111 protein-coding genes, 1 tRNA gene and 2 pseudogenes (2 of these 114 running past the window's edge) are annotated in these 108854 nt (G+C 70.6%); 60 read left to right on the top strand and 54 right to left on the bottom strand.

The features are described 5' to 3' along the window. Together LXT12_RS03455 and LXT12_RS03450 are read left to right on the top strand one after the other, a co-directional pair. On the top strand, positions 1-492 hold the 3' portion of the coding sequence (locus LXT12_RS03455; protein WP_233389464.1) for a hypothetical protein. The gene continues 12 nt to the left of window position 1, outside the view; 492 of the gene's 504 nt are visible here — the last part of the coding sequence; the start codon falls outside the window, past its left edge; the stop codon is at positions 490-492. A gap of 31 nt (positions 493-523) precedes the next feature. Further along, positions 524-1543 (top strand): SDR family oxidoreductase, encoded by a 1020-nt coding sequence (locus LXT12_RS03450; protein ID WP_419964757.1) that lies wholly within the window; start codon positions 524-526, stop codon positions 1541-1543. Positions 1544-1979: 436 nt separating this feature from the next. Here the strand turns inward: LXT12_RS03450 and LXT12_RS03445 are convergent, their stop codons facing one another. Next, positions 1980-3290 (bottom strand): IS1380 family transposase, encoded by a 1311-nt coding sequence (locus LXT12_RS03445; RefSeq protein WP_233389460.1) that lies wholly within the window; start codon positions 3288-3290, stop codon positions 1980-1982. A gap of 340 nt (positions 3291-3630) precedes the next feature. Here LXT12_RS03445 and LXT12_RS03440 point away from each other — a divergent pair, with 340 nt between their 5' ends. From LXT12_RS03440 to LXT12_RS03395, 9 genes are all read left to right on the top strand, one after another. Beyond that, positions 3631-4014 carry a hypothetical protein gene (locus tag LXT12_RS03440; protein ID WP_233389458.1) on the top strand — a complete coding sequence of 128 codons (384 nt, stop codon included), beginning with the start codon at positions 3631-3633 and terminating at the stop codon, positions 4012-4014. Between the two features lie 7 nt (positions 4015-4021). Continuing rightward, positions 4022-4486 carry a phage holin family protein gene (locus tag LXT12_RS03435; RefSeq protein ID WP_233389456.1) on the top strand — a complete coding sequence of 155 codons (465 nt, stop codon included), beginning with the start codon at positions 4022-4024 and terminating at the stop codon, positions 4484-4486. Next, positions 4449-5357, top strand: coding sequence for a lipocalin family protein (locus LXT12_RS03430; RefSeq protein ID WP_233389454.1), 909 nt, complete (start codon positions 4449-4451; stop codon positions 5355-5357). Before LXT12_RS03435 ends, LXT12_RS03430 begins: the two co-directional genes overlap by 38 nt. Next, complete coding sequence (locus LXT12_RS03425; RefSeq protein ID WP_233389452.1) at positions 5354-5899, top strand: DUF421 domain-containing protein; 546 nt, start codon at positions 5354-5356, stop codon at positions 5897-5899. The genes LXT12_RS03430 and LXT12_RS03425 overlap by 4 nt, the downstream gene beginning before the upstream one ends. A gap of 60 nt (positions 5900-5959) precedes the next feature. Beyond that, positions 5960-6496, top strand: coding sequence for a hypothetical protein (locus tag LXT12_RS03420; RefSeq protein ID WP_233389449.1), 537 nt, complete (start codon positions 5960-5962; stop codon positions 6494-6496). A gap of 450 nt (positions 6497-6946) precedes the next feature. Next, entirely contained in the window at positions 6947-11275 is a 4329-nt protein-coding gene (locus tag LXT12_RS03415; protein WP_304622747.1) for an RHS repeat-associated core domain-containing protein, read from the top strand. Between the two features lie 8 nt (positions 11276-11283). Further along, on the top strand, positions 11284-11700 hold the full coding sequence (locus LXT12_RS03410) for a hypothetical protein (RefSeq protein ID WP_233389447.1): 417 nt from the start codon (positions 11284-11286) through the stop codon (positions 11698-11700). Between the two features lie 135 nt (positions 11701-11835). Continuing rightward, entirely contained in the window at positions 11836-13044 is a 1209-nt protein-coding gene (locus tag LXT12_RS26865) for an RHS repeat-associated core domain-containing protein (RefSeq protein WP_304622746.1), read from the top strand. Further along, complete coding sequence (locus LXT12_RS03395; protein WP_233389444.1) at positions 13026-13673, top strand: hypothetical protein; 648 nt, start codon at positions 13026-13028, stop codon at positions 13671-13673. The genes LXT12_RS26865 and LXT12_RS03395 overlap by 19 nt, the downstream gene beginning before the upstream one ends. Before the next feature lie 468 nt (positions 13674-14141). Here LXT12_RS03395 and LXT12_RS03390 read toward each other — a convergent pair whose 3' ends face one another. After that, a complete protein-coding gene (locus LXT12_RS03390) occupies positions 14142-14597 on the bottom strand; it encodes a PA2169 family four-helix-bundle protein (protein ID WP_233389442.1) in 456 nt (151 codons plus the stop codon). Between the two features lie 98 nt (positions 14598-14695). Then, the gene (locus LXT12_RS03385; protein ID WP_233389440.1) at positions 14696-16957 is read right to left on the bottom strand and encodes a hybrid sensor histidine kinase/response regulator; all 2262 of its coding nucleotides are present in this window, start codon (positions 16955-16957) and stop codon (positions 14696-14698) included. 357 nt (positions 16958-17314) lie between these two features. Between LXT12_RS03385 and LXT12_RS03380 the strand changes: the two genes are divergently transcribed. Next, entirely contained in the window at positions 17315-17938 is a 624-nt protein-coding gene (locus tag LXT12_RS03380) for an outer membrane beta-barrel protein (protein ID WP_233389438.1), read from the top strand. On the opposite strand, the gene LXT12_RS03375 is transcribed toward LXT12_RS03380, so the two are convergent. Next, the gene (locus LXT12_RS03375) at positions 17920-19089 is read right to left on the bottom strand and encodes an AI-2E family transporter (protein WP_233389435.1); all 1170 of its coding nucleotides are present in this window, start codon (positions 19087-19089) and stop codon (positions 17920-17922) included. The genes LXT12_RS03380 and LXT12_RS03375 overlap by 19 nt on opposite strands. A 52-nt stretch (positions 19090-19141) precedes the next feature. Continuing rightward, positions 19142-19462: a BON domain-containing protein gene (locus LXT12_RS03370; protein WP_233389434.1), complete on the bottom strand. Its 321-nt coding sequence runs from the start codon at positions 19460-19462 to the stop codon at positions 19142-19144. Positions 19463-19573: 111 nt separating this feature from the next. Between LXT12_RS03370 and LXT12_RS03365 the strand changes: the two are divergent. Beyond that, a pseudogene (locus LXT12_RS03365) lies at positions 19574-21459 on the top strand (catalase); the annotation flags it as partial. A 260-nt stretch (positions 21460-21719) separates the two neighbouring features. Here LXT12_RS03365 and LXT12_RS03360 read toward each other — a convergent pair. From LXT12_RS03360 to LXT12_RS03340, 5 genes are all read right to left on the bottom strand, one after another. Continuing rightward, complete coding sequence (locus tag LXT12_RS03360; RefSeq protein ID WP_233389432.1) at positions 21720-22919, bottom strand: glycosyltransferase family 4 protein; 1200 nt, start codon at positions 22917-22919, stop codon at positions 21720-21722. 181 nt (positions 22920-23100) lie between these two features. Continuing rightward, positions 23101-23958 (bottom strand): amidohydrolase family protein, encoded by an 858-nt coding sequence (locus LXT12_RS03355; protein ID WP_233389429.1) that lies wholly within the window; start codon positions 23956-23958, stop codon positions 23101-23103. Positions 23959-23965: 7 nt separating this feature from the next. Beyond that, positions 23966-24346, bottom strand: coding sequence for a glycosyltransferase family protein (locus tag LXT12_RS03350; RefSeq protein ID WP_233389427.1), 381 nt, complete (start codon positions 24344-24346; stop codon positions 23966-23968). Between the two features lie 12 nt (positions 24347-24358). Further along, the gene (locus LXT12_RS03345) at positions 24359-25108 is read right to left on the bottom strand and encodes a glycosyltransferase family protein (RefSeq protein WP_233389425.1); all 750 of its coding nucleotides are present in this window, start codon (positions 25106-25108) and stop codon (positions 24359-24361) included. Positions 25109-25216: 108 nt separating this feature from the next. Continuing rightward, positions 25217-25747 (bottom strand): hemerythrin domain-containing protein, encoded by a 531-nt coding sequence (locus LXT12_RS03340; RefSeq protein ID WP_255763469.1) that lies wholly within the window; start codon positions 25745-25747, stop codon positions 25217-25219. Between the two features lie 398 nt (positions 25748-26145). On the opposite strand from LXT12_RS03340, the gene rpoN reads away from it, so the two are divergent. After that, positions 26146-27630: an RNA polymerase factor sigma-54 gene (gene rpoN / locus LXT12_RS03335; protein ID WP_233389422.1), complete on the top strand. Its 1485-nt coding sequence runs from the start codon at positions 26146-26148 to the stop codon at positions 27628-27630. Positions 27631-27729: 99 nt separating this feature from the next. On the opposite strand, the gene LXT12_RS03330 is transcribed toward rpoN, so the two are convergent. Then, a complete protein-coding gene (locus LXT12_RS03330; protein WP_233389420.1) occupies positions 27730-28686 on the bottom strand; it encodes a hypothetical protein in 957 nt (318 codons plus the stop codon). Positions 28687-28852: 166 nt separating this feature from the next. Here LXT12_RS03330 and LXT12_RS03325 point away from each other — a divergent pair, with 166 nt between their 5' ends. After that, the gene (locus LXT12_RS03325) at positions 28853-29383 is read left to right on the top strand and encodes a hypothetical protein (RefSeq protein ID WP_233389418.1); all 531 of its coding nucleotides are present in this window, start codon (positions 28853-28855) and stop codon (positions 29381-29383) included. Between the two features lie 12 nt (positions 29384-29395). Here LXT12_RS03325 and LXT12_RS03320 read toward each other — a convergent pair whose 3' ends face one another. The 3 genes from LXT12_RS03320 to LXT12_RS03310 all read right to left on the bottom strand — a co-directional run bounded on the left by LXT12_RS03320 (position 29396) and on the right by LXT12_RS03310 (position 32036). Then, a complete protein-coding gene (locus tag LXT12_RS03320; protein WP_233389416.1) occupies positions 29396-29713 on the bottom strand; it encodes a hypothetical protein in 318 nt (105 codons plus the stop codon). 362 nt (positions 29714-30075) lie between these two features. After that, complete coding sequence (locus tag LXT12_RS03315; RefSeq protein ID WP_233389414.1) at positions 30076-31431, bottom strand: PQQ-dependent sugar dehydrogenase; 1356 nt, start codon at positions 31429-31431, stop codon at positions 30076-30078. 179 nt (positions 31432-31610) lie between these two features. Beyond that, complete coding sequence (locus LXT12_RS03310; RefSeq protein WP_233389412.1) at positions 31611-32036, bottom strand: CBS domain-containing protein; 426 nt, start codon at positions 32034-32036, stop codon at positions 31611-31613. A 193-nt stretch (positions 32037-32229) separates the two neighbouring features. Between LXT12_RS03310 and LXT12_RS03305 the strand changes: the two genes are divergently transcribed. The 3 genes from LXT12_RS03305 to LXT12_RS03295 all read left to right on the top strand — a co-directional run bounded on the left by LXT12_RS03305 (position 32230) and on the right by LXT12_RS03295 (position 35271). Further along, positions 32230-33864 (top strand): hybrid sensor histidine kinase/response regulator, encoded by a 1635-nt coding sequence (locus tag LXT12_RS03305; RefSeq protein ID WP_233389410.1) that lies wholly within the window; start codon positions 32230-32232, stop codon positions 33862-33864. Positions 33865-34208: 344 nt separating this feature from the next. Then, entirely contained in the window at positions 34209-34403 is a 195-nt protein-coding gene (locus tag LXT12_RS03300; RefSeq protein WP_233389409.1) for a CsbD family protein, read from the top strand. A 175-nt stretch (positions 34404-34578) separates the two neighbouring features. Then, the gene (locus tag LXT12_RS03295; RefSeq protein ID WP_233389407.1) at positions 34579-35271 is read left to right on the top strand and encodes a YiaD family glycine zipper/OmpA-like lipoprotein; all 693 of its coding nucleotides are present in this window, start codon (positions 34579-34581) and stop codon (positions 35269-35271) included. Here the strand turns inward: LXT12_RS03295 and ligD are convergent. Together ligD and LXT12_RS03280 are read right to left on the bottom strand one after the other, a co-directional pair. Beyond that, positions 35262-36041, bottom strand: a pseudogene (gene ligD / locus LXT12_RS27020) (non-homologous end-joining DNA ligase LigD). The gene LXT12_RS03295 and the pseudogene ligD sit on opposite strands and share 10 nt — an antisense overlap. A gap of 66 nt (positions 36042-36107) precedes the next feature. Continuing rightward, positions 36108-36183 (bottom strand) — tRNA-Thr (locus LXT12_RS03280). Positions 36184-36301: 118 nt separating this feature from the next. Here LXT12_RS03280 and LXT12_RS03275 point away from each other — a divergent pair. Next, the gene (locus LXT12_RS03275) at positions 36302-37123 is read left to right on the top strand and encodes an alpha/beta hydrolase (protein WP_233389401.1); all 822 of its coding nucleotides are present in this window, start codon (positions 36302-36304) and stop codon (positions 37121-37123) included. A 21-nt stretch (positions 37124-37144) separates the two neighbouring features. Here LXT12_RS03275 and LXT12_RS03270 read toward each other — a convergent pair whose 3' ends face one another. From LXT12_RS03270 to prfB, 4 genes are all read right to left on the bottom strand, one after another. Beyond that, a complete protein-coding gene (locus tag LXT12_RS03270) occupies positions 37145-38155 on the bottom strand; it encodes a class 1 fructose-bisphosphatase (RefSeq protein WP_233389399.1) in 1011 nt (336 codons plus the stop codon). Then, a complete protein-coding gene (gene pepN, locus LXT12_RS03265; protein WP_233389397.1) occupies positions 38152-40827 on the bottom strand; it encodes an aminopeptidase N in 2676 nt (891 codons plus the stop codon). Before pepN ends, LXT12_RS03270 begins: the two co-directional genes overlap by 4 nt. Before the next feature lie 27 nt (positions 40828-40854). Continuing rightward, positions 40855-41298, bottom strand: coding sequence for a hypothetical protein (locus LXT12_RS03260; protein WP_233389395.1), 444 nt, complete (start codon positions 41296-41298; stop codon positions 40855-40857). Between the two features lie 133 nt (positions 41299-41431). Beyond that, positions 41432-42536 (bottom strand): peptide chain release factor 2 gene (prfB, locus tag LXT12_RS03255; RefSeq protein WP_233389393.1). Its coding sequence is split into 2 segments (ribosomal slippage): positions 41432-42454 and positions 42456-42536, totalling 1104 coding nucleotides; the frame shifts between segments, so codons are not numbered across the junction. 57 nt (positions 42537-42593) lie between these two features. Between prfB and LXT12_RS03250 the strand changes: the two genes are divergently transcribed. Next, positions 42594-42866, top strand: a complete 273-nt coding sequence (locus LXT12_RS03250; protein ID WP_349255005.1) for a DUF4212 domain-containing protein — start codon at positions 42594-42596, stop codon at positions 42864-42866. Here the strand turns inward: LXT12_RS03250 and LXT12_RS03245 are convergent. Next, entirely contained in the window at positions 42844-43743 is a 900-nt protein-coding gene (locus LXT12_RS03245) for an alpha/beta fold hydrolase (RefSeq protein ID WP_233389389.1), read from the bottom strand. The genes LXT12_RS03250 and LXT12_RS03245 overlap by 23 nt on opposite strands. 44 nt (positions 43744-43787) lie before the next feature. Here LXT12_RS03245 and LXT12_RS03240 point away from each other — a divergent pair, with 44 nt between their 5' ends. From LXT12_RS03240 to LXT12_RS03225, 4 genes are all read left to right on the top strand, one after another. Further along, positions 43788-44315, top strand: a complete 528-nt coding sequence (locus tag LXT12_RS03240; protein ID WP_233389387.1) for a GNAT family N-acetyltransferase — start codon at positions 43788-43790, stop codon at positions 44313-44315. A 31-nt stretch (positions 44316-44346) separates the two neighbouring features. After that, complete coding sequence (locus LXT12_RS03235; protein ID WP_233389385.1) at positions 44347-45162, top strand: helix-turn-helix transcriptional regulator; 816 nt, start codon at positions 44347-44349, stop codon at positions 45160-45162. Positions 45163-45195: 33 nt separating this feature from the next. Then, the gene (locus LXT12_RS03230; RefSeq protein WP_233389383.1) at positions 45196-46257 is read left to right on the top strand and encodes a serine hydrolase domain-containing protein; all 1062 of its coding nucleotides are present in this window, start codon (positions 45196-45198) and stop codon (positions 46255-46257) included. 64 nt (positions 46258-46321) lie between these two features. After that, complete coding sequence (locus LXT12_RS03225; RefSeq protein WP_233389381.1) at positions 46322-48004, top strand: acetate--CoA ligase; 1683 nt, start codon at positions 46322-46324, stop codon at positions 48002-48004. Positions 48005-48147: 143 nt separating this feature from the next. On the opposite strand, the gene LXT12_RS03220 is transcribed toward LXT12_RS03225, so the two are convergent. Genes LXT12_RS03220 through tnpA form a run of 4 tightly spaced genes read right to left on the bottom strand, consistent with a single transcriptional unit; the run spans position 48148 to position 50975 of the window. Further along, on the bottom strand, positions 48148-48615 hold the full coding sequence (locus LXT12_RS03220) for a DUF6714 family protein (protein ID WP_233389380.1): 468 nt from the start codon (positions 48613-48615) through the stop codon (positions 48148-48150). Between the two features lie 17 nt (positions 48616-48632). Beyond that, positions 48633-50222 (bottom strand): IS66 family transposase, encoded by a 1590-nt coding sequence (tnpC, locus tag LXT12_RS03215; RefSeq protein WP_233389378.1) that lies wholly within the window; start codon positions 50220-50222, stop codon positions 48633-48635. A 55-nt stretch (positions 50223-50277) separates the two neighbouring features. Further along, on the bottom strand, positions 50278-50613 hold the full coding sequence (tnpB, locus tag LXT12_RS03210) for an IS66 family insertion sequence element accessory protein TnpB (RefSeq protein ID WP_233389376.1): 336 nt from the start codon (positions 50611-50613) through the stop codon (positions 50278-50280). After that, on the bottom strand, positions 50610-50975 hold the full coding sequence (tnpA, locus tag LXT12_RS03205) for an IS66-like element accessory protein TnpA (RefSeq protein ID WP_255763423.1): 366 nt from the start codon (positions 50973-50975) through the stop codon (positions 50610-50612). The genes tnpB and tnpA overlap by 4 nt, the downstream gene beginning before the upstream one ends. 463 nt (positions 50976-51438) lie before the next feature. Between tnpA and LXT12_RS03200 the strand changes: the two genes are divergently transcribed. Beyond that, the gene (locus LXT12_RS03200) at positions 51439-51585 is read left to right on the top strand and encodes a hypothetical protein (RefSeq protein ID WP_233389374.1); all 147 of its coding nucleotides are present in this window, start codon (positions 51439-51441) and stop codon (positions 51583-51585) included. A gap of 127 nt (positions 51586-51712) precedes the next feature. Here LXT12_RS03200 and LXT12_RS03195 read toward each other — a convergent pair whose 3' ends face one another. Further along, positions 51713-52345, bottom strand: a complete 633-nt coding sequence (locus LXT12_RS03195; RefSeq protein ID WP_233389372.1) for a LysE family translocator — start codon at positions 52343-52345, stop codon at positions 51713-51715. A gap of 99 nt (positions 52346-52444) precedes the next feature. Here LXT12_RS03195 and LXT12_RS03190 point away from each other — a divergent pair, with 99 nt between their 5' ends. Beyond that, positions 52445-52738 carry a hypothetical protein gene (locus LXT12_RS03190; RefSeq protein ID WP_233389370.1) on the top strand — a complete coding sequence of 98 codons (294 nt, stop codon included), beginning with the start codon at positions 52445-52447 and terminating at the stop codon, positions 52736-52738. 21 nt (positions 52739-52759) lie between these two features. On the opposite strand, the gene LXT12_RS03185 is transcribed toward LXT12_RS03190, so the two are convergent. The 4 genes from LXT12_RS03185 to LXT12_RS03170 form a co-directional block, all read right to left on the bottom strand. Next, the gene (locus LXT12_RS03185; RefSeq protein WP_233389367.1) at positions 52760-53404 is read right to left on the bottom strand and encodes a hypothetical protein; all 645 of its coding nucleotides are present in this window, start codon (positions 53402-53404) and stop codon (positions 52760-52762) included. A gap of 10 nt (positions 53405-53414) precedes the next feature. Continuing rightward, positions 53415-54137, bottom strand: coding sequence for a hypothetical protein (locus LXT12_RS03180; RefSeq protein ID WP_233389365.1), 723 nt, complete (start codon positions 54135-54137; stop codon positions 53415-53417). Between the two features lie 10 nt (positions 54138-54147). Beyond that, complete coding sequence (locus LXT12_RS03175) at positions 54148-54375, bottom strand: helix-turn-helix domain-containing protein (RefSeq protein WP_233389363.1); 228 nt, start codon at positions 54373-54375, stop codon at positions 54148-54150. A 174-nt stretch (positions 54376-54549) separates the two neighbouring features. Further along, on the bottom strand, positions 54550-55098 hold the full coding sequence (locus LXT12_RS03170) for a DUF2975 domain-containing protein (RefSeq protein WP_233389362.1): 549 nt from the start codon (positions 55096-55098) through the stop codon (positions 54550-54552). Positions 55099-55187: 89 nt separating this feature from the next. Between LXT12_RS03170 and ybaK the strand changes: the two genes are divergently transcribed. The 6 genes from ybaK to LXT12_RS03140 all read left to right on the top strand — a co-directional run bounded on the left by ybaK (position 55188) and on the right by LXT12_RS03140 (position 58548). Further along, on the top strand, positions 55188-55676 hold the full coding sequence (ybaK, locus tag LXT12_RS03165; RefSeq protein WP_233389360.1) for a Cys-tRNA(Pro) deacylase: 489 nt from the start codon (positions 55188-55190) through the stop codon (positions 55674-55676). Between the two features lie 29 nt (positions 55677-55705). Beyond that, on the top strand, positions 55706-56182 hold the full coding sequence (locus LXT12_RS03160; protein WP_233389357.1) for an MgtC/SapB family protein: 477 nt from the start codon (positions 55706-55708) through the stop codon (positions 56180-56182). Between the two features lie 39 nt (positions 56183-56221). Then, the gene (plsY, locus tag LXT12_RS03155; protein WP_233389355.1) at positions 56222-56893 is read left to right on the top strand and encodes a glycerol-3-phosphate 1-O-acyltransferase PlsY; all 672 of its coding nucleotides are present in this window, start codon (positions 56222-56224) and stop codon (positions 56891-56893) included. After that, positions 56890-57246 (top strand): RidA family protein, encoded by a 357-nt coding sequence (locus LXT12_RS03150; protein ID WP_233389353.1) that lies wholly within the window; start codon positions 56890-56892, stop codon positions 57244-57246. The genes plsY and LXT12_RS03150 overlap by 4 nt, the downstream gene beginning before the upstream one ends. A 102-nt stretch (positions 57247-57348) precedes the next feature. Further along, a complete protein-coding gene (locus LXT12_RS03145) occupies positions 57349-58128 on the top strand; it encodes an oxygen-binding di-iron domain-containing protein (RefSeq protein WP_233389351.1) in 780 nt (259 codons plus the stop codon). Between the two features lie 84 nt (positions 58129-58212). After that, positions 58213-58548: a glutaredoxin family protein gene (locus LXT12_RS03140; RefSeq protein ID WP_233389349.1), complete on the top strand. Its 336-nt coding sequence runs from the start codon at positions 58213-58215 to the stop codon at positions 58546-58548. 103 nt (positions 58549-58651) lie between these two features. Here LXT12_RS03140 and LXT12_RS03135 read toward each other — a convergent pair whose 3' ends face one another. The 6 genes from LXT12_RS03135 to LXT12_RS03110 all read right to left on the bottom strand — a co-directional run bounded on the left by LXT12_RS03135 (position 58652) and on the right by LXT12_RS03110 (position 65165). After that, positions 58652-58924, bottom strand: a complete 273-nt coding sequence (locus tag LXT12_RS03135; protein ID WP_233389348.1) for a hypothetical protein — start codon at positions 58922-58924, stop codon at positions 58652-58654. A 143-nt stretch (positions 58925-59067) separates the two neighbouring features. After that, on the bottom strand, positions 59068-59703 hold the full coding sequence (locus tag LXT12_RS03130) for an L-threonylcarbamoyladenylate synthase (RefSeq protein WP_233389346.1): 636 nt from the start codon (positions 59701-59703) through the stop codon (positions 59068-59070). A gap of 10 nt (positions 59704-59713) precedes the next feature. After that, a complete protein-coding gene (locus LXT12_RS03125) occupies positions 59714-60577 on the bottom strand; it encodes a 3',5'-nucleoside bisphosphate phosphatase (protein ID WP_233389344.1) in 864 nt (287 codons plus the stop codon). A gap of 62 nt (positions 60578-60639) precedes the next feature. Then, a complete protein-coding gene (locus tag LXT12_RS03120; RefSeq protein ID WP_233389343.1) occupies positions 60640-62460 on the bottom strand; it encodes a bifunctional diguanylate cyclase/phosphodiesterase in 1821 nt (606 codons plus the stop codon). A gap of 96 nt (positions 62461-62556) precedes the next feature. Then, positions 62557-64293, bottom strand: coding sequence for a single-stranded-DNA-specific exonuclease RecJ (recJ, locus tag LXT12_RS03115; RefSeq protein WP_233389341.1), 1737 nt, complete (start codon positions 64291-64293; stop codon positions 62557-62559). Continuing rightward, positions 64290-65165, bottom strand: a complete 876-nt coding sequence (locus LXT12_RS03110; protein WP_233389340.1) for a hypothetical protein — start codon at positions 65163-65165, stop codon at positions 64290-64292. The genes recJ and LXT12_RS03110 overlap by 4 nt, the downstream gene beginning before the upstream one ends. A 78-nt stretch (positions 65166-65243) precedes the next feature. Between LXT12_RS03110 and ppk1 the strand changes: the two genes are divergently transcribed. The 4 genes from ppk1 to LXT12_RS03090 all read left to right on the top strand — a co-directional run bounded on the left by ppk1 (position 65244) and on the right by LXT12_RS03090 (position 68759). Further along, positions 65244-67295, top strand: coding sequence for a polyphosphate kinase 1 (ppk1, locus tag LXT12_RS03105; protein ID WP_233389338.1), 2052 nt, complete (start codon positions 65244-65246; stop codon positions 67293-67295). A gap of 12 nt (positions 67296-67307) precedes the next feature. Next, positions 67308-67769: a SixA phosphatase family protein gene (locus tag LXT12_RS03100; protein WP_233389336.1), complete on the top strand. Its 462-nt coding sequence runs from the start codon at positions 67308-67310 to the stop codon at positions 67767-67769. 169 nt (positions 67770-67938) lie between these two features. After that, positions 67939-68505 carry a hypothetical protein gene (locus tag LXT12_RS03095; protein WP_233389334.1) on the top strand — a complete coding sequence of 189 codons (567 nt, stop codon included), beginning with the start codon at positions 67939-67941 and terminating at the stop codon, positions 68503-68505. Then, the gene (locus tag LXT12_RS03090) at positions 68502-68759 is read left to right on the top strand and encodes a hypothetical protein (protein ID WP_233389332.1); all 258 of its coding nucleotides are present in this window, start codon (positions 68502-68504) and stop codon (positions 68757-68759) included. Before LXT12_RS03095 ends, LXT12_RS03090 begins: the two co-directional genes overlap by 4 nt. Positions 68760-68793: 34 nt before the next feature. Here the strand turns inward: LXT12_RS03090 and LXT12_RS03085 are convergent, their stop codons facing one another. Beyond that, on the bottom strand, positions 68794-70287 hold the full coding sequence (locus LXT12_RS03085; protein ID WP_233389330.1) for a Ppx/GppA phosphatase family protein: 1494 nt from the start codon (positions 70285-70287) through the stop codon (positions 68794-68796). A 75-nt stretch (positions 70288-70362) separates the two neighbouring features. Here LXT12_RS03085 and LXT12_RS03080 point away from each other — a divergent pair, with 75 nt between their 5' ends. From LXT12_RS03080 to LXT12_RS03045, 7 genes are all read left to right on the top strand, one after another. Beyond that, entirely contained in the window at positions 70363-71226 is an 864-nt protein-coding gene (locus LXT12_RS03080; protein WP_233389329.1) for a dienelactone hydrolase family protein, read from the top strand. Positions 71227-71295: 69 nt separating this feature from the next. Further along, positions 71296-72078 carry a ZIP family metal transporter gene (locus LXT12_RS03075; protein ID WP_233389327.1) on the top strand — a complete coding sequence of 261 codons (783 nt, stop codon included), beginning with the start codon at positions 71296-71298 and terminating at the stop codon, positions 72076-72078. Next, positions 72065-73138 carry an AraC family transcriptional regulator gene (locus tag LXT12_RS03070; protein ID WP_233389325.1) on the top strand — a complete coding sequence of 358 codons (1074 nt, stop codon included), beginning with the start codon at positions 72065-72067 and terminating at the stop codon, positions 73136-73138. Before LXT12_RS03075 ends, LXT12_RS03070 begins: the two co-directional genes overlap by 14 nt. Before the next feature lie 94 nt (positions 73139-73232). Then, on the top strand, positions 73233-74708 hold the full coding sequence (locus LXT12_RS27205) for an alpha/beta hydrolase family protein (RefSeq protein ID WP_474100266.1): 1476 nt from the start codon (positions 73233-73235) through the stop codon (positions 74706-74708). Positions 74709-74799: 91 nt separating this feature from the next. Continuing rightward, positions 74800-75657, top strand: a complete 858-nt coding sequence (locus LXT12_RS03055) for a CmcJ/NvfI family oxidoreductase (RefSeq protein WP_233389323.1) — start codon at positions 74800-74802, stop codon at positions 75655-75657. Positions 75658-75666: 9 nt separating this feature from the next. After that, entirely contained in the window at positions 75667-76284 is a 618-nt protein-coding gene (locus tag LXT12_RS03050; protein WP_233389322.1) for a 2-hydroxychromene-2-carboxylate isomerase, read from the top strand. 32 nt (positions 76285-76316) lie between these two features. Continuing rightward, the gene (locus tag LXT12_RS03045; protein ID WP_233389320.1) at positions 76317-76703 is read left to right on the top strand and encodes a PaaI family thioesterase; all 387 of its coding nucleotides are present in this window, start codon (positions 76317-76319) and stop codon (positions 76701-76703) included. Here LXT12_RS03045 and LXT12_RS03040 read toward each other — a convergent pair. The 4 genes from LXT12_RS03040 to LXT12_RS03025 all read right to left on the bottom strand — a co-directional run bounded on the left by LXT12_RS03040 (position 76696) and on the right by LXT12_RS03025 (position 80163). Further along, positions 76696-77130 carry a universal stress protein gene (locus LXT12_RS03040; RefSeq protein WP_233389318.1) on the bottom strand — a complete coding sequence of 145 codons (435 nt, stop codon included), beginning with the start codon at positions 77128-77130 and terminating at the stop codon, positions 76696-76698. The two genes, LXT12_RS03045 and LXT12_RS03040, sit on opposite strands and share 8 nt — an antisense overlap. 67 nt (positions 77131-77197) lie before the next feature. Continuing rightward, positions 77198-78025, bottom strand: a complete 828-nt coding sequence (locus LXT12_RS03035) for a sulfurtransferase (protein WP_233389316.1) — start codon at positions 78023-78025, stop codon at positions 77198-77200. Between the two features lie 111 nt (positions 78026-78136). Continuing rightward, on the bottom strand, positions 78137-79039 hold the full coding sequence (locus LXT12_RS03030) for a DMT family transporter (RefSeq protein ID WP_233389314.1): 903 nt from the start codon (positions 79037-79039) through the stop codon (positions 78137-78139). Continuing rightward, entirely contained in the window at positions 79039-80163 is a 1125-nt protein-coding gene (locus tag LXT12_RS03025; RefSeq protein WP_233389312.1) for an aromatic ring-hydroxylating oxygenase subunit alpha, read from the bottom strand. Before LXT12_RS03025 ends, LXT12_RS03030 begins: the two co-directional genes overlap by 1 nt. 234 nt (positions 80164-80397) lie before the next feature. Between LXT12_RS03025 and xseB the strand changes: the two genes are divergently transcribed. Genes xseB through dxs form a run of 3 tightly spaced genes read left to right on the top strand, consistent with a single transcriptional unit; the run spans position 80398 to position 83448 of the window. Next, on the top strand, positions 80398-80649 hold the full coding sequence (gene xseB / locus LXT12_RS03020) for an exodeoxyribonuclease VII small subunit (protein WP_233389311.1): 252 nt from the start codon (positions 80398-80400) through the stop codon (positions 80647-80649). A gap of 4 nt (positions 80650-80653) precedes the next feature. Continuing rightward, positions 80654-81541 (top strand): polyprenyl synthetase family protein, encoded by an 888-nt coding sequence (locus LXT12_RS03015; RefSeq protein ID WP_233389309.1) that lies wholly within the window; start codon positions 80654-80656, stop codon positions 81539-81541. Between the two features lie 11 nt (positions 81542-81552). Next, the gene (gene dxs / locus LXT12_RS03010; protein WP_233389306.1) at positions 81553-83448 is read left to right on the top strand and encodes a 1-deoxy-D-xylulose-5-phosphate synthase; all 1896 of its coding nucleotides are present in this window, start codon (positions 81553-81555) and stop codon (positions 83446-83448) included. Here dxs and LXT12_RS03005 read toward each other — a convergent pair. Next, on the bottom strand, positions 83396-84304 hold the full coding sequence (locus LXT12_RS03005) for a LysR family transcriptional regulator (protein WP_233389305.1): 909 nt from the start codon (positions 84302-84304) through the stop codon (positions 83396-83398). The two genes, dxs and LXT12_RS03005, sit on opposite strands and share 53 nt — an antisense overlap. Positions 84305-84373: 69 nt before the next feature. On the opposite strand from LXT12_RS03005, the gene lysA reads away from it, so the two are divergent. The 3 genes from lysA to ahpF all read left to right on the top strand — a co-directional run bounded on the left by lysA (position 84374) and on the right by ahpF (position 88163). Beyond that, on the top strand, positions 84374-85618 hold the full coding sequence (gene lysA, locus LXT12_RS03000) for a diaminopimelate decarboxylase (RefSeq protein ID WP_233389303.1): 1245 nt from the start codon (positions 84374-84376) through the stop codon (positions 85616-85618). 277 nt (positions 85619-85895) lie between these two features. After that, entirely contained in the window at positions 85896-86459 is a 564-nt protein-coding gene (gene ahpC, locus LXT12_RS02995; protein WP_233389300.1) for an alkyl hydroperoxide reductase subunit C, read from the top strand. Positions 86460-86591: 132 nt separating this feature from the next. After that, positions 86592-88163: an alkyl hydroperoxide reductase subunit F gene (gene ahpF, locus LXT12_RS02990; RefSeq protein ID WP_233389299.1), complete on the top strand. Its 1572-nt coding sequence runs from the start codon at positions 86592-86594 to the stop codon at positions 88161-88163. On the opposite strand, the gene rarD is transcribed toward ahpF, so the two are convergent. Then, on the bottom strand, positions 88150-89034 hold the full coding sequence (gene rarD, locus LXT12_RS02985; protein ID WP_233389297.1) for an EamA family transporter RarD: 885 nt from the start codon (positions 89032-89034) through the stop codon (positions 88150-88152). The genes ahpF and rarD overlap by 14 nt on opposite strands. A gap of 86 nt (positions 89035-89120) precedes the next feature. Here rarD and LXT12_RS02980 point away from each other — a divergent pair, with 86 nt between their 5' ends. Together LXT12_RS02980 and LXT12_RS02975 are read left to right on the top strand one after the other, a co-directional pair. Continuing rightward, complete coding sequence (locus tag LXT12_RS02980) at positions 89121-89390, top strand: MoaD/ThiS family protein (RefSeq protein ID WP_233389295.1); 270 nt, start codon at positions 89121-89123, stop codon at positions 89388-89390. Positions 89391-89396: 6 nt separating this feature from the next. Then, positions 89397-90470: a WD40/YVTN/BNR-like repeat-containing protein gene (locus tag LXT12_RS02975; RefSeq protein ID WP_233389293.1), complete on the top strand. Its 1074-nt coding sequence runs from the start codon at positions 89397-89399 to the stop codon at positions 90468-90470. On the opposite strand, the gene LXT12_RS02970 is transcribed toward LXT12_RS02975, so the two are convergent. Continuing rightward, positions 90457-91326 carry an ADP-polyphosphate phosphotransferase gene (locus tag LXT12_RS02970; protein ID WP_233389291.1) on the bottom strand — a complete coding sequence of 290 codons (870 nt, stop codon included), beginning with the start codon at positions 91324-91326 and terminating at the stop codon, positions 90457-90459. The genes LXT12_RS02975 and LXT12_RS02970 overlap by 14 nt on opposite strands. Before the next feature lie 95 nt (positions 91327-91421). On the opposite strand from LXT12_RS02970, the gene LXT12_RS02965 reads away from it, so the two are divergent. Beyond that, positions 91422-93392: a CocE/NonD family hydrolase gene (locus LXT12_RS02965; protein ID WP_233389289.1), complete on the top strand. Its 1971-nt coding sequence runs from the start codon at positions 91422-91424 to the stop codon at positions 93390-93392. A 26-nt stretch (positions 93393-93418) separates the two neighbouring features. Beyond that, complete coding sequence (locus LXT12_RS02960; protein WP_233389287.1) at positions 93419-95365, top strand: CocE/NonD family hydrolase; 1947 nt, start codon at positions 93419-93421, stop codon at positions 95363-95365. Between the two features lie 13 nt (positions 95366-95378). On the opposite strand, the gene LXT12_RS02955 is transcribed toward LXT12_RS02960, so the two are convergent. Genes LXT12_RS02955 through LXT12_RS02945 form a run of 3 tightly spaced genes read right to left on the bottom strand, consistent with a single transcriptional unit; the run spans position 95379 to position 97407 of the window. After that, entirely contained in the window at positions 95379-96068 is a 690-nt protein-coding gene (locus tag LXT12_RS02955; protein ID WP_349255003.1) for a pseudouridine synthase, read from the bottom strand. Further along, positions 96065-96472, bottom strand: coding sequence for a YchJ family protein (locus LXT12_RS02950; RefSeq protein ID WP_233389285.1), 408 nt, complete (start codon positions 96470-96472; stop codon positions 96065-96067). The genes LXT12_RS02955 and LXT12_RS02950 overlap by 4 nt, the downstream gene beginning before the upstream one ends. Beyond that, positions 96469-97407, bottom strand: a complete 939-nt coding sequence (locus LXT12_RS02945; protein WP_233389283.1) for a bifunctional helix-turn-helix transcriptional regulator/GNAT family N-acetyltransferase — start codon at positions 97405-97407, stop codon at positions 96469-96471. The genes LXT12_RS02950 and LXT12_RS02945 overlap by 4 nt, the downstream gene beginning before the upstream one ends. Positions 97408-97452: 45 nt before the next feature. On the opposite strand from LXT12_RS02945, the gene LXT12_RS02940 reads away from it, so the two are divergent. Next, a complete protein-coding gene (locus LXT12_RS02940) occupies positions 97453-97728 on the top strand; it encodes a hypothetical protein (protein WP_233389281.1) in 276 nt (91 codons plus the stop codon). A 19-nt stretch (positions 97729-97747) separates the two neighbouring features. Beyond that, a complete protein-coding gene (locus tag LXT12_RS02935) occupies positions 97748-100108 on the top strand; it encodes a UvrD-helicase domain-containing protein (RefSeq protein ID WP_233389280.1) in 2361 nt (786 codons plus the stop codon). Here LXT12_RS02935 and LXT12_RS02930 read toward each other — a convergent pair whose 3' ends face one another. The 3 genes from LXT12_RS02930 to LXT12_RS02920 form a co-directional block, all read right to left on the bottom strand. Beyond that, positions 100109-100402, bottom strand: a complete 294-nt coding sequence (locus LXT12_RS02930) for a type II toxin-antitoxin system RelE/ParE family toxin (RefSeq protein ID WP_233389278.1) — start codon at positions 100400-100402, stop codon at positions 100109-100111. Further along, on the bottom strand, positions 100399-100611 hold the full coding sequence (locus LXT12_RS02925; protein ID WP_233389276.1) for an addiction module protein: 213 nt from the start codon (positions 100609-100611) through the stop codon (positions 100399-100401). Before LXT12_RS02925 ends, LXT12_RS02930 begins: the two co-directional genes overlap by 4 nt. A gap of 63 nt (positions 100612-100674) precedes the next feature. Then, complete coding sequence (locus LXT12_RS02920; protein WP_233389274.1) at positions 100675-101487, bottom strand: class I SAM-dependent methyltransferase; 813 nt, start codon at positions 101485-101487, stop codon at positions 100675-100677. A gap of 64 nt (positions 101488-101551) precedes the next feature. Here LXT12_RS02920 and LXT12_RS02915 point away from each other — a divergent pair, with 64 nt between their 5' ends. Next, on the top strand, positions 101552-101971 hold the full coding sequence (locus LXT12_RS02915; RefSeq protein WP_233389272.1) for a PaaI family thioesterase: 420 nt from the start codon (positions 101552-101554) through the stop codon (positions 101969-101971). On the opposite strand, the gene LXT12_RS02910 is transcribed toward LXT12_RS02915, so the two are convergent. From LXT12_RS02910 to LXT12_RS02900, 3 genes are all read right to left on the bottom strand, one after another. Continuing rightward, positions 101968-102795 carry a BPSS1780 family membrane protein gene (locus LXT12_RS02910; RefSeq protein WP_233389271.1) on the bottom strand — a complete coding sequence of 276 codons (828 nt, stop codon included), beginning with the start codon at positions 102793-102795 and terminating at the stop codon, positions 101968-101970. The genes LXT12_RS02915 and LXT12_RS02910 overlap by 4 nt on opposite strands. Before the next feature lie 82 nt (positions 102796-102877). Further along, on the bottom strand, positions 102878-103888 hold the full coding sequence (locus LXT12_RS02905) for a homoserine kinase (RefSeq protein WP_233389268.1): 1011 nt from the start codon (positions 103886-103888) through the stop codon (positions 102878-102880). A gap of 37 nt (positions 103889-103925) precedes the next feature. Then, entirely contained in the window at positions 103926-104219 is a 294-nt protein-coding gene (locus LXT12_RS02900; RefSeq protein ID WP_233389266.1) for a hypothetical protein, read from the bottom strand. 55 nt (positions 104220-104274) lie between these two features. On the opposite strand from LXT12_RS02900, the gene polA reads away from it, so the two are divergent. From polA to LXT12_RS02880, 4 genes are all read left to right on the top strand, one after another. Further along, complete coding sequence (polA, locus tag LXT12_RS02895) at positions 104275-107037, top strand: DNA polymerase I (protein WP_233389264.1); 2763 nt, start codon at positions 104275-104277, stop codon at positions 107035-107037. Between the two features lie 77 nt (positions 107038-107114). Continuing rightward, positions 107115-107462, top strand: coding sequence for a type II toxin-antitoxin system prevent-host-death family antitoxin (locus tag LXT12_RS02890; protein ID WP_233389262.1), 348 nt, complete (start codon positions 107115-107117; stop codon positions 107460-107462). 3 nt (positions 107463-107465) lie between these two features. Continuing rightward, a complete protein-coding gene (locus LXT12_RS02885; RefSeq protein ID WP_233389260.1) occupies positions 107466-108086 on the top strand; it encodes an ATPase in 621 nt (206 codons plus the stop codon). Positions 108087-108125: 39 nt separating this feature from the next. Then, positions 108126-108749 (top strand): response regulator transcription factor, encoded by a 624-nt coding sequence (locus LXT12_RS02880; protein WP_233389258.1) that lies wholly within the window; start codon positions 108126-108128, stop codon positions 108747-108749. Between the two features lie 9 nt (positions 108750-108758). On the opposite strand, the gene LXT12_RS02875 is transcribed toward LXT12_RS02880, so the two are convergent. Next, positions 108759-108854, bottom strand: partial view of a peptidoglycan recognition protein family protein gene (locus tag LXT12_RS02875; RefSeq protein WP_233389256.1) — the 3' end only. The gene runs 480 nt beyond the window's last position; 96 of the gene's 576 nt are visible here — the last part of the coding sequence; its start codon lies off the right edge, out of view; its stop codon occupies positions 108759-108761.

Genomic DNA, 108854 nt, shown 5'->3' with positions numbered 1-108854 from the left:
GACGCACCGCGCAGCTTCGGCGTCTTCAAACCCGTCGGCCACGTGGTCATCTCGTTTCCGCAGGCCGAGCAGGCCGACCGCGCCGCCTCGGCGCTGGCCGGACTGGGCCTGAGTCCGCAGGCCGTGCGCCGCTACAGCGACCGGGAGATGCTGCGGCAGATCGACGACGACATCGCCCGTGCCAGCCCCATCGCGGCCATCGGCCAGGAGATGAACCTCGTGCTGGCCCATCGCGCCTTGGCGGAGCGCGGCTACCACTGGCTGGTGGTGGCCGCCAGCGGCGACGAGCAGGCCGCCCAGGTGGCCGAGGCGGCCCGGGCCTGTGGCGCCGAGCGGGCCCAGTACTACGGCCACTTCATCATCGAGGAGTTGATCGAGCGCCCCGGCGGCATCGCCCAGGTCGCCGAGTCGCCCGACCGGGGCCTGGACGCGCAGACGCCCTCCGGCAAGGAGAGCGAGGCGGCCGAGGCGAGGAAGCCCGGCGGCGGCTGACGCCGCGGTGAGCTGGCATGGCGGCTGCCGCATGAAGGCTCAGCCAACCTCCCGGAAAGGACTCCCCATGAGCGAGAAAGACTCCACGCTGCAGGCCCAGCGCCGCATCCAGAAGCAGCAGGACGACACCGACGCCAGGCAGCAAGGCGAACAGGGCGGGACCTCGGGCGAGGGCGGTGCCGTGCAGGCCGGCGCCCGCGAGCAACCCGAGAAACTGCCCGCGCAGCACGTGCGCAAGCCCGGCCGCGAGTCCGAACTCGAGCTGGCGCCGCGCTTCATGGCGCCCGACTACAAGGGCAGCGGCAAGCTGCAGGATTTCGTCGCGCTGATCACCGGCGCCGACTCCGGCATCGGCCGCGCCGTGGCCGTGCTGTTCGCCCGCGAGGGCGCCGACGTGGCCGTGGCCTTCCACTCCTCCACCGAAGACGCCGAGGAGACGGCGCGCTGCGTCGAGGCCGAGGGCCGGCAGTGCCTGTTGCTGCAGGGCGACGTGAAGGACCGCGCCTGGTGCGACAGCGCCGTGGCACAGGTCATCGCGCGCTTCGGCAAGCTGGACGTGCTCGTCAACAACGCCGCCTTCCAGGAGCATGCCGCCTCGCTGGAGGAACTGGACGACGAGCGCATGCACGAGACGCTGGACACCAACATCGGCGGCTACCTGCGCATGGCGCGCGCGGCGCTGCCCCACCTCAAGCAGGGCGCCTCCATCATCAATACCGGCTCCGTCACCGGCCTCAAGGGCAGCGCCAAGCTGCTGGACTACTCGGCCACCAAGGGTGCCATCCATGCCTTGACCAAGTCGCTGGCCAGCAACCTCGTCGAGCGCGGCATCCGCGTCAACGCCGTGGCGCCGGGGCCGGTGTGGACGCCGCTCAACCCGGCGGATGCGCCGGCCGAGAAGGTCGCCAAGTTCGGCCAGGACACCGACATGAAGCGCGCCGCCCAGCCCGAGGAGCTGTCGCCGGCCTATGTCTTCCTGGCCTCGCCGGTGTGCTCGGGCTACATCACCGGCATCGTGCTGCCGGTGACCGGCAGCGTCGGCGCCATCTAGGGCCTGTTCACCCTACGGCAGGGGTCGCGAAGGCCATCCCCCAGGGGCCAATCAAGGCGCAGCGCGCCGCCCGCATTGATATGCGGGCAAGCGGTGCAACGCCGAGTGGCCCCTGGGGGATGGCCTTCCCTTCGGGTTGTGACCAAAAGGCCCGCGCGCGGCGTTGCGAAGCCTCGCTTGGGGCCTACCCAAGCTTCGTTTCGCGCCTTGCTCGCGGGCCTTTTGGTCGCAACGCGACCCCTGCCGTAGGGTGAACAGGCCCTAACCTGGATATTTCACGAGTACTCGCAATCGGCGGCTTGCGGCGTCGAGGAGGTGCGCCGGCGGCGCTGACGCGGCGGCTGGCGCGTTGATCAGGGCCGGCGGAGCGACGCGGACGCACCGCCCCCTTACCCCCGTTGTTCGTCAACGTGCCGGGGACAGCACTGTGGTGGAGTTATGGCGCCAGCGCGCGTGCGGCCGTGAGGAAGACGTGCTTGAGCGGATGCTGCGAGGCCAGCAGCAGGCGCACGCGGCGCGTGTTGCGCAGCACTGCCGCGCCGATCTTGAGCAACTTGACGCGGATCGTGGCCGCACAGGCGCGCTCCAGCTCCGTGCCCTTGAGCGCGAGGCGCCGCAGGTTGATCATCAACGTGTAGGCCAGCGCCGCCAGCAGCAGCCGCAACTGGTTGGACGCGAAGCGCCGGCAACTGGCGCGCCGCCCGAACAGGTCCAGCTGCGCTTCCTTGATGCGGTTCTCCGCCTCGCCGCGCGCGCAGTACAGCCGCTCGTACAGCTCGCTCGCATCGCCGCCCAGGCTGGTGACCACGAAGCGCGGGTTGGCGCCTTGCTCGCCGTGCTCCAGCCGTGCAATCACGCGACGCTCGCGCTCCCAGTTGCGCGAGGCGTACTGGAACTCGCCGATCAGGCGCTGCTTGGCGCCGCCGGCCTGGTACTGCTCGGCCAGCGCCAGGCTGGGCAGCGCGGAGAACCATTCGAGCGTCGCGTTCTTCTGCAGCCCGATGACGTAGTCGATGCCCCAGGCATCGAAGCGGCGCAGCGCCCGCGGCCGGCAGAAGCCCGAGTCCGCGCGCACGACCAGCCGCACCCGCGGCCAGGCCTGGCGCAGCGTGTCCTTGATCCGCTTGATCAGTGCGCTGAACACGCTGGCCGGGTCGCGCCAGCTCGGACGCAGCACGCAGGCCAGCACGTCCTGGCCGCAGAACACGTACAGCGGCAGGTAGCAGTAGTTGTCGTAGTGGGCGTGGAAGTGCGCCCCTTCCTGCTGGCCGTACAGGGGCATGTGCGTGGCGTCGATGTCCAGCACCAGTTCGTCGGGCGGCGCCTTGTGGCTGGCGATGAACTGCTCGAGCAGCACTGCGTGCAGCGCCGTGGCGTGGGCCGTGGTGGCGGAGGTCTCCAGCCGGCTCAGCGTGGGCGCCGAGGCCAGTTCCTGATCGCTGCCCAAGGCAGTCTGCAGCGCCAGGTCGCGCCGCAAGCTGTTGTGGTCGGACACGTCCTCCCAGCCGCAGCACAGGCCGTATACGCGCTGCGCCAGGAGGCTGCGCATGTCGTGGCGCACGCTGGCCGCGCGGCGACTGTCAGCAAACACCCGGGCCGCCGCGCGGGTCAGTCCGATGCGCTCATCCACCAGTCGCAGCAGCGGCGCACCGCCTTCGCTGCAGATGTCGCCGCCGTCGAACGCCGCCTGCACCACCCGACGTCCGACCTTGCCGAACCCCACGGTCCCGTTTGTACACTTTGGCATCGGCAGTCCTCGGTTGTCATTGGCGTCAGATACCTATGACAACGGCTTCGGCAACGAGGCTGCCGACCTTGGCTCGCGAAATATCCAGGCTAAGCCGTGGCGGCCCCGTCGGCCGTCGGCGAGGCAAGCACTGCGGCAAGTTCTTCAACGTGTCGGCGATGCCTGAACCCCCAGCGGGCCGTTGCTCGCCGGCCTGTGTGCCGTGGGCGCGCTTGCCCGCCGCGCCGAGGGCCCGCCGGTCTTCCCCCCCGCCGCCCGCGTCCCGTGGGCGGCATGCGGCTTGCCAGGAGGTCCGGGCACCACCGCTTCCGCATCCCACGTCAACTTCGAGGACCTCTCCATGGCCACCAACGCCGACACGCCTTTCCCCACCTCCTCCGCCTCTCCCGCGACCTCCAGCGCCGGCGGCCAGTCGCCCGCGACGTCCCAGGGCTCGTCCGCCTCGGGCAATGACGCCCAGGCCGCGGGCGACATGCTGAACCGCGTGGTGCAGGGTGCGCACAGCGCCATCGACCGCATGGCAGAGAGCGCCGCGCCCGCCGTCCAGAAGCTGCAGGACGGCGTGAGCTCCGCCAGCGATGCCATCAGCCAGCGCGCCGGCGACGCCCGCGAGATGGGCGAGGAGTGGGCCGAAAGCCTGCGCGCCACCGTGCGCGACCATCCCCTGGCCGCCCTCGCAACCGCCCTCGCCGTCGGCGTGCTGGTCGGCCGCCTGGCGCGCTGAGGCCGCCTTGGCCGAACCGACGCCAGACACCCACGCCGCCGGGCCCGCATCGCCCGGCCTGCCGCAGCAACTGCACGGCCTCTGGCGGGACGTGCAGGGGCTCGTCAGCGACCGCGTCGAGCTGCTGTCGCTGGAGCTGCAGCGGGCCGTCCAGGCGCTGATCCAGATCGTCGCGCTGCTGGTGGCCGTGGCCATCCTCGGCGTGACGGCCTGGCTGGTGCTGTGGGGCGCGTTGATCCGGCTGCTCGTCTCGGCCGGCATGCCGCTGGCCGGGGCGCTGCTGCTGGCCATTGCGTTCAACGTCGTCGTCATGGCCCTGGCCGTGATGCGCGTGAAGCGGCTGCTGCCCCAACTGCGCCTGCCGGCCACGCGCCGGCACCTGATGCTCTCGCCCGACCCCCGTCCCCAGCCACCCGCCGCGACCGCCCCGACCGATGAACCCCCAGCCGTCCCCGACCCCGCTGCACGCTGAGCCGCCCGAGGGCGAGGGCGACCTCGATACCCGCATCCTGCGGGTCGAGCAGCGGCTGATCGCCCGCGAGGAGAGGCTGCGCCGCGAGGTCTCGGGCCTGGCCCGCCAGGCGCGGCGCCAGCTGCGGCCCACGCGGCTGCTCGCCCCGGCCGGCGGCGTGGTGCTCGCCGCCCTGGCCCTGCGCTCGCTGTGGCGGCGGCCCGAGCCGGCCACGGTGGCCGCCTCGGCGCCGGGCTCGGGCGGCAGCCGCCTGCATGACATTCCCTGGGTGCGCCTGCTCGGCCTCGGCTGGCCGCTGCTGCCCGAGCGCTGGCGCCAGCGCATCAGCCCGGCCACGGCCAGCAGCCTGGTCACGCTGGGCCTGCCCCTCGTCGAGCGCCTGCTCGGCCAGCGCCGCGCCACGCCGCTGCAGGCCGTGGCCGAGGCCGACCCCATGCGCCTGCGCGGGCGCTGGTTCCTCGTCGGCGAACTGCCGGCGGCCCTGGAGGCCGAGCCCAGCGAGCCGCCCGAGCTGGGCCTGCTGCCGCGCGAGGACGGCCAGCTCGACCTGTTGATGCGGCGCGTCGACCGCCATGGCACCCAGGGCCGCCAGGTGCTGCTGCAGCCCGTGGCCGGCAGCCACGGCGCGCAGTTCAAGGTCAGCCACTGGCCGGCGGCGCTGCAATGGCTGCCCTGGGCCTGGAACGACCTCTTCCTGCTGCACGTGGACGCCGGCTACGACGAGGCCCTGCTCGGCAGCCCCGAGCGCGACCAGCTCTGGCTGCTGTCGCGCCGCCCGACGCTCGACCCCGAGCGCCGCCAGGCCCTGGCCCAGATTGCCCGCGACCGCGGCTTCGACGCGGGGCGGCTGCGCTTCAACGTCCGGCCATGACGCTATGGCCCGACCTCGGCGAGCTGATGCGTTTCGACGTGTCGCCGCTGGAACTGGTGCTGCGCGGCAGCCTGGTGTACTGGTTCCTGTTCCTGCTGCTGCGCTTCGTGCTGCGGCGCGATGCCGGCTCCATCGGCATCCCCGACCTGCTGCTGCTGGTCATCGTCGCCGATGCCTCGCAGAACGCCATGGCCGGCGGCTACCAGAGCGTGTCCGAAGGCTGCGTGCTGGTGGCCACGCTGGTGGGCTGGAACTGGCTGCTGGACTGGGGCAGCTTCCGCTTCAAGGCCGTGCGCAAGCTCGTCGAGCCGCCGCCCCTGGTGCTGGTGCGCCGTGGCCGCATGATCAGGCGCAACATGCGCCGCGAGTTCGTGACCGTGCCGGAGCTGATGGCCAGCCTGCGCACCCACGGCATCGACAAGCTGGCGGACGTGAAGATCGCCCGCATGGAGCCCGACGGCGCCATCAGCGTCATCCGCGAGGAGCATGCCGAGGACGGGGCGGGCGACGAAGGCGACGAGGAGCGCCGCGCGCCGATCTGAGGCACATGCCTTGCCGCATGAAGCGGGCGGGGACGTCCCGCTGACCCCAAGGAGACCGCCATGGCACGCAGCAGCTTGCTCGGCATCGATCCCGCGCCCACGGAGGCCGAAGGGCGCGGCAAGGCCCGGCTCGGGCCCAGCGACACCACCGACAGCGGCAGCGACCTCGTCGGCCTGGACGACCAGGACGACGATGCCGACCCCGGCCTGCCCGTCGACGTGGCCCTGCGCGACGACCAGGTGGCGCCGCTGCCGCTGGGCGAGACGCTCGCGGAATCGGAAGGCGGCGCCAGTGGCGTGCGCGACGGGGCCGACATCGGCGTGGACCGCGTCTTCACGCCCGGCGGGCTGGAGGTGGAGGCCGACGCGGCCCTCGCGGCTGTGGGCGAAGCGCCGTTGGACGAGGCGTCTGGCGACGAGGCCGACGCCGAGGAAGAGGAGCAGGACGCGGCCGACGAGGAGAGCGAGTTCGACGAGAACGACACCGGCCCGGCGCGCCGGCCGCGCCGCGATGCGCCCGGCACCGCGCCCGGCGAGGCCTCGGAAGCCGTACCGGGCGGGCCGGACCCGGCGGGGCATAGACCGGGCCGCAGCTGAGGCCGGACTGACTGCGCTTGGCGCCTTCGTTGACGTTCAACGAAGTTGCGCAATTCCAGTGGCAGGGCCCTCTTACGAGGCGTTGGGGCAGGCTCAATCCACAGCTCAGCGGCATGAGGCCAAGGTGAGACCCTCCCTAAAAGGATGTGTGCGACGCCGGCAATATCGGCAAATGCGTTGGTGGCGGACCAAATCTCAAAGACATATTAAATCGGTCGGACCAAATATTAGTGAAAATTCACCATTCCTGAAGATTTAACGTCATTTGCATATGTCGAGCTGATAAAGTGGTCTGACCTGATTGCTGGGTGCGCTCGGGTAGCCAGGGCCTGCGGGCCGTACAGCAATGGCCCGGCGCTCAGATCAAGAGCGAGTATTCCCGTCGCCTGCCTTCAAGATGCCTACCGATAAAGGGTGGCATTACGCAACCTCTGCAGATTTCTCGGCCGCATGAATCATCAAGTCTTCAATAAATGGGTTGCGCTGTTGATGTTGACGTGGGTTTTGGCGCCGTCAAGCGCCAGCGCGCAGCAGGGCAAACCTGTAGAAAAACTGGATCGTGTAACAGTTAATGGCCAGAGCACTCACGATACAAAAATCGACTGCAACGTCGATCCGGACGCATGCGCTGACCTCGCAAACCTGAATAGGCCGGGTTACTCCTTTCGCGGCAGTACAACGGGAATGCCGCCTCCCTGGCTGCCGGATACGAGTACTGCGGGCGATGGCGTCACCGAGACTGGTCCGGACGAGGGCTGCCGTTCAAGGGGGGTTCCCGCCTCCGACAAGACAACGTCGCACCCTGTCGTATTGTCCAGCGGCGCTAAGCGGATATACCACTCGGACTTCAAGCATTCCTCGAACTTGAGCCTGGGTTTGAGCAGGGTTTACCAATCAGAGGTTCCGGCCCTGCCCAACTCTCTGTTCGGCCCCAAGTGGCGGTCAAGTTTTGACTATTGGGTAACCATGTGGGTTGACGGCTACCCGAGCCGTTTCACGCTCTATTTGCCTGACGGCAGTTCCCTGGATTTGTCCTTGGCCTCGCCGGCCCCGGGTGTTCTTTACTACCTCCAGCCCAGTTGGATCAGCCAGCACGGTGCAAACCGGGGCGGCGCCCAGATCTGGGCAGAAGTCGTATCAGGGCAGCTCAAGGTCTACATGGGCCCGGAGACGCTGGTTTTCGCGGCCGTGCGCCCCGCGGGGAAGCCTGCCTACTATGCGATCGACCGAATCCTCCGCACTTACAGCAACATCGCGAAGTACGTCTTTGAACGGGACGCCGCCACGGGGCGGCTGCAGGCGGTCGTGAATTACCTTGGCGAACGCGTCAACGTGGTGATGGGCGACGGCGTGCATGTCACTCAGGCTACCGCCCCCGACGGCTCGCTGTGGAAATACGACTACGTCGCTGCCACCGGCATGCTGAGCAGCGTGTCCGTTCTTCCTGCCGGGGCCTCCGCGTGGGTCCAGGCCGCCACATACGCATACGACGATGCCCGGGATCCGCGTCTGTTGACCTACAGCATGCCCGGCGGCAGTTATAGCTACGACGCCCAGGGGCGCGTCATCAGAAGCATCAATGACTCCTTTGCCTATGGAGATACCTGGACCGATTACACCAACGAGAGTGGCAATACCACTCGCTACACCTACGCCATCACCAATGGCAGCAAGCAACTGGTGCGCACCGATTACCAAGGGGTACCACCGGCATGCCCGGCCGCAACGATTGCGCAAACCTACAACGCGGGTCAGATCGCAAGCTCGACGGACGCTGCCGGCGTGGTCACTACCTACCAGTTCAACGCTGATGGCACCCTGGCGCAAAAGACGGTGGCGCCGGGAACGGCATTGCAGCAGACCTTTAGGTTCGGATATATCGTCGACGAATATGGCCCCCGCCTGTCCGGCCAAACCACGCTCAATGCCTCCGGGCAGGTGATCCAGGATACAAGCTTCGCATACGACTCCGGAAGTGGGGCGGCCGTGCCGCGACTCTTGTCGATCACCTACAAGGATACCCTCACCGGCGGCGCGGATCGCCAGGTGTTCTATACCTATGCCTTGTATCCATCCGGCTTTGCCAAGACCCTGACCACGCAAGTCGCCGGTCCTGCTGGATGGGCCACCACGGTGGCTGAATACGACGAGAAGGGGCGCCTGCTTCGCCTCACCAATCCCATGGGTCATGTCACCACCTATGGGGCTTACACCGGCGCCGGCCTGCCGGGTTGGGTTACCGATGCCAATGGCGCGACCGTCAACATCAGCTACGACCATCGAGGCCAGGTGACCTACCAGGCGGTGGCCAACATCGGGTGGTCAAGCAACGGGTACGACCCAGCGGGTCGCCTGAGTTCGACAAATTCCTCCACAGGCGCCAGATACTCTTACCAGTACACCGACACCGACAAACTTTCCAGTGTCACCGACGGGCTGGGTGACGCTATCACGTTCAGTATGGTGGCCAACGAACGGCACACGCTTTCGAGACGCGAAACCGCGCAATATGTCGACGGCAGCGTTTCCACCAAGCCATTCGATCGGGCCGAGTTGGAGGCCGCATTCATACAGGAGTACGGGGCGAATATTCCACCTCCGTATCTGCCGATGGTCGTGGCTGGCTTGAGCAATGACTACCTGATCGGCCGATACGGTTCTTTCCGGTCCAACTCATGGGTGGACGGAGAAGCGGAGCGCCCGATTCTGGTCGTTGGGGAAAACGGCCAGCGCACCAGCTACACCTACGACGGTACGCGCAACCTCAAGTCCATCACCACGGCCGACGGCCGGTCCACGACCTTCGACTACGACGCCCTGGGCCGCCTGACCAGCCAGCGCCTGCCCGATGGCAGCACCAGCGTTTCCAGCTACGACACCGCCGGCCGGTTGGCGAGCTTCACCGACCCTCGCGGCTTGGTTACCAGCTACCAGTACAACGGTTTCGGCCAAGTCACCCGGCAAGTCAGCCCGGACACCGGCGTGACGACCTTTGGCTACGGGGCTGGGGGTTATCTGGCCTCCACCACCTATGCAGACGGCCGCCAGCTGATGCTGGGCAGGGACATTGCCGGGCGCGTCATCTCGCGCACCGCCGGCAGCCAGACCGAGACCCTCAGCTATGACGAAGGCGCCTACGGCAAGGGCCGCCTGACCACCGCTGCCGGCACCGGGGGCAGCGTGAGGTTCGCCTACGAAGTGGGGGGGCGCCTGAGCAGCCAGACCGTGCTGGCGCAGGGCCAGTCCCTCACCGTGGGCTGGACCTACGACAGCACGGGCAACCTCACCGGCATGACCTATCCCGACGGCCAGTGGCTGAGCTTCCAATACGACGCCTACGGCCGGCTGAGCAAGGTGCTGGGCAACGCCGGCAGCGGCGGCTTCGTCGTGGCCGACAGCATGCTCTACCAACCCGCCACCGCCCAGCGCTACGCCTGGCGCTTCGGCAACGGCCTGCCCCACATCGCCACACTGGACCGTGACGGCCGGCTCACCGCCCTCAACGGCGGCCCCGCGCATGGCCTGCAGTTCACCTACACGCCCAACCTGGACACCATCGCCGGCATCACCGACACGGTGTATGGATCGAGTCAGTCCTCGTCGCTGGGCTATGACGCGCAAGACCGGCTGAACTCGGTGGTGCGCAGTGGTGCCAACCAGGGCTTCGGGCTGGACGCCGACAGCAACCGCCAGGCCCACACGCTCAACGGTACAAGCTACGCCTACACCACCGACCCGGCCTCGAACCGGCTGCTCTCGGTGACCGGCGCCGGCGCCACGCGCAGCTTCAGCTACGACGCCGTGGGCAACATGACCCAGAACGCGCCCACCGGGGCGGTGCACACCTACGTCTACGACGGCTTCAACCGCCTGGCGCAGGTGAAGGATGCAGGCGGCAACGTGCTGGCCAGCTATGGCTATGCGCCGAACAACCAGCGACTGTGGAAGAGCACGGCGGCGGGCGTGACGACCTACGTCTACGGCGCGGGCGGGGAGTTGCTGTACGAGCGCGGCCCCGCGGGCAGCACGGCCTATGTGTGGCTGAACGGCGAGATGATCGGCCTGATGCGCGGCGGGGCCTTCTACGCGAGCCACAACGACCATCTCGGCCGGCCTGAAGTTGTCACCAACGCTGCGGCCCAGGTCGTGTGGCGGGCATCGAACCATGCGTTCAGCCGGGCGGTGGTGGTGGACAACATCGGCGGCCTGAACGTCGGCTTCCCGGGGCAGTATTGGGATGCGGAGAGTGGGCTTTGGTACAACTGGAATCGGTATTACGATCCGACGGTGGGGAGGTATACCCAAAGTGATCCCATTGGCTTGACTGGGGGCGTCAATACCTACGCATATGTGAGTGGGAATCCGCTAAGCAAAGTAGACCCTTTGGGGCTGGATGCCATCATCGTCCATGATGGTCACCTGACACACTACGACAGCAATGGCCAAATGCTTGGGATGTACCACTACACCACCGGACGACCAGGGGTGACAGATACGTCAATATCGGGTCAAGGTCCGATCCCGTTGGGAACCTATACAATTGAACCTTGGCAAATAAGCGAAGGCGGAATTGTTCGAAATCTTCTCGGCGATTGGGGCAGATTTCGAGTTCCATTGAAGCCTGACGCCGGCACAAAGACATTCGGCCGTGATGGCTTCTTCTTGCACGGCGGAAAGAAGCCAGGTTCTGCTGGATGTATTGACGTTGGTGAAAGTGATGTCCACCTTTTTGAGAATCTGCGAAAAGCGCCGGGTATTGTTCCTGTTGTCGTCTATTGAGGAGTGGCATGCGGCCGATCTTATTGATTGTTCCAGTGTGTGAACTTTTGGGACTGATTGGATTTATGCTTCTAGCATCGAACCCCGATCACTCTGGTTTGCGATGGCTGCCGCTATTTGCCTCCGCCATCCTGGTTATACTGCTGTTGGCCCGAGAGGCGGGCTCGATGACTTTGCGGCAAGTCGCGGTGTCGACAGCGCTGTTGTCACTGCTCGGAGTGGCTGCTTTCCAAACCTTGGGGTTGGCTTTCTCTGGGCTTGCCAAGGACGTTGACTTAATCTCCTTGACCAATGCCGTGCGGCTGGGGGTAGTTCTTGGCATTGCGCTCGCTGCGCATGGCGGCGTATTGGTGATATTTCATTTGCTACGCGGACCTTGTAGGAATTCGGGGTCAGGTCCAAAATCTAAAGCACATCTCACGTGACATGGCGGGCAATCTCAACGGCGCGAGCTACCGCGACGGCCAGTCGCTGACGTCCCAGCCCGGCGGACTGCGCCGCGAAGCCCAAGGCCTTGGCCCCAACGGTGGCCCCCGCGCATGGCCTGCAGTTCACCCTACATGCCCAACCTGGACACCATCGCCGGCATCACCGACACGGTGTATGGATCGAGCCAGTCGTCGTCACTGGGCTATGACGCGCAAGACCGGCTGAACTCGGTGGTGCGCAGCGGTGCCAACCAGGGCTTCGGGCTGGACGCCGACAGCAACCGCCAGGCGCACACGCTCAACGGCACGAGCTACGCCTACACCACCGATCCGGCCTCGAACCGGCTGCTCTCGGTGACCGGTGGCGGCGCCACGCGCAGCTTCAGCTACGACGCCGTCGGCAACATGACCCAGAACGCGCCCACCGGGGCGGTGCACACCTACGTCTACGACGGCTTCAACCGCCTGGCGCAGGTGAAGGATGCCGGTGGCAACGTGCTGGCCAGCTATGGCTATGCGCCGAACAACCAGCGGCTGTGGAAGAGCACGGCGGCCGGCGTGACGACCTACGTCTACGGCGCGGGCGGGGAGTTGCTGTACGAGCGCGGCCCCGCGGGCAGCACGGCCTATGTGTGGCTGAACGGCGAGATGATCGGCCTGATGCGCGGCGGGGCCTTCTACGCGAGCCACAACGACCATCTCGGCCGGCCTGAAGTTGTCACCAACGCTGCGGCCCAGGTCGTGTGGCGGGCATCGAACCATGCGTTCAGCCGGGCGGTGGTGGTGGACAACATCGGCGGCCTGAACGTCGGCTTCCCGGGCCAGTATTGGGATGCGGAGAGCGGGCTTTGGTACAACTGGAATCGGTATTACGATCCGACGGTGGGAAGGTATACCCAATCTGACCTCATCGGGCTTGCGGGCGGCATCAACACGTACGCATATGTCGGGGGGAATCCCATCAGCCGCATTGATCCGATGGGGTTAACGCAATGCGACATTGATGCGGCTGTTGCTACGGTCAGGAGTCAGTTGCCCAATCTTCGATTCCCGAGTAATGGACCTGTCCCAGATTTGCCGAGAGATGGGCTGGTGGCTGGCACATATACGGGCGGTAGTGTGGACCGGATGCGGCTCAACGAGCGCTTTCTCGATCAGCTAAGCGACTTCAGAGCGAAGATGCTACTCGACACGGTTATTCACGAAACTCTGCATGGGAATCCGGGGCCCGGCGATCCAGCGCAGGACCGTCATGACTGGATAAATCCGGAAGCCGCTCGTTTGGCCGACCAGCTCAATGGGGCATTCCAGGGAGCGCGCAAATGTGGCTGCGGCAAGTAGTTGCAGCGCTGGTGCTGCTCGTGGTGGCGCCGTGGACGATGGCCGCCGAGATGGACTGTCTCTTCGTGGAGGCTGCGAAGTTGGAAGCTTCTTGGCCTCCAGCCTCGATCAGCGCAATTGCGCCTGCGGACCTCAACGCGATTCATCGCGTTGTCCGCGGAAGCGGCACGGTCGTCTTAATGCGAATGTTCTCGGGCAAGAAGGACGACGAGTTGGACTCGGAGGAGTTCTGGAAGCTCACGGTTGAACTCCCGAATATCGCCCGCGGGGAAACCCGCGTGCTACAGGCGACTGCGGCCAATACGCGATTCTCGAGGGCCGGAAGCGCATGGGTCGACAAGGGATTTGGCTACGTCGGAGCCAGCGTGGCCGGCAAAATCGTTGCCCGACGAGTTGACAGCGACACCATGACCATTGACGTGTCGCTCGACGTTGAAACCCGCTTCGCGGGCGACCCCGAGGAAGCTCAACCGCTCTCACTCCAGAAGAGGGTAGCGTTTCGCCGGATAGAGATCGCCGACTTGACGCCATGGCTTGGTTCGGCGACCGCTGGCGTCGCGGACTACTGGACCAGCCACAGACCCAAAAATCAGCAGGCAAGCTGCAGCCCGGTAGGTTGGGGTCATTGACTCCAACGCCAATCCTATCGAGGGTGGCAGGTCGTGCCGCCAACCCTGCCGTTGCTCGTTCCGCCCTGTTTGCGCCGTGGTCTCGCCCCTCGCGCTTGGCTCCGTCATCGGCTGGGCGCCCATGTTGAGGTTATCCCTGAAAACCAGAGTGCATAGCCCGGTAGGTTGGGCTGCGAAGCCCAACGCCTTCCCCTCAACGGCGGCCCCGCGCATGGCCTGCAGTTCACCTACACGCCCAACCTGGACACCATCGCCGGCATCACCGACACGGTGTATGGGTCGACTCAGTCCTCGTCACTGGGCTATGACGCGCAAGACCGGCTGAACTCGGTGGCGCCCAGCGGTGCCAACCAGGGCTTCGGGCTGGACGCCGACAGCAACCGCCGGGCCTACACGGCGTGGGTTCGATTCAAGCGAAGAGAGGAACGCAACCACCGGGACGGGCCAGGCCGTCCCGGGAGAGACGCGTCAGGCCGCGGTCGCGCGGGCCTGGTCGCGCCAGGTGCGGACCTGGCTGTGGTTGCGCTTGACGCCTTCGAACTGACGCTCGACGACGTTGCGGACGTCCGGCGGCAGGGGCTTCTCCAGGGCCTTGCGGTAGGACGCCAGCGCCGTGTCTTCGCCGCGTTCGGTCTCCTCGAGGATGGCCTTGTCGGTGTAGCCGGCCAGGGTGCCCTTGACCGCGACCCAGCCGCGGTGCATGGCGCCGACGGCCGTGCCGCTGTCCTCGGCCTTGCCGCCGAAGCGCACCACCAGGGCCTGCAGCTCGGCAGCGGCCTCGCGGCACTCCTCGGCGCGGCGCACGAAGGACTGCTGAATGGCCGGGTCCTTGAGGTATTCCGCGGAGGCGCGGAAGCCGTGCTCGCCATCCTTCGAGGTTTCGATCAGGTCGTTCAGCGTGTCGACAATGTCGTCGTTGCTCATGGGAGTTCCTTTCGCAGTGAGGAGGGAAAGCGCCGCCGGGGCGCGGGCCGCGGGTGGCGCTCGATGAGGTCCGGGGCACGCGGCGTGCCTGGCCCGGCTCAGGAGCGCGGCTGCGGTGCCGCCGGATGCCCGTTGGCCCGCCGGCTGGCCATGGCGGCCTGCAGCGCGGCCAGCATCTCGGCCGGCGGGCAAGGCTTGCGCAGCACGGGGAATTCGCCTTCCGCCATGACGGTGTTGCTGAAGCCCGTGATGAGCACGACGGGCAGCCCGGGATGCTGCTGGCGCAGCCGCCGAGCCAGCCCGACACCGTCCATGCTGCCGGGCATGACGATGTCGGACAGCAGCACCTCCGGCACGACGCCGGCGTCGAGCAAACGCAGCGCCGCATCCGCATCGCCGGCCCGCACCACCCGCGCGCCGTGGGCCATCAGCAGTGCGGCGGTGACGTCGCCGAGGGACTCGTCGTCCTCCACCAGCAGCACCGTGGCCCCGGCGATGCTCTGCGGGGCCGACTCGGCGAAGGGCAGGGGCGCCTCGGCGCCGTCGGCCTGGGCCGCAGGCAGCAGCAGCGACACCTTGGTGCCCAGGCCCGGCGTGCTGGCCAGCCGCGCGGCGCCGCCCGCCTGCGTCGCGAAGCCGTGCACCTGGCTCAGGCCCAGGCCGCTGCCCTGGCCGACGCCCTTGGTCGTGAAGAAGGGCTCGAAGGCGTGTTCGACCATGGCGGGCGCCAGGCCGACGCCGTCGTCTGCCACCGTCAGCAGCACGTAGTTCCCCGGGGCGAGGTCGGGCAGGCCTTCGAGGTCCTCGGCCCCGGCGTTGCGGGCGCGCAGGCGCAGCTCGCCGCCGGAGGGCATGGCGTCCTGGGCGTTGAGCGCGAGGTTGACGAGGGCGAGATCCAGCTCGTTGGTGTCCAGGCGCACGGGCCAGATGTCGAGCGACACGTCGACGCTGATCTCGATGCGCCGCCCCAGCACGCTGCGCATCAGCTCCTGCACCTCGGGCAGGTAGCGAGCCAGGGAGAGTGTCTGGATGCGCACCGCGCGCCGGCCGGCGAAGCGCAGCAGGTGCTGGGTCAGCTGGCTGCCCTTGTCGACCGAACGCTGGGTGGCCTTGAGCGGCCCCTGCAGCTCGGCGGCCGAGGCATGGCGCTGCATCAGGTGCATGCTGTTGCTGATGACGCCCAGCAGGTTGTTGAACTCGTGCGCCACCCCGCCGGTGAGCCGGCCGAGGGCGGCGACCCGCTGGCTCTGCGCGCCGCGCTGCTCCACCAGACGCGTGCGTTCGATGGCCTGGGCCACGCTCCTCTCCAGCTCGCCGCGGGCACTGGCCATGCTGCGGCCGGCCGCCGCCAGGGCCTCGGCCACCTCGTCGCACTCCACGATGCCGGTGGGCCGCAGCAGCACCGGCCGGCCGGCCTGCAGGTCCTGGGCCGCCGTCTTCAGCGCCCGGATGGGCCGCTCGATGCGGCGCGCCACCCACACGGCGCCACCCATGGCCAGGGCCAGCAGCGCCAGGGCGCCCACGCCGACGCGCTGCACCGCCTGCGGCATGCGCCCGGCGAACTCCCCCCGCGGCATGGCGCTGACATAGCTCCAGCCCAGCGGCGACGTGCTGAAGTAACCCGCTGCCGGAACGCCGTCCAGCGAGACGGATTCGAAGGCACCTTCCGTCGAGCCCGCCATGCGCGCGCGCAGGTCGGGCCGGCCTGGGCGGCCGACGAAGGCCACCCCGCCCGGCAGCCGGGCGACGAGCAGGCCGTTGCTGTCCATGACGGTGCCAATCCATCCTGGCGGCGGCGCCTGGGCCTGCACGATGCGCTGCAGCTCCGATGGCCTCACGGTGACGACGATGTTGTAGAGCAGCGCGCCGTTGCGTGTCACCGGTTCCACCCAGGCCGCCACCATCTCCGCGGGCAGGCCGGCCACGGCCGTGGCCGGGGCCAGGGGTTGCATCAGGGCGATGGGACTCAGGGCCGCGGGGCCGGGCTGCTCGCCGCGCGAGCCTTCGGGCAGCCGGGTGCTCATCAATACCCGTCCGGGCATGCGCAACTCCACCCAGCCGTCCATGCCCTGCATGGCACGCCGGGCCAGCCGCTCCAGGCCAAGGAGGCTTTCCTCGTCGAGAGGCGAGGGGCCGTCGAGTTCGGGCGAGCGGGCCAGCACGTGGGCGATGGTGGCGCGACGCTGCAGCTCACCGTCGATCAGCAGGGACAGCGCCCGTGCCGTGTCGCGCAGGGCGCGCCGGTGAGCGTCGCGCTCGGCCTCGTAGGTGCTGCCGATCAGCCAGGCGACGCCCAGCATGCCCGGCACGAGCACGGACAGCACCAGCAGCAGGAGGCGGGAACGGATGGTGACCGGCATCGCGAGTCGGGAGGGCGGGAGGGCCACCGGCGCAAGAGGGTGTCCGGCGGCGGGCGAACCATAACCCCGCCACCACGCGCACCAGGCTTTCCGGCGAATCTGTAACAGGGGTGGGGCAAACGGCGTGCCTGGGTGGCGGCACCGGCCTTGCCGGGCTTGGGCTCCGGCGTGGGCCTCCCGCGCCATTTCTCCAGACGACTTTGCCGAAGGAATTCCTCCATGCGCCCGCGATCCCGATCCTCTTGCCGTCCCGCTTCTTGTCTCGTTCCCCGTCCGGTTTGCCGACACCTTTCCCGTACCGCGTTCGTCGCCGCGCTCGGCGGGGCGGGTGTCCTTGCCCAGGCCCAGCAGCCGGCCGTGCCCGCCGCGCCGGCCTCCTCGCCCGCCGCCGCCACGGACGCCTCCGACCCCGGCGCCACCCTCAGCCGTGCGCCCACGGCCGCCGGTCCCGGCGTCGCCGGCGGCGACGAGGGCTATTCCATGCTGCCCTACACGACGCGGGGCTACCTTGGCATCAACGTCGGGCAGGCCAAGTTCGGCACGGCCTGCGGCACCGGCGGCTACGCCTGCGACGACCCGCGTGTCTCCGGCTACTTCTACACGGGCGGCCTGTTCAACGACTGGCTGGGCGTGGAACTGGGCTACATGAACAGCGGCCGGGCCGAACGCGCCGGGGGCCGCAGCCGCGCCGAAGGCCTGGCCGCCAGCCTGCTGCTGCGCGCGCCGATGGGCCCCTTCAGCGCCTTCGTCAAAGGCGGCGCCCTCTATGGCGAGACCAAGGTGTCCGCCGGGCCGCTGTCCGACGTCACGGCCGGCAAGCGCCGCGGCTGGGCGCCCGTCTTCGGCGGTGGCCTGGGCTACGACTTCACCGCCCACCATGGCGTCGTGCTCGAGTGGAGCCGCGCCAAGCTGCGCTTCCCGGGCGAAGACGAGCGCCGCAAGGTCGACACCACCAGCCTCGGCTACGTGTACCGGTTCTGAGACGCCACGGGCGGGCGCCGCAGCAGCGAGCGCAGCGACGGCGGCCGCTCACGGTGGTCGCCCTCCAGGAAGCGGCGCAGCAGCCGCATGCCGCGCGTGCGCCGGCACAGGCTGCGCAGCGCGATCAGCAGCGGCACGGCGATCAGGGCGCCCGCGATGCCCCACAGCCAGCCCCAGAACATCACCGACAGGAAGACCGACACCGTGCTCAACGACAGCCGCCGCCCGACGATCAGCGGGCTGACGATGTTGCTCTCGATGGCGTGGATGGCCATGAAGGCCGCCGTGGGGCCGAACACCGCCAGTCCCGTCTCGAAGGTGCCGATGCCGGCCAGCAGCAGCAGCACCATCACCGACATGGGGCCCAGATAGGGCACGAAGCACAGCAGCGCCGTGATGGCGCCCCACAGCGTCGGGTTGGGCAGGCCCTGCAGCCACAGCACCACCGCCGTGATGACGCCGACGACGCTGTTGATGATGCCCACCGCGGCGAGGTAGCTGCTGATCTCGCGCTGGGCGGCCCGCACGCCGCCCAGCAGCAGGGCGCGCGTGCGCCGCCTCGGCATGGCCTCGACGACGCGCGACAGCAGCCAGTGCTCCGACGCGAGCAGGAAGTAGGTCAGGATGACCGTGGCTGCCGCCGACAGCAGGAAGGAGAAGCCGCGCGCCAGCACCATGCCGGTGAGGGCGACGCCCTCGCTGGCCAGCCTCTCCTTGAGGGCGTCCGGCGCCGGGGCGGCGGGGGCGGCGGCCGTGCGGCCCGGGCGCGCAGCCGGTGCGGGCGGCAGGCTCAGGCCCGGAATGGCGGCGCGCAGCTTCTCCAGCTGTTCGATGAGCTGGGCCACCGTCGTCGGCGCCGCCTCCCACCAGGCCGCCGCCGGCCGGGCCAGGCTGGTGGCCAGCGACACCGTGCCCAGCAGCAGCGCCATCACCAGCAGCAGCGCCCCCAGGCCCGCCGGCACGCCCCTGGCCCGCAGCCAGCGCACGGCAGGCGCGAGCGTGAAGGTGAGCATCACGGCGATCATCACCGGCGCCAGCAGGGGCCGTGCCTCGCGCACGGCGAACACCAGGGCCAGCAGGAAAAGCCCGCGCAGCGCCCTGGCGCTGCGCGGCGGTCGGGGCGGTGGGGTGGCGGCCGGTGGCGGCGTCATCGCGCCGCGGCGGCGGGCGGTCGTGCGGCGGGGCGGCGGGGCGGCATGGCGCTCAGTCCTTGGACGGCGGGCGCACAATGATGTTGTTGCGCACCTCCTTCACGTCGGGCACGCCGCTGGCGATCTGGCCGGCGCGGTCCTTCTCGGCCTGCGAGGTGGCGAAGCCGGCCAGCTGCACGGTGCCCTTCAGGGCCTCGACCTGGATGCGCATCGCGCTGACCGACGAGTCTTCGGCGAAGCGTGCCTTCACCCGCGTGGCGATGGTGGCGTCGTCGACGTACTGGCCGACCGTGCTCTGGCCGCTGGTGACGGCGCAGCCGGTGGTGGCCAGGGCGGAGGTGGCCACCAGGGTGGCGATCAGGATCTTTCTCATGCTCTCTCCTCGGCGAGGGAAGGGGGCTCGCCGAGCGACCAGGGCAAGGGACGTGCCCGCCGCCGTGGCACGGACGTTGCCCGGCCTGCCGATCCGCCGACAGGAGTCCGCATGGCTGCACGCCCACCCACCGCCGAACCGCCCGCTTCCGACCCGCCCGAGCCCGCAGCGGTCGCCCGCCCGCGCGCCCGCGACATCGCCGGCTCCCTGGCCGCCTCGGTGTCCGGCCCTGCGCTGCTGCCCGACGACGACGACACCGAAGGCCTGGAGCAGCCGGTGCAGCTGCAGCTGGCCCTGCGGAAGAGCGGCGTGCAGGGCATGGCGGCGGCGGTGCCCTTCAACGAACTCAAGCGCGGCGAGCATGGTGCCGAGAATGCGCGGCATCCGCTGGAGGGCGCGCACGACGACCTGACCGACGACGAGGCCAGCGCCAGCACCGTCAGCGAGGACGCCGACTCCGACAAGCTCGGCGACGGCATGCCCCGCCCCGGCTACAACCCCAACAACGGGCCGCTGGAGCGGGTGAGGGTGGACTCGCGCCACCGCGCCATCACCACCAACCAGGGCGTGCCCGTCGCCGACAACCAGAACTCGCTGAAGGCCGGCCTGCGCGGGCCGACGCTGATGGAAGACTTCATCCTGCGGGAGAAGCTCACCCACTTCGACCACGAGCGCATCCCCGAGCGCGTCGTGCATGCCCGCGGCTCGGGCGCCCACGGTTGGTTCGAGTGCTACGAGCCGCTGGGCGCGCTTTGCCGCGCCGACCTGTTCTCCGAGGCCGGCAAGCGCACGCCGGTGTTCGTGCGCTTCTCCACCGTGGCCGGCGAGCGCGGTTCGGCCGACACGGTGCGCGACACGCGCGGCTTCGCCGTCAAGTTCTACACCGAGGAGGGCAACTGGGACCTCGTCGGCAACAACATCCCGGTCTTCTTCATCCAGGACGCGATGAAGTTCCCCGACGTCATCCACGCCGTCAAGCCCGAACCCCACCACCAGATGCCGCAGGCCAGCAGCGCCCACGACACCTTCTGGGACTTCATCTCGCTGATGCCGGAGAGCCTGCACCACACGCTGTGGGTCATGAGCGACCGCGGCATCCCGCGCAGCTACCGCACCATGCAGGGCTTCGGCGTCAACACCTACCGCCTCGTCGACGAGGCGGGCCGGGCGCGCTTCGTCAAGTTCCACTGGCTGCCCAAGGCGGGCACGCATTCGCTGGTCTGGGACGAGGCGGTCAAGATCGCCGACGCCGACCCCGACTACCACCGCCGCGACCTCTGGGAGGCCATCGAGTCGGGCAACTATCCCGAGTGGGAACTGGCCCTGCAGGTCTTCACCGACGAACAGGCCGAGGCCTTCAGCTTCGACGTGCTGGACCCGACCAAGCTGGTGCCCGAGGAGCTGGTGCCGCTGCGCCGCGTCGGCCGCCTGGTGCTGGATCGCAACCCCGACAACTTCTTCGCCGAGACCGAACAGGTCGCCTTCTGCGTGGCCCACGTCGTGCCGGGCATCGACTTCAGCAACGATCCGCTGTTGCAGGGCCGCATCCACAGTTACCTCGACACCCAGCTGACACGGCTGGGTGGGCCCAACTTCCACGAGATCCCCGTCAACGCCTCGGTGGCGCAGGTGCACAACCACCAGCGCGACGGCCTGCACCGCCAGGCCGTGCACCGCGGGCGCGTCGCCTACGAGCCCAACTCCCTGGGCGGCGGCTGCCCCACCAGGCGGGCCTGGCCGGCTACGTGTCGCAGCGCCACGCCCTGCTCGATGCCGGCGCGGTGCCGCGCTGGGTGGGCCTGCGCCTGGGCAGCGTGATGGCGGCCGACGGCAGCCTGCTGACCGTGGAGGCCACGATCGACGCCATGCCCTCCGTGCTGTGGGACGCCGCCGTGCTGCCGGGCGGCGGGGCGGCCCTGGCCACGCTGGCCGCGCGCGGCGAAGCCACCGACTTCATCAAGGACCAATACCGCCACGACAAGCCCATCCTGGCCGTCTTGCAGACCGCGCAGCCGGCAGCGCGGCTGCTCTTCGGCAGGCACGACAAGTCCACTGGACTTGTCGTGTCCGGCCTCAGCCCCCCGAGGGGGCTGCGATGCTTGCGGCATCGAGCCGCAAGCACATCGCCAGCGCGGGCCGGCTCGGGAGCGGCCCAGCGCTCGGCCCGCAAATACCCCGTTTCCGCCACAGAGGCACGGAGACACAGGGAAGCGCGGATTCCTCTGTGCCTCTGTGGCTGTGTTCCACGTCCTGGGTATCAGCGCCCGCCGACCGAGATGCCAAGCGGCCGGCCCTCGGTGCCGCCGCCGACGCGCTGCGGCGCCTGCGGGCGCGCCAGCCGCTCCAGCAGCGCCCCGACGCGCGCGAGGCTGGGCGTGAGGTCCAGGCGCTGCACGGCCCGCTCGCGGGCCCGTTCGCCCATACGGCGGCGCAGCGACGCGTCGGCCAGCAGCTGAGCGCACAGCCGGCCGATCTCGTCGAAGTTGTCCGGCGCCGCCAGCCAGCCCGTCCGGCCGTGCTCGACGATGTCCGGCACGCCGCCCACGCCGGTGGCCACCGCCGGCACGCCGCAGGCCATGGCCTCCAGCAGCACCAGCGGCATGGCCTCGGTGTAGGAGCAGGACACCAGCACGTCCAGCTCGCCGTACAGCGCCGGCATGTCCTGCCGCACACCGGCGAAGTGCACGTGCTGCTGCAGCCCATAACGTTCCACCATGGCGGTGAGGTCGGCGAGCATGGGTCCCTCGCCGACGAAGACCGCCCGCGCCTCGGGCATCTGCGTCTTGAGCATCAGCGCCGCGCGCACGAAGACCTGCGGCGCCTTCTCGGGCGACAGCCGGCCGACGAAGCCGATGAGAGGCACGTCCGGCGCCAGGCCCAGGGCAGCGCGCAGCGGCTCGCCGGCGGCGCGTTCGCGGGGACGGAAGGTGGCGGTGTCCACGCCGTTGGGCTCGCAGCTCAGCAGGGCCGGCTCCACGCCCAGGCCGAGGGCGTGGAAATAGCTCTGCCGCGCCACGGTGCTGACGTGGCTGCGCGTGGCGCGGTGAACCTCCAGGTCCAGGGTCGTCATCTGGCGCGCGTGGATGGTGGTCAGCACCGGGGTGTGCGTCAGCACGCCGGCCAGGCCGGCCAGCAGGTGGGCCTGGGGCAGGTGGGCGTGCAGCAGCTCGATGTGCCGCTCGCGGACGAGGGCGCAGGTGGCCTGCAGCGTCGCCCAGGGCAGGTCCTCGCCCATGGGGGCGATCTCGACCTCGACGCCGGCGCCGCGCAGTTGGTCGGCCAGCGGGCTCTCGAAGGGGCAGATGGCCGTGAAGGCGAAGCGCTCGTGCGGCAGGCGCTGCACCAGGCGCAGCACCCAGCTCTCCATGCCGCCGACGATGGCGTTGCCGAGCACCTCCAGCACCTGCACGCGGCCTTCGCGCGACGGCGGCTGGGGCAGGGGGGTGACGGGGTTCATCGGCGGGCCCCCGTGGCGTCGAGGTGGCTGCCTGCCTGCGCCCATGGAACATGGCCACAGAGACACAGAGGCACAGAGAGACTTCCATCCCTGCGCCTCTGTGCCTCTGTGCCTCTGTGGCTTTGTCTGAATTTCATCGTCGTGGCCATGTGCGCTGTCGCTGATGGAGCTGGCGTCCTCGTCAGCAGCAGATGGGTGACCAGCGGCCCGAGCCGAGCCTGGGCAGCACCTGCTCCGTCTCGTGGCCGAGCCAGGCTGCCGCCGTGCCGGCGAAGATCTTTTCCTGCGCGTCCTGCGGCACCTGCAGTTCGTTGAGCAGGTCTTCCAGCCAGCCGCGGCGTTCGCGCAGCTGCGCGCCCGGGCAGGGCAGGAAGCAGTCGCTGCCGAACTGCAGCAGGCCCGGCCCCAGCACCTCCAGCGCCAGCTGCAGCACCTGCTTGCGGTAGGGCGGCGGCGGGCCGAAGGAGAGGTCGAAGCGGAAGGCCGCCTGCGCGTCCGGCACGCCGTGGATGCGGTCGATCAGGCCGACGGCGATGGCCTCGTCCGTCCACGGCCAGCCGACGTGGGCCAGCGTCGTGCGCACGCCGGGATGGTCGCGCAGGGCCTCGAAGAACACCGGCCGGCAAAAGCGCCCCGAGCGCCCGTCGATGAAGATGCCGCTGTGGAAGAGCACCGGCAGCTTCAGCTCGGAGGCGCGGGCGAACACTGGCTGCACGGCCTCGTCGTAGGGGTACCAGCCGCTGGGCAACATCTTCACGCCGGACAGGCCGGCGTCGATGGCCCGCTGCAGCTCGTCCACCGCGCCGGGGTGCAGCGGGTTGACGACGGCGAAGCCGACGAGGCGGTCGGAGTGGCCGTTGACCAGGTCGGCCAGGTGGGTGTTGGCGCGCCGCAGCGAGTCGGCGTCGCCCAGCGAATAGTCCTCGGACAGGAAGGGCGCCAGCAGCACGCCGAGGTCGACGTCGGCCTCGTCCAGCGTGCGCAGCACGCCGCTGCGGGTCTCCTGGCCGGTGCAGTGCAGGTGGGCGTCGATCAGCATCGGCGCCTCAGCTGCGCAGACCGCCGGCGGCGGCGACGGGCATGGGGGCTTCGTCGGCCGGGACCGGCGCGGCGCGCTCGGGCTGGGCCTGCCGCAGCGCCTGCTGCAAATGCTGGTGCACGGTGTCGGCGCTGCGGTCCCAGGAGAAGCGGGCCACGCAGTCGCGCATGGCCTGGGCGCGGCGCGCACGCGCTTCGCCGCCCTCGGCCAGCAGGGTCTTGCAGGCCTCGACGAAGGCCGGCGCGTCGGCGGCGATCGCCACGGCGCTGCCGTACAGCGCGACCACGTCCTTCACCGGCGTGCTCACCACCGGCTTGCCACCGGCCATGTACTCCAGCGTCTTGGTCGGGCTGATGAACCGGGTCGACTCGTTCAGCGCGAAGGGCATCAGCGCCACGTCTCAGCCGGCCAGCAGATGGGGCAGGCGCTCATAGGGCTGCATGCCCAGCCAGTGCAGGTTGGGGCGCTGCGGCAGCGAGGCGGGGTCGATCTTGACGACCGGCCCGACCATGACGATGGACCACTCGGGATGGGCATCGGCCAGCGCGGCCACCAGCGAGGCGTCGAACCGCTCGTCGATGACGCCGAAGAAGCCCAGCCGCGGGCCGGGCAGATGGCCCTGCAGCCGCCCGGCCTCGGCGGCTTCGGCGAGGTCCGCGGCGCTACGGCCGCGGCGCGACAGGTCGAAGTGGGCCTCGTCGACGGCGCTCGGCAGGCAGACCACGTTGGGGTGCAGGTCGCGCCGCGCCTCGTAGAGCGACGGGCCGCCGGTCAGCACGACGGCGGCGCTCTTCAGCAGCGCCGATTCGCGCTGGCGCAGCTGGCGCGGCGCATTCTTGAAGGCCGACAGCTCGTCCATGCAGTCGTAGACGATGCAGTCGGGCTGCACGCTGTTGACCAGGGGCAGGGCCATGGGCGTGTAGAGCCAGGCCACGTCCGCATGCAGCCGCTCGGCGCGCAGGCGCGCGTCGAGCAGGGTCTGCAGGGCGGCGAGCTGGTCGTCGTGGAAGCCGGGCGCCGCCACGGGGGTGTGAGGCACCAGCACCTGCAGCTGTGGCGCGACCTCGCGCACCTCCAGCCAGGCGGGGCCGTCGCAGCGCACGGGCTCCTCGACGAAGAGGACGCGCCAGCGCCCCGCCAGGCGCGACATCAGGTGCTGGGGGCGCTGGTAGACGAAGCCCCAGCGGAGGTGGGAGAAGACGATGAGGACGGAGGGCGGCAGGGTGGGTCCGGGGTGGGAGGTGGAGGAGGGCGTCGCTCAGGACGCGCGGGTGCGGGCCGGCGCGGCATCGGCGCGGCCCCTCGGGCCGGGTGCGGGCGCGGCTTCGGCCGCCTCGGCTTCGTCGCCCTCTTCGGCTGACGAGCCGGTGAGTTCGGCGCGGCGCTCGTCCATCTGCGCGGCGAGGTCCTCCCACTCGAGCCGGGCCTCATCCAGGCGGGGGAACATCTCGCCCTCCTCCTCCTTCACGTGGTGCAGCACGTATTCGCACAGCACGGTGAAGCGGGCGGCGTACTTGTCCTCGACCGGCGTCATGCCGCGCAGCTGGTCGATGAAGCCGTGCATGCTCTCGCGCTCCACCTCGGCCTCGTCCAGCAGCTGCTCGTCGTCCAGGGCCTCGCGGGCGGCGGGGTAGAGCAGCTCCTCTTCCAGTGCGGCGTGCACGGTCAGCTCGTCCAGCACCTGCTGCACCAGGGCTTCGGCGCGGGCGGGGTCTTCGTTGACGTCGAGCTTCTTGAAGTCGCGGAAGGCCTTCTTCACGCGCTTGTGGTCGTCCTTGAGGGCGGCCAGGATCTCGCTGCGGGCGTGATGGCGGCTCGGGTCTGGTGGCGGGGGGTGGGCATCGGCTTCTCCTGGGGTGTTGCCGGCGCCGAGGCAATCGCGGTGCCGGGGCGCGCCGAGAAGCGGTGTTGGCGGCCTCGGCTTGCCGCTCACACGCGGTCACAGACGGCACGCTTTGCCGCAACCGCCGAAGGCCGCCCGCGCCCCCGGTAAAAGTTGCAGGGTCGACGCCTGCGCCGGACCTGCCCAGCTGCCGGATGGCGCCTGCCTGCCGGGGAGAACCGCGCCTTTGTTTCCGGATGCGACAACGGGCCTCGGCCGGCACGGAGGTTGCGTGGGTGGGGGTCTGCCTGCGCGTCGACCGCACCGGCGCGGCGGGCGAGTAGACGTTCGAACCAGGAGCTCCCGTGCCATCCATGGACTTGCGCGCCGAACACCGGCAGACCCAGACCCTGTCGCCCCGACTCCAGCACGCCGTGCGGCTACTGCAGATGTCATCGCTCGACTTCGCGGCCATGCTGCGGGACACGCTGGGGCGCAACCCCTTCCTCGAAGTGGAGGACGGCGAAGGCGCCGAGGCCTCCGAGGCGCCCACCGCGCCGCTGCTGGACAGCCCGGCCGGCCTGGATGAAGCCCTCTCGGCCGATGGTGGTAGCGACATCGCCACCCCCGCGGCGGATGCAATCGCGGCCGTCGAGGAAGGCGTCGGCGGTGACCGTGACGACCGCGATCTCTGGTCGGCCGACGGCAGTTCGGGCGCGCGCCGCGCGGAGGACGGCGAGTTCAGCGCGCTGGACATGATGGCCGTGGAGACCTCGCTGGCCCAGCATCTGCACGGACAGCTCAACGTGCTGCCCCTGTCCGAGCGCGACCTGGCGCTGGCCCGGGTGGTGGTGGAGTCGCTGGACGACGACGGCTACCTGCGCACGCCACTGGAGGAGCTGGCGGACATCGCCGGCCTGGAGCCCGCCGCCGACCTCGAGGAGATGCAGATTGCCCTGCGGCGGGTGCAGTCCCTGGACCCCGCGGGCGTCGGGGCGCGCAGCGTCGCCGAATGCCTGCTGCTGCAGCTGCCGGCCATCGACTGCCCCGAGACGCGCAGCCTCGCCCACGCCATCGTGTCCGACCATCTCCCCGCGCTGGCGGCCCGCGACGTCGCCGCGCTGTCGCGCCAGCTCGGCGAGCCGCCGGCCCGCGTGGAGGCCGTGTGCGACCGCATCCGCCGGCTGGACCCGCGGCCGGGCTGGCGCGTGGGCTCGTCGCAGGTGCCCTACGTCGTGCCCGACGTCATCGTGAAGAAGGTGCGCGGCCAGTGGACGGTGCAGCTCAACCCGGCCATCGTGCCCAAGGTGAGGCTCAACCAGGTCTATGCCAAGCTCTTCCAGCGCCACCGCACGCCGGGCAATGCCGAGCTGGGGGCGCATCTGCAGGAGGCGCGCTGGACGCTGCGCAACGTCGAGCAGCGCTTCTCCACCATCCTCGACGTGGCCGAGGCCATCGTGCGCCGCCAGCAGGCCTTCCTCGACTACGGTCCCATGGCCATGAAGCCGCTGGGCCTGCGCGAGATCGCCGAGGAGGTCGGCATCCACGAGAGCACGGTCTCGCGCGTGACCAACAACAAGTACATGGCCACGCCCATGGGCGTGCTCGAGCTGAAGTACTTCTTCAGCCGCGCCATGATCAGCGCCAACGGCAGCGCCTGTTCGGGCACGGCCATCCGCGGCCTGATCAAGGACATCATCGAGGCCGAGAACCCGGAGGCGCCGCTGTCCGACGCCGAGATCACGCGCCAGCTCGCCCAGCAGGGCCTGGTGGTGGCGCGGCGCACGGTCACCAAGTACCGCCAGATGCTCAAGATCGAGGCGGTGGACCGCCGCCGGCGCGTGGCCTGACGCCTCCGTCCACGGACAAGGGGCCGCCCTCGCGAGAGGACGGCCCCTTGGTCATGGCGGGCCCGCGCGGCGGCGAGCCCGGTGGCGATCACTCGCCGGTCACTTGCTCTTGGAGCTGCTGGAGCCCGAGGTACCGGACGAGGCGTGCGTGCCTGAGGCGCCCGAGCCGGTGGCGCCGCTGCCGGCATCGCTGCTGCCGCTCGGCGACGAACCCGAGGAGCCCGAGGCGCCGGACGAGCCCCGCTGGTTCTGACGCCAGCTGGAGAAGTCGTCGGAGAACTTCTTGTACCGATCCTGGCGCCAATTGCGGTAATCCTGGTCCAGCGAACGCAGCTGCTCGCTGCGCCATTGGTGGTAGTCGGGCTCGAAGTCGCTGTCCTGCTGGGCGCCGTAGCCCGAGGAGCCCTGGCTGCCGCCATAGCTGCCCTGGTTGCCGTAGTGGCTGCCACCCTGGAAGCTGCTGCCGCCGTGGCCATAGCCGCCCTGGGTGCCGTAGCCACCCTGGCCGCCGTAGCCGCCTTGGCCATAGCCGCCTTGGTAACCGCCCTGGTAGCCGCCGTAGCTGCCTTGCTGCGAGCCGCCGCCCTGCAAGCTGCTGCCCGGGTAGCCGCCGCCGTAGCCAGCCTGGCCGCCATAGCTCTGGCCCATCCCGCCGCCGTGGCCGCCGAAGCTGCCGCCACCGTAGTCACCCTGGCCGCCGCCCTGGCCGCCGTAGCTGCCCTGGCCGCTCATGCCGCCCTGGCCCGCATGGCTTTGGCCGTAGCCGCCGCCCATGCCGCCCTGGCTGCCCTGTTCTCGGAAGGTGCCGCCCTGGTAGTAGTCGCGGTTGTCGCTGTAGCCCTGGCCGCCCATGGAGCCGGCCTGGCCACCGTAGCCGCCTTGCGAGTGCTGCCCGCCCTGACCACCCTGGTAGTGCTGACCACCGTGGCTGCCCTGGTCGTGCTGGCCTCCCTGGTAATGCTGGCCGCCTTGCTCGCTGCCGTAACCGCCCTGTTGGCTGCCGTAGCCGCCCTGTTGGCCGCCCTGGTGGCGGCTCTGGTCGTCCTGTCGAGACATGGAGGTTCCTTTCAAAAGCTGTCCGTCGTCCTCAGACTCTCGGCCCCGCGGGGCGGGGGAGCGTCTGCCCGCCCGGGCGGCAATGCGCGTTCCCGTCGGCACGCCCCGCACGGGCCCCGCGCTTGCCACGTCGGGCCCTCCATCACCAGCAACCGGAGCCCGGGCCATGGCCAGCGACACCCCTTACCTCACCGCCCTCTTTCCCAACCGCGACAGCGCCGAGCGCGCCTACCAGGGCGTCGTCGAACGAGGCTACGGGCCGGGTGACATCGACGTCGTGATGTCAGATGAAACACGCCGTCAGCACTTCAGTGCCCGTAGCCCGCAGACCGAACTGGGCACCAAGGCGGCCGAAGGCGCCGGCATCGGCGCGGGCGTGGGCGGGGCGGTGGGCGCCATCGCGGCGGCCGTTGCCGCGGCGGGCACCAGCCTCGTGCTGCCCGGCCTGGGCCTGGTCGTCGCCGGGCCGCTGGCGGCGGCCTTCGCGGGCGCCGGTGCCGGCGGCGCGGCGGGCGGCCTCGTCGGCGCCCTCATCGGCTGGAACATTCCCGAGGAGCGCGTCAAGGCCTACGAGAGCGGCATCCGCGACGGCGGCATCCTGATGGGCGTGCGCCCGCGCAGCGAGACGGATGCCAGCGAACTTGCGCGGCGCTGGGAGCAGGCCCGCGGCGAGCCGGCACAGCGCCAGCCCGGCTGAGCGAGCCCCGGCCTATTCGAGGGGCGTCCGCTCCCGGCCGTCGCCATCGGCGGCGGCCGAGGACGCCGTGCCCCCATTCGGCAGGGCGGCACGCAGGCCGAGGACGCGCCGATGGTGCAGAGCGTGGGCCGTCTGCGCCATTTCCCGCATGGCCTCCTCGAACAGCGCGTGGGCCTGCCGGCGCAGCAGCTGGGCCGATGCGGCCTGGTCCTTCAGCGCGCGCGAACCTGTCGCCGACTGGATCGAGAGTTCGTACAGGCGGCGGTCGGCCGCGCGGGACGCCCGTTCGGTGGCGAGCCAGGCATGGAAGATGGGATGGGAGAGCGGCATCTCGCACCTCTCGAGGAAGGTGGGGATACGGGGCGCCCGGCTTTCACGGCTGCTGGCTCAAGGCACGAAGAGGAGCCAACGATGGGGCAGACCCTAATAGCATAGTCGAGCGAATGCCAAGCCGCCATGCCCATCGTGGCCGAGGGCCGCCGCAGCGCCGCTTCAGTTGTCCATGGTGCTACGCGCCACCCGCAGCCGATGAAACGGGGGTATTTGCGGGCCGAGCGCTGGGCCGCTCCCGAGCCGGCCCGCACTGGCGATGTGCTTGCGGCTCGATGCCGCAAGCATCGCCGCCCCCACGGGGGGCGGACCAGACCCGCGCCGCGTTCAGCGCGCGGGGTTGGGCCGGGGGCAGTTCCATCTCAGCGCGGCGCCACGCGCCAGACGGTGTTGCCGACGTCGTCGGCCACGAGCAAGGCGCCGCGACTGTCCACGGCCACGCCCACCGGCCGGCCGCGGGCCTGGCCGTCGCCGTCCAGAAAGCCCGTCAGCACGTCCACCGGTCGTCCGTTGGGGCGGCCGTTGGCGAAGCCGACGTAGACCACCTTGTAGCCCGCGAAGGGCTTGCGGTTCCAGGAGCCGTGCAGGCCGATGAAGACGCCGCCCGGCGTGCCGCCGGGCAGCAGCGCCGGCAGGGGGCTGCTGCCCGCGGCGGCCAGCCCAAGGGCGGCGACGTGGGCGCCAAGCGCGTAGTCGGGCACCAGGGCGCGGCCGACGAGGTCGGGCCGCTGCGGCTTGACCCGCGAGTCCACGTGCTGGCCGTACCAGCTGTAAGGCCAGCCGTAAAAACCGCCGTCCCGCACCGAGGTCAGGTAGTCGGGGACGAGGTCGCTGCCGAGTTCGTCGCGCTCGTTGGCCACCGTCCAGAGCACGGCCGCCGGGCCACCGCCCGGTGCCGGCATCCAGGCCATGCCGTTGGGGTTGCGCAGGCCGGTGGCGAACAGGCGCTTGGCTCCGCTGGCGCGGTCGATCTCCCAGATGGCCGCCCGGCCCTCCTCGGCTCCGAGGCCGTTCTCGGCGGCGTTGCTGTTGGAGCCGACCGTCGCGTACAGCTTGCTGCCGTCGGGGCTGGCGATGAGGCTCTTGGTCCAGTGGTGGTTGATGGAGCCCGCCGGCAGCTCGGTGAGCTTGCGGCCCGGCCCGGCGAGGCGGCCCTGCGCGGCGTCGTAGGGGAACTCCATCACCGCGTCGGCGTCGGCGACGTAGAAGCGGTCGCCGACCAGGGCCATGCCGAAGGGCGAGTTCAGGCCTTGGGCGAAGACCTCGCGCAGCTCGGCGCGGCCGTCGCCGTCGGCGTCGCGCAGCCGGGTGATGCGGTTGGCGCTGGGCGTGCCGGCGCCGGCCTTGGCCATGAGCTTGCCCTGCACCCAGGCCTTCAGGCCCTTGCGGTCGTCGGGGCGGTCGGCGGGGGCGTTGGTCTCGGCCACCAGCACGTCGCCGTTAGGCAGCACGCAGAGCCAGCGCGGGTGGTCCAGGCCGGTGGCGAAGGCCTGCACGCCCAGCCCGGCTGCCGCCGTGGGCGCCTCGCCCGGCTGCCAGGGCCGGGCCGGGGCGACGTGGGTGGTCGGCAGCACGGTCTGGACCGGCTCGGCCAGGGTGGGGTGCAGACCCGTGTCGGCGCCAGGCGGCAGGCGGGCGCTCTCGCCGCAGCCGGCCAGGGCAGCGGCCAGCGTCAGCGCGGCCGGCCAGGCGGGGCGAAGGGGCGGGTGGTTGTCCATTTCAGTCATCCATTTCGAGGGGCGCGGCGGCCACGGCGCATGGAAACCGTAGGCTGGGCGAGGCCCAGGAACACAGCCACAGAGACACGGAGGCACAGAGGCAGCGGGCTGAAGGCCCCTCTGTGTCTCTGTGCCTCTGTGGCTGTGTTGGTATTCACTGGGGCGGAGGGAGTGTCACTTCAGTGGCTATTGGAAGGCTGGGAGATCTCGCGAACGGCTTCGTCGATGTGGCCGCCCTCACGTACCGCCAGGTCGCCGAGGGAGACGATGCCCACGAGGCGGCGGTCCTGGTCCACCACCGGCAGGCGGCGGACTTGCAGGTCGCCCATCAGGCGCTTGGCCTCCTCGGCGTCCTCGTCGGCGCGGCAGGTCCGCACGTCGGGGCTCATGATGTCGGACACGCAGGCCTGGTCGGGGTCGAGGCCGTCGGCCACGGCGCGCATGGCGATGTCGCGGTCGGTCAGCATGCCGAGCAGGCGCTCGCCGTCGCAGACGGGCAGGGCGCCGACATCCAGCTGCTGCATGCATTGCGCGGCGCGCCGCAGGCTTTCCTGGGGCTGGATGGTGCGCACATCGGTGGACATGATGTCGGCGATCCTGGACATGGGGTTCTCCCGGGCTGGGACGATCTTTGCGCGGGCAAGGCGGATGCCAGGCATGCCGGCTGCCTCATCCGGTGCGTGCGTTGCGCGCCCCGGGCACCCGGGGCCTGTGGCCGGGTGCGACGCTTGCCGCGCGGCGCCTGCGGCCCCAGCCCGGCGGCCATCGTTTCAGCACCGCAACGCGAGGAAGCCCGACATGGACGGCGAGGCCCAAGGACATCCCTCACCCGACGACCCGGGCATCAGCCAGGTCGAGAACCTGCTGCATGAACGAACCGCCACCCTGCAAGCCTTGCTGCACGGTGTGCGCGATTACGCCATCTACACCCTCACCCCCGAGGGCCGCATCAGCTCCTGGCACCTTGGCGCCGAGCTCATGATGGGCTACAGCGCCGAAGACGCCGTGGGCATGTCCTTCGCAGCCATCTTCACGCCCGAGGACTGCGCGCTCGGCCAGCCCGAGCAGGAGCTGGAGGTGGCCATCCGCCACGGCGAGTACAAGGGCGAAGGCCAGCGCGTGCGCCGCGACGGCAGCCGCTTCGACGTGGCCGTGGTGCTGACGGCGCTGCGCGGGCCGCGCGGCGAGCTGCTCGGCTTTCTCAAGCTCACGCAGGACATCACCGCCCGGCGCGCCGGCGAGCGGGCCCTGGCCGAGGCGCTGCGGGCCTCGCAGCTGGCCCGCGCCGAGGCCGAGCGGGCGAGCCATTCCAAGGGCGAGTTCCTGGCGACGCTGTCGCACGAACTGCGCACGCCGTTGTCGGCCATCCTCGGCTGGGCCCACGTGCTGGACCGGGGCGTCTTCGACGCCGCCACCCTCAAGCACGGCCTGGACGCCATCGCCCGCAACGCGCGGCAGCAGGTGCAGCTCATCGAGGACCTGCTGGACATGACGCGCATCGAGACCGGCCAGATGCGCCTGGACATGCAGCGCATCGAACTCGGCGCCGTCCTCGCGGTGGCCGTCGACTCCGCGCTGCCGACGGCCACCGCGCGCGGCCTCGTGCTGCGGCCCCGTTTCGGCGCCGATCCCGGCTGGGTGATGGGTGACGCGGCGCGGCTGCAGCAAGTGGTGGGCAATCTGCTGGACAACGCCATGAAGTTCACGCCGCGTGGCGGCCGTGTCGAGGTGTCGCTGACGCGCTCGGGCGATCGGCTGCTGGTGACGGTGGCCGACACCGGCCAGGGCATCGAGCCGGCCTTCCTGCCGCGGCTGTTCGACCGCTTCCAGCAGCAGGACGCCACCACCACGCGCCGCCATGGCGGCCTGGGCATCGGCCTGGCCATCGTGCGGCAACTGGTGCTGCGCCACGGGGGCTCCGTCGAGGCGCACAGCGCCGGGCCGGGGCGGGGCGCCACCTTCATCATCACCCTGCCGGCGCTGGCCGAGGAGTCCGTCCTGCCGACGGCCACAATGCCGGCCGGTGCCGCCGCGACCGCCGACTCCAGGCTGGACGAGGTCCATGTCCTGCTCGTCGACGACGAGGCCGACGTGCGCGACATCACCGCCCGCATCCTGACCGGTGCCGGCGCCAAGGTCAGCACCGCGGCGACGGCGGCGGAAGGCCTGCAGCGGCTGGTGCAGGACAGGCCCGACGTGCTGCTCAGCGACATCGGCATGCCCGGCGAGGACGGCTACGACCTTATCCGCCGCGTGCGTGCCCTGCCGCCCGAAGCGGGAGGCGGCACCCCGGCGGCGGCCTTCACCGCCTATGCCGGCCGCGAGGATGCCGAGCGGGCCCTCAGCACCGGCTACCAGCTCCACCTCGCCAAGCCGGTCGCTCCCGACGCTCTGGTCAGCGCGGTGGTCCAGCTCGCCGCCCCGCCCGCATGAGCGTGGCGGCGGCCGGCGTGCCTGCGGTGGTCAATGGAAGAACAGGTAGACCAGCAGCAGCACGATGCCCGGCACGCCGAGCAGCCAAGCGAGGAAATACTTACCCATGGTTGCGCTCCTGAAGTCGAGTGGTGAGGCAAGCATGCGCGGACGGCGCGGCGGTCGGCAGCGGACGGCGCCGGTGCCACCCGTAGGAACGCCGGCAGCGAGGCGCGGGCTGGCACACCGTAGGACTGCACCCACCGACAGACGGCGCGAGCACCGCTGCCGTTCGCTCAGAGTGGAGGTTAGTCTGAAGGCAACCGGTGACATCCCGTCACGGGCGATTGAAAAGGAGTTCAGCCATGAATACCGACCAGATCAAGGGCAGTGTGAAGGACGCGGCCGGCAAGGCGCAGCGCAAGCTGGGCGAAGCCATCGGCAGTACCGACCAGCAGGTCAAGGGTGCGGCCCACCAGGTCGAGGGCAAGGCCCAGAAGGCCGTGGGCGATGCCCGCGAAGTCGTCAAGGACGCCCGCGACAGCGCCCGCAAGCCCTGATTGCACAGCGCCGATGCCAGGAGGCCGCCGGGCCTCGTCCCATGGACGGGCCCGGCGGCTTTCCCGCGCCTGTCGGTAGGACGAGGCCGACAAGGCGGTGCGGCGGCCGATGACAGGGGCGCCCGCCGCGGGGCCGGACGATTCCCCCATTCCCACAAACACAGCCGAGGTTTCCATGGCCACCCTTTCCTCTTCCAGTGCCTCTTTCCGTGCCTCCTCCGCCGTCCGCCGCGCGGGCGTGGCGACCCTCGCGGCCAGCCTGGTGCTGGCTGCCGGCTGCTCGTCGATGAGCGAGCGTGAGCGCGGCACCGCCCAGGGCGCCGGCGTCGGCGCCGTGGCCGGCGCGGTGCTGGGCTCGGTCACCGGCGGCCATGCCGGGCGCGGCGCGGTCATCGGCGGCGCCCTTGGGGCGGTGGCCGGCAACCTGTGGTCCAAGCGCATGGAGGAAAAGCGCGAAGCGCTGGCGCGCGCCAGCCAGGGCACGGGCGTGGAGGTGCAGCGCACGGCCGACAACCGCCTCAAGCTCAACGTGCCGAGCGACGTCTCCTTCGACACCGGCCGCGCCGACATCAAGCCGCAGATGCGCCCGGTGCTCGACGAGATCGGCCGCAACCTCGACCCCAACGTGCGCGTGACCATCGTCGGCCACACCGACAGCACCGGCAGCGACGCCATCAACGACCCGCTGTCGCGCGAGCGCGCCGAGTCCGTGCGCGACTACCTCAGCTCGCGCGGCCTCGCGCCCTCCCGCGTCACGGTCGCAGGCCGCGGTTCGCACGAGCCGGTGGCCAGCAACGACACCGAGGCCGGCCGCGCGGCCAACCGGCGCGTGGAGATCTTCCTGTCGGAGGCGGCGCCTCAGGGTTGAAGGCCCAGGGCCTTCAGCGGCCCGGCCAGCGACTGCTTGCTCGCGTCGAGTTCGGCCCAGGGGTCGGCGCGGCGCGACGCCAGGTGGTCCAGCGCGTTGGCGATGCTCCATTCGGTCGCGCTGCCCACCTCGTCCAGCGCCTCCCAGGCGACCGGCATGGCCACGCCCAGGCCCGGCCTGGCGCGCAGCGAGTAGGCGGCGACGGCGGTGGCACCCTCGCCGTTGCGCAGGTAGTCCACGAAGATGCGGCCCACCCGGTGGGCCTCGCCGCTGCGCGCGACGAAGCGGTCAGGGTCCGCCGCGGCCAGCTGCTCGGCCACCGTCTGCGAGAAGCGCCGCACCACGTCCACCGCCCAGCGCGCCGCCAGCGGCACGACGACGTGCAGGCCGCGCCCGCCGCTGGTCTTGACCTAGCGGCCGAGCCGTTCGCGCACGAGGCGGGCCCCCTCGCAGACGGCACGCCAGTCCACGCCCTCGCCGGGGTCGAGGTCGAAGATCATGCGGTCGGGCTTGTCCAGCCGCGGCAGCCGCGCGTTCCAGGCGTGGAACTCGAGCGTGTTCATCTGCACGGCCCCGAGCAGGGCCTCGCGCGTGCGGGCCTCCAGCAGCGGCTCATGGCCGGGCCACAGGTGCGCGTCCAGCTCGCGCAGGCCCGGCAGCGGCGCCTTGCCGGCGTGCTTCAGGAAGAAGCGCTCGCCGCCGACGCCCTCGGGCGCGCGCAGCAGCGCGACCGGACGCTCGGGCGGAGTGCGCGCGCATTGGGTGGCCATGCCTCAGGCGCAATCCGCACATGCAAAGGCAAAAGAAAAAAGCCACCCGAAGGTGGCTTTGAATTCTGGTGCCGGCAAGAGGAGTCGAACCCCCGACCTTCGCATTACGAATGCGCTGCTCTACCAACTGAGCTATGCCGGCTTCGCGAAAGCCCGGCAGCGCCGGGTGCGAAGCCTTGAATCATAGCCGAATCGCGCAGGGCTGCCAAGACGCGGCACACTGCCCCGGTGTGCGTCGTTCGTGCGCGAGGAGGTGGCTCATGGGCTGTGGTTGGCGATGGGGGCTTGCGGCCCTTGCGGCAGGGCTGCTGGCGGCGGCGCGGCCGGCGGTGGCCGAAGGGGTGCGGCTGGAGGTGCCGACGCGCGAAGGCGTCGCCGTCTCGCTGTTCTGGGAGTCGTCGGCGCCGGCCGAGGGGGCGCAGCCGGGCGCGGGCGGCATGGCCGCCAAGGGCACGGTGCTGCTCTTCCCCGGCGCGGGTGGCGGCTTCGGGCGGGTGGTGGACGGCCAGGCGACGAGCCGGAACTTCCTGGTGCGCTCGGCCCGCGGCTTCATCGCCCGTGGCTATGACGTCGCCATCTTCGGCAAGCCCAGCGACAAGACCGAGCTGGGCTATGCCGACCGCGTGGCGCCGGCCCACCTGGAGGACATCCATGCCGTACTGGCCTTCGTCAAGGCGCGTTCGCCGGCGCCGGTGTGGCTGGTGGGCACGAGCCGGGGCACGGTTTCGGCCGCCGCGGCGGCCATCCGCGAAGGCAACGCGATCGCGGGGCTGGTGCTGACCTCCAGCATCGTCTCGCCCGACAAGCCGGGCAGCCTGCCGCGCCAGGACCTCGCCGCCATCCGGGTGCCGGTGCTGGTGCTGCACCATGCGCGCGACGAGTGCCGCGTCACCTCGCCGCGCGAGGTGGGGGAAATCCTGCGCGGGCTGACCGCGGCGCCGTTGAAGAAGCTGCTGCTCGTGGACGGCGGAGGACCGCCCCTCGGCGAGCCCTGCGAGGCCCTGCACTGGCACGGCTTCATCGGCATGGAAGCCGAGGCCGTACAGCTGATCACCGGCTGGATGGAGCGGCCGGTGCCCTGAGGGCGCCGGCACCGCCGAGGCTCAGGACGCCTCGCGGTGGTAGGCGGTGATGCGCTCGACCTCGTTCTTCGAGCCCAGGGCCACGGCCACGCGCTCGTGCAGCTTGCCGGGCTTGAGGTCCATGATGCGCTCGCTGCAGTTGGTGGCCGCGCCGCCGGCCTGTTCGACGATGAAGGCCATGGGGTTGGCCTCGTACATCAGGCGCAGCTTGCCGGGCTTGTCGGGCTCGCGCTGGTCCCAGGGGTAGAGGAAGACGCCGCCGCGGGTGAGGATGCGGTGCACGTCGGCCACCATGCTGGCCACCCAGCGCATGTTGAAGTCGCGGCCGCGCGGGCCGGTGGCGCCGGCCAGGCATTCGTCGATGTAGCGGCGCACCGGCGGGGCCCAGTGGCGCATGTTGGACATGTTGATCGCGAACTCGCGCGTGTCCTCGGGGATCCTGACCTGGTCCTGGGTCAGCACCCAGGAGCCGGTCTCGCGGTCCAGCGTGAAGATGGCCACGCCGTCGCCCACCGTCAGCACCAGCGTGCTCTGCGGGCCGTAGACGCAGTAGCCGGCCGCGGCCTGCTGCTTGCCGGGCTGCAGGAAGTCGTCCTCCGCCACGCCGCGCGAATGCCCCACCTTGCGCAGCACGCTGAAGATGGTGCCGATGCTGACGTTGACGTCGATGTTGCTGGAGCCGTCGAGCGGGTCGAACAGCAGCAGGTATTCGCCCTGGGGGTAGCGGTTGGGCACGACGTAGATGCCGTCCATCTCCTCGCTGGCCATGGCCGCGAGGTGGCCGCCCCATTCGTTGGCTTCGATCAGCACCTCGTTGGCGATGATGTCGAGCTTCTTCTGCACCTCGCCCTGCACGTTCTCGCTGCCGGCGGTGCCGAGCACGTCGCCCAGGGCGCCCTTGTTGACGGCGATGGCGATGCGCTTGCAGGCGCGCGCGACGATCTCGATCAGCAGCCGCAGCTCCTGCGGGATGTGGCCGTGCTCGCGCTGCTGCTCGATGAGGTATTGGGTCAGGCTGGTCTGGCGGCTCATGAGGCTTGGCTTTCTCCGGAGGCGAGGGCGCGCTCGACGATCTCGCGCACGTCGGTGGACAGGTCGGGCTTGGCGGCCACGCGCGCGACGGCCTCGCGGGCGGCGCTGCGGTAGGGCTCGGCCAGGACGCTCCAGCGGTCCATGGCGCGGGCGATGCGGCTGGCGATCTGCGGGTTGATGGCGTCCATGGCCAGCACCTGGTCGGCCCAGAACACGTAGCCCGCGGCGTCGGTCCGGTGGAAGGCCGCCGGGTTGAACATGCACAGGCTGGCGACCAGGCTGCGCGCGCGGTTGGGGTTCCTGAGCGTGAAGTCGGGGTGCTTGGTCAGCGCCTTGGCGCGGGCGAAGACGCGGCCGTCGACCTCGGGCGCGCGGGCCTGCAGGGCGAACCACTTGTCGATGACGAGGGCGTCGTCCTTGAAGAGGGCGTGGAAGCGCTCCAGCGCCGGCGCGGCCAGCTCGGCGCCGGCGTTGACCAGGGCCGCCAAGGCACCCAGGCGGTCGGTCATGTTGGACGCGTCCTTGAAGCGCTGGTAGGCCTTGCCGGGCCAGACGGCGTCGCCGCTCGACCGGGCGTCCAGCACGAGCATGGACAGGGCCAGGTTGGCCAGGGCCCGCTTGCCGGAGGAGGCCGGGTCGGGCGTGTAGCCGCCCTGGACCTGGTGGGCCTCGAAGGCGGCGATCCAGTCGTCGCGCAGGGCACTGGCCAGCTGCGCCTGGGCGGCCATCACGGCGGCATGGATGGCCTGCGGGTCGACCACGTCGAGCTGCTCGGCGATGTAGCTCTCGCCGGGCAGGGTCAGGGCCAGCTCCTTGAAGGCCGGGTCCAGCTCGGGGTGGTTGAGCACGCCGCGCATGGCCTCGATGAAGGCGGGGCTCAGCACCAGGGGCTGGCCGGCGCGCAGGGCATGCAGGATGCGGTTGAGGGCCAGGCGCTGGCCGGCCTCCCAGCGGTTGAAGGCGTCGCTGTCGTGGCGCATCAGCACCAGCAGCGCCGCGTCGGAGAGGCCGTCGTCCAGCACCACCGGGGCCGAGAAGTCGCGCAGCAGCGAGGGCACGGGTTCGCTGTCGATGTTCTCGAAGACGAAGGTCTGCTCGGCCTGGTCGAGCACCAGCACGGTCTCGGTGTCGCCGGCGGCATTCAGGGCCAGGGCCGCGCCGTGGCGGTCCAGCAGGCCCATGACGACGGGGATGACCTGGGGCTGTTTGTCGCCCTGGCCCGGCGTCGCGGGTGTGTGTTGGGCCAGGCGCAGCGTGTAGGTGCGAGCGGCGGCGTCGTGCTCGCCGCGGGCGGTCAGGCGCGGCGTGCCGGCCTGGGAGTACCAGCGCTTGAAGGTGTCCAGCCGCGTGGCCAGGGGCGAGCCGGGGTTGGCGTCGGCGATGGCGGCGGCGAAGTCGTCGCAGGTCACGGCCTGGCCGTCGTGGCGCTCGAAGTAGAGCTTCATGCCCGCCTCGAAGCCCTTGCGGCCCACCAGCGTCTGGTACATGCGCACGACCTCGGCGCCCTTTTCGTAGACCGTGGTCGTGTAGAAGTTGTTGATCTCGGCGTAGCTGTCCGGGCGCACGGGGTGGGCCATGGCGCCGCTGTCCTCGGGGAACTGCAGGGCGCGCAGCTGGCGCACGTCCTGGATGCGGCAGACGGCGCGGGCCGACGGGGTGCCGGCCATGTCCATGGAGAACTCCTGGTCGCGGAAGACGGTCAGGCCCTCCTTCAGCGACAGCTGGAACCAGTCGCGGCAGGTGACGCGGTTGCCGGTCCAGTTGTGGAAGTACTCGTGGGCGACGATGGACTCGATGCGGTGGAAGTCGGCGTCCGTCGCGGTGGCGGGGGAGGCGAGCAGGGCGCTGGTGTTGAAGATGTTCAGGCCCTTGTTCTCCATCGCGCCCATGTTGAAGTCGGACACGCCGACGACCATGAAGCGCTCCAGGTCCAGCGGCAGGCCGAAGCGGGCTTCGTCCCACACCATGGAGGCGATGAGGCTGTTCATCGCATGCTCGGTCTTCTCCAGGTCGCCGCGGCGCACGTAGACCTGCAGCAGATGGTCCTTGCCGGCGCGGGTGCGGACGCGCTGTTCACGCGCCACGAGGTCACCGGCGACGACGGCGAAGAGGTAGCTGGGCTTGGGGAAGGGGTCGCTCCAGACGGCGAAGTGGCGGCCGTTGTCGAGCCTGCCGCTGTCCGTCAGGTTGCCGTTGGACAGCAGGATGGGGTATCTGGACGCGTCGGCCCGCAGGGTCACCGTGTAGACGGCCATCACGTCCGGCCGGTCGAGGAAGTAGGTGATGCGGCGGAAGCCCTCGGCCTCGCACTGCGTGAAGAAGCTGCCGCCCGAGGTGTAGAGCCCGGACAGGGCCGTGTTCTTCTCGGGGCAGCAGGTGTTGCGGATCTCGAGCGCGAAGTCGGCATCCGGCGCGCCCTCGATGACCAGCTCATGCCCCTCCTGGCGGAAGGAGACGCTGCTGCCGTCGATGAGCACGCGCAGCAGGTTCAGCTCCTCGCCGTGCAGACGCAGCGGGCCGTGCGGCACGGCGCGGTTGCGCTCGACCTGCATCTTGCTCGTGACCAGGGTCTTGGCCGGGTCGAGGTCGAAAGTCAGGTCGACCTTGCGGATCCAGTAGGCGGGTTGCTGGTAGTCCAGCCGATGGATCAGGGGGGAGGTGCCTTCACGCATGAGGGGCTTCCTTGTGGGATGGTTCGATCAGTGCGTGCTGCGGTTGCCCGACAGCAGCCAGATGCCGGCCAGGCAGAGCCCGAGGCCGGCGATTTGCTTGAGGCTCACGGCCTCCTTGAAGACGACGAGCCCGATGGCCAGCAGGGCGGCGGTGACGACCGAGGCCGACAGCACGAAGGCGCTCGACAGGCTGCCGCCGGCGCGGTAGGCCAGCAGGAAGCCGAGCTCGATCAGCACGATGGCCACGGCCACGCCCCAGACCGCGCCACCCAGGCCGCCCGCGGCCTGCGCCAGCGGCGCCTGCAGCGGGAAGAGCAGGAAGAGCGGCAGGCTCAGCACCGCAGCGCCGAGGTAGAAGGCGATCAGGGCCAGCACCGGGTGGGCGCCCGGCGCGACCTGCTTCTGCATGAAGTGGTAGAGCACCTGGCCCGTGATGGCGACCGCCATGGCCAGGGCAAAGCCGGGCTTCAAGGCCCGACCTCCGACGACGCCACCGCTGGCTGGCCCCGGACGGCCGACCGAGCGGCTGCCGTGGAACCGGCTTTGCCGGGCCACTGGCAGCGCCCCCTCGAGGGGGCCGGCGAAGCCGGTAGGGGGTGGGCCATCACACGCCTTGCTTCAGGCTCTCGTGGATGAAGGCGTCGAGGTCGCCGTCCAGCACCTTCTGCGTGGCCGAGGTCTCGTAGTTGGTGCGCAGGTCCTTGATGCGGCTCTGGTCGAGCACATAACTGCGGATCTGGTGGCCCCAGCCGACGTCGGTCTTGGTGTCTTCCAGCTTCTGCTGCTCTTCCATGCGCTTGCGCATCTCGTGGTCGTACAGGCGCGAGCGCAGGCGGCGCCAGGCGACGTCGCGGTTGCTGTGCTGGCTGCGGCTGTCCTGGCACTGCACGACGATGCCGGTCGGGATGTGCGTCAGGCGCACGGCCGAGTCGGTCTTGTTGATGTGCTGGCCGCCCGCGCCGCTGGCGCGGAAGGTGTCGGTGCGCACGTCCGCCGGGTTGATGTCGATCTCGATGGAGTCGTCGATCTCCGGGTAGACGAAGAGCGAGGCGAAGGAGGTGTGCCGGCCGCCGGAGGAGTCGAAGGGCGACTTGCGCACCAGGCGGTGCACGCCGGTCTCGGTGCGCAGCAGGCCGAAGGCGTACTCGCCCTCGACCTTGATGGTGGCGCTCTTGATGCCGGCCACGTCGCCGGGCGTCTCGTCTTCCAGCGTCGTCTTGAAGCCCTTGCGCTCGCAGTACTTCAGGTACTGCCGCAGCAGCATGCCGGCCCAGTCGCAGGCCTCGGTGCCGCCGGCGCCGGCCTGGATGTCGATGAAGCAGTTGCTCGGGTCGGCCGGGTTGTTGAACATGCGGCGGAACTCGAGTTCCTCGATCTTGCCGCGCAGCTTGCCGGCGTCTTCCTCGATGGCCAGCATGCCGGCCTCGTCGCCTTCCTCGCGGCTCATGTCGAAGAGCTCGCGGTTGTCGGCCAGCGAGGTGGTCAGGTGCTGGATGGTGTCGACGATGGCTTCGAGCTGGCGCTTTTCCTTGCCCAGTTCCTGGGCCCGCTTGGGGTCGTTCCAGACGTTGGGGTTCTCGAGCGAGGCGTTGACTTCGTTCAGGCGCAGGGCCTTGCGGTCGAAGTCAAAGATACCCCCTTAGCGCGTCGGTGCGCGCTGAGAGGTCGGCCAGGGTGTTGCCGATTTGGTTGATGTGTTCGATGTCCATGACGGGCCAGCGTGTTCTTGGCAAAACGCGGATTTTCACATGGGCCAGAATGCCGGCGTGACGACACCCTCCTCGCGCGACGACTACTGGCGCCGCACCCGGCGCCTCACCGCCTGGCTGCTGCTGGCCTGGGCCGTCGTCGCCTTCGCGCCGGTGTTCTTCGCCCGCGAGCTCAGCATCGAGATCTTCGGCTGGCCGCTGGGCTTCTGGCTGGCGTCGCAGGGGGCGCTGCTGGGCTTTTGCGCCATCGTCATCGTCTACGCCTGGCGCATGCGCCGGCTGGACGAGGCGGCCAGCCCGCCCGAAGTCACTCCGCCAGGAATGCGCTGATCTGCGCGGCCAGCGCCTCGGGCTGGTCGTGGTGCAGCATGTGGCCGGCGTCCTGCAGCACGGCGCGCTTCAGGTCGGGCACCAGCGCCAGCCGGGCTTCGAAGTCCTCGCGGGGGTAGCGGCCGCCCCAGAAGCGGCTGAGCTGGTCGTCGCTGCCCTCCACCCACAGCGTCGGCGCGGCAATGCGCTGCCAGCAGGCCAGCACCTCGGCCTTGCGGTAGAGCATGGGGTTGGCCAGCTTGTGGGCGGGGTCGGCGTTGAGCACGAAGCCCGCGGGCGTTTCGCGCGCCCAGTGGCCGGCCAGCCAGGCGGCCTTGTCGGCCGGCAGGCGGGGGTTGTTCTTGATCAGCCGCTCGGCCACCTCGGCGCGCGTGGCGTAGGGCCGCAGCGTGGGCGGGTCCTTCAGCTCGTCCAGCCACTTGGCCAGGCGCTCGGGCGCGGCGGCGGGCGCCACGTCGGGCATGCCGAAGCCTTCGAGATTGATCAAGCGCCGCACCCGCTGCGGGCGAACGCCGGCATAGCTCATCGCCACGTTGCCGCCCATGCTGTGGCCCAGCAGGTCCACCGGCGCGCCGGGGCTGATGGCATCGAGCAGGGCGTCGAGGTCGCCGAGGTAGTCGGGGAACCAGTAGCAGTCGGCGCCCGTCGTGGCGCTCAGGCCGAAGCCGCGCCAGTCCAGGGCGACGATCTCGCGGTCGTCGGGCAGGGCGTCGACGACGAACTGGAAGGAGGCGCCGACGTCCATCCAGCCGTGCACCATCACCAGGGGCGGGCGACCGGGCAAGGGCTGACCCCAGCGCAGGAGGTGGTGGCGCAGGCCGCGCAGGCTCAGGAATTCGCCGGCGTGCAGGCGGCGGGGGGTGTAGACATCGGGCATATCCGCACTGTAGGACACGCCAGTCCGCGGACAATGCCGTCACCATGCCTGCACCCCATGACATCCGCGCCGCCGAGCCGCGCGACCTGAACGCCATCGTCCAGCTGATCGGCGAACTTGCCGAGTTCGAGAACCTGACCCACCTCCTGGAGGTGACGCCCGACAAGCTGGCGCCCCACCTCTTCGGCGAGCGGCCCGTGGCCGAGTGCATGGTGGGCGAGGTGGGCGGCGAGGTGGTGGCCTTCGCCCTGTACTACACCAACTTCTCGACCTTCCTCTCCAAGCCCGGCCTCTACCTGGAGGACCTCTACGTGCGCCCCGCCCACCGCCGCAGCGGCCTGGGCCGCGCGCTGATCATCCAGCTCGCCCAGCTGGCCTGCGAGCGCGGCTACGGCCGCTTCGACTGGACCGTGCTGGACTGGAACGAGGACGCCATCCGCTTCTACGAGAAGCTGGGCGCGGACGTCATGCCCGACTGGCGCATCTGCCGCCTCACGGGCGACGCCCTCGAGCGCTATGCCGACGGCGACCGGCCCAGCATGTGGTCGCCGTCGAGCTGGCTGTCCATCTGAGCGCAGGCCGGCCGGGCGCCGCGTCCCGACCATGCGGCTGCTGCACGCCCAGTTCTACGGCAGCTTCGAGGCCCGCAGCGACGTCGCCGGCTTCAGCCTCGCCCGCCTGAATGCGCGCGCGGCCGATCATGACGTGGAGCCGCACGAGCATCCGGACGGCCACTTCATCGTCGTGCTCGCGGGCCGCTACCGCAGCAGCGCGCGCGGCGCCGAGCGCCTGCTCGGCCCGGGCGACGTGCTGTGGAATCCCCCCGGCACGCGGCATCGCGACAGCTTCGTCGAGCCGGGCGGCCGTTTTGCCGCGCTGAGCCTGGGCGCGAGCCAGGCGGCGGGGCTCGGGCTGCTGGACGGCGGCGCGCGCCGGCTGCGGGACGCGGCCCAGCGCTTCGCCCAGGCGCTGGCCGGCAAGGCCGGCGCCCTGGACCTCGGCGGCCTGCTGCAGGTCGAGGCGGGTTGCCACGAGCTCTGCGCGCTGAGCGCCACCGTGCCGCGGGCGGACGCCGCCGCCATCGGCGACCGGCGCGAGCCGGCCTGGCTGCGGCGCTGCATGGAGCAGTTGGTGGACGACTGCGAACGGCCGCTGCGCCTGGCCGACCTGGCGGCGTCGGCAGGGGTGCATCCCGTCTCGCTGTCGCGGGCTTTCCGCCGCCGCTACGGGCTCTCGCCTGGCCAACTGCAGCGCCGGGCGCTGCTCAACCGTGCGGCCTGCCGGCTGCGCGAAGGCCAGCCCATCGCCGACGTGGCCGCCCAGCTCGGCTTCGCGGACCAGAGCCACTTCACCCGGCTCTTCCGCGCCGAATACCGCTGCACTCCGGCGGCCTGGCTGGGCGGGTTCAAAACCTTCTAGACCGGCGCATCGCCAACCGCGAGCATGCGGGGCATGACCCGCCCGCGCCTCCTCCTCGCCGTCCGCCTCCTCGCCCCGCTGCTGCTGGCCGCCTCGGCCGCCGGTGCCGAGGCCGCCGACCCCGATGCCGCCGCCCTGCAGGCCCTGCCTGGCGCGACCAGCGTGCTGCTGCAGCGCGGCGGCCGTGTGCAGGTCGAGGCCTACGCGCGCGGTGCCGACGCGGCCACCCTGCACGACACGCGCTCGGCGGGCAAATCGGTCACCGCCATGCTGGTGGCCGCCGCGGTGCAGGACGGCATGCTGCGCCGCGACACGCCGGTGTTCGCCGCCTTCGACGACCTGGCGCCGCTCGCCCATGACGGCCCGGCCAAGCGCGGCATCACGGTGGAGGACTTGCTGACGATGTCGTCGGCCCTCGACTGCGACGACAACCAGGACGCCAGCCCCGGCAACGAGGAGAACATGTACCCGCTGGCGCACTGGCTGCGCTGGGCCGCGGACCTGCCGACTCGCGCCGTCGCCCGCGACGCCGAGGGCCTGGGGCCCTGGGCCTATTGCACCGCCGGCGTGGTGCTGCTCGGGCAACTGCTGGAGCGCCGGGTGCCGGGTGGCCTGGAGGCCTACGCGAGGCGGCGGCTGTTCGAGCCGCTGGGCATCACCGCCGTGCAGTGGCATCACTCGCCCAGCGGCGAGACCATGGCCGGCGGCGGCCTGCGCCTGCGCACCCGCGACTGGGCGGCGCTGATGCAGCTGCTGCTTCAGCACGGCCGCTGGCAGGGCCGGGAGCTGCTGGCGCCGGCCCAGGTGGACGCCCTGTTGAGCGTGCGTCGCCAGACCCCCTTCGGCCTGGACTATGGCGAACTCTTCTGGCGCCGCGACTACAGCCTGAGCTGCGGCCGTTTCAGCGGCTGGATGATGTCGGGCAATGGCGGCAACCACGTCCTCATGCTGCCGGCGCTGGACGCGGTCGCCGTGGTCACCCGCACCCACTACAACCAGCGCGGCATGCATCAGCAGAGCTGGGAGTTCACGGCCGCGCTGCTCGACCGCCATCTCTGCGGCGCCGTGCCCGGCGGGGGCGGCAACCCGGGCTAGCCCTGAGGCCGGCCCCGGCCGCGCTGGCTAGCATTCGCCCCCTTGTCCCAACCGGGGTGGCCCCATGGTGGAAGACCGATACGAGCCGCTGCACGCCGCCTTCCGCTGGCAGGTGCCCGAAGACTTCAACATCGCCGAGGCCTGCTGCGGACGCTGGGCGCGCGACACGCCCAAGGCCACGGCCATCCACTTCGACAGCGAGAGCGGCTGCCGCGCGCAATACAGCTATGCCCAACTGCAGCGCGCCGCCAACCGCCTGTCCAATGCGCTGCTGAACCAGGGCGTGCGCCGCGGCCACCGCGTGGCCATCGTGCTGCCGCAGCGCTTCGAGACGGCCGTCGCCCACATCGCCATCCAGCAGATCGGCGCCGTGGCCATGCCGCTGTCCATGCTCTTCGGCGCCGAGGCGCTGGAGTACCGGCTGCAGGACAGCGGCGCGGTGCTGGCCATCGCCGCCTGCGAGGCCCTGCCGGCCCTGCGCGAGGTCAAGGCCCGCTGCCCGGCGCTGCGGCGCATCCTCGTCGTGGGCGACTGCCCCGTGGAGAGCGACGAACTGCCCTGGATGCAAGCCCTGCAGGCGGAGGAAGCCCGCTTCAAGCCCGTGGCCACCCGCGCGGGCGACCCGGCCATCCTCATCTACACCAGCGGCACCACCGGCAACCCCAAGGGCGCCCTCATCCCGCAGCGCGCGCTCATCGGCAACCTGAGCGGCTTCGTCGCCAGCCAGAACTGGTTCGGCTTCGACCCCTTCGACCCGGCCCGGCCGAGCGACGCCGTCTTCTGGAGCCCGGCCGACTGGGCGTGGACCGGCGGCTTGATGGACGCCCTGCTGCCCACGCTCTACTTCGGCCGGCCCATCGTGGCCTGGCAGGGGCGCTTCTCGGCGGCCAAGGCCTTCGAGCTGATGGCGGCCTACGGCGTCACCCACGCCTTCCTCTTTCCCACGGCGCTCAAGGCCATGATGAAGGCTGAGCCCCGGCCCAGGCGCCACGGGCTCAAGCTGCGCGCTCTGATGAGCGCGGGCGAGGCGGTCGGCGACGCCGTCTTCGCCTGGTGCCGCGACGCCCTCGGGGTGCCGGTGAACGAGATGTTCGGCCAGACGGAGATGAACTACGTCGTTGGCAACTGCCAGGCCCTGTGGCCGGCCAAGCCGGGCAGCATGGGCCGCGCCTATCCGGGCCACCGCGTGGCCGTCATTGACGACGAAGGCCGCGAGTGCGCGCCCGGCGAAGTCGGCGAGGTGGCCCTGCACGCACGGGACCGCCATGGCGACCCCGACCCGGTCTTCTTCCTCGGCTACTGGAACAACGAGGCCGCCACGCGCGCCAAGTTCACCGGCGAGCCGGGCGACAGCTGGTGCCGCACGGGCGACCTCGCCCGCCGCGATGCCGACGGCACGCTTTGGTACGAGGGCAGGGCGGACGACGTCTTCAAGAGCGCCGGCTACCGCATCGGCCCGGGCGAGATCGAGAACTGCCTGGTCAAGCACCCGGCGGTGGCCAACGTCGCCGTGGTGCCCAAGCCCGACCCCGAGCGCGGCGCCCTGGTCAAGGCCTACGTCGTGCTGGCCGAGGGCCAGCGCGGCGACGCGGCCTTGGTGGAGGCGCTGCAGGCCCACGTGAAGGCGCGGCTGGCGCCCTACGAGTATCCCAAGGAGATCGAGTTCATCGACGCCCTGCCAATGACGACGACCGGCAAGGTGCAGCGCAGGGTGCTGAGGCTGCGGGAGCAGGCGAGGGCGGTTTAGCGACGGGTGGACGCAGAGCGGCTATCGGGCTGGCGGGGAGTTCACGCTGGCGGCTGGGCTGGGTGCTTTGCAGCGTTTGCCGCCTTTGAATTCGCGAACTCGACTCCCGCAAGCCGTCGTTCAACGGTATGCGTCCCGCGAAGTCAGATTGACGCCGGACGGTACAAGGCGCCAGGCGCCCACCATTCCTCAAGTGCGGTCTGGGCTGCTTGCGAGTGCGGCGATGTTTCGCAGAACGCGATGAGGTCAAGAACCTTGATGACCACCTGCTGCTGATCGGCGCTCAGCGATGAGAGCTGGCCGCGATCTGGTGGCCGTAGGTTCTGGATGAGGGCGTCGGTCACATCACTGCCAAGGGCGTGATGCTTAGCGGCATGTGCGAGCAAATGGGGCAGGTAGTGACGCCAAGAGGCGCTGTCCAGGTGAGGGAGGCCCCAACGGAACTCGCGCAAGTAGTCATCGGTGATTGCATCCGCTTGCGCCGAGTAGGAGGGCTGGTCGGTGTAGTCGTCAACCGCATCGCCTGCGCGCAGGCTCATCGGTGGCGTGGACATCGCCTCGGCTTTGAACGCGGCGAACGTCGAAGCGATGAGTTCTTCCAGTTGGTCCATCAGATGTCTTGCGCTGCCTACCCAGCCTCAATTGTGTTGGGTTTCCACCGATGAGGAAGTAGGCCGTCGAGGTCCTTGTTCTTCTGAGTCGGTAGCCGCGTCAGCACATCGTGCAGGTAAGCGTAGGGGTCATGCCCGTTCAACTTCGCGGTTTGGATGAGGCTCATGATGGCCGCAGCGCGCTGTCCAGCGAGGAGCGTCCCAGCGAAGAGCCAGTTCTTCCGGCCTGTGGCCCAGGGCCTGATCTGCTGCTCGTCGAAATTGTTGTCGATGGGCAAGGCGGGGTCGCCGAGGTAACGCGTGAGCGCGGCCCAGCGATTGAGGCTGTAGTCCATGGCCTTGGCGGTCGCCGAGCCATCCGGCACCTTCGGCCGGAACTCCAGCAACCACTCGTGCAGCGCCTGCGCGACCGGCGCCGCGCGAGTTCGTCGTTCTCGCAAGCGATCCTCGGCTGGCAGGTCCTTCACTTCCCGCTCTATGCCGTAGAGCTGCCCGATGAACTCGATGGCGGTGGCCGCCAGCGTGCTCTTGTTGGCCAAGTGCAGCTCCACGAACTTGCGGCGCGCGTGGGCCATGCAGCCCACCTCGGTGATGCCGCCGTCGAGGAACAGCGCCTTGTAGCCCGAGTAGTCGTCGCACACGAGGCTGCCCTTCCAGGCGCACTCCGTGCCATGACCAAGGAAGGTCCGTGGATGCTGGCCGGAGCGGCTCTCGGTGAAGTCGTAGACAACCGCGCGCATCGTCTCGAAGGCGCCGCTGGCGTAGGCCCAGAGATAGGCGCGATGGGTCTTGCCGGTGCCGGGCGCCAGCATGGCCACCGGCGTCTCGTCGGCGTGCAGCACCGGCAGGCGCAGCAGGTCGGCCTTCATTGCGTCTACCAGCGGCTGCAGCCGTACACCGCACACGCCCACCCAGGCCGCCAGTGTCGAGCGCGGGATGGCCAGGCCGGCGCGCTCGAAGATCGCTTCTTGGCGATAGAGCGGCAGGTGGTCCGAGTGCTTGGCGACCAGCACATGAGCGAGCAGGCCCGAGGTGGGCAAGCCCTTGTCGATGATCTCTGCCGGCACCGGTGCCTGGGTCAACGTGCGGCACTTCGCGCAAGCCCACTTGCCGCGCACATGGCGCTCTACCGTGAAGCTGCCTGGCGTGTAGTCCAGCTTCTCGCTGACGTCCTCGCCGATCCGTGTCATCTGGCAGCCGCAGGGACACGTCGTGTCGCTCGGTTCGTGATGCCGCTCCACGCGCGGCAAATGTGCGGGTAACGCGGCACGCTTCGGCCGCTCGGGCGTGGGCTCGGTGTCCTTGCGCTTGGCGGCCATCAGCTCGGCCAGCTGTGCCTCCAAGGCAGCGAGGTCGGCATCCACGGCCTCGTCGAACAGGGTCCTCTGCTCAGCGTCGAGCTGCTCGCTCTTCTTGCCGAACTTCACGCGGCGCAGCTGCGCCATCTCGAAGGTTAGCTTCTCGATCTTGGCGTCGCGCCACTCGATCTCGGTTTGGTCGTGCGACTGCCGCTGCAGGAGTGCAAGCACCTTGGCGCCAATGTGCCCGAGCCCCGCCGCCTCCAGCGAGGCGATGTCTTCGGCACTGAGGGGCGCGGCGACTGCCATGACGGCAGTGTGGTGCGAGCGCGGGCCGCGCGCATCGGCGCGAGCACCGATTGCGTCATAGCAACCGGATCGCGCCGTCGTCTTCCACGCGCTGCCATGGCAGCCCGAGCACCAGGGCGTGCAGCTGCGGCTGCGTCAGCGACATCTGCTCCAGCGAGACATCGCGAGGCCACACGAAGCGGCCCTGGTGCAGGCGCCTCGCCGCCAGCCACACACCGATGCCGTCATGCACGAGAACCTTCATGCGCGTGGCGCGCCGGTTGGCAAAGAGGTAGGCATGGTGCGGCTTCGCGCCGCCGAACACCTGGACCACGCGGGCCAGGGCGGTCTCGGTTCCGGCGCGCATGTCCAGTGGCGTCGTGGCGAGCCACACGGCGTCTATGCGGATCAACGCAGCAGCTCGCGCATCCAGGCCGCGCACGCATCGGCAGCGCTTGCTGGCCAGGTCACCGCGATGACGGTCGAGCCGCGGCGGACCTCAATGCGGATGGGCTCTGCGCTCGGCGCAGGCGGCTCGGCCGGCGTCGGCATCGGCAGCGCGATGAAGCCAACGGGATTAGCGCTGACAGTCTCCGTGTCGGCAGGCGGCTGCACCCGTTCATGGACCCAACGCCGCAGCAGGTTGGCGTTGATGCCGTGAGCCATTGCCACAGCTGCCATTGATACGCCTGGCTGCTGCGAGGCCTGCACGGCCTGCGCCTTGAACTCGGCGCTGTGAACTCGCCGCCGGCGGCCTGGCGCTGCTTGGTCCATAGTGCGTACGTACCCATCAAGTCGTTGATGGATACGAGCATCCTAGGCACGGCTCAGCGGATCAACATGACTTGCCAGGACGCTTACGTTCAACGTTCAGCACGCGCATACCCGACCGCCGGCGGCTTCAGGCGGCAGGAACGCTATGGACCTCGGATCAATGCGTTCAGCTCCCGTTCTTAGACGTAGCGAACTGTGATGTCTCCGATCACATCCGCCTCCGTGAGATGGGGCATCCTTGGCTCCACCGGCGAATACAGGACCTTGGACAGGTCATCGCCAAGATGCCGCCAGAATCAACGCTTCGACGTAGCGCCGCCGACATCATTCGGCTGTTGCATCCGAGGGGTAAGCCGAATGAACAGCTGCGACTGGGCACCCTTCAGGTGACTGAAGCTGATGGTGGCTTTGCGTTAGATGCGTTGGCTTTCTTACTTCGAGACTTGGGCTGGGCACGCTGAATATGGGCGCCGTGGTACTGGTTCTGGCCGGTAGTCTTGCGAAGCTCGCGCAGCTCTGGCCCGGTAATCCGGCCGCCAAGGGGCGGGTGCTGTGGTCGAACAAGAAGCAGGGGCGTCGTCAGCAACTGGTCAATGGTCGATTCTGCTAAGAGTCGGCGGACTGCGCATGCCGGGAGCAGCCCTTGGTGAACTTCCGCTTCCAGCCTATTGCAGCCGCAGCTTCACAAAATGCGGCCAGCGCTCCGTGCGCCGTACCCCTTCGAACGGCAAACCACCTCAAGGCGCCCTGTTCCTCAACTTCAACAGGCTCAACCCCAGCAGCACGAAAAGGCCGCCCGAGACGCGGTTGAACAGGCGTAGGTGGCGCGGCGCCGTCAGCACGCGGCGCAGGCTGCGGAAGAGGCCCACGTAGCAGGCGTGCGAGACCAGGGCCAGGGCGGTGAAGGTGGCGGTGAGCAGCAGCGTCTGCGTCAGCAGGCCGGGGCCCGGCGTCAGGAACTGCGGGAACAGCGCCGTGAAGAACAGGATGGCCTTGGGGTTGGTCACCGCCACGCCTAGGCCTTGCAGGAAGAGCTTGCCCGGCGTGTGCGGCTGGCCAGGGCGCACGGTGGCGTCCAGCCTCATCGGGGCACTGCGCCACTGCCGGATGCCGAGGTAGACGAGATAGCCGGCGCCGACCAGCTTCACCGCCAGGAAGGCCGACGCCGAGACCGCCAGCAGGGCGCCCATGCCGGCGGTTGCCGCGCCCGAGACGATGAAGAGGCCGACGCCGTTGCCCAGCGAGCTGAAGACCGTGTGGCGGGGACCGACGGCCACCGAGTTGGAGATGGCCAGCAGCACCCCGGGGCCCGGCGAGAAGGTGGCGAGCAGGGCGACGCTGCAGAAGAGCAGCCAGGTCGACAAGGGCATGGTGGGGCGCGTCGGATGAAGGGGCGGCGTGGAGTCTAAGCAATCCGTCGCCTGGCATGCGGCTTGCCCCGGTGAGCCATCCTCACCGTGGAGACCGCCATGCCGCCTGCCCATTTCGCCGCCCTGTCCCTGCCGCTGGCCGGCCTCGTGCTGCTGGCGGCCTGCCGCAAGGAGGTGCCCACGCCGACCGTGCCGCCGGCCGAGCCCACGCCGAGCGTTACGCCAAGCAGCGACCTGCGCGGCGCCTCCGACCATCCCCAGGCGCCGCCCGCCATCGGCGCGGTCACGCCCAACCAGGACGGCGGCGCCACCCATGGCGGCAGCGTGCCGCCGACCGCCGGAGACGGTCGCGCCGCCTCGGCGGCGTCCGCGGCGTCGGGCGGCGCGCCCTGACCGGGCGGAGCGAGCTGCCGTTCACTTGCACTCGTAGGGCTTGCCGACCATGGCCATGGTCCGCGGCGCGACGCTGCCGTTGAAGGCGTCCGTGTCGGCGATGCGCGATCGGAAGACCTCGATGCAGGTATTGCCGCGGCGCAGCACCGTGCGGCGGTCGCCCTGGGCGCCGACCGCCTGGGAGTGGTATTCGCCGGTGCTTTCCTCCACCCAGGCGCCGGCACCGCCGGTGGCGTCGGCGATGCGGTCTTCGAGCGTGGGCCGCGGCGTGTTGGCGCGCGGGTCGCTGAGCGCCGGGTTGCGCGCGGCGGCGGCCGAGGCGGCATAGCCGGGCGGCAGGGTCAGGCGCAGGCTCATGCGCGGCGGTTCGGCCGCAGGGGTGGCGGGTGCTGGCAGAGGTGGCGGCGGCGAGGCCGCGGTGGGCGGCTCGGTCGTGAACGGCAGCGGAGGGAGGGGCGACGGGGCCGGCAGCTCGGTGCGCGGCAGGGTGGCCGGCGCGGCGGGTGTGGGCCGAGGCGCCGGCCGCGGTGGGGCGATGAGGCGCACGGTGGTGATGCGCCGCGACGTCGGTTCGTCGAGCGGCGGTGGCCGGTGCTGCCACAGGGCCGCCAGCAGCGCCAGATGCAGGGCCGCGACGAGGGCGCGCGCGATCCAGCGGTGGTCCATGGCCTGGAGCCTAGAGCTTGACGCCGAGCTTGGTGTCCGGCGGCGCCACGAGGCGGGCCGCATCGGGCCAGCTCTCCTGGCCGGTCAGCAGCGTGCAGGGGCGGCCCTTCTCGCCCTTCTTCGCCTCGGGGTCGCGCTCGCCGACGGCCTCGGGCAGGGGCAGGCCGAGCAGCTGGCCGTTCTCGCGCCATTCGAGTTCCCAGGTGGGCGTGGCGCTGCAGACCCGCACCGCCTGGATGCGCGGGAAGAGCCAGCGCAGATACCAGGGCAGCAGCTCCTCGCGCAGCGTGCGGGCGACGCGGATGATCTGCCGCACCTTGGCCATGTCGAGCTGCTCGGGCTTGACGGTCAGCTCCAGCGTGCCGTTCACCGCGAGCTGGCCCTTGGGCACGTTGGTGGCGAGGTCGGCGGTCTTGCCCTCGGCCTCGGGCAGCACGGGCAGGTCGAAGCGGCCTTGCGCGTCGATGGCGATGGGGTGGTCGGCCTCGTCGCTGCGCACGGCCATTCGCACGCTGGCGACGGGCACCTTGGTCTTCTCGGCGTCCACCTTGAAGTCCATGCGGAACAGGCCTTCGCCGTGGCGCCCCAGCCGGGTCAGCAGGCTGTTGATCTGGCCATAGGCCAGCATGCTGCCGTCGCGCTTGAGCTCGGTCTTCACCGGGGGCAGGACTTCGGTCTGGGCGTGGGCGGCCAGCGTGGCGCACAGCGCCAGGGAACAGGTCAGGCGTCGCATGGAGGGGTGGTCAGGGGTCTTGGGGAGGTTCGGGGCCGGGCTCCCAGGCGAGCAGTTCGCCGGGCTGGCATTGCAGGACTTCGCAGATGCGGGCGAGGGTGTCGAAGCGCACGCCGCGCACCTTGCCGCTCTTGAGCAGCGACAGGTTGGCCTCGGTGATGCCCACGCGCTCGGCCAGCTCGCGCGAGCGCATCTTGCGGCGCGCGAGCATGACGTCCAGGGTCACGACGATGGGCATGTCAGCGACACCCTCTCTCGCATCTAGTGGACGTATTCGGGCCGAGCGCCGGGCCGCTCCCAAGCCGGCCCGTCATGGCGATGTGCTTGCGGCTCAATGCCGCAAGCATCGCCGTCCCCGCGGGGGACCGGCCAGGCGTGCCCGCGTTCAGCGCGGCGCGACTGGACGAGGGGCTCACACAAACTCCGCGTTCTCGTCGGCCACGCGGGCGGCCTCGCCCAGCACGAGGGCCAGGGCCAGCAGCAGCAGGCCGAAGAGCAGGGCGAGGTAGTGGTCCGACGAGAGGCTGAAGGCCAACTGGCGCTGCCCCTTGGGGTTGCCGAAGGTCAGCGCCAGGATGCCCAGGGTGTGGCCCAGCGGCTGCGCGGCGGCCAGGATGCACAGGCTCAACCCGAGGCGGCGTAGGTGCTGGGCCGGGCGGCGCGCCAGCAGCTCGCCCTGGGCGAAGCAGCCGAACAGCGACCACATCTGCCACAGCGCGAAGACGCTCACCGACGTGGGCAGCATCAGGGCCGCCAGGCCCCACAGCCGCGCGCCGAGGTCCAGCTGCATGGTGGTGAGGCCCCAGGTCTTGGCTGCCACCTCGGCCACCCAGTCCGGCTGGGCCCAGAAGATGAAGGGCAGGGTGCCGATGACGACGACGCCGATCAGGCACAGCAGCCGCACGATCCAGGCCAGGCGGCGGATGCGCCTGAGGCCGTCGGCGGAAAAGGAGTCGGGCATGGCATCCTGAGCGAAACGGAAAAAACTTACTGTAAAACAATAATTCGTTGTCGCAGTACAGAATCTTCGTCGCCGTGAAAATGCACCCCATGAGCAAGAAGACCGCCCATGTCAGCGAAACCCCGGCCACCCAGGTGCTCAAGCGCGCCGGCGTGGCCTTCACCGAGCACGTCTACGACTACGTGGAGCACGGCGGCACGGAGGAGTCCTCCCGCCAGCTCGGCGTGGACGAGCATGCCGTCGTCAAGACCCTGGTGATGCAGGATGAAAAGGCCGAGCCGCTGATCGTGCTGATGCACGGCGACCGCACGGTCAGCCTCAAGGAGCTGGCACGCCAGATCCCGTGCAAGAAGGTCGAGCCCTGCAAGCCCGAGGTGGCCCAGCGCCACAGCGGCTACCAGGTGGGCGGCACCTCGCCCTTCGGCACGCGCAAGGCCATGCCGGTGTTCGTGGAGGCCAGCATCCTGGAGCTGCCCGGCATCTGCATCAACGGCGGGCGCCGCGGCTACCTCGTCGGCATCGAGCCGCGGGTGCTGACCGAGCTGCTGGGCGCAAGGCCGGTGAACTGCGCGAACTGAACGGGTATGCGGCTTGCCCGCGCGCGGCCATGTGGAACACCGTGGTCGAGACCCTGAAGTCCGAGTTCTCCGACGCGCCCGATGCCGAGCGGCTCACGCGGATCATGACGCGGCTGCTGCTGGCCGCCCTGCTCGGCGGGCTGCTCGGCTACGAACGCGAGCGCCAGGGAAAGGCCGCCGGCCTGCGCACCCACATGCTGGTGGCCATGGGTGCGGCCCTGTTCGTGCTGGTGCCGCAACTCGACGGCATGGTGTCGGCCGACCTGAGCCGGGTCATACAGGGCATCGTGACCGGCCTGGGCTTTCTGGGCGCGGGCGCCATCGTCAAGCACAAGTCCGAGGAGCACGTCGAGGGCCTGACCACTGCCGCCGGCATCTGGATGACGGCCGCCATCGGGGTGGCCTGCGGGCTGGGCCGCGAGAGCACGGCCCTGCTGAGCACGGCCCTGGCGCTGGCGGTGCTCGCCGTGCTGCCCAAGCTGGCCCGCCGCAAGGGCGCCGACTGAGCGGCGATATGCCGCCGGGCTGCACGACAATGCCGCCCCATGCAAACCGCTCTCTCCCTGCTTGCGGCCCTCGCGGGCTACCTGATCGGCTCGCTGTCCTTCGCCGTCATCGTCAGCCGCGCCATGGGCCTGTCCGACCCGCGCTCCTACGGCTCAGGCAACCCGGGCGCCACCAACGTGCTGCGTTCGGGCAACAAGGCCGCGGCCATCCTGACCCTGGTCTTCGACGCCCTCAAGGGCTACCTGCCCGTGCTGGCGGTGCTCGTCTGGGGCCCGCCCCATGGCCTGGAAGAAGGCACGGCCGCCCTGGTCGGCCTGGCGGCCTTCCTCGGCCATCTCTGGCCGGTGTTCTTCCGCTTCCAGGGCGGCAAGGGCGTGGCCACGGCGGCCGGCGTCATCTTCGCCCTCAACCCCTGGCTGGGCGTGGCCACGCTGGCCACGTGGGTCATCATCGCGGCCTTCAGCCGCTATTCGTCGCTGGCGGCCATCGTGTCGGCTGCGTTCGCGCCGATCTATCAGTTGCTCATCTGGGAAGCCGGCCCCACCGCCCTGACCCTCATCATCATGGGCCTGCTGCTGGTGTGGCGCCACCAGGCCAACATCAAGAAGCTGCTGGCCGGCACCGAGAGCAAGCTCGGCCACAAGGCCGGCAGCGCCGCCTCCCCCGTTTCGAAACCCCACCACGCCACCAAGGCCAGGAAAAAGACATGAGCAAGCAAGAGATCCAACGCTTCGACATCGGCGCCCGCCTCTCCGAGATGGCGGTGCACAACGGCGTGGCCTACCTGGCCGGCCAGGTGGCCGAGGACGCCAGCGCCGACATCACCGGCCAGACGGCCCAGGTGCTGACCGCCATCGACCGGCTGCTGGAGCGCGCCGGCACCGACAAGAGCCGCATCCTGCGCGCCCAGATCTTCCTGGCCGACCGGGCCGACTTCCCCGGCATGAACGCCGCCTGGGACGCCTGGGTGCCGGCGGGTCACGCGCCCACCCGCGCCACCGTCATCGCCGGGCTGGCCCGCCCGGAGTGGAAGGTCGAGATCGTCATCACCGCGGCGGTTTGACCACGCCGGGGCCGGCCTGGTTCGCCGGCCCTTGATCTTCCACAAGCCCTGCGGGGCGTCCAACCGTTAGCCTGCCGACTCAGTCCACACTGGAGCCGGTTGATGTCCATCGAGTTGTTCCGCCAGGGGCGGCATGTCTGCGTCATGTTCGCCCGCCTGGGAGACGAGGGCGGCGACGCGGTGCAGTCCAACCAGTTCCTGCTGGTCAACGGCGGCACCGGCGCCATCCTGGACCCGGGCGGCAACACCGCCTACAACGAGCTCTACCTCGGCATGTCGGCGTTCTTCCCGCCGCACAAACTGTCGGCCATCCTGGCCTCGCATGCCGACCCCGACATCATCGCCTCGCTGGACCGCTGGATGACGGCCACCGATGCGCCCGTCTACATCTCGCGGCTGTGGGAGCGCTTCGCCCCCCACTTCTGCAAGCCCGGCAAGACCGTCGGGCGCGTCGTCGGCCTGCCCGACGCCGGTGAGCGCCTGCGCCTGGGCACGGGCGACGACCGCTTCGAGCTGTGGGCAGTGCCGGCGCACTTCCTCCACGCGGAGGGCAATTTCCAGTTCTACGACCCGGTCAGCCGCATCCTCTTCTCCGGCGACCTCGGCGCCTCGCTGGGCACCGGCCTCAACCCGGAGCACGTCGTCAAGTCCCTGGCCGGCCACCTCCAGTACATGGAAGGCTTCCACCGCCGCTACATGGTCAGCAACAAGGTGCTGAGGCTGTGGGCGGCCATGGTGAGGCAGCTGGACATCAAGATGATCGTGCCCCAGCACGGCTCCCCCATGGCCGGCGCCGCCGTGGGCGAATTCATCAACTGGGTGGAGCAACTGGAGTGCGGCATCGACCTCTTCGGGTCGCAGAACTACCGCCTGCCGGCCTGAGCGAAGGCCGTCACGGCGAGACGCCCGTGCCGCCGGCGGGGCCCCTGATCGGCTGCGCGGATGTCGAAGTCCTACGATGCCCGCATGCCCCGCTCGCTGCTCGTCCTCGTCGCCGTCGTGGCCCTGGCCTCCTGGGCCTGGCGCGGCCATGTGCGGGCCGAGGACGGCACCTGGCTCGCGCAGCATGCGCGGCCGGGCGACATCCGCATGCTGTCGTCCGAGACCTGCCCCTATTGCCTGGCGGCGCGGCGGTGGATGACGGAGCAGGGCGTGCCCTTCAGCGAGTGCTTCATCGAACGCGACGCGCAATGCCTGGCCGACTACCAGGCCCTGGGCGCGGCGGGCACGCCGACGCTGCTGGTGCGCGGCCAGCGCGTCATCGGCTTCGACCGCGCGCGGCTGCGCGAGATCCTGAAGTGACAGGCACGAGGCCAAGCCGAGTCGGCAACGCTGCTCAGCAGCGCTGGCGACTCGGCTCGGCGGTGGTGGAAGTGGGCGTCATTCGCATCGGTGCACGTCCGCTTCAGCCGCGCTTGGCCGGGCTCTTGGCGGCGGCCAGGGTGGTGTTGCGCAGCAGCGTGCCTTCGCTGTAGCCGGTGACGACGACACGCGGCAGCTGGGCCACGTCGCGCTGAGCATAGCCGGTCACGACGACGCGCGGGAGCTGGGCGACTTCGCGCACGGCCTTGCCGGTGACGACGACGCGCTCGAGCTTGATGGTGGCTTGCGGGGCGGCCTGGGCGGCGGTGGACAGGGCCAGGACGATGGCGGCGAAGAGGGTGGTTTGCAGGCTCATGATGGACTCCGTTCGGTGGGTGTCGAACAGCGGTATTGCTGTATCGATGGAGTCAGTTTCGGCAATGAGACTGCGGCCTTCCAGGCGCCTGCGATCAAGCGCCAGCGGCGCTGGATGAACTGCAGGAAGGCGGGATGGGCGGCTCAGTCGAGCTGCAAACCCAGCCGGGCGAGATCGCCCCGGCCCTGGCGCACCAGCACGGGCTCCCCGCCCTGGCTGAGGTCCAGCACGGTGGTGGGCTGGGCCGGGCAGGCGCCGGCATCCAGCACGAACTGCAGCTGCCGGTCCAGCCGGGCGCAGACGTCGGCGGCGTCGTTCATGGGCTCGCCTTCGCCGGGCGGGATGAGGGTGGTCGACAGCAGCGGCTCGCCGAACAGGGCCAGCAGGTCTTGCGTCACGCGGTGGTCGGGCACCCGCAGGCCGATGGTGCGGCGGCTGGGGTGGGACAGGCGCCGCGGCACTTCCTTGGTCGCCGGCAGGATGAAGGTGTAGGGGCCGGGCGTGGCGAGCTTGAGCAACCGGTACTGGCGGTTGTCGACCATGGCGTAGGTGGCCAGCTCCGACAGGTCGCGGCACAGCAGCGTCAGGTGGTGCTTCTCGTCGACGCCGCGCACCCGGCGCAGCGCCTCGGCGGCGGCCTTGTCGTTGAGGTGGCAGACGAAGGCGTAGCTGGAATCCGTCGGGATGGCGCCGAGGCCGCCGGCCTGCAGCATCTGGGCGCATTGGCGCAGGAATCGGAGCTGGGGGTTGTCGGGGTGGACTTCGAAAAGCTGGGCCATGGCGGGCGGGTCAGCGGTGGATACGGTCGGCCAGCTCGGCCCAGACGGGCGTCAGCTTGCCGGGCAGGGGCTGCAGCGTTCCCAGGTCCACCCGGCTTTCGTCGGGGCTGTGGAAGTCCGAACCGCGCGAGGCGAGGAGGCCGAACTCGACCGCCGTGTCGGCGTACTTCGCGTACTCGGCGACCGTGTGGCTGCCGGTGACGACCTCGATGCCCCGGCCGCCGTGGCCGATGAACTCGGTGATCAGGGCGTACTCCTCGGTCGGCGTGAAGTCGTAGCGGCCGGGGTGGGCGATGACGGCAATGCCGCCGGCGCGGGTGATCCAGCCGACCGCGTCCTTGAGGGCGGCCCACTTGTGCGGCACGAAGCCCGGCTTGCCTTCGGTCAGGAAGCGGCGGAAGACCTCGGGCACGTCCGTGCAGTGGCCGGCGTCCACGAGGAAGCGGGCGAAATGGGTGCGCGAGATCAGTTCCGGGTTGCCGACGTATTTCAGTGCGCCCTCGAAAGCGCCGGGGATGCCCACCTCGGCGAGGCCGGCCGCCATCTCCCGGGCGCGGGCCTCGCGCCCGCCGCGCGTGGCGCGCAGGCCCTCGGCCATCTCCTCGGCGCCGTGGTCGAAGCCCAGGCCGACGATGTGCACGACCCGGCCGGCGAAGCTGACGGAGATTTCGGTGCCCGTGAGGTAGGGCAGGCCTGCGGCGCGGGCCGCGGCCAGGGCCCGGGCCTGGCCGCCGATCTCGTCGTGGTCGGTCAGCGACCAGAGGTCGACGCCGCCGGCCTTGGCGCGCTCGGCCAGGGCCTCGGGCGTCAGCGTGCCGTCGGAGACCACCGAGTGGCAGTGCAGGTCGGCATTGAGCGAGGCATCGAGGTTCACGCCCTCATTGTCGCAGGCGGTCCGAGCCCACGATGGCGTGAGGTGCTGGGGATGGTGTCGGATCAGGCCGCGAGCTGGGCGCGCTGGGGCTGGGGCTGGCGGCGGTCGACGAAGTAGCGGCTGCCGCCGGCCCGGCCCTTGGCCACGCGCTTGGGCTCGGCCAGGGCGGCGCTGAGCGCGCGGGCGTTCTCGAAATGACCCGGCAGGTGCAGCACGGCGCCGGCCGAGATGGTGGGCAGGGGATGGAAGCTGGGCTGGTTCTGCCGGTTCAGGGTGATGTAGCCGCCGGCCGCCAGGTGCTCGGGCGAGAAGAAGCTGCGCACGCCGGCGTCGAAGGCCTCGCAGATGCGGGCCAGGCGCGCCTCCCAGTCGGCGCTGGCGAGAGCCATGACGAAGTCGTCGCCGCCGATGTGGCCGACGAAGTCCAGCTGCGGGTCGGCCGCCTGCGTCAGCACGCGCGCCGCGAGGCGGATGATGTCGTCGCCGACGCGATAGCCGTAGACGTCGTTGAAGGGCTTGAAGTGGTCGATGTCCCACACCACGGCCGCGAAGGTGTCGCCCGCCTCGATGAGGCGGTCCAGGTGGTGGTCGATGGGCACGTTGCCCGGCAGCAGCGTCAGCGGGTTGGCGTAGCGGGCGGCGTGCACCTGCAGGTCCGACACCGCCTTGAGCAGGTCCGAGCTGCGGCCGGAGCCGAAATAGGCACCGTCGCGGGTGACGATGAAGCCGTCGATGAGCAGGCGCTCGTCGAGGTTGGACAGCGCGTCGCTCATGGCCCGCAGCGGCGTGGCCACGTCGAACACCAGCGGGTGGGCGTCCATCAGCTCGACGCAGCTGCGCTTGTCGAAGATGTCCATGAAATAGCGCTCGGTGCTGCGCTTGAGAACGTGCAGCGAGCGCAGCACGCCGATGGGGCGCTGCTGGTCGTCCAGCACGGGGATGGCGAGCAGTTGGTCGTCGCGGTGGAAGAGGTCGACGACGCTGCGGCAGCTGGTGGCCGGCGTGACGGTGAGGCCGCGGCGGGCGAGCTGGGCCGCGCTGGTGACGGCGCCCTGGGCCAGGGGCAGGGCGAGGTCGTTCTGCAGCAGCCGCGGCTGGGCGTCGGCCGCCAGCCGCCCGCTCCATTGGGCGCTGAGGGAGGCGCGCGGCGTGGCGCTCGGCCGGGCGAAGAGATAGCCCTGGCAGATGGACAGCCCCAGGCGCCGCAGCACTTCGAGGTCAGGCTCCTGCTCCAGGCCTTCGGCGACCACCTCGCAGCCGCTGGTCGCGGCCATCTCGACGATGCTGCGCACGAACTGCTGCTTCAGCGGCTCCTGCGCGATGCCGTCGATGAAGTGGCGGTCGATCTTGACGAAGTCGGGCCGCATCTGCATCCAGCGGCGCAGCGAGGCGAAGCCCTCGCCGAGGTCGTCCAGCGCGACGCGGAAGCCCCGCTCGCGCAGGGCTTGCAGGGCGTCGTCGAGCTGGGCCAGGTCCTCGATGGGGCGGGTCTCGGTCAGCTCGATGACGACGCGCGAGGTCGGCAGGCCGAGGGCCGCCATTTCGGCGGCGAGCTCGCCCGCATGCTCGCGGGCGCCGAGCAGGGTGTCGGCCGTGACGTTGAGAAAGAGCTGACCGGGCAGGCCCAGGGCCTTGAAGCGCTGGATGGCGCGCCGCACGATGAGGTGTTCCAGCTCGACGAGGCGGCCCAGCCGGGCGGCGGCCTCGAACAGCACCAGGGGCGAATGAAGGGGCCCGTCGGCCGGCGCGCGCGTCAGCGCCTCGTAGCCGTAGATCTCGGCGCGGTCGATGGCGACGAGGGGCTGGAAGTGCAGGTCGAAGCTGCGCTGCTCGATGAGGCGGTCGAGGGCGTCGGCAAGGGGATCGGGCGCGGGGTCGCGCATGGAGGGCTCCGGGTCGGCTGGCCGCGCGGATTCTTCGAAGCCCCCGTGACAGTCAGGTGACTTGGCGCGGCAGGCCGGGCGTGCCTGCCAACTCCGTCACGGCTGCGCCGCCTCCACGACGTATTGCACCCGGGCCTGGCCCTGCCATTCGTCCAGGCTCAGGCGGTAGGCCAGGGTCACGCGCTCGGGCAGCATCTCGGTGCGGCCGAACCAGATGCCGTCCACCAGCCGGCCGCCCTGGCGCAGGCGCAGCTTCAGGTGCTTTTCGCCGACGAGGCGCTGCGAGACCAGCTCGAAGCGGTCGCAGAACACCGGCGGCTCGAAGCCCTGGCCCCAGACCTGGGCGTCCAGCAGCCGCGCCGTCTCGGGTGTCGCCGCCTCGGCGGGCAGGGTGCCGTCGTGGCGCAGGGTGCGGGTGAGGTCCTGCTCGTTCAGCCACTCCTCGGCGACGCGGGCGAAGGCCAGCGCGAAGCGGTGCACGCCGGCGGCGTCGGGCAGGGCCAGCGTCGCGCCCGCGGCCATGGCGTGGCCGCCGAACCGGGCGAGCAGCTCGGGCTCGCGCTTGCTGACGAGGTCGAGGGCGTCGCGCAGGTGGAAGCCCGGGATGGAGCGGCCCGAGCCCTTGAGCTGGCCGTCGGCGCCGCGGGCGAAGACGAAGGTCGGGCGGTGCACGCGGTCCTTGATGCGCGAGGCGACGATGCCGACGACGCCTTCATGGAAGTCCGCGTCGAAGAGGGCCACGGCCGGGGGCAGGGCGCCCTGCAGCGCCTCTACCAGGGCCTCCAGCCGCGCCTCGGCCATCTCGCGCATGCCGGCCTCGATGTCGCGGCGCTCGCGGTTGATGGCGTCGAGCTGGGTGGCCAGGGCCAGGGCGCGCTCGGGGTCGTCGGTCGTGAGCGTCTCGATGCCGAGGGTCATGTCGGCCAGGCGGCCGGCGGCATTGATGCGAGGGCCGAGGGCGAAGCCCAGGTCGAAGCCCTGGGCCTTGCTGGCATCGCGCTTGGCGGCGCTGAACAGGGCCATGACGCCGGGCTGGGCGCGCCCGGCGCGCATGCGCCTGAGGCCCTGGGCGACGAGGCGGCGGTTGTTGGCGTCGAGCTTGACGACGTCGGCCACCGTGCCCAGGGCGACGAGGTCGAGCAGGCCGTCCAGGCGCGGCTCGGGCGCGGGCAGTGCCCCGCGGGCGCGCAGCTCGGCGCGCAGCCCGAGCAGCACGTAAAAGGCCACCCCCACGCCCGCCAGTGACTTGCTCGCGAAGCCGCAGCCGGGCTGGTTGGGGTTGACGATGGCGTCGGCCTCGGGGACGACGACGTTACCGCCCAGTTGGGCGGGCAGGTGGTGGTCGGTCACCAGCACCTTGAGGCCATGGGCGCGGGCATGCGCCACGCCGGCCAGGCTGGCGATGCCGTTGTCGACGGTCACGAGCAGGGCGGGCTGCTGTTCGAGGGCGAGGTCGACGATGGTGGGCGTGAGGCCGTAGCCGTGCACCGCGCGGTCGGGCACCACGTAGCCCAGCTGCGCGGGCGTGAAGCCCAGCTGGCGCAGGCCGCGCAGCATGACGGCGCAGGCGGTGGCCCCGTCGCAGTCGTAGTCGGCCACGATGACCAGGCGTTGGCCCGCCTGCAGGGCGTCGGCCAGCAGCCGCGCCGCCGCGACCAGGCCCTTGAGGCCGTCGGGCGGCAGCAGCTGGGCCAGGCTCTCGTCCAGCTCGGCCGCCTCGCGCACGCCGCGCGCGGCCAGCAGCCGCGCCAGCAGGGGGGCGATACCCGCCTGTTCCAGCGCCCAGGCGGTGCGCGGCGGCACGTCGCGTTCGATCAGCCGCGGCGCGTTCACAGCGACTCCAGCACGGCGGCCACGTCGGTGCCCTGCCAGCGGCGCCTGAGCCTGTCGAGCAGCGGCAGCGGCCGGGCGGTGAAGCGGCGGGCGAAGCGTTCGCCGGCGAGGGTGAGGCTCTGCAGGGGCTGGGCCAGCGGGCCGGCATCCAGGCGCTGCCAGGCCTCCGCCCAGGCGGCCAGGTCGCCGGCCAGCAGCGGCTCGGTCAACCGGGCGTCGACGGTCACGCCGGCGTCGGCGCCGCCGCTGCGGCCGATGTCGCCGATCCATACCGAGTTGACCACCGGCTCGCCGCGCGCCTCGCGTTCCTCGTTCAGGGCATGGCCGTGCAGCAGCATCTGGGCCTCGTTCTGCCAGCGGCGCAGCGTGCGGCTCTCGGGCAGCCAGGGCTCGATGGGCCGGCCCGCGGCCCGCTCGATGCTGGCGGCGTGCAAACCTTCCAGTGCCGTGGCATGGCCGATGGCCCAGCGCGTCGCGTCCAGCAACCGCCACTGCCAGCCCTCGGCCTCGGGCCAGAGTTCGCGCAGCAGCGCGGCGAAGCGGGCGGCGTCGGACTCGGACAGGTTGAGCGCGGCCGGCGGCAGCACGTCGACGCCGTCGGTGCCCACGGACAGGTGCACCGGCGTCAGCATCGCCCAGCTCAGCTCGGGGCCGGCGCCCACGCTCCAGGCGGCGGCACTGGGCTCGGCCTGGCCGCGCAGGCCGGCCAGGGCCAACTGGTGGGGCGGGTGGGGGGAGTAGGCGTCGCCCCCCCAGCTTTCGGCGGGGCTGAGCCGGGCCAGCAGCGCGCCCAGGTTGGGCAGGGCGAGGCTGGACAGCGCATGCCGCGCGGCCTCGTCGAGGGCGCTGGCATGGGGAATCATCAGGTGCATGGATGGGATTATCCAAACCCCGGCGTGCGCCGACGCCTTCCCACACGGCTGTCATAAACCGTTCATACACTTTTCGGCATGACCGACCCGACCTCGCTGAAGCTGCTCAACCGCGAACAAGCCATCCTGGAGTTCAACCGGCGCGTGCTGGCCCAGGCCCAGCGCGAGGACGTGCCCCTGCTGGAGCGGCTGCGCTACATCTGCATCGTGTCGAGCAACCTGGACGAATTCTTCGAGGTCCGCTTTGCCGACATGCTGGACGCCGCGCGCGACGCGCTGGGCACCGTGAGCAATCAGGACGTGGACCGCGTCGGCCGCGCCGCGCACACGCTGATCGACGAGCAGTACCTCATCTTCAACGAGCAGCTCACGCCGTTGCTGCTCAAGCAGCGCATCGTCATCCTCAACCACGCCGACCGCGACGAGCCGCAGCGGCGCTGGGTGCAGAAGTTCTTCGAGCGCGAGGTGCGCCCGCTGCTGGTGCCGGTGGGCCTGGATCCGGCCCACCCCTTCCCGCAGGTGGCCAACAAGTCGCTGCATTTCATCGCGCGGCTGTCGGGCAAGGACGCCTTCGGCCGCGACAACCGCATCGCCATCGTCAAGGTGCCGCGGGTGCTGCCGCGGGTCATCAAGCTGCCGGCCAACCTCAGCGACGGCCACCAGGCCTTCGTTCTGCTGACCAGCGTCATCCGCGCCCACCTGGAGGAGCTCTTCCCGGGCCGCAAGGTCGAGGCCTTCTCGCAGTTCCGCGTCACGCGGGACTCCGACCTCGAGGTCGACGAGGAGGAGATCGCCAACCTGCGCCACGCCCTGCGCTCGGGGCTGACGACGCGTCACTTCGGACGCGCCGTCCGCCTGGAGGTGGTGAACAGCTGCCCGGCGGAGCTGTCGGAGTTCCTGCTCGAGCAGTTCGGCCTGCCGGCGGCGGCGCTGTACCGGGTCAACGGCCCGGTCAACCTGGTGCGGCTGAACGAACTCATCGACCTGACGGACGCGCCGGAGCTGCGCTTCAAGCCCTTCGAACCCGCATGGCCGACGCGCCGGCTGCCGCGCCACCGGTCCATCTTCGAGATGCTGCGCAAGGGCGACGTGCTGCTGCACCATCCCTTCGAGAGTTTCGATCCCGTCGTGCAACTGCTGCGCGAGGCCGTCGAGGACCCCGACGTGCTCGCCATCAAGCAGACCATCTACCGCACCGGCGCCAAGTCGGAGCTGATGGACCTGCTGATCGAGGCCTCGCGGCGCGGCAAGGAGGTCATGGCGGTGGTCGAGCTCAAGGCCCGCTTCGACGAGGAGGCCAACATCAACTGGGCCGAAAGGCTGGAGGCCGTGGGTGCCCAGGTCGTGTACGGCATCGTCGGCTACAAGACGCATGCCAAGCTGCTGATGGTGACGCGGCGCGAGAACGGCAAGCTGCGCCGTTATGCCCACCTCTCCACCGGCAACTACAACCCCAAGACGGCGCGGCTCTACACCGACCTCGGCCTGCTCACCGCCGACCCCGACCTGACGGCCGACGCCGACACCGTGTTCCGCCAGCTGGCGTCGCTCGGCAAGTTCAAGGCGCCGCGGCGCATGCTGCTGGCGCCCTTCAACATGCACAGCCGCATGCTGGAGCTGCTCGCCCAGGTGGAGGCGGCGGCGCGCGGCGGCTACAAGGCAGCGCGCGTGGTCGTCAAGATCAACGCGCTGACCGACGCGGAGCTCATCCACGCCCTGCTGCGCGCGGCCCAGGCCGGGGCCAAGGTCGATCTCATCGTGCGCGGCGCCTGCATGCTGCCGCCGGGCCTGCCGGGGGTCAGCGACAACATCGTCGTGCGCTCGGTCGTCGGCCGCTTCCTGGAGCATTCGCGCGTCTGCTACTTCCGCTGGGCCGAGGCCGAGGAGGGCGAGGCCCTCTTCCTGTCCAGCGCCGACTGGATGAGCCGCAACATGTTCCGCCGCATCGAGGTGGCCTGGCCGGTGCAGGACCCCAAGCTGCGCCAGCGCGTCATCGACGAGGCCCTGCAGCCCTATCTGCACGACACCATGGACGCCTGGCAGCTCGGCCCGGACGGCCGCTCCGTGCGCATTGGCGGCGAGGGCGGCATCAGCGCCCAGCAGGCCTTGATGCGGCGCTTTTCCGAGTGAACATCGCGGGCCATGGACCTGATCCTCTGGCGCCACGCCGAAGCCGAGACCCTCGCCGCCGGCCAGGATGACCTGCAGCGCGCGCTGACGCACAAGGGCGAGCGCCAGGCCCGGCGCATGGCCGCCTGGCTCAACCATCGCCTGCCGGCGTCCACGCGGGTGATCGTCAGCCCGGCCCTGCGCTGCCGGCAGACGGCCGAGGCCCTGGGGCGGGAGATGCGCATCGTGCCCGCCATCGCGCCCGATGCGACCGTCGCCGCCCTGCTCGAGGCCTCGCGCTGGCCCAAGGCCAGCGAGCCCGTGCTGCTGTGCGGCCACCAGCCGACGCTGGGCCGGCTGGCCGCGAAGCTGCTGGCCGGTGCCGAGCAGGACTGGGCCGTCAAGAAGGGGGCGGTGTGGTGGCTGCGCTGGCGGCAGCGCGACGGCGAGCCGGACGTGACCCTGCATGCGGTGCAGGGACCGGACGCGCTGTGAGCGTTCATGGCCGTTGGAGGGCCGGTCGTTCCCGGCCAAGGCGTTTCGTGGTCAAGCTCCTGGCATGACGGTGGCGCGCCGATAGCGTTCGGCGCATAACGACTGGCACGTGGGAAGGCGTGATCGGCCCGGCAGGCGCTGCGGACCGTGGGCCTGACCCGACCGTTGCATGCCGCGCGCGCCCCTGCCTTCCCCTGCGACCCTCCCTGACCCCCGTGACGCCGGACCGGCGCCATCCGTCTCCGTTCCGGAGGCGGAGGCCGGCGGCTGCCTGACCGGCACGACGGCGGTGCTGCTGGTGGCCGGTTCGGCCGTGGGCCTGGCCATTGCGCAGGCCTTGTTCGGCGCGGGGCTGATCGGCCCGCTGGCGGCCGGTGCGTGCGGGAGTCCATCGACGCAGCCGTCCGCTGCCGGCAGCGCTTTCCAGGCCAGGTCGCGGCCGGCGCTGATGGCCGAGCTCGACTTGCTGCAGCTGCGCGTGCAACTCGCCCGCAATGGCCTGGAGCGCGACGAAGCGCTGCTCCAACGCGGCCTGGCCAGCGCCAGCCAGGTGGCGCAGCGCCGGCAGGACCTGCTCGAGCTGCTCGCCCGCGAGCGCGAGGCCGAAAGCCGGCTGCTGGCCTGGCCGGCGGAGCCCGCGCCGCCGGTGTCCGGCCCCGCACCCGAATCCGAGCATGGCCCGGCCCGAACGGCCCAGCGGCCACCTCCCCACCCTCGATCCGGAGATCCATCTTGACATCCGAACCCGCCCGCTCCCGCCGCTCGGCCGCCGCCTCCGACTCACCGCCCGCCGAGCGCCCAACCCATGCGGCGTTCTGGCTGGCCCAGGCCTATGTGCGCTGCCGCGAGCAGGACGAATGCGCCAACGAATTCGGCGTGCCCTGGCGCTACCAGGTGCCCGAGGCCAAGCGCCGCGACAAGTGCAAGGGCCTGTGCCTGTGTCAGCGGTATGCGAACGCGCCGCTCAAGCTGACCGACTCGCGCGGCTAGCCTCGCCGGCCGAGCTTGCGGTCGAGGACGCGGCTCAGGCGACGGCGAGTTCCAGCAGGCCGGTCCGGCCCCAGGCTTCGGCCTCTTCCCTGAGCAGGAAGCGGGTGCGGGCCTGGGTGGCGCCCCAGTTCGCGGGGCAGCGCAGGGTCAGCCGCCTGCCGTGGCGGACGAGGTCCGGGCCGCGCTCGACGGAGGGCGTGCGCGCATGGCACAGGATCACCGCCAGGCGCAGGGCGAGGAGCTGGTCGAGCAGGCTGGGGTCGGCCAGCTGGGACTCCACCTTGCGCAGGCCGCCTCGCTGGCCGAGGGCCAGGGTGCCCAGGCGCTGCAGCTGGTTGGTCGAGAAGCCCGGGGCGTCCACGTGGGCGATCAGGTAGGCGCTGTGGCGGTGGTGGTCGTGGTGGGACACCAGCATGCCCATCTCGTGCAGCGCTGCGGCCCAGCGCAGCTCGCGCAGCAGCTCGGGCGACGGCCTGGCGCCGAGCTGCCGGTACAGCCGCTCGGCCTGCGCGGCCACGCGCTCGGCCTGGGCCGTGTCGACGCCGAAGCGCCGCTGCAGTTCGGCCACCGAGCCGGCCCGCGGGTCGCGCGGGCCGCTGGGCCGCAGGCGTTCGGCCAGGTCGAAGATCACGCCCTGGCGCAGCGCGCCCTTGGTGGGCAGCAATTCGGCGATGCCGAACTGGGTCAGCAGCGTGTAGAGGATGCACAGGCCGCCCGCGACGACGGGGCGGCGGTCCTCCTTCAGGCCGGGCAGCATCAGCTTGTCCTGCGATCCGGCCTCCAGGCAGCGGGCGATGCACCAGCGCAGCGCGTCCGGCGTGATGCGGCCGTCGGTCTCGCCGCTGGCGGCGAGGATCTGCGACACCGCGCCCACCGTGCCCGACGAGCCCAGGGCCTCCTGCCACAGCTCGGGGCGGAAGAGGGTCAAGGCTTCTTCGAGTTCGGCGCCGGCGGCGACCTGGGCCGCGCGGAAGGCCTCGGCGGTGTAGCGGCCGTCGGCGAAGAAGCGCAGCGACAGCCCGACGCTGCCGACGCCGAAGGACTCCGCCAGCATCGGCTTGCGGCCCTTGCCGAGGATCATCTCGGTGGAGCGCCCGCCGATGTCGATGACCAGCCGCGGCTTGTCGGAGGGCTGCAGACGCGCCACGCCGGCGTAGATGAGCCGGGCTTCCTCGCGGCCCGAGATGACTTCGACGGGGTGGCCGAGCACCGCCTCGGCGCGCGCCAGGAAGGCGTTGCGGTTGCGCGCCTCGCGCAGGGTCTGCGTCGCCACGGCACGGATGCGTTCGCGCGGCAGGCCGGCGAGCTGCTCGCCGAAGCCCTTGAGGCAGGCCAGCCCGCGCTGCATGGCGGCCTCGGTCAGCATGCCCTGGGCATCGAGGCCGGCACCCAGGCGCACGCTCTCCTTGGTGTAGCTGATGCGCTGGTAGCGGTCGCCGGCGAGGCGGGCCAGTTCGAGCCTGAAGCTGTTGGAGCCGATGTCGATGGAGGCCCAGATCTGGCTGCTGGGGTCGCGGCGCGTCGTCATGGGCCGGCATTGTCGGGGCAAAATTTGACGCCCTTTCGTAACCGCGTGGTCCCCTGCCACGCACAAGGAGTGCCCATGTTGAAGGACGAGATCGACAGCCTGGCCCCCGGCCGCGACTTCAGCCGCCGTGGCTTCGTGCAGACGGCGGTGGGCAGCGGCTTCGCAGCCGCGGTGCTGCCCGTGACGGCCCAGGCCATCGCCACCGATGCCAAGGGCCTGGAGGCCGGCCCGGTGACCATTCCAGTGGGCGACTTCGCCATGCCGGCCTATCGCGCGATGCCGGCGGGCAAGACGAGGCCGCCGGTGGTGCTGGTGGCCTGCGAGATCTTCGGCGTGCACGAGCACATCGCCGACGTGTGCCGGCGCCTGGCCAAGCAGGGCTATCTCGCCGTGGCGCCCGACCTCTTCGCGCGCCACGGCAATGCCAGCGCCTACACCGACATCCCCAAGCTCATCAGCGAAGTGGTCAGCAAGGCCACCGACGGCCAGGTCAACGGCGACCTCGATGCCACCGTCGCCTGGGCCGCGGCCCATGGCGGCGACACCTCGCGGCTGGGCGTCACGGGCTTCTGCTGGGGCGGGCGCACGACCTGGCTCTACACCGCGCACAGCGCCGCGGTGAAGGCGGCGGTGGCCTGGTACGGGCCGGTGGCGCGCGCCTACCACCCCGGCGACAAGACCGTCATCGAGCTCGCCGCCAGCATCCACGCGCCGGTGCTGGGCCTGTACGGCGCGGCCGACGGCGGCATCCCCGTCGACACCCTGACCCAGCTCGAGGCGGCCCTCAAGTCCTCAGGCAACGCCGCCTGCGAATTCGTCGTCTACCCCGACACGCCGCACGCCTTCTTCGCCGACTACCGGCCCAGCTACCGCCCCGCCGCGGCCGAAGACGCCTGGGGCCGCTGCCTGTCCTGGTTCAAGAAGAACGGCGTGGCCTGACCTCACCACGCCGCGCACGCCGCCGGCGGCCCCGGCTGCCGGCTCGGCGCCTTCCTGGACAATCCGGGGATGACTCTCCTGTACATCGTGCTCGCGACCTTCGCGGGCGGGCTGCTCTCCGTGCTCGTGGCGGCCAGCCTCACCGTGGCCGTGCTGGCCCGGCTCGTGAAGAGCCTGGTCAGCCTGTCGGCCGGCATCCTTCTCGGCACCTCGCTGCTCAACGTGCTGCCCGAAGCCTTCGAGAGCCGCACCGCGCAGCCGCAAACCCTCTTCGCCATGCTGCTGGGCGGGCTGCTCTTCTTCTGGCTGCTGGAGAAGGTGGAGCTGTACCGGCACGTCCACCACCACGAGGGCGACGGCCATCACCATCACCACCACTTCGATGCCGAGCAGGCCGGCCGCGGCGGGCTGACGGTGCTGGTGGGGGACAGCATCCACAACTTCTGCGACGGCGCCATCATCGCCGCGGCCTTCCTGGCCGATGCGAGGCTGGGGCTGGCGACCGCCGTGGCCATCGTGGCGCACGAAATCCCGCAGGAGGTGGGCGACTACATCGTGCTGCTCAACGCCGGCTTCAGCCGCGCCAAGGCGCTGCTGTTCAACGCCCTCTCGGGCATGTCGGCCGTGGCCGGCGGAGTGGTGGGCTACTTCCTGATCGGCAGTTTCGACGGCGTCCTGCCTTACCTGCTGGTGCTGGCGTCCAGCAGCTTCATCTACATCTCGGTGGCCGACCTGTTGCCGCAGCTGCAGCAGCGCCTGGCCTGGCGCGAGACTCTGGCCCAGGTGCTGTGGCTGGGCGTCGGCCTGGGCGTGGCCTTCGGGGTGTCGCGCCTGCTGCATGGCGCTCATTGACGCGGCGCTGCGCGGCGCCCTGGTGGCGCTGCTGGTGCTGGTGGTGGCCGTGCTGCTGCGGCAGTGGCGCCACCCGCGGCATGCCGACCTGGTTCGCGTCGGCATCGCGCTGGCGGTGTCGCTCATCGTGCAGGCGATGGCGGCTTCGCCCTGGGTCGAGCACGAGGTGAGCTGTGCCGTCCAGTCGCCGGGCATCGGCGTGTCGCTGGGCGCGGCCCCCCTGTTCTGGCTGTTCGCCCGCGCCGTCTTCGAGGACGGCTTCAGGCTGCGCGCCTGGCACGGCCTGGTCTGGGCGGGGGTGGTGCTGTTGGGGGCGTCGATCTGCCTCTGGTCGCCGTGGCGGCCGGGCTATGTGCTGATGCGGGCGGTGCCCATCGTGTTCGCGCTGCTCGGCCTGGCGGCGGTGGTGGGGCCGTGGCGGGTGGACCTGGTGGAAAAGCGCCGCCGCTGGCGTGGCGTGGTGGTGGGCGGCGGTGCGGCCTACGCCCTGGTCATGGTGGCCCTGCGCATCCGCTCGCCCGACGGCAGCCTGGGCAGCGGCGCCGCGCTGGGCGACGTGGCCATGCTGCTGGTGCTGACGGTGCTGATCGCCGGACGGCTGCTGGCGCCGCGCGCCCAGGGCCTGTGGGAGGACGAGGCCGCAGCGCCGCCGCTTCCGGCGCCCGACATGCCTGCGCCGCCGCCGGCACCGGTCGAGGACGCGTCGGATCGGGCCCTCGCCGACGCCCTGGCCCGGCACATGGGCGAGGGCCGCGGCTATGCGCAGGAGGGCCTGACCCTGGCTGGCCTGGCGGCGCAACTGGGCGCACCCGAGTACCGGCTGCGCCGGGTCATCAACCGGGGCCTGGGCCATCGCAACTTCAACGCCTACGTGAACGGCCTGCGGCTGGCCGAGGCCAGGCGGCGGCTCGCCGACCCGGCCGAGCGCGCCCTGCCCGTGCTCAGCATCGCCCTGGACGTCGGCTTCGGCTCGATCGGCCCCTTCAACCGGGCCTTCAAGGCCGAGACCGGCCTGACGCCGACCGAGTTCAGGCAGCGCGCCTCGCTGGCCGATTCCTGAAACATCGCGCCGAAAGCTGCAAGCCGCAGGTTTCGGCCAGACGGCGCGCGGCGGGGCGGCGAGGCTGCGGCCGTTTCAACTCCGCTTCATCGTCATGCACGCCTCCTCCCTGCTCGCCGGCCTCCTGCTGAGCCTGGCCGCCCAGGCCGCGCCCACGCTCGGCAGCCTCACCTTGCCCGGCGACGACGCCAGCGAAGCCATCACCCTGTTCTATCCCACCGCCGCGGCCGGCCGCCCCGAAACCCGCGGTGACCTGCAGCTGAACCTGGCCGCCGGCGCGCCGCCGGCGCCCGGCAATGGGCGGCTGGTCGTCATCTCCCATGGCTCGGGAGGCGGCCCTTGGGTGCACACCACCCTGGCCGCGGCCCTGGTGGAGGCCGGCTTCGTGGTCGCCCTGCCGCTGCACCGGGGCGACAACTGGCGCGACCCCGGCCACCCGGGGCCCGACAGCTGGACGCTGCGGCCGGCCGAGGTCAGCCGCGCCATCGACCGTGTGGCGGCGGACCCGCGCTTCGCCGGACTGGCGCTGGACCGCGTCGGCGGCTTCGGCATGTCGGCCGGCGGACACACGATGCTGAGCCTGGCCGGCGGCGTCTGGTCGCCCGAACGCTTCCGCGCCCACTGCGAGCAGCATCTGGCCGAGGACTTCGCCGCCTGCGTGGGCCTGGCCACGCGCCTGACCGGCGGCTGGCTGGACGGCTTCAAGCTCTGGCTGGCGCAGCGCGTGCTCAACGCCCGCTTCGCCGACGCGGCGCCGCGCAGCCACGTCGACCCCCGCCTCGCGGCCGTGGTGGCCGGCGTGCCGCTGGCGGCCGACTTCGACCCCGGCAGCCTGGCGCGGCCACGGGTGCCTCTGGGTCTGGTCACCGTGGGGCGCGACCGCTGGCTGCCAGCGCGATTCCACAGCGACGTGGTGCTGGCCGCCTGTGCCTCCTGCGAGCACCTGGCCGACCTGCCGGAGGGCGGCCACGGCGCCCTGCTGGCGCCCGCGCCGCCGCCCAGCCAGCTCGGCTCGCTCGAATGCGCCCTGATCTGCGACCCGCCGGGCTTCGACCGTGCCGCCGCCACGCCGCGGTGGGTCGTGCCGACGGTGGACTTCTTCCGCCGCCACCTGCTGGGTGGACTAGCGCAGGGCCTGGTCCACCCAGGCCTGGAGCTGGGCCGCCGTCATCGCGCCGCTCTGCCGGGCCAGCTCGCGGCCACCGACGAAAAGCAGCGTCGTCGGGATGCTGCGGATGTTCAGGCTGGCGCTGGAGCGGGGCGCGGCGTCGCTGTCGACCTTGACGAAGCGCAGCTCGGGACGCGCGGCGGCCAACTGCTCGAAGTGCGGCGCGTAGGAGCGGCAGGGGCCGCACCAGGTGGCCCAGAAGTCGACCAGGACGGGCGCTTCGGTGCCCTGCAGATAGGCAGCCAGGTCGGCATCGCCGAGGGCCACCGGCTTGCGCGGCGCGACCGGCTGGCCGCAGCGCCCGCAGACGGGGTCGTCGCCGAGGCGTTGGTCAGGCACCCGGTTGCGGGTGCCGCAGTGGGGACAGACGAGCAGCATAGGAGCCTCCTCGAGTCACTGTAGTCCACGCCCGCCGCGGACATGAAAATTGTTCGCGTCGCGATGCCGCGAACCTGGGCTCCACTGGCGGCCTCGCAACTCCGAGGCCGCCACCATGCACCTCCCGCACCGCCAGGGCCACGCCGGCGCCGTGGTCCACGCCCCGCTCGGCTACCTCAGCCCCACCGACGAGAGCCCCGTCAACTACATGTTCGAGCCGCCGCCCGGCGTGCCGCGCGAGAGCGTGCCGGCCGACGTGCGCCAGACTGCCATCGCCGATGCGCGCCAGGCGCTGCGGCCACCGTCGCTGGCGCGCGAGGGCTTCGAGCTGTGGGACGCGCCCTCACGGGTGGCCTGCTTCGACGACGAGGAGGAGGTCAGGCGGGTCTACCACGCCGAGTGCGTCGCCCTGGCCTTGCAGCTGACCGGCGGGCGCCGGGCGCAGGTGTTCGACCACCTCGTGCGCCGGCGCGAGCCCGGGCGACCCGCGCTGGCCTTGGGCCGCCCGGGCGACGGTCGTGCGCCTTCGGGCAACGGCCGGGTGCACAACGACTACAGCGAGGCCTCGGGGCGCAGGCGGCTGGCTCTGGTGATGCCGGACGAGGCGGCTCGTGGCACGGAGGTGGGCCGTTACTGCATCCTGAACTTCTGGCGTTCCCTCAACGGCCCCGTGCTCGACACGCCGCTGGCCGTCTGCGATGCGACCACGGTGCAGGCCGGCGATCTCGTGGCCAGCGAGATCCGCTATCCCGAGCGCAGCGGCGAGATCTACCAGTGCCTGCACTCGCCGGCCCATCGCTGGAGCTATTTCTCCGCCATGGATCGCCACGAGGTGCTGGTCTTCAAGCAGTACGACTCGCAGGTCAGCGGCGTGCCGCGCTTCACGCCGCATGCCGCCTTCGACCTGCCCGAGGTCCCGCCCGATGCGCCGCTGCGCGCCAGCATCGAGGCCCGCTGCCTCGTCCTGTTCTGAGGTGCCCCCATGACGCGACGCATCGAGTTCTGGTTCGACATGTCCAGCAACTACAGCTACGTGAGCTCCATGCGCATCGAGGCGGCCGCCGCCCGCGCTGGCGTGGGCGTGGCCTGGCTGCCCTTCCTGCTCGGGCCCATCTTTGCCGAGCTGGGCTGGTCGACCTCGCCCTTCGTGCTGCAGAAGGCCAAGGGCGCCTACGTCTGGCGCGACATGCAAAGGCAGTGCGCCAAGCACGGCATCGCCTTCCGGCGGCCGAGCGACTTCCCGCGCAAGGCCACGCTGCCCATGCGCATCGCCGCGGCCCATGCGGACGAGGCCTGGATGCCGGCCTTCTGCCAAGCCGTGATGGCCGAGAACTTCGCCCACGACCGCGCCATGGACGACGAGGCGCTGTGCACCGGCCTGCTGGGCGGCCTGGGCGCCGATGCGGCCACCGTGCTGGCGCAATCGGCCTCGCCCGAGGGGCGTGCGGCCCTGCGCCGCAACACCGAGCAGGCCCAGGGGCGGGGCATCTTCGGCGCGCCCACCTTCTTCGTGGGCGCGGAGATGTTCTGGGGCGACGACCGGCTGGACGATGCCCTGGCCTGGGCGGCCCGGCGCGAGTTCGGCGAGGGCGAATCGTGACGGCGGCGGCACCGGGCTTTTCGCCGTTGCCGTTGCGCTCGCCTTTCCTGGACGGGCGCATCGAGCTGTGGGTGGACGAGGGCCGGCCGCGGCGCTTCGGCATCCGCGTGCAGCCTCACCATTGCAACGGCCGCGGCCTGGCCCATGGCGGTTTCCTCTCCACCCTCGTGGACGTGGCGGCCGGCTACACGCTGGCGCCGCTGCTGCCGGCCTCGGCCGTGCTGGTGACGACCTCGCTGCGGACGGAGTTCGTCGGTGCCGCGAGGGCGGGTGACTGGCTGGAGTCGCGCGTGGACCGGCTGCGGCCGGGGCGGCGGCTCGGCGTCGTCGCCGGCGCCTGGCTGCGTGCCGGCGAGGAGGTCGTGGTGTTCTCGGCGTCCTTTCTGCGGCTGGACGCCGATGCCGCCGAGGCTATTTGACGATCAGGACCGGCAGCTCGATGTGGGTCAGCACCTTCTGCGCCTCGCTGCCGAGCAGCAGCGAGGCCAGGCCCTTGCGGCCGTGCGACGCCATGACGATGAGGTCGGCGCCCTCGCGCTTGGCGTGCTCGACGATGGCTTCCCAGGCGTGCAGAGCCTCGACGGTGTGGGCCTGGCAGGACAGGCCCTGGGCCGCCGCGGCGGCGCTGACGGCCTCGACGCGCTGGGTGGCGACGCGGCGCTGGGCGTCCAGGAACTCCTGCGGCGGCACCGGCTGGATCTCGGAAACGGCGCTGTAGGGGAAGGGCTCCATCACGCTGAGCGTCAGCAGCTGTGCGCCGTGCACCTTGGCGAGCTGGATGGCGGTGTCCACGGCGTGGGCGGTGATGTCGGAACCGTCCGTGGGGACGAGGATGCGCTTGAACATGCGGACCTCCAGTCGTTGCGATGGTGCAGAGTGTGCGCCGCCAGCGTGACGCCGAGTTTGCCGAGCGTCAAGCCGTGGCGATTGGCCGGGCGGGGTCGGCCGACCATTCGCTCCAGGAACCGGGGTAGAGCAGGCCGCTGCCCAGGCCGGCATGGGCCATGGCCAGCAGGTTGTGGCAGGCGGTGACACCCGAGCCGCATTGGTGGACGACGGCGTCGGCCGCGAAGGGCGCCAGCAGCGGTTCGAACTCGGCGCGCAGTTGAGCGGCGGGCTTGAAACGGCCGTCCGGGCCGAGGTTGTCCTTGAAGAGTCGGTTGCTGGCCCCCGGGATGTGGCCGGCGGCCTTGTCCAGCGGCTCGACCTCGCCGCGGAAACGCTCCGGCGCGCGGGCGTCGATGAGGCGCACGCGGCCCAGCCGGGCGAGCAGGGTGGCGGCGTCGATCTGGCCGACGAGGGGGGCGCCGGGCTGCCAGTCGGTGGGCGTGGCGGCGGGCGGCGCCTCGGTCGTCCACTCGCCGTCCCAGGCGCCATCGAGCACGGCGGCCTCGGCGTGGCCCAGCCAGCGCAGCATCCACCAGGCACGCGCCGCGTACATGCCGCCCTGGCGGTCGTAGGTGACCACCTGGCGCCCGGTGCGCAGGCCCAGGCGCCGCATCAGCGCGGCGAAGGCGTCGCGCTCGGGCAGCGGGTGCCGGCCGCGGAAGGCGCCATCCGGCCCGGTCTTGGAGCCGGCGAGGTCGCGGTCGAGGTGCAGGTAGAAGGCGCCGGGGATGTGGCCGGCGGCGTAGGCCCGCTCGCCGGCCGAGGTGTCGGCGAGGTCGAAGCTGCACTCGAGGATGAGCGGGTCGGCGACGGCGCGCAGTTCCGTGGCGGAAATCAAGGTCGTGAACGACATGTCGAAGCTACTCCGTGTAGTGACTTGCCCAGCGACTGCCGCGGAACCGGCTTTGCCGGGCCGCTGGCAGTGCCCCCTTGAGGGGGCGCGCGAAGCGCGTAGGGGGTGGGTTCAGGATTCAGCGGGATTGAACTGGCTGTCCTTGGGCGGCGGGGCGGCCTTGTTGCGCAGCAGCGTCGCGGCGAGGCCCGCACCGATGATGAGCAGCATGCCGACGGTGGCCGACAGCGTCAGCGCGTCCTTGAACAACAGCATGCCGTAGACGAAGGAGAACACGATGCCGAGGTATTGCAGGCAGGCGTTCACCAGCGGCTTGCCGGTGCTGTAGGCGCGGGTCAGCGACAGCTGGGCCGTGGTGGCCAGCAGCCCGACGGCCAGCAGCAGCGTGGCGCCCCAGGCGGAGTGCCATTGCAGCCCGCCCTGGGTGACGGCCGTGACGACGGCGCCGGCGATGGCGCCGCCCGCCGAGAAGTAGAAGACGACGCGCAGTTCCGGCTCGCCGGCGCGGCCCAGGGCCGTCACCTGCAGGTAGGCCATGGCTGCCAGCATGCCCGACAGCAGGCCCGCCAGGCCGTGCCAGAGCTGCTGCTGGTCCAGCGTGGGGCGCAGGATGAGGGCCACGCCGACGAAGCCGAGCAGCACGGAGGCCATCAGCTTCCAGTCCAGCCGCTGCGCCCCCAGCAGCACGGCGCCGCCGAGCAGGAACAGGGCCATCCAGACCGACGACATGTAGTTCAGCGTCATGGCCGTGGCCAGGGGCAGCTTGCCGATGGCATAGAACCACAGGCACAGCGAGGTGACGCCGGAGATGCTGCGCCACAGGTGCATGCCGGGCAGGGCCGTCCGGAGGCTGAGGCCGCGCTGGCGGCTGATGAAGGCCGTCATGGCCATGCCGACCAGGCCCCGGTACATGACGATCTCGCTGGCCGCGTAGAACTCGCTGGCCAGCTTGACGCAGACGCCCATGGTGGCGAACAGGAAGGTCGCCAGGACCATGAGCAACGGGGCCGGCATCAGGCGGTGCGGTCCAGGTTCTCACCCATCTGCTGCCGGAACCATTCATGGAAGTGCTGCATGCCGTCTTCCATCGGGCTCTGGTAGGGGCCTGCCTCGTCGTCGCCGCGCATCATCAGGGCCTTGCGGCCGGCATCCATGCGCTCGCCGATCTCGTCGTCCTCGATGCAGGTCTCCATGTAGGCGGCCTGGTGGGCTTCGACGAAGTCGCGCTCGAAGGCGGCGATCTCCTCGGGGTAGTAGAACTCGACAAGGTTGAGCGTCTTCTGCGGACCCATCGGGTGCAGCGTGGAGACCACCAGCACGTGCGGATACCACTCCACCATGATGTGCGGGTAGTAGGTCAGCCAGATGGCGCCGGCCTCGGGCGGGCGGCCCTCGCGGTACTTGAGGAGCTGGTCGTGCCAGCGCTGGTAGACGGGCGAGCCCGGCCGGCTCAGTTCCTTGTGCACGCCCACCGTCTGCAACGAGTGGTGCTTGCCGAACTCCCAGGCCAGGTCGTCGCAGGTGACGAAGCCGCCGAGGCCGGGGTGGAAGGGGCCGACGTGGTAGTCCTCGAGGTAGACCTCGATGAAGGTCTTCCAGTTGTAGTTGCACTCGTGGGCCTGGACCTTGTCGAGCACGAAGCCGGTGAAGTCGAGCTGGCTGCGCGGGCCGAGCCGGGCCAGCTCCGCCGCGACGTCGTGGCCGTTGTCCTCGAAGAGCAGGCCGTTCCACTCGCGCAGCGGGTAGCGGTTCAGGCTGAGGCAGGGGTCCTCTGCGAAATGCGGGGCCCCGATCAGTTCCCCCTGGTGGGAATACGTCCAGCGGTGCAGCGGGCAGACGATGTTGGAACCCGTATTGCCGCGACCCTTGAGCATCACCGCCTGGCGGTGGCGGCAGATGTTGGAGATGAGTTCCACGCCCTGTGCCGACCTCACCAGGGCCCGCCCTTCGCCTTCCTGGGGCAGGGCGTAGTGGTCGCCGACTTCAGGCACGGCGAGCGCATGCCCGACATACCGGGGCCCTCGCTGGAAGATGGTGGCCTGTTCGCGCTGGAACAGGTCGGGGTCGAAATAGGCGCTCACCGGGAGCTGGGTCCGGCTGCGTTGAAGCGCCGAGACGGGGAGGCTCAGGTCGGACATGATCCAGGGGGTCTTTCAGGCCTAACGGCGAATTTGGGGTGCTGCGTCCCTCCGGCGCATCTCGGGAACTCCGAGGCGGCCAGGTTGCTAGGTGGTGGAGAAAACGGGCCGCTGTGTGGCGGCCCCAGGGGAGGGCGGGATTCTACCCAGGCGGTCGCATTCCGGCCACAGCCGACAGGGCGTTACATCGGATGTCACACCCCCCTGACTACAATGCCCGTTTCGCGTTTTGAAATGAGCAAGACTTCCCCCCGCACCAAGGCCGCCGCGACAGACGGCAGCGAGCTCAGCTACGAGCAGGCGCTCGACGAGCTGGAGCGCCTGGTGGCGGCGATGGAAGGGCAGCAACTGCCGCTGGACCAACTGCTGCAGAGCTACCAGCGCGGGGCCGAACTGCTGGCCTTGTGCCGGGGCCGGCTCCAGGCGGTGGAGCAGCAGGTGAAGCTGCTCGACGGAGCGGAACTGAAGGCCTGGGAGGGCTCCTGAGATCATGGATGCAAAGGACTTTGACCATTGGGTCGACACGTCCCTGGCCGCCTTCGAGGCGGCGCTGGACGACCTGGTGCCGGCGAACGCGCCGGCCGGCCTCGGCGATGCGATGCGCTACGCGGTCCTCGGCGGCGGCAAGCGCCTGCGGCCACTGCTGGTGCTGGCGAGCTGCGCGGCGGTCGGCGGCGACAGCTTTGCGGCCATGCGTGCGGCCTGCGCGGTCGAACTGATCCATGCCTATTCCCTGGTGCATGACGACATGCCCTGCATGGACGACGACGTCATGCGCCGCGGCAAGCCCACCACGCACGTGCAGTTCGGCGAGGCCCAGGCCATGCTGGCGGGCGACGCAATGCAGGCCCTGGCCTTCGAGGTGCTGACGCCCGACAGCGGCATCGCCCCGGCCCTGCAGGCGCGTCTATGCGCTCTGTTGGCCCGTTCGGCCGGCCACGACGGCATGGCCGGCGGCCAGGCCATCGACCTGGCCAGCATCGGCAAGCGGCTCGACGAAGCCACGCTGCGCGACATGCATCGCCGCAAGACCGGCGTGCTGCTGCAGGCCAGCGTCATGATGGGCGCCGCCTGCGGGGCCACGTCGACGCAGGCGGCCCAGGCACTGTCCAGTTATGGCGCCGCCCTCGGGCTGGCCTTCCAGGTGGTGGACGACATCCTGGACGTCACCCAGGACTCCCAGGTGCTGGGCAAGACGGCCGGCAAGGACCAGGACGCCAACAAGCCCACCTACGTCAGCGTGCTCGGCCTTGCGCCCGCGCGTGCGCTGGCCCAGGAACTGCGGGCCGAGGCCAAGGCGGCGCTGGCGGCCAGCGGCCTGGCCGACGTCAGCCACCTCAGCCTGCTGGCCGACTCCGTCGTCGAGCGCGTCAATTGAAGGGTTTCGCCATGGAGTACACCCTGCTCAAGAGCATCGACAGCCCGGCCGACCTGCGCCGCCTGCCTCGCACCGAGCTGAGGCGGGTCGCCGACGAACTCAGGGCCTATGTGCTCGAGAGCGTCTCCAGGACGGGCGGCCACCTGGGCTCCAACCTCGGCACCGTCGAGCTGACCGTCGCCCTGCACTACGTCTTCAACACGCCGGAGGACCGGCTGGTCTGGGACGTGGGCCACCAGACCTACCCGCACAAGGTGCTGACCGGCCGGCGCGACCGCATGGACAGCCTGCGCCAGATCGGCGGCATCAGCGGCTTCCCGCGCCGCGACGAGAGCGTCTACGACACCTTCGGCACGGGGCATTCCTCCACCAGCATCTCCGCAGCCCACGGCATGGCCATCGCGGCCAAGCTCAAGGGCGAGGACCGCAAGGCCGTGGCCATCATCGGCGACGGCTCGATGACGGCCGGCATGGCCTTCGAGGCCCTGAACAACGCCGGCATCGCCCACGGCGGCCTGCTGGGCGACGTGCTCGTCATCCTCAACGACAACGACATGTCCATCAGCCCGCCCGTCGGCGCGCTGAACAAGTACCTGGCGCGGCTGATGAGCGGCAGCTTCTACGCCGCGGCCCGCGAGGGCGCCAAGAGCGTGCTCAAGAACACGCCGCTCTACGAGTTCGCGCGCAAGTTCGAGGAGCACACCAAGGGCATGGTCGTGCCGGGCACCATCTTCGAGGAGTTCGGCTTCAACTACGTCGGCCCCATCGACGGCCACGACCTCGACTCGCTGATCCCGACGCTGGAGAACCTGCGCGACAAGAAGGGTCCGCAGTTTCTGCACATCGTCACCAAGAAGGGCGCCGGCTACAAGCTGGCCGAGGCCGACCCGGTCAAGTACCACGCCGCCTCCGGCAAGTTCGACCCGGCCGTGGGTTTCGTCAAGCCGGCCACGCCGCCCAAGACGACCTTCACCCAGGTCTTCGGCGAGTGGCTGTGCGACATGGCCGAGGCCGATGCGCGCCTGGTGGGCATCACGCCGGCGATGCGCGAGGGCTCGGGCATGGTGGACTTCCACAAGCGCTTCCCGCAGCGCTACCACGACGTCGGCATCGCCGAGCAGCATTCGGTCACCTTCGCGGCCGGCCTGGCCTGCGAAGGGCTGAAGCCGGTGGTCGCGATCTACTCGACCTTCCTGCAGCGCGCCTACGACCAGATGGTCCATGACGTGGCCATCCAGAACCTGCCCGTGCTCTTCGCGCTGGACCGGGCCGGCCTCGTCGGCGCCGACGGCGCGACCCACGCGGGCAACTACGACATCGCCTTCACCCGCTGCATTCCCAACATGGCGGTGCTGACCCCGTCCGACGAGGACGAGTGCCGCCAGGCCCTCTACACCGGCTTCATGCACGACGGCCCGGCCACGGTGCGCTACCCCCGCGGCGCTGGGGTCGGCGTGGTGCCGGCCAAGGCCATGGCGGCCCTGCCCTGGGGCAAGGGCGAGGTGCGCCGCCGCGGCCAGCGCGTGGCCATCCTGGCCTTCGGCACCTTGCTCCATCCGGCGCTCGAAGCCGCCGAGCGGCTGGATGCGACGGTGGCCAACATGCGCTTCGTCAAGCCGCTGGACACCGAGCTGGTGGTGGAGCTGGCGCGCAGCCACGACGCCATCGTCACCGCCGAGGACGGCTGCATCATGGGTGGCGCGGGCAGCGCCGTGACCGAGGCGCTGAATGCCGCCGGCCTGACGGTGCCGGTGCTGCAGCTCGGCCTGCCCGACGAGTTCATCGAACACGGCGACCCGGTCAAGCTGATGAGCCTGTGCGGCCTGGACGCCGCGGGCATCGAGGCCAGCATCGTCAAGCGCTTTGGCGCCAGGCCGGTGGTGGTGCGCTCGACCGCAGTGCGCTGAGCAGCCGGTCCGCCAGCGGCTGTGTCGGCCGGTGCAGCGGGATCAATGCGCTGACTCGGTAGGGAATGGACACCGCCAGCGGGCGCACGACGAGGCCTCGCCCCGCACAGGCCTGCGCCGTCAGCGGGTTCACGATGGCCACGCCCAGCCCGGCGCGCACCAGTTCGCAGACCGCGACGGCGCTGTGTGTCTGCACGCTGAGCCGCCTGCGTACGCCGGCCGCCTCGAAGCGCGCGTCGATCTCGTGGCGGTAGGGGTCGTCGGCGGCCAGGCTGATGAAGGCGCCGGCCTCGAAATCCTGCAGTGCCAGGCGGCTGCGCGAGGCGAGGACATGGGCGGCGGGCAGCACGGCCACCTCGTCGGCTTCCAGCACCGGCTCGATCCGTACGCCGGGCAGCGGCGTGGCCTGCTCGGCCAGGCCCAGGTCGAAGCGCTGCTCGCTCATCCACGCGTCCAGCAGTGGCGGCTCGGCCGGGGTGATGTCGACGCGCACGCCCGGATGGCCGCCCAATAGCGCGGCCAGTGCGCTGGGCAGCAGGGCGTGGCTCAGGGCCGGCAGGCTGAGGACGCTGAGCTCGGCGTCGGCGTCGCGGCCCAAGGCCTGCGCCCGTTCGACGACACGGGCCAGCCCCTGGAAGCTGCGTTCCACCTCGTCGAACAGCGCCCGGGCCCGGGCCGTGGGCTTGAGGCGGCCCCGTTCGCGGTCAAAGAGCGGGTAGCCGAGCAGCTGCTCCAGCCGCGCCAGGTCGCGCGACAACGTGGGCTGCGAGGTATGCAGCAGCGCGGCGGCGGCGGTGACGCTTCCGGCTGTCATCACGGCGCGGAAGACCTCGATGTGGCGGTGCTGGATATCCATATCAGCATTGAATTGTGGGCCAACAAATTGCAATTTGATTGAATGGGTCGCCGCGGGCATCCTTGCGGCATGACCAAGCCCCTGCCCGCCGCCCTCAGCCCCGCTCGCCTGCAATCCCTGGCCGTCGACCACGGCACGCCGCTGTGGGTCTACGACGCCGCCACCATCCGCGAACGCGCTGCTTCGCTGCAGGGTTTCGACGTCGTGCGCTTTGCCCAGAAGGCCTGCTCCAACATCCACATCCTCAAGCTGCTGCGCGAGGCCGGCGTGAAGGTGGACTCGGTGTCCCGCGGTGAGATCCTGCGGGCGCTCGCGGCAGGCTATGTTCCGGGGGGCGACGACATCGTCTTCACCGCCGACCTGCTCGACCACGCCACGCTGGCCACCGTCGTCGAGCACTGCATCCCCGTCAACGCGGGCTCCATCGACATGCTCCACCAACTGGGCCAGGCCTCGCCGGGGCACGCCGTCTGGCTGCGCATCAACCCCGGCTTCGGCCACGGCCACAGCCACAAGACCAACACCGGCGGCGAGCACAGCAAGCACGGCATCTGGCACGCCGACCTGGGCGCGGCGTTGGCCGCCGTGCGCGAACACGGGCTCCACCTCGTGGGCCTGCACATGCACATCGGCTCGGGCGTGGACTACGGCCACCTCGCCCAGGTCGGCCAAGCCATGGTGGGCCTGGTGCGGGAGACGGTCGCCGCCGGCCACGACCTGCACGCCATCTCGGCCGGCGGCGGGCTGTCCATTCCCTACCGCGAGGGCGATGCGCGCATCGACGTCGACCACTACTTCGGCCTCTGGGATGCCGCGCGGCGCGAGGCCGAGGGCCTGGTCGGCCATCCGCTCACGCTCGAGCTGGAGCCCGGCCGCTACCTCGTCGCCGAGAGCGCGGTGCTGCTGGCCGAGGTGAGGGCGGTGAAGAACGCCGGCGCCAATCGCTTCGTGCTGGTGGACGCCGGCTTCAACGAGCTGATGCGTCCGGCCATGTACGGCAGCTTCCACGCGATGACGCTGCTGCCCCGCGACGGCGTCGCCAGGCCGCTGCAGGACACCGTGGTGGCCGGGCCGCTGTGCGAGTCGGGCGACGTATTCACCCAGGCCGCGGGCGGCGAGGTGCTGACGCGCGAGCTGCCCGAGGCTCGCGTGGGTGATCTCCTCGTCATCCACGACGCCGGAGCCTACGGCGCCTCCATGTCCAGCAACTACAACAGCCGGCCCCTGGCCGCCGAGGTGCTGGTGGATGGCGAGGCCAGCCGGCTGATCCGTCGCCGGCAGACCGTCGAAGAACTCCTGGCCCTGGAGGCCTGAAGGACGAGGACCGCCCTGCCGCGGGTTGCGGCGGCCCTGCCTTTTTGGGGAGTGGCTCGCGGCGCGAGCCGGGCGATGCTTAAGGCTCGCGAGTCGCGCGGGCTTTCGATGACGCCGCGGTGGGTGCGGCGCACACTCGCCCGTCCTGCCACCGCATTCCCGCGAAGGCCGTCATAGGCGCAATCAATATCGGCGATTTGATAAATGTTTTCAACCGAAAAACGATCTTCGATATAGTCTTGCCTATCCCTTCAACCCAGCCCCCACTGGAGCAACCATGTCCCTGATCAACACCCAAGTCCAACCCTTCAAGACCCAGGCCTTCCACAACGGCAAGTTCGTCGAAGTCTCCGACGAGACCCTGAAGGGCAAGTGGTCCGTGCTGATCTTCATGCCGGCCGCCTTCACCTTCAACTGCCCGACCGAAGTCGAAGACGCCGCCGACAACTACGCCGAGTTCCAGAAGCTGGGCGCCGAGGTCTACATCGTCACGACCGACACCCACTTCTCGCACAAGGTCTGGCACGAGACCTCGCCCGCCGTCGGCAAGGCCAAGTTCCCGCTGGTCGGCGACCCGACCCACACGCTGACCAACGCCTTCGGCGTGCACATCCCCGAAGAAGGCCTGGCCCTGCGCGGCACCTTCGTGATCAACCCCGAGGGCGTCATCAAGACGGCCGAGGTGCATTCCAACGAGATCGCCCGCGACGTGAAGGAAACGCTGCGCAAGCTCAAGGCCGCCCAGTACACCGCCGCCCACCCCGGCGAGGTCTGCCCGGCCAAGTGGAACGAAGGCGCCAAGACCATCGCCCCGTCGCTGGATCTGGTCGGCAAGATCTGATGCGTTTTGCAGGGAGCCCGGGAGGGCTCCTTCCCTCCGCAGAGCCCCTCAGGCTCTGCTGAAAGGGCCTCCGCACCGGGGACCCTTTCAGCAGTGGCCCGCCCCGCCACGCCTTACTGAAAGGACCTCACCATGTTGGACGCCGCACTGAAGACCCAGCTCCAGGGCTATCTGGACCACGTCAAGCTCCCCTTCGAGATCGTCGCCTCGCTGGACAACTCTGCCGCCAGCGACGAGATGCGCGAGCTGCTGGCCGAGATCGCCGGCATGAACGACAAGATCACGCTGCGCACGGACGGCGTCGACACCCGCACCCCGTCCTTCCTGCTGCGCCGCACCGGCACCGAGCAGAGCCTGCGCTTCGCGGCCATTCCGCTCGGCCACGAGTTCACGTCGCTCGTGCTGGCCCTGCTGTGGACGGGCGGCCATCCGCCCAAGGTCGAGGCCGCCCAGATCGATGCCGTCAAGGCCCTCGACCGGGACCTGGACTTCGAGATCTACATGAGCCTGACCTGCCACAACTGCCCGGACGTCGTGCAGGCCCTGTCGCTGATGTCGGTGCTCAACCCGCGCATCCGCACCACCGTCGTCGACGGCGGCCTCTTCCAGGCCGAGGTGGAGGCTCGGGACATCATGGCCGTGCCCAGCGTCTGGCTCAACGGCGAACACTTCGCCTCCGGCCGGATGAGCCTGGAGGAGATCGTCGCCAAGCTCGACACCGGCGCGGCGGCCCGCGACGCGAAGAAGCTCGACGCCGAGGACCCCTACGACATGCTCATCATCGGCGGCGGACCGGCCGGCGCCGCGGCGGCCGTCTACGCGGCCCGCAAGGGCATCCGCACCGGCGTGGCGGCCGAGCGCTTCGGCGGCCAGGTCAACGACACCCTGGGCATCGAGAACTACATCTCCGTCTCCATGACCGACGGCCCCAAGTTCGCCGCGGCCCTGGAGGGCCACGTCAAGGACTACCAGGTCGACATCCACAACCTGCAGCGCGCCGAGAAGCTCGTCCCCGCGAGCGAGTCTGGCGGCCTGGTGGAAGTCGAGCTGGCCAACGGCGCGCGGCTCAAGGGCCGGACCGTCATCCTCTCGACCGGCGCCCGCTGGCGCAACGTCGGCGTGCCCGGCGAGGCCGAGTACAAGAACAAGGGCGTGGCCTACTGCCCGCACTGCGACGGTCCGCTGTTCAAGGGCAAGCCCGTGGCGGTCATCGGCGGCGGCAACTCCGGCGTCGAGGCGGCCATCGACCTGGCTGGCATCGTCAAGCACGTCACGTTGCTGGAGTTCGGTGCTGAGCTGCGCGCCGACGCCGTTCTCGTGGCCAAGCTCAGGAGCCTGCCCAACGTCACCATCCTGACCAACGCGCAGACCACCGAGTTCACCGGCCGCGACGGCAAGCTCGACGGACTGAACTACACCGACCGCGTCAGCGGCGAAAGCCGGCGCGTGGAGGTGGACGGCTGTTTCGTGCAGATCGGCCTGGTGCCCAACACCGAATGGCTGCGCGGCACGGTGGAGCTGAGCAAGCACGGCGAGATCATCGTCGACACCAAGGGCGCGACCTCCGTGCCCGGCGTGTTCGCCGCCGGCGACGTGACGACCGTGCCCTTCAAGCAGATCATCATCGCGGCCGGCGACGGCGCCAAGGCCGCCCTCGGCGCCTTCGACTACCTGATGCGCCAGCCCGCGGCTAAAGCGGCTTGACGGCCAGGGCGCGGCGGGCCTGCCGGTTCTGCCAAAGGCCTTCCGCGCTGTAGACGGCCAGGGCGCTCCAGATGAAGCCGAAGGCCACCAGCCGCGTCGCGTCCATGGGCTCGTGGAACAGGAAGACACCGAGCAGGAACTGCAGCGACGGCGACACATACTGCACCACGCCCAGCGTGGCCAGCGGGATGCGCCGGGCGCCGGCCGCGAACAGCAGCAGGCTGCCGGCCGTGACCGGGCCGGTGCCGACCAGCCAGGCCCAGTCCACGGCCGTCTGGCCGGCCATGCTGCCGTCCTGCGACCACCACAGCAGGCCGCCCGCGGCCAGCGGCGCGAGGATGAGGGTCTCCAGCGTCAGCCCCTCGATGGCGCCCAGCGCCGCCGTCTTGCGCATCAGGCCGTACAGGCCAAAGCTCAACGCCAGCACCAGGGCCACCCAGGGCAGGCGGCCGGCCGCGACGGTGAGCCAGACGACGCCGAAGGCGGCCAGCCCCACGGCCAGCCATTGGGCCGGCCGTGGGCGCTCGTGCAGCACGGCGAAGCCGAGGGCCACGTTCACCAGCGGGTTGATGAAGTAGCCCAGGCTGGCATCCAGCACATGGCCGTGGCCGACGGCCCAGACATAGGTCAGCCAGTTGACCGCGATCAGCAGGGCCGACAGCGTGAAGCGCCGCCACGTCGCCGCGCCCACGTCGCGCAGCCATTTCAGATGACCCGTGGCCAGCAGCACCACGGCGACGAAGGCCAGCGACCAGATCGTGCGGTGGGCCACGATCTGCAGGGCCGGGACGGTGGCGATCTGGCGGAAGTAGAGCGGGAACAGCCCCCAGCTCAGATAGGCGCCCAGGGCGAAGAAGATGCCGGAATTCATCGCCGGCATTCTCGTTGAGGGTAATCCCGGGTGCTGTCGTGGGGTCGGGCTCGTCGAATCGGCGCCTGCCCGTTCGTCGTCATGCCATGGCCCGCATTGAATTCACGCCCCAGCTGCATCGCTTCGTCGACACCCCCGTCGCCGACACGCCGGCGACCCTGCTGAGGCAGGGCCTGGACGCCGCCTTCGCCATCAACCCGAGGCTGCGCGGCTACATCCTCGACGACCAGGGCCACCTGCGGGCCAACGTGGTCGTCTTCATCGACGGCCGGCGCGCGCGCGACCTGCGCGGGCTGACCGACCCCCTCGGCCCCGACAGCCGGGTCCATGTCCTGCAAGCCCTTTCCGGAGGTTGAAACACCATGTCCCAAGACCGCGCCTGGGCCGCGACCCGCAAGGGCCTGTTCGAACTGCGCCGCCGCGGCGGCGCCTGGCAGATCGACAACGTCAGCTTCCTGGCCGACCCCGTGACCATGCTGCTGCCGCCCGACGCCTCGGGCCGCATGCTGGCCGGCCTCAACCTCGGGCATTTCGGCGCCAAGCTCCAGGCCAGTGACGACGCCGGGCGGACCTGGCGCGAAGTCGCCGCCCCCACCTTCCCGCCCCAGCCCGAAGGCGCCGAGGGCCCGGAGTGGAAGCTCCAGCAGGTCTTCTCTCTGGAGCGCTCCGCGGATGCGATCTGGTGCGGCACCGTTCCCGGCGGCCTGTTCGTGAGCCGCGACGGCGGCGAGTCGTGGCGCCTCGACGAGACGCTGTGGCGGGACCCCCGGCGCGAGCAGTGGATGGGCGGCGGCAACCCCGCGCCGGCCCTGCATTCCATCTGCCCCCATCCCGAGCGCCCGCAGGAGCTGCTGGTCGGCGTGTCCTGCGGCGGCGCCTGGCGCACCACCGACGGCGGCACCAGCTGGCATCTGCGCGCCAAGGGCATGCGGGCCGACTTCATGCCGCCCGAGCTGGCGGGCGACGAGAACTCCCAGGACCCGCACCTCATCGCCCGCTGCCGCGCCGCGCCCGACGTGCTCTGGTGCCAGCACCACTGCGGCATCTTCCGTTCGGTGGACAACGGCGCCACCTGGACCGAGGTGGCGGCCCAGCCGTCGAGCTTCGGCTTCGCCGTCGCCGCCCACCCCCGAGACCCCGGCACCGCCTGGTTCGTGCCCGCCGTCAAGGACGAGCGCCGCATCCCCGTCGATGCCGCCCTGTGCGTGACCCGCAGCCGCGACGGCGGGCGCAGCTTCGAGGTACTGCGCCACGGCCTGCCGCAGCGGCACTGCTACGACCTCGTCTACCGCCACGGCCTGGCGGTGGACGACGGCGGCGAGCAGCTGATGATGGGCTCGACGACCGGGGGCCTGTGGGCCAGCGCCGACGAAGGCGACAGCTGGCAGTGCGTCTCGGCCCACCTGCCGCCCATCTACGCCGTCAGGTTCGGCTGAGGCGCTCGCGCACCTTGCGCAGCTCTGCCGCGCCGAGTTCCGGCTCGGGGTAGCGCAGCTTCAGCGCGCCCAGCCGCTCGACGATGGCCTGCGAGACGATGAGCCGCGCGTTGCGCTTGTCGTCGGCCGGCACGGCGTACCAGGGCGACTGCTCCGTGCTGGTGGCGCCGAGCGCCTCGGCGTAGGCGTGCATGTACCGGGGCCAGAGTTCGCGCTCCTGCATGTCGGCGGCCGTGAACTTCCAGTTCTTGCGCGGGTCGTCCAGGCGCGCCAGGAAGCGCCGGCGCTGCTCGTCCTTGGAGACGTGCAGGAAGAACTTGAGCACCTGGGTGCCGTTGCGGTGCAGGTGGCGCTCCAGGTTGACGATGGAGTCGAAGCGTTCCTGCCAGAGCCGTGGCCCCTTGGCGACCGGGCCGGGCAGGGACTGGGCCTTCAGGATCTCCGGGTGCACGCGCACGATCAGCACCTCCTCGTAGTAGGAGCGGTTGAAGATGCCGATGCGCCCGCGCTCGGGCAGGCACTGGGTGGTGCGCCACAGGAAGTCATGGTCCAGCTCCAGGGCGCTGGGGTGCTTGAAGCTGAACACCTGGCAGCCCTGCGGGTTCACGCCCGACATCACGTGCTTGATGACGCCGTCCTTGCCTGCGGCGTCCATGGCCTGGAAGACCAGCAGCAGGGCATGCCGGTTGTCGGCATACAGCAGGTCCTGCAGTTCGCTCAGGCGCTTGACGTGGGCGGCGAGCTGGTCCTCGTAGTCGTCCTTGTCGCGATAGAGCGGCGCGACGGCCGTCGGCCACTGGCCCAGCTTGACCTGGCTGCCAGGAAGGACGCGGTAGGCGTCAGTGTCGATCGTCATGTTCGAGGCTCCGGCGGGGGGGAGGAAAGAGCCTAACGCCGCGAGGCCCCGCCTCGGTGGCAGACTTCGCCACTTTGCATTCCGGACGACGACGCATGCTGCGCCTGCCTGCATTCCTGCTCCTGCTGCCCGGCCTCACCCTGGCCCCGGCTGCCCGCGCCGACGAGGCGCCCGAAGCGCCCAAGTACGAGCCCCGCGAGCACTACACCAAGTACGAGTACCGCATCCCCGTGCGGGACGGCAAAAAGCTCTTCACCGTCGTCTACCTGCCCAAGGACGCGGGGCAGGGCGGCAAGACCTATCCGCTGCTGATGACGCGCACGCCCTACAGCTGCGGGCCCTACGGCGTGGACCGGGACGGCATCCGGCGCCTGGCGCCGAGCGAGGACTTCCTGAAGGCCGGCTACATCTTCGTCTGCCAGGACGTGCGCGGGCGCTACATGTCCGAAGGCACGTGGCGGGTCATGACCCCGCACCTGGACGCCAAGCGCGGCGTGCAGGACGTGGACGAGAGCAGCGACACCCACGACAGCGTGCAATGGCTGATCGACCACCTGCCCGGCAACAACGGCAAGGTGGGCCTCTGGGGCATCTCCTACCCGGGCTTCTACACGGCGGCCTCCATCGTCGACTCGCACCCGGCCATCAAGGCCGCGTCGCCCCAGGCGCCCATCGCCGACTATTCGCAGCGCGACGACGGCTACCACGGCGGCGCCCTGATGCTGGCCCACAACTACGGCTTCTACGCGGCCTACCGCCCGCAGCAGACGCCGACGGTCGAGCCGAAGAAGTGGACGGCCTTCGACTACCGCGACCGCGACGCCTACAGCTACTTCCTGCGCCTGGGCAACCTCGACGCCATCGCCTCGACCTTCGCCGGCGCCGACCCCGACAAGCCCGCCACCAACCCCTTCTTCACCGAGCTGGTCGAGCACGACAGCTTCGACGACTACTGGAGGGCGCGCCGCCTGCCCGAGCACCTGAAGAACATCCACGCCGCCGTGCTGACCGTGGGCGGCTGGTACGACGCCGAGGACCTGGCCGGCCCGCTGGCCATCTACCACGCCATCGAGCGCCAGAACCCGGGCACGCCCAACCGTCTCGTCATGGGGCCCTGGGTCCACGGCGGCTGGATGCGCGGCATCGGCCAGCAGCTCGGCGCCATCGGCTTCGACGGCCGCCACAGCGAGTGGTTCCAGAAGAACGTGCTGCTGCCCTTCTTCGAGCAGCACCTGCGCGGCGGCGCCGACGCCAGGCTGGCCGAGGCCACCGTCTTCGAGACCGGCACCAACGTCTGGCGCCGCTACGACGCCTGGCCGCCGCGCCAGGCCGTCAGGCGCAGCTTCTACCTGCAGGCCGGCGGCCGGCTGGCGCCCGGGGCGCCCGGCGCGGCCGAGGCCTTCGACCGCTACGTCAGCGACCCCAACCGCCCCGTGCCCTTCATCGGCTACACGGCACTGGGCATGCCCAAGGACTACATGGTCGCCGACCAGCGCTTCGCCGCGACCCGGCCCGACGTGCTGGTCTACGAGACCGAACCCCTGGAGGAGGACCTGACCGTGGCCGGCCCCGTCGGCGTCGAACTCTTCGTCGCCTCCACCGGCACGGACGCCGACTTCGTCGTCAAGCTCATCGACGTCTGGCCCCAGGACGCCGGCCCCGAGCCGGCCCAGCCGCCGCGCGACAAACCCGCCGACGTCGAGCCGCCCAAGCCCAACTTCGGCGGCTACCAGCAGCTCGTGCGCGGCGACCCGCTGCGGGCGCGCTTCCGCCACGGCTTCGACAAGCCCGAGGCCCTGGTGCCGGGCCGGGTCGAGGCCCTGCGCTTCGAGCTGCCCGACGTCAACCACAGCTTCCGCCGCGGCCACCGGCTGATGGTGCAGGTGCAGAGCAGCTGGTTCCCGCTGATCGACCGCAACCCGCAGAGCTTCGTGCGCATCCGCAGCGCGCGGCCCGAAGACTTCCAGGTCGCGACGCAGACCGTCTACCGCGGCGGCGCCCAGGCGTCGCGCATCGAGCTGCGCGTCGTCGACCCCGCCAAGGCGCAAGCCGCCGCCAAGCCCTGACCTCCCTTCTGCCTGCCATTCCCGCCATGCGCCTTGCCCTCGGCCTCACGGCCCTGACCCTGCTTTGCCTCGGCGCCGCCCGGGCCGACGAAGCGCCCGACGCCAAGCCCAAGTACGAGCCGCGCGAGCACTACACCAAGTACGAGTACCGCATCCCGGTGCGCGACGGCAAGAAGCTCTACACGGCCGTCTACGTGCCCAAGGACGCGAGCCGCCGCTACCCGCTGCTGATGGTGCGCACGCCCTACAGCTGCGGGCCCTACGGCGTCGACCGCGACGGCGTGGGCCACGTCGCGCCCAACGAGGACTTCCTCAAGGCCGGCTACATCTTCGTCTGCCAGGACGTGCGCGGCCGCTTCATGTCCGAGGGCCGCTTCATCGAGATGACGCCGCACCGGCCGCTCAAGAAGACGCCCGCCGACGTGGACGAGAGCAGCGACACGCACGACACCGTGCAATGGCTGATCGACCACGTGCCCGGCAACAACGGGCGCGTCGGCATCTGGGGCGTCTCCTACCCGGGCTTCTACACGTCGGCCTCCATCATCGATTCGCACCCGGCCATCAAGGCCGCGTCGCCGCAGGCACCCGTGACCGACCTCTTCATGGGCGACGACAGCTTCCACGGCGGCGCCTTCATGCTGGCGGCCAACTTCGGCTTCTACACTTTCTTCAAGCCCCAGCAGACGCCGGTGCTGCCGCCCAAGGAGTGGCCGCAGTTCGACTACGGCACGGCGGACAGCTACGACTTCTTCCTACAGTTCACCAACCTCGACGCCATCGCCGCCCGCCTGGCGCGCGACGGCAAGCCCAACCACTACTTCGACGACCAGCTCGGCCACGACCGCTACGACGAGTTCTGGAAGAGCCGGGCCATCACGCCCCACCTGAAGAACATCCATGCCGCCGTGCTGACCGTGGGCGGCTGGTTCGATGCCGAGGACCTGGCCGGCCCGCTGGCCACCTACCGTGCCATCGGCCGCCAAAGCCCCGCCACCGACAACCGCCTGGTCATGGGCCCGTGGGTGCACGGCGGCTGGCTCGGCTCGCCGGGCCGCCAGCTCGGCCGCGTGCAGTTCCAGCAGCCGACGTCGGAACAGTTCCAGAAGGAGGTGCTGCTGCCCTTCTTCGAGCAGCAGCTGCGCGACGCGCCCGATCCCAAGCTGCCCAAGGTCGCCAAGGCCACGGTCTTCGAGACGGGTACCAACACCTGGCGCCGCTACGACGCCTGGCCGCCCCGCGAGGCGCATGCCCGCACCCTCTACTTCGCGCCGGGCGGCCGGCTGAGCTTCGACGCGCCCGAGGCAGCCGGCCCGGCCTTCGACGCCTGGATCAGCGACCCCGCCAAGCCGGTGCCCTTCGTCGGCTATGCCACCCTGGGCGTGCCGCAGGAGTACATGGTCAGCGACCAGCGCTTCGCCTCGACGCGGCCTGACGTGCTGACCTACCGCAGCGACGTGCTCGAAGAGGACGTGACCCTGGCCGGCCCCATCGTCGCCCGCCTGTTCGCCTCGACCTCGGGCACCGATGCCGACTGGGTCGTCAAGCTCATCGATGTCTACCCCGCCGACCTGGAAGAGGAGGGGGCGCCGCCCAGGAAGCGCCGCCCGCGCACCGAGGACGTGGAAGCCCCCGAGCCGGCCCTCGGCGGCTACCAGCAGCTGGTGCGCGCCGACCCGCTGCGGGGGCGCTTCCGCAAGAGCTTCGAGGTGCCCGAGGCCATGGTGCCGGGTCAGGTGGAGGAACTGAAGGTCCGGCTCCAGGACGTCAATCACAGCTTCCGCCGCGGCCACCGCATCATGGTGCAGGTGCAGAGCAGCTGGTTCCCGTTGATCGACCGCAACCCGCAGAGCTTCGTGCCCCTGCGCAGCGCCAAGGCCGAGGACTTCCAGGTCGCGACCCAGAAGGTCTACCGCTCGAAGGGTCAGGCCTCGGGGCTGGACGTGCTGGTTGTGGAGCCGGCGCGGCGCTGAGCGCGCATCCCTTTCACGGCGGCAGAGGCCAGCCGGCGCCTGGGGGCGCTTCGACCTGCAGCGGCGCCCCGGTGAGCGGGTGGACGAAGGCCAGGCGCTGCGCGTGGAGCCACAGCCGCTGCTGGCCGAGGTAGGCGGCGACGGACCGGTTCAACGGCCCCTTGCCGTGGGTGGCGTCGCCGAGGATGGGATGGGCAATGTGCTTGAGGTGGCGCCGGATCTGGTGGCGCCGGCCCTGCAGCGGCTCGGCCTCCACCAAGGCCGCGCGGGTGGTGGCGAAGCGCGCATCGATGGCGATGGGCCAGTCCAGGCGGGCCAGCACCCGCCAGCGGGTCTGCGCCTGCAGCAGCGGCTGCCCGGCCGAAGGCCGCTCGGGGTCGCGCGCCAGCGGGTGGTCGACGACGCCCGCGTCCTCCGCGGGCCAGCCGCGCACGAGGGCAAGGTAGCGCTTGTCCATCAGGCCCTGCTCGAACATCGCGCCCAGCCGCGAAGCGACCTCTGCCGACAGCGCGAAGAGCAGCACGCCCGACGTCCCCCGGTCCAGCCGATGCACCGGCCATACAGGCCGCCCCAGCTGGTCACGCAGCAACTGCAGCGCGGCCACCTCCTCGTGCGCCGCCAACTGGGTGCGATGCACCAGCAAGCCCGGCGGCTTGTCGATGGCGACGAGGTGCTCGTCCTCGTAAAGTGGGGTCAGAGTCAATTTTCCGGGCCGTTCCCAAAGCGGCCATCGACGTAGAACCACTCGCCGCCCTCGCGCACGAAGCGGCTGGTCTCGTGCAGCCGGTGCGCTCGACCGCCCAGTTTGCTGCGGGCCACGAACTCGACGCTGCCGTGGTCGGCGTCCTGAAGGGCGGTGCGCTTGATGTCGAGACCCAGCCACTTCAGGCCAGGCTCCGGTGGCTCGATCGCTGCCGGTCGCGTGCTCGCATGCCAGCTCGCCAGCAGGTAGGGCCTCAGGTCGAGCACGAAGGCGCAGTAGCGCGAGCGCATCAGCGCCTCGGGCGTGGGTGCCGCCAGGCCCTGGCCGGCGGCGTAGGCCGCGTGCAGGGTGCCGCAACAGGCCTGGTAGTCGTGACCGGAGCCGCAGGGGCAGGGCGCCGTCACAGCGCCAACTCCCAGTGTTCGCTGACCACGTCCTGCCCGAAGCTGTTCACGGCTTCGCTGCTGACGAGGCGGTAACCCTCGGCGGCGTAGATGGCACGGGCCGCGGTCAGCGCGCTTTGCGTCCAGAGCACGATGCGCCTGTAGCCCGCGGCCCGGGCGAAGTCGCTGCATTGGCGCACCAGCCGCTTGCCCAGGCCGAGGCCGCGCGCATGCGGCTCCAGCAGCAGAAGGCGCAGCTGCGCGACGCCGGGCCGCAGCCGGCCGCTGGCCTCGTCGCGCGCCTGCACGAGCATGACGGCACCCAGCCTTTCGCCGCCGCGCGCGGCGATCCAGCAGGCTTCGCGTCCGGGCTTGAAGCGGTCGACGAAGTCGGCGCAGATGCGGGCGACCAGCGCTTCGAAGCCGGCGCTCAACCCGTACTCGGCGGCGTAGATCGCGCCGTGCCGCTCGACCAGCCAGCCGAGATCGCCCGGCGCGGGCGGGCGCAGCACCACCTCGGCCGAAGCCTCGGGCTCCAGCACCGCATGGATGCGTGACATGGCGCCGACCAGGGCCTGGCGCTGCGGTGCCGACAGCGGCTCCAGCAGGGCTTCCGTCTCGGCCTGGCTGGCGCGGTCCAGCGGCGCGAAGGCGCGCTTGCCGGCGGCGCTGAGCTTGAGCAGGGTCTGGCGCGCGTCCTTGGGATGGCGCTGCGCGGCCAGCAGCCCACGGTTCTTCAGGCCGCGCAGCAGCCGGCTGAGGTAGCCAGCATCGAGCTGCAGGCTTTTGCTCAGGGCCGAGGCGCTGACCGGTGCATGATGGGCCAGCTCCCACAGCACGCGCGCCTCGGGCAGCGTGAAGTCGCTGCCGCCCAGCTTGGCAGCCAGCATGCCGATGCGGCGGGTGTAGAAGCGGTTGAAGGCGCGGACGTCCTGCGCCTGGGCAGCGGTGTTCATGGCGGCATCATCGCAGAATGCTTGCTTTTAGCAATTAAATGGAGAATGGCATTGGGCATCGTGGTGTATTGGCTGGAAGACGATGGTGAGGCAGCCGCCAGACCGAGCTGTCAGGAATTCAGCGGCCTGCAGCTGACGCAGGCCCTGGCCTGCGCCGAGGAGAAGCGCCGCGAGGGTCGCCGTCACGTCAGCATCTCCACCGAGCTGGAGGAGAGCGTCGGCCGGCCTGGCGTGGCCGCCGTGGAAGCGGGCCGCACGCCCGACGGCCAGGCCTACGACTGGTCCAAGGCCGACCGGGCGGGCAAGGTCAGGCGCAGGTAGGGCTCCGTAAAATGCGTCGATGAATCCCGCGCCCGAGGCTGACGCTGCAGCCCTGCACAGCCCCCTCCTCAAGAACCTCAACCCCGAGCAGCTCGCCGCCGTGACGGCGGCCCCCGAGCCGGCCCTCATCCTCGCCGGTGCCGGTTCGGGCAAGACCCGGGTACTGACGACGCGCATCGCCTGGCTGCTGCAGACGGGGCAGGTAGGCCCCGCCGGCGTGATGGCCGTGACCTTCACCAACAAGGCGGCCAAGGAGATGCTCACGCGGCTGTCGGCCATGCTGCCCTTCAACGTGCGCGGCATGTGGATCGGCACGTTTCATGGCCTGTGCAACCGCTTCCTGCGCTCGCACTGGAAGCTGGCCCACCTGCCGCAGGCCTTCCAGATCCTGGACGCCAGCGACACCACCTCGGCCGTCAAGCGCGTCATCAAGGCCATGAAGCTCGACGAGGAGCGCTTCGTGCCCAAGCAGGTGGGCTGGTTCATCGCCGGCTGCAAGGAGGACGGCCTGCGCCCCGGCGACGTGGAGATCCGCGACGAGCAGACTCGCAAGCTCGTCGAGATCTACGCCAACTACGAGGACCAGTGCCAGCGCGAGGGCGTGGTGGATTTCGCCGAGCTGATGCTGCGCACCTACGAGCTGCTGCGCGACAACCCCGCCGTGCGCGAGCATTACCAGCGGCGCTTCCGCCACATCCTGGTCGACGAATTCCAAGACACCAACAAGCTGCAGTACGCCTGGCTCAAGATGTTCGCCCCGCCGGGCGCCGGCACGGGCCAGAGCCTGCTGGCCGTCGGCGACGACGACCAGAGCATCTACGCCTTCCGCGGCGCGCGCGTGGGCAACATGGCCGACTTCGAGCGCGAGTACCGCGTCAAGCGCGTCATCAAGCTGGAGCAGAACTACCGCAGCTTCGGCCACATCCTCGACGCCGCGAACGAGCTGATCAGCCGCAACACCCAGCGCCTGGGCAAGACGCTGCGCACCGATGCGGGCCTGGGCGAGCCCATCCGCGTCTACGAGGCGCCGAGCGACTTCGCCGAGGCGCAGTGGGTCATCGAGGAGGTGCAGAGCCTCCACCGCGGCGGGCTGGACCGGCAGGAGATCGCCGTCCTCTACCGCAGCAACGCGCAGTCACGGGTGATCGAGTCGGCCCTCTTCAACGCGGGCATCCCCTACCGCGTCTATGGCGGCCTGCGCTTCTTCGAGCGGGCCGAGGTCAAGCATGCGCTGGCCTACCTGCGCCTGCTGGAGAACCCCAGTGACGACACCAGCTTCCTGCGCGTCGTGAACTTCCCGACCCGGGGCATCGGCGCCAAGACGCTGGAGACCCTGCAGGACCTGGCCAAGGCCAGCGGCCGCAGCCTCTACCAGACCGTCTCGGCGGTGCCCGGCAAGGGCGGCAGCAACCTGGTGGCCTTCGCCAACCTCATCGACTCCACGCGCAACCTCACCCAGGGGCTGACGCTGCGGGAGATCATCGAGCAGGTGCTGGAGACCTCGGGCCTGGCGGACTTCTACCGCACCGACAAGGACGGCGCCGAGCGCCTGGAAAACCTCGACGAACTGGTCAATGCCGCGGAGGCCTTCGTCATGCAGGAGGGCTTCGGCAAGAACGCCGTGGGCCTGCCGGTGGACGAAGTGGCCGAGCCCGGCACGCCGGGGGCGGTGCCCGATGCCGAGACCGGCGAGATCATGTCGCCGCTGGTGGCCTTCCTGACGCATGCCTCCCTGGAGGCCGGCGACAACCAGGCCCAGGCCGGGCAGGACGCGGTGCAGCTGATGACGGTCCACTCCGCCAAGGGGCTGGAGTTCGACGCCGTCTTCATCACCGGCCTGGAGGAGGGCCTGTTCCCGCACGAGAACTCCATGTCCGACCACGACGGGCTGGAGGAGGAGCGGCGGCTGATGTACGTGGCCATCACCCGGGCGCGCAAGAAGCTGTCCTTGAGCTTCTGCCAGACGCGCATGCTGCACGGACAGACCCGTTATCACGTCAAGAGCCGGTTCTTCGACGAGCTGCCCGAAGAGGCGCTGAAATGGCTGACGCCGCGCAACCAGGGTTTCGGCTCGGGCTTCGCCCGCGAGTACCAGCAGGCCTGGGCGCGCGGCTCGGGCCTGAAGGGCATGGTGGGCGCCGGTCGGGTCGACAAGCCCGCGTGGGTCGAGCCGCCGGTGCCGGCCAGCATGAAGCCCAAGGTGTCCGACGAGCACGGCGGCCTGAGGGTCGGCAAGGGCGTCTTCCACACCAAGTTCGGCGAAGGCGTGCTGCTGACCCTGGAAGGCAGCGGTGCCGACGCGCGCGCCCAGGTCAACTTCGGCCGCCATGGCACCAAGTGGCTGGCGCTGTCGGTCGCCAAGCTGACGCCGATTGATTGATCAGCGTCGCCTTTCGCCGAGAGCCGGATCACGGTGCTGGTGACGCACGACGAGGATGCGCAGGCCTTCCGGTGTGCCGGTGTAGATCACCGTGTAGGGGAAATCGTGGAGCGGGTAGCTGCGGCGGCCGGCGTTGGTTGGCGTACCCAGCTCAGGCTGGCGTTCAATGAGCTGGGCGACGCGCTCGAATTCGTCGAGAAAGCGCAGGGCGATGCCGAGACCGGCTTCCCGTCGGTAGAAGCGGAAAGCGGCTGCCAGTTCTTCGGCAGCCAGACGGTGGATGGAGCGGCTCACGCGTTCTCGTCGCGCAGGCGTGCCAGGACCTTTTCAAGCGGTTCGAACTCGACGGACTCCGCCTCACGCTGGGCCGCCACGGCATCCCATGCCGCGTCCCGCGCCGCGTCGGCATCAAGGCTGGCGACCACACGGTCCAGCAGCTTGGTCCGTTGCGCAGGAGGCAGTTTCAGCACCTCGGCTTCCAGCGTTTCAAAGTGGGTGTCCATGGCGCCTCCGGAGTTTGCACGCCGACAGCTTGCCACAATCGTTCGTGGCGGCGGACGCGGGCTCTACCGACCCACGATGACGACGTGGGCCTGCATCAGCGTGTCGATGGCGCCGACGCCGAAGCGCTCGCCGATGGCCTGGGCCACATGGGCCGTCAGCTCGGGCAGCCGGCCCGGCGCGCGCGCCTCGAGTTCGCCCCGCAGCGGCGTGCCCTGGCAATAGCCCAGCGCCGGGTGCGAGGGCGACTCGGCGCATGCGCGCAGCGGCAGGGTGACCACGTCGGCCTCGTGCTCGAAGCCCGCGGCGGCGAGGTCGGTCCGCAGCTGGTCCACGTCGTGGTAGCCGTGCGGCGTGCGGGCGAGGAAGCGCGGCGGGTCGTCCGGAAAGACCTGGGCCAGGGCGTGGGTCACGGTCTCGGCCAGCTCGTTGCTGTCGATGTGGTCCCAGACGTTGAACAGTAAGATGCCGCCCGGCTTCAGCACGCGCCGCACCTCGGCGAAGGCGTGCGGCCGGTCGGGGAAGAACATGGCGCCGAACTGGCAGGCCACGAGGTCGAAGCCGGCGTCCTCGAAGGGCAGCTCCATGGCGTCGGCCAGCCGCCATTGCACGGGCCGCCCGGTGCCCAGCGTCGCGGCCATGTCGAGCATGGTGGCGTTGAGGTCGCTGGCGACGATATCGGTCTGCGGGGGCAGCTCGGCCGCGAGGCGGCGCGTCAGCATGCCGGTGCCGGCGGCGATCTCCAGCACCTGGGTGGGGCGCAACGCAGCGGCGCGTGCCGCCAGGTCGACCGCATAGGGTTCGAAGATCAGCGGCACCATGTAGCGCTCGTAGAGCTGGGGGACGGAGCCCGTGAAGCCCCGGTCGTCGAGGTCCATGGGCCGATTCTGGGGCGATGCTAGGCTCGCCGCCGCTGCCTTCGCAATTGCTTGCAAATTCGCCATGACCGATCCCCGCCCCACCCAGGCGGAGCTCGACGCCTTCCTGAAGGCCGAGTTCCCGCAGACTCGCTGCACGCTGGAAGCCATCGATGACGACGGTGTCGTCATGGCCCACCCGATCGGCGAGACCGAACTGCGGCCTGGGGGCACGGTGTCGGGCCCAGTGATGATGACGTTGGCCGACGTGGCCCTCTACGTCGCCATCCTGGCCCGCGTGGGCATCGTGCCGCTGGCGGTGACGACCAGCCTGACGGTGAACTTCCTGCGCAAGCCGCGGGCCGACCGCCGCGTCATCGCCCGCTGCCGGCTCATGAAGCTGGGCAAGTCGCTGGCCGTGGGCGAGGTGTGGATCAGCTCGGAAGGCGAGGAGGAGCCCGTCGCCCACGCCGTGGGCACCTACGCCATCCCGCCGCAGCGTTAGGCGTCGGTGCGGCTCAGCACGTCGCTCGGCGCGCCGAACATGAAGCAGTCGACGAATGTGAAGTACAGCGACGCGTAGTAGACCGGCGACAGCATCAGCCCGGTGATCTGCAGGGCCAGGGCGGGGTCCAGGGCCAGGCCGAGCATGCCGGCCAGCAGCAGCATCGCGGCGAACCAGCCGGCGATGAGGGCGCCCCAGAGCAGCCCGTTGAGCAGGAAGGCCGTCTTGTTGCGCCACAGGGCCAGGGTGCTGGAGAACAGCGCCTGGGCCACGCCCTGGCCGCCCCAGTGCACGAGGGCGGGCGCATGCCAGAAGGGCACCGACAGGGCCAGCATGCCCAGGCCGAAGGTCAGCCCGCTCCAGACCAGGCGCGGATCGGTCGCCGCGGCGTCGATGGCGTCCTTGTCCTTGCCGGCGGCCATCAGCTCCTGCAGTCGCTCGGAGCTGCCCCCGTCGATCCAGTAGGCCAGGCCCATGACGGCCGAGATGCCGACGAGGTAGAGCAGGCACAGCAGCAGCTGGCGGCGGCTGCGTTCGGGCGTCAGGCGCAGCGGGCTCAGGAAGGTGGCGACGTCGGGCCGCTTGCGCTGCAGCGTCAGGTGGGTGGCGAGCATGAAGCCCAGCGAGACCAGGGGCATGACCGCCAGCAGCAGCGCCGTGCCGAGGCCCGGCAGCACCAGGATGAGCAGCTTGGAGCACAGCGACAGCGTGAGGATGCCCATCGAGAAGGCCCAGGGCTGGCGCTGGAAGACCTTGAAGCCGTGGCGTATCCATAGCCGGCCGTTACGGGCCGGCACCTGCTGGAGGTGCAACTGCATGGTCATGCCAGACCCTCGCGCGATGCATGCATCGCGCGATCCCCCGGGGGAATGGCCGCTTGCCTGGGGCGGGCCGGCGCGGCGCGGCTCATTCAGCCGCTCCGCCATGCAGGGCATGCCAGGGCCTGGCGATGCGTTGGCGCAGCACGCGCTCGAAGTGGCGCGGGTCGTGGGCCTTGAGCAGGCTGGCCTCGCGCGGCAGGTGCAGGTCGAACAGCCGCGACACCCAGAAGCGCAGCGCCGCCGCGCGCATCAGGGCCGGCAGCAGGCGATGCTCGGCGCCGGTCAGCGGCCTGACGCCCTCGTAGGCGGCGACGAAGGCCGCCGCCCTGTCCTCGACGAGGCGGCCGTCCGCCAGGTCGATGCACCAGTCGTTCAGGCAGACGGCCAGGTCGAACAGCCAGGTGTCGACGCCGGCGAAGTAGAAGTCGAAGAAGCCGGTGAGCCGCTCGCGCCCCGGGCCTTCGCCCGGCTCGAACATGACGTTGTCGCGGAAGAGGTCGGCGTGGATGGGACCGGAGCAGTCCCTCAGCAGCTCGGCATAGAGGGGCGATGCCGCCAGCTGCTCCTGGTAGGCTAGCTCGCTGCGCAGCAGCTCGGCCTGCCCGGGCTCGAGGAAAGGCAGCAGTTGCGGCACCACCTCCCGCCACCAGGCCAGGCCGCGCAGGTTGGGCTGGTGCAGAGGGAAGTCGCGCCCGGCCAGGTGCATGCGGGCCAGCGTCGCGCCGACCTGCTGGCAGTGGAAGGCGTCGGGCGCCAGTTGGTGGCCGCCGTGCAGGCGGTCGACGATGGCGGCGGGCTTGCCGGCCACCTCGAAGAGGATCTCGCCGCTGCGGTCGGCGTGCGGCTCGGGCACCGGCACGCCGCGCCTGGCCAGGTGCTGCATCAGCCGCAGGTAGAAGGGCAACTGCTCGGCCGTCAGGCGCTCGAAGAGGGTGAGCACATAACGGTGCAGGTGATCGTCGCGTGTGCAGTCGACGAAGTAGTTGGTGTTCTCGATGCCGGCGCCGATGCCGCGCAGGGAACTGAGCTGCCCCAGCTCGAGATGGTCCAGCAGGGCTTGCGCCTGGGCGGGGCTGACTTCGGTGAATACGGCCATGAAAGGTCTGGAAGGCGACCCCGAGGGCCGCGCGGGATCAGAAGTTGAGGACTCGCCAGACCCGCGTGCCCGAGCCGCTCTTGCTCAGCCCGGTGCCTGTGCCGCCGGCCGACTCGCGCCCCGCGTCGTTGACGACGATCTCGTAGTCCGGCGCCTTGGTCTTCTTGTTCTTGACCGTGACCTTGCGGGTCTCGCCGCGCACGCGCAGCTCCTCGATGCGGACCTGGTCGTCCTCGGCGACGTTGCGTTCGACCTTGGGCTCGGGCGGCGGGTCGGCAAGGGCGGCACCGCAGAGGGCGGCCAACAGCAGGGGGGCGGCAAGACGGCGCATGATGCTGCCGATTCTAGGCGGCAGGCCCGGCCCGGCTCCTGGACAATCCCTTGCCATGAGTAAACCCATCATGCTGCTGGTCGATGGCTCCAGCTACCTCTACCGCGCCTTCCATGCCATGCCCGACCTGCGCGGCCCCGAGGGCCAGCCCACCGGCGCGGTGCGCGGCATGGTGGCCATGCTCAAGAAGCTGCAGACCGACGTCGGCGCCGAGCATGCCGTCTGCGTGTTCGATGCACCCGGCAAGACCTTCCGCGACGAGTGGTATCCGGAGTACAAGGCCCAGCGCTCGCCCATGCCGCCGGAGCTGCGCGCCCAGATCGAGCCCATCCACGAGGTCGTCCAGCTGCTGGGCTGGCCGACGCTGGTGGTGCCGGGCGTGGAGGCCGACGACGTCATCGGCACGCTGTGCTGCATCGGTGCGCGCGAGGGCCACCGCATCATCGTCTCGACCGGCGACAAGGACCTCTCCCAGCTCGTCAACGCCGACGTGGAGCTCATCAACACGATGAGCAACGAGCGCCTGGACGAAGCCGGCGTGCTGGCCAAGTTCGGCGTGCCGCCCGGGCGCATCGTCGACTACCTCACGCTGATGGGCGACACGGTGGACAACGTGCCGGGCGTGGCCGGTGTCGGCCCGAAGACGGCGGCCAAGTGGATCGCCGAGTACGGGTCGCTGGACGGTGTCATCGCGGCGGCCTCCGCCATCAAGGGCAAGGCCGGCGAGAACCTGCGCGCCGCGCTGGACTGGCTGCCGATGGGCCGCAAGCTGGTCACCGTGAAGGTGGACTGCGAGCTGGCCGAGCACGTCCCCGGCTGGCCCAAGCTCGACGAACTCGCCTTCCGCGAACCCGACAAGGCGGCGCTGGGCGAGTTCTATGCACGCAACGGCTTCAAGGCCTGGCTGCAGGAGCTGACCGGCGATGCCCTTGCCGTCCAGCCCAAGGCGCCGCCCTCGGCCGGGCCTGGCCTTTTCGACGAGGCCTCGCCGGCTGCGCCGTCCGCCGGCGAGGCGGGCCGTTACGAGACCATCCTGCGCATGGACCAGCTGGAAGCCTGGCTGGCGCGCCTGCATGCAGCGCCGCTGGTGGCGCTGGACACCGAGACCGATTCCCTTGACCCGATGGCGGCGCGCATCGTCGGCATCTCCTTCGCCGACAAGCCGGGCGAGGCCGCCTACGTGCCCCTGGCCCATGCCGGCCCTGACGCGCCTGAGCAGTTGCCGCTGGACGAGGTGCTGGCGCGCCTCAGGCCCTGGCTGGAGGATGAGTCGGCCAAGAAGATCGGTCAGAACCTCAAGTACGACCGCCATGTGCTGGCCAACCACGGCATCCGGCTCGCGGGCGTCCAGCATGACACCCTGCTGCAGAGTTATGTGCTGGAGGCCCACAAGACCCACAACCTCGAGGCCCTGGCCGAGCGCCACCTCGGCCGCAAGGGCCTGAGCTACGAGGACCTCTGCGGCAAGGGCGTGCACCAGATCCCCTTCTCGCAGGTGGACGTGGCGCGGGCGACGACCTACTCCGGCGAGGACTCGGAGATGTGCCTGCACCTGCATCAGGTGCTGTGGCCGCTCATCGAGGCCGACGCCGGGCTGACGCGCATCTACCGCGACATCGAGATCCCGACCGCCGAGCTGCTGGCGCGCATCGAGCGCCACGGCGTGCTGATCGACTCGGAGAAGCTCAAGCTGCAAAGCCACGAGATCGGCCAGCGCCTCGTGCTGCTGGAGCAGCAGTGCTACGACATCGCCGGCCAGCCCTTCAACATCGGCAGCCCCAAGCAGATCGGCGACATGCTGTTCGGCAAGCTCGGCCTGCCCGTCATCAAGAAGACCGCCACGGGCGCGCCCTCGACCGACGAGGAGGTGCTGACCGAGCTGGCCGCCGACTTCCCGCTGCCTGCCAAGATCCTGGAGCATCGCGGGCTGTCCAAGCTCAAGAGCACCTACACCGACAAGCTGCCGCTGCAGGTCAACGCCCGCACGGGGCGCGTGCACACCAACTACGCGCAGGCCGTGGCCGTGACCGGGCGGCTGTCCAGCAACGAGCCCAATCTGCAGAACATCCCCATCCGCACGGCCGAGGGCCGGCGCGTGCGCGAGGCCTTCATCGCGCCCGAGGGCTGCCGCATCGTCAGCGCAGACTACTCCCAGATCGAGCTGCGCATCATGGCCCACATCAGCGAGGACCCGGGCCTGCTGCGCGCCTTCCAGGAGGGCCAGGACGTGCACCGCGCCACGGCGAGCGAGGTCTTCGGTACCCCGCTGGACGAGGTCTCCAGCGAGCAGCGGCGTTATGCCAAGACCATCAACTTCGGCCTGATCTACGGCATGGGGGCCTTCGGCCTGGCCTCGGCCCTGGGCATCGAGCAGAAGGCGGCCAAGGACTACATCGACCGCTACTTCACCCGCTTCGCCGGGGTGAAGCGCTACATGGACGAGACCAAGGCCTCCGCAGCGGAGCGCGGTTATGTGGAGACGCTGTTCGGCCGCCGCATCTACCTGCCCGAGATCCGCGGCGGCAACGGCGCACGCCGGGCCGGCGCCGAGCGCCAGGCCATCAACGCGCCCATGCAGGGCACGGCGGCCGACCTCATCAAGTTGGCCATGCTGGCCGTGCAGGCCGAGCTCGACCGGGCCGGCAAGGCGGCCCGCATCGTCATGCAGGTGCACGACGAACTCGTCTTCGAGGTGCCGGAGGCGGAGATCGACTGGATGCGGACCGAGGTGCCACGGCTGATGGCCGGCGTGGCGGCGCTGAAGGTGCCGCTGCTGGCCGAGGTGGGCGTGGGCGCCAACTGGGAAGAGGCCCACTGACCCTCGAGCCGCCGACAGGGGTTTTCTGTATTTTCTGGAAAAAGGGCAAAATTGGGCCTCACTCAGGAGACATGCCCATGGCCGCCCTTCCCGACGCCGCCCTGACCGACCCGCTGCCCAGCGTCTCGGCGACCCAGCTCGTTGCCGGCATCCAGAAGGTGGGCCGCGCCGTGGCGGCCCATGGCGCCGTGCTGATCACCAAGCACGACCAGCCGGCCTTCGTGCTGATGTCGGTCGAGCGCTATCGCGAGCTGCAGCGGGCCGCGGAGCCTGACCTCGGCGCCCTCGGTAGCGAGTTCGACGCCATGCTGGCCCGCATGCAAGGGCAGGGCGGGGCGCTGGCGGAGGCCTTCGCGATGGCGCCGGAGGCCGTCGCCGCCGCGGCCGTCAGGGCCGCCCGTCCGGCCCGCCGCAAGGCCGCCTGAGCCTTGCCGGCCACTCTCTACGTGCTGGCCGGCGTCAACGGGGCCGGCAAGAGTTCGCTGGGCGGTGCGGCCATCCAGGCTGCCGGTGCGGAGTTCTTCAACCCCGACGCCTGGGCCGCCCGGCTGCGTGCCCAGCAGCCCGGCCTGAGCGCCGAGCAGGCCAACGGCCTAGCCTGGACGCTGGGCCGGCGGGCGCTGGAGAAGGCGCTGGCCGAGGGTCTGACCCATGCCTTCGAGACGACCCTGGGCGGCGCCAGCATCACGCGGCTGCTGCTGGACGGCGCCCGCGGCGGTGCCCGCGTGCACGTCTGGTTCGCCGGCCTGGCCACGCCGGAGCTGCACCTGCGGCGCATCCAGGCGCGCGTGGCGGCCGGCGGCCACGACATCCCCGAGGCCAAGGTGCGCGAGCGCTTCGACGCCAGCCGCGCCAACCTCGTCCGGCTGATGCCCCACCTGGCCAGCCTGCGCCTGTTCGACAACAGCCACGAGGCCGACCCGCGTGCCGGCCGCAAGCCGCGGCCCGTGCTGCTGCTGCAGATGCAGGAGGGGCGGGTGATGTCGCATGCGCCCCTGCCCGAGGTGCCAGCCTGGGCGCGTCCGCTGCTGGCCGCGGCCCTGCGTTGACTATCATGGCTGCCGTCGAAGAATAGAGGTTGGGTGTCGATGAGGTTCCTTCTGGTGGACGCGTTTCCGATGGTGCGTGCGGCGCTCACCGGCCTGATCGAACAGCACTTCGCCGGCGCCCGGGTCCAGGGCGTCGACACCGTCGATGCGGCCCGCTCCGCGCTGGCGGCGTCGTTGCCCCGTCTGGTGTTGCTGGACCTGCGGGTGGAGGGGGGCTTCGAGTTGCTGCAGCAGCTGCGCCGCGATCACCTGATGCTGCCGGTCGTCGTCATCTCGGGCAGCGACGAGGCCGAGGACGCCCTGCACGCGCTGGAGGCCGGGGCCGTGGGTTACGTGCCTGAGCGCAGCGACCTGGACACCCTCGTGCAGGCCCTGCAGCTCGTGCTGGCCGGCGGCACCTACGTCCCGCCGCTGAAGCCGCGCGTGGACGAGGCGCCGGCGTCCGCCATTCCGGCCCTGCCCGACTGGGCCGGCCTGCCGCTGACGCCGCGCCAGAAGGACGTGCTGCACCTGCTGACGCAGGGCTTGTCGAACAAGCTGATTGCGCGCGAACTCGGCGTCAGCGTCGACACCGTCAAGGACCACGTCGCCGCGGTGCTCAAGGCCCTGGGCGTCAACTCGCGCACCCAGGCCGTGGTGGCGGCCCAGAAGGTCCGCGGCTGACGCTGCAGCCTACAGCCGTCTGGCCACCTCGGCCTTGAACCAGCCCGATTCGAGATAGGCGTAGAGGTTGCGGCCCGGACAGACGGTCTGGTGGCTGTAGTCCTT

It is taken from the genome of Pelomonas caseinilytica, from assembly GCF_021353235.1.
GTDB classification, from domain to species: Bacteria; Pseudomonadota; Gammaproteobacteria; order Burkholderiales; family Burkholderiaceae_C; genus Pelomonas; species Pelomonas caseinilytica.
The sequence above is the reverse complement of the archived record's forward strand: the minus strand, read 5'-3'. Positions and strand labels throughout refer to the sequence as shown.

Bases quoted from the DNA above. Each gene is read 5' to 3' on its own strand.
- LXT12_RS03085 (WP_233389330.1), bottom strand. From the start codon at position 70,287: ATGACGACGCGCCGCGACCCCAGCAGCCAGATCTGGGCCTCCATCGAC.
- LXT12_RS03030 (WP_233389314.1), bottom strand. From the start codon at position 79,039: ATGCCGGCCCCGTTGCTCATGGTCCTGGCGACCTTCCTGTTCGCCACC.
- LXT12_RS03450 (WP_419964757.1), top strand. From the start codon at position 524: ATGAAGGCTCAGCCAACCTCCCGGAAAGGACTCCCCATGAGCGAGAAA.
- LXT12_RS02970 (WP_233389291.1), bottom strand. From the start codon at position 91,326: ATGACGATCGACACTGACGCCTACCGCGTCCTTCCTGGCAGCCAGGTC.
- LXT12_RS03385 (WP_233389440.1), bottom strand. From the start codon at position 16,957: ATGCCGGTCACCATCCGTTCCCGCCTCCTGCTGCTGGTGCTGTCCGTG.
- LXT12_RS03200 (WP_233389374.1), top strand. From the start codon at position 51,439: ATGGGCGCCGTGGTACTGGTTCTGGCCGGTAGTCTTGCGAAGCTCGCG.
- LXT12_RS03350 (WP_233389427.1), bottom strand. From the start codon at position 24,346: ATGCCCTTCGCGCTGAACGAGTCGACCCGGTTCATCAGCCCGACCAAG.
- LXT12_RS03395 (WP_233389444.1), top strand. From the start codon at position 13,026: ATGTGGCTGCGGCAAGTAGTTGCAGCGCTGGTGCTGCTCGTGGTGGCG.
- LXT12_RS03080 (WP_233389329.1), top strand. From the start codon at position 70,363: ATGTTGAAGGACGAGATCGACAGCCTGGCCCCCGGCCGCGACTTCAGC.
- LXT12_RS03035 (WP_233389316.1), bottom strand. From the start codon at position 78,025: ATGTCGTTCACGACCTTGATTTCCGCCACGGAACTGCGCGCCGTCGCC.
- LXT12_RS02975 (WP_233389293.1), top strand. From the start codon at position 89,397: ATGTCCCAAGACCGCGCCTGGGCCGCGACCCGCAAGGGCCTGTTCGAA.
- LXT12_RS02965 (WP_233389289.1), top strand. From the start codon at position 91,422: ATGCTGCGCCTGCCTGCATTCCTGCTCCTGCTGCCCGGCCTCACCCTG.
- LXT12_RS03225 (WP_233389381.1), top strand. From the start codon at position 46,322: ATGGTGGAAGACCGATACGAGCCGCTGCACGCCGCCTTCCGCTGGCAG.
- rarD (WP_233389297.1), bottom strand. From the start codon at position 89,034: ATGAATTCCGGCATCTTCTTCGCCCTGGGCGCCTATCTGAGCTGGGGG.
- LXT12_RS02900 (WP_233389266.1), bottom strand. From the start codon at position 104,219: ATGCGCCGTCTTGCCGCCCCCCTGCTGTTGGCCGCCCTCTGCGGTGCC.
- LXT12_RS02925 (WP_233389276.1), bottom strand. From the start codon at position 100,611: ATGGACACCCACTTTGAAACGCTGGAAGCCGAGGTGCTGAAACTGCCT.
- LXT12_RS03240 (WP_233389387.1), top strand. From the start codon at position 43,788: ATGCCTGCACCCCATGACATCCGCGCCGCCGAGCCGCGCGACCTGAAC.
- LXT12_RS02960 (WP_233389287.1), top strand. From the start codon at position 93,419: ATGCGCCTTGCCCTCGGCCTCACGGCCCTGACCCTGCTTTGCCTCGGC.
- LXT12_RS03245 (WP_233389389.1), bottom strand. From the start codon at position 43,743: ATGCCCGATGTCTACACCCCCCGCCGCCTGCACGCCGGCGAATTCCTG.
- LXT12_RS03145 (WP_233389351.1), top strand. From the start codon at position 57,349: ATGTCCATCGAGTTGTTCCGCCAGGGGCGGCATGTCTGCGTCATGTTC.
- LXT12_RS03425 (WP_233389452.1), top strand. From the start codon at position 5,354: ATGACGCTATGGCCCGACCTCGGCGAGCTGATGCGTTTCGACGTGTCG.
- LXT12_RS03110 (WP_233389340.1), bottom strand. From the start codon at position 65,165: ATGCACCTGATGATTCCCCATGCCAGCGCCCTCGACGAGGCCGCGCGG.
- LXT12_RS02945 (WP_233389283.1), bottom strand. From the start codon at position 97,407: ATGAACACCGCTGCCCAGGCGCAGGACGTCCGCGCCTTCAACCGCTTC.
- xseB (WP_233389311.1), top strand. From the start codon at position 80,398: ATGAGCAAGACTTCCCCCCGCACCAAGGCCGCCGCGACAGACGGCAGC.
- ahpC (WP_233389300.1), top strand. From the start codon at position 85,896: ATGTCCCTGATCAACACCCAAGTCCAACCCTTCAAGACCCAGGCCTTC.
- LXT12_RS03275 (WP_233389401.1), top strand. From the start codon at position 36,302: ATGGGCTGTGGTTGGCGATGGGGGCTTGCGGCCCTTGCGGCAGGGCTG.
- tnpC (WP_233389378.1), bottom strand. From the start codon at position 50,222: ATGGCAGTCGCCGCGCCCCTCAGTGCCGAAGACATCGCCTCGCTGGAG.
- LXT12_RS02905 (WP_233389268.1), bottom strand. From the start codon at position 103,888: ATGGCCGTATTCACCGAAGTCAGCCCCGCCCAGGCGCAAGCCCTGCTG.
- LXT12_RS03120 (WP_233389343.1), bottom strand. From the start codon at position 62,460: ATGCGCGACCCCGCGCCCGATCCCCTTGCCGACGCCCTCGACCGCCTC.
- LXT12_RS02980 (WP_233389295.1), top strand. From the start codon at position 89,121: ATGGCCCGCATTGAATTCACGCCCCAGCTGCATCGCTTCGTCGACACC.
- LXT12_RS03295 (WP_233389407.1), top strand. From the start codon at position 34,579: ATGGCCACCCTTTCCTCTTCCAGTGCCTCTTTCCGTGCCTCCTCCGCC.
- LXT12_RS03160 (WP_233389357.1), top strand. From the start codon at position 55,706: ATGTGGAACACCGTGGTCGAGACCCTGAAGTCCGAGTTCTCCGACGCG.
- LXT12_RS03185 (WP_233389367.1), bottom strand. From the start codon at position 53,404: ATGGACCACCGCTGGATCGCGCGCGCCCTCGTCGCGGCCCTGCATCTG.
- LXT12_RS03075 (WP_233389327.1), top strand. From the start codon at position 71,296: ATGACTCTCCTGTACATCGTGCTCGCGACCTTCGCGGGCGGGCTGCTC.
- LXT12_RS03025 (WP_233389312.1), bottom strand. From the start codon at position 80,163: ATGTCCGACCTGAGCCTCCCCGTCTCGGCGCTTCAACGCAGCCGGACC.
- LXT12_RS03270 (WP_233389399.1), bottom strand. From the start codon at position 38,155: ATGAGCCGCCAGACCAGCCTGACCCAATACCTCATCGAGCAGCAGCGC.
- LXT12_RS03040 (WP_233389318.1), bottom strand. From the start codon at position 77,130: ATGTTCAAGCGCATCCTCGTCCCCACGGACGGTTCCGACATCACCGCC.
- LXT12_RS02920 (WP_233389274.1), bottom strand. From the start codon at position 101,487: ATGGACCTCGACGACCGGGGCTTCACGGGCTCCGTCCCCCAGCTCTAC.
- LXT12_RS03430 (WP_233389454.1), top strand. From the start codon at position 4,449: ATGAACCCCCAGCCGTCCCCGACCCCGCTGCACGCTGAGCCGCCCGAG.
- LXT12_RS26865 (WP_304622746.1), top strand. From the start codon at position 11,836: ATGCCCAACCTGGACACCATCGCCGGCATCACCGACACGGTGTATGGA.
- LXT12_RS03015 (WP_233389309.1), top strand. From the start codon at position 80,654: ATGGATGCAAAGGACTTTGACCATTGGGTCGACACGTCCCTGGCCGCC.
- LXT12_RS03370 (WP_233389434.1), bottom strand. From the start codon at position 19,462: ATGAGAAAGATCCTGATCGCCACCCTGGTGGCCACCTCCGCCCTGGCC.
- LXT12_RS03300 (WP_233389409.1), top strand. From the start codon at position 34,209: ATGAATACCGACCAGATCAAGGGCAGTGTGAAGGACGCGGCCGGCAAG.
- pepN (WP_233389397.1), bottom strand. From the start codon at position 40,827: ATGCGTGAAGGCACCTCCCCCCTGATCCATCGGCTGGACTACCAGCAA.
- LXT12_RS03230 (WP_233389383.1), top strand. From the start codon at position 45,196: ATGACCCGCCCGCGCCTCCTCCTCGCCGTCCGCCTCCTCGCCCCGCTG.
- lysA (WP_233389303.1), top strand. From the start codon at position 84,374: ATGACCAAGCCCCTGCCCGCCGCCCTCAGCCCCGCTCGCCTGCAATCC.
- LXT12_RS03005 (WP_233389305.1), bottom strand. From the start codon at position 84,304: ATGGATATCCAGCACCGCCACATCGAGGTCTTCCGCGCCGTGATGACA.
- LXT12_RS02940 (WP_233389281.1), top strand. From the start codon at position 97,453: ATGGCATTGGGCATCGTGGTGTATTGGCTGGAAGACGATGGTGAGGCA.
- LXT12_RS03140 (WP_233389349.1), top strand. From the start codon at position 58,213: ATGCCCCGCTCGCTGCTCGTCCTCGTCGCCGTCGTGGCCCTGGCCTCC.
- LXT12_RS03320 (WP_233389416.1), bottom strand. From the start codon at position 29,713: ATGCCGCTCTCCCATCCCATCTTCCATGCCTGGCTCGCCACCGAACGG.
- LXT12_RS03055 (WP_233389323.1), top strand. From the start codon at position 74,800: ATGCACCTCCCGCACCGCCAGGGCCACGCCGGCGCCGTGGTCCACGCC.
- LXT12_RS03220 (WP_233389380.1), bottom strand. From the start codon at position 48,615: ATGGACCAACTGGAAGAACTCATCGCTTCGACGTTCGCCGCGTTCAAA.
- LXT12_RS03070 (WP_233389325.1), top strand. From the start codon at position 72,065: ATGGCGCTCATTGACGCGGCGCTGCGCGGCGCCCTGGTGGCGCTGCTG.
- LXT12_RS03360 (WP_233389432.1), bottom strand. From the start codon at position 22,919: ATGAACCCCGTCACCCCCCTGCCCCAGCCGCCGTCGCGCGAAGGCCGC.
- LXT12_RS02910 (WP_233389271.1), bottom strand. From the start codon at position 102,795: ATGACCATGCAGTTGCACCTCCAGCAGGTGCCGGCCCGTAACGGCCGG.
- LXT12_RS03235 (WP_233389385.1), top strand. From the start codon at position 44,347: ATGCGGCTGCTGCACGCCCAGTTCTACGGCAGCTTCGAGGCCCGCAGC.
- LXT12_RS02890 (WP_233389262.1), top strand. From the start codon at position 107,115: ATGGCCGCCCTTCCCGACGCCGCCCTGACCGACCCGCTGCCCAGCGTC.
- LXT12_RS03190 (WP_233389370.1), top strand. From the start codon at position 52,445: ATGCCGCCTGCCCATTTCGCCGCCCTGTCCCTGCCGCTGGCCGGCCTC.
- LXT12_RS03390 (WP_233389442.1), bottom strand. From the start codon at position 14,597: ATGAGCAACGACGACATTGTCGACACGCTGAACGACCTGATCGAAACC.
- LXT12_RS03355 (WP_233389429.1), bottom strand. From the start codon at position 23,958: ATGCTGATCGACGCCCACCTGCACTGCACCGGCCAGGAGACCCGCAGC.
- LXT12_RS03410 (WP_233389447.1), top strand. From the start codon at position 11,284: ATGCGGCCGATCTTATTGATTGTTCCAGTGTGTGAACTTTTGGGACTG.
- polA (WP_233389264.1), top strand. From the start codon at position 104,275: ATGAGTAAACCCATCATGCTGCTGGTCGATGGCTCCAGCTACCTCTAC.
- LXT12_RS02935 (WP_233389280.1), top strand. From the start codon at position 97,748: ATGAATCCCGCGCCCGAGGCTGACGCTGCAGCCCTGCACAGCCCCCTC.
- LXT12_RS03180 (WP_233389365.1), bottom strand. From the start codon at position 54,137: ATGCGACGCCTGACCTGTTCCCTGGCGCTGTGCGCCACGCTGGCCGCC.
- LXT12_RS03415 (WP_304622747.1), top strand. From the start codon at position 6,947: ATGAATCATCAAGTCTTCAATAAATGGGTTGCGCTGTTGATGTTGACG.
- LXT12_RS03420 (WP_233389449.1), top strand. From the start codon at position 5,960: ATGGCACGCAGCAGCTTGCTCGGCATCGATCCCGCGCCCACGGAGGCC.
- LXT12_RS03445 (WP_233389460.1), bottom strand. From the start codon at position 3,290: ATGCCAAAGTGTACAAACGGGACCGTGGGGTTCGGCAAGGTCGGACGT.
- LXT12_RS03310 (WP_233389412.1), bottom strand. From the start codon at position 32,036: ATGTCCAGGATCGCCGACATCATGTCCACCGATGTGCGCACCATCCAG.
- tnpA (WP_255763423.1), bottom strand. From the start codon at position 50,975: ATGGACCAAGCAGCGCCAGGCCGCCGGCGGCGAGTTCACAGCGCCGAG.
- plsY (WP_233389355.1), top strand. From the start codon at position 56,222: ATGCAAACCGCTCTCTCCCTGCTTGCGGCCCTCGCGGGCTACCTGATC.
- LXT12_RS03175 (WP_233389363.1), bottom strand. From the start codon at position 54,375: ATGCCCATCGTCGTGACCCTGGACGTCATGCTCGCGCGCCGCAAGATG.
- LXT12_RS03095 (WP_233389334.1), top strand. From the start codon at position 67,939: ATGCCGCGCGCGCCCCTGCCTTCCCCTGCGACCCTCCCTGACCCCCGT.
- LXT12_RS02915 (WP_233389272.1), top strand. From the start codon at position 101,552: ATGACCGATCCCCGCCCCACCCAGGCGGAGCTCGACGCCTTCCTGAAG.
- LXT12_RS03315 (WP_233389414.1), bottom strand. From the start codon at position 31,431: ATGGACAACCACCCGCCCCTTCGCCCCGCCTGGCCGGCCGCGCTGACG.
- LXT12_RS03135 (WP_233389348.1), bottom strand. From the start codon at position 58,924: ATGAGCCTGCAAACCACCCTCTTCGCCGCCATCGTCCTGGCCCTGTCC.
- dxs (WP_233389306.1), top strand. From the start codon at position 81,553: ATGGAGTACACCCTGCTCAAGAGCATCGACAGCCCGGCCGACCTGCGC.
- LXT12_RS03100 (WP_233389336.1), top strand. From the start codon at position 67,308: ATGGACCTGATCCTCTGGCGCCACGCCGAAGCCGAGACCCTCGCCGCC.
- LXT12_RS03130 (WP_233389346.1), bottom strand. From the start codon at position 59,703: ATGGCCCAGCTTTTCGAAGTCCACCCCGACAACCCCCAGCTCCGATTC.
- ahpF (WP_233389299.1), top strand. From the start codon at position 86,592: ATGTTGGACGCCGCACTGAAGACCCAGCTCCAGGGCTATCTGGACCAC.
- LXT12_RS02880 (WP_233389258.1), top strand. From the start codon at position 108,126: ATGAGGTTCCTTCTGGTGGACGCGTTTCCGATGGTGCGTGCGGCGCTC.
- LXT12_RS03345 (WP_233389425.1), bottom strand. From the start codon at position 25,108: ATGTCGCGCCTGGCGGGGCGCTGGCGCGTCCTCTTCGTCGAGGAGCCC.
- LXT12_RS03325 (WP_233389418.1), top strand. From the start codon at position 28,853: ATGGCCAGCGACACCCCTTACCTCACCGCCCTCTTTCCCAACCGCGAC.
- LXT12_RS27205 (WP_474100266.1), top strand. From the start codon at position 73,233: ATGCACGCCTCCTCCCTGCTCGCCGGCCTCCTGCTGAGCCTGGCCGCC.
- ppk1 (WP_233389338.1), top strand. From the start codon at position 65,244: ATGACCGACCCGACCTCGCTGAAGCTGCTCAACCGCGAACAAGCCATC.
- LXT12_RS03375 (WP_233389435.1), bottom strand. From the start codon at position 19,089: ATGACGCCGCCACCGGCCGCCACCCCACCGCCCCGACCGCCGCGCAGC.
- LXT12_RS03170 (WP_233389362.1), bottom strand. From the start codon at position 55,098: ATGCCCGACTCCTTTTCCGCCGACGGCCTCAGGCGCATCCGCCGCCTG.
- LXT12_RS03440 (WP_233389458.1), top strand. From the start codon at position 3,631: ATGGCCACCAACGCCGACACGCCTTTCCCCACCTCCTCCGCCTCTCCC.
- LXT12_RS03330 (WP_233389420.1), bottom strand. From the start codon at position 28,686: ATGTCTCGACAGGACGACCAGAGCCGCCACCAGGGCGGCCAACAGGGC.
- LXT12_RS03195 (WP_233389372.1), bottom strand. From the start codon at position 52,345: ATGCCCTTGTCGACCTGGCTGCTCTTCTGCAGCGTCGCCCTGCTCGCC.
- LXT12_RS03150 (WP_233389353.1), top strand. From the start codon at position 56,890: ATGAGCAAGCAAGAGATCCAACGCTTCGACATCGGCGCCCGCCTCTCC.
- ybaK (WP_233389360.1), top strand. From the start codon at position 55,188: ATGAGCAAGAAGACCGCCCATGTCAGCGAAACCCCGGCCACCCAGGTG.
- LXT12_RS03305 (WP_233389410.1), top strand. From the start codon at position 32,230: ATGGACGGCGAGGCCCAAGGACATCCCTCACCCGACGACCCGGGCATC.
- LXT12_RS03050 (WP_233389322.1), top strand. From the start codon at position 75,667: ATGACGCGACGCATCGAGTTCTGGTTCGACATGTCCAGCAACTACAGC.